This window comes from Myxococcus sp. CA039A (genome assembly GCF_013336645.1).
Taxonomy (GTDB): domain Bacteria; phylum Myxococcota; class Myxococcia; order Myxococcales; family Myxococcaceae; genus Myxococcus; species Myxococcus llanfairpwllgwyngyllgogerychwyrndrobwllllantysiliogogogochensis.
In genome coordinates this window covers 1-80,931 of sequence record NZ_JABUMQ010000007.1, presented here as the reverse complement: position 1 = coordinate 80,931, position 80,931 = coordinate 1, and the positions used below count along the sequence as shown (strand labels likewise).

Below are 80,931 nucleotides of genomic sequence, written 5' to 3'. Positions count from 1 at the left end.
TCCCCCACCCGTCTGGAGTTGGGCTGGGCGAAGACCGCCTCCACCAGGCGGCTCACTTCGGGACTGTCACACTCGTAATCGACGGCATGGCCGTCCTGAATCCGGATGCGGATGGGATTCTTCGCCAGACGCGCATCGACCTGCGTCAAGGCATTGATGTTGAAGGCCCCGTCGGCGACCAGGACACCGTCCACGGTGCCCGGAAAGGTGGCCACCTCTCCCGCAGGCAGGATGACGAAGCTCCCAGGACGCCACACGCCCCGGTTGCTGATCCACCGGTACCGCTCCGAGTCGAGCCCGATACGCAGGTCCGTTCCCGATGGAGTCTTCACCTTCAGCTCGCGCGCCTTCATGAACCGGTCCAGCAAGCCCGCGTTGAGCTCCGACAACATCCCGGACCTGACGTTCAGCGCCTTGAGGAAGAAGTCCTGGGAGGCGTTGATGATTCGCACCGCCAGCCACTTGTCCAAATCGTAGCGCGCCAGGGCGTTGCGGAAGGTCATCATGTGCGACATCGAGTCGCGCTCGACGGTGATGATGACCAGCTTGCCCTTGAGGCTCTCCGGAGGCGGCAACGCCGCGTCCAGGCGCTGAGGGAAGGTCTCGTCGGGGAAGGGCTTGGGCCGCATCCCCAACAAGGCGGCCTCCATCCCACGCATCCGCAAGACGGTGGCAATCCACGCGGCGGACTCGCGACTCTCGGGCGTGTAGGCCACGAGGACCTGGTCCTCCGGCACGAGGCGCGCGTAATCATCAAGCAGGACATCGATGCCGGCCCAGACTCGCTCGTCCACTTTGCTCATCTCGCGACTCCCCGGATGTGCTGCGGCAGCAGGTTGAGATTGCCCATGGTTTGAAGCTCGGGGCCTTGCGCATGAACACCGCGCCAGACGTCCCGCCCGGCCTTTACGCCTGCCCCAGGCCACCACCAGCGCCTGGGGCAGGTGCCTGCGAAGTCGCGCGGTGCGACTAGTTGTTCTGCTCGGTGGTCCAGATCGACCACATGCCGATGGTGTGCTCGGCGTTGGAGTCGCTCAGGTTGCAGGGGTTCAGTCCGGAGCTCTCGAAGCCCTCGGGCTCCGCGCTCTGCATCTCCATCAGGGTCTGCGCAAGGATTTCATCACGGTTCGAATGTTCCATGTGCAACCTCCCGGTACGCCGGTCACGCCTGGATTGGCGCCCCCAAGGACTATCACAACGCATTCCACAAAACAGACACCACGCCACCCAGGGCAATCCCATCACGAATTCAAGACAACCCCCGAGCGCCATATCCTCTCAACCCAGTGACATGGCGTGGCTGCACCGTTGACGACCCGACATCCCCGGACAGCGCCTCAAATCCCATCCACGCGGCGCGCGCCCGCGCTGTAGCGGCTTTCCATGACAGGGCTTTCCGCATCACATCCATCCCCATCTCTCTCGACTCCACGGGTAGGGGGCCCGACGCGGGGAGTCCCTTCGAGTGGGAGGACTCGCCAGCAACTGTTTCCGAGGCGAGCCCCGCGTCTATTCTTGGGACAGCCCACAGGAGCTGAGCCCATGCGCGCGACGGCCTATGCAGCCCCCTCTGAGATGCACGGCATGGCCCATCCCTCGCGCACCGTGAGCGGGGAGGGAGTCCACACGAGCGCGGAGCGGGGGCTCGCGCAATGCCAGCAACGCGCCAATCAGAGCCCTCCGGTCCAGCGCGTGTCCGGCTACCAGCAATTGCTGAACACGAGCCCCAGGGTGGCGGCGCTGCAGCGCGGCCCACCACGGGCCCCCGTCGTCCAGCGCATGCGCATCACCAGTGGTGACGTCACGGAGAGCGTCGACGAGGCCTGGAAGACGGTGGAGGAGTTCCTCTGGGACAAAGGCATTCCCGACCGCTACTGGCCCGAGATGAAGCAGCAGCTCGCGGCCATGGGGGAGGACCAGGAGTTCGAGTACTACGAAGACGCCGCGGACCTGCTGACCCAGCAGCTGAATGCCCGGGAGGGGACGGACTACCCGGTGGGGCCGCAGGAGGACCTTGATGACGAGGACACGCAGCAGGACTCGGGAGGCTGGGGTGGGCTCGCGTGGAAGGTGTTGAAGTACGGCACCATGTTCCTCGCGGCCCAGAGCGCGGTGGAGAACATCCTGCCCAAGGCGAATGCGATGTCGCTCCCCATGGGCCCCAGTGGCCCGCCGAACGCGCTGACGAACATGACCGGCCTGCGGCAGGACGTGTGCAAGGTCCCCGGCCTCATGGACAGCTTCCTGCCCATGCCTCTTCCCACGTGCGATATGGCCGACGCCCCCGTTGCGCCGAAGACCTGGTCCAATCATGGCGTCTGGAAGGATTGGCTGAATGCATTCGCCACGGGGAGGTGGAGCTATCCCGAAGACCCGACCGAGATTCCCGGGGTGAGCTTCCTGTCGGGCCCGAACGACCTGGCCCAGGACGGCTACTACGCCTATTCCCACCGCGCGAAGGATGGGCGGGTGGCCATCTCCTACACGGGGACTGATGCCAACACGAACAACGCCGTGCCCCACAGCTATCTGGCGTCAGGGGGCGACGTGTATGCGGCGGGCATACTGCTGGCGAAAGGAGGCCAGGTCACCCAGGCGGACTCCGCCTCCGGCCACTACCTTCCCGACCCCAAGGTCTACCTGGACGAGTCCTGCCAGTCGCAAGTCACCCCCAAGGAGAGCCTCGAGTTCCTCCAGAGCAAATTGGAGGCGGATGGACTCGCCGCGCCGGGCATGAACCTGCTCCCGTTCCGCCATCCGAACCTCATCCAGCAGACCATCGACTGCCAGCAGAACAGACAGCCCCTGTTCAACCCCCATGGGTTTCGCTGAAGCCCCTGACGGCCTGGCTTACGTTCCGCGGGAGTGAGGGGGGTGTGAGCGCCGCACCGGGTGTCGCCGGGTGCGTTGACGGCTCCACCCCCTGGCGCGGCGCTCAACATTACTTAACACCCCGGTGACTCCAACCATGCGATGCAGGACGCGCCCCTCCCCGGGACTTGGGAAGGACACAGTCCCGCAGTCGAGGGGAGAACGGGTGGCGTCCGGTGGGGAATACGTCCCCGGACTCGCGCGGAAAACGTGGTACCGGTGGACCGTCGCGGCCACCAGAAAGGGAGCCGTCGGAATGCTCGCCATTGGAGACCTCGCGCCGGACTTCTCCGCCACGGACTGCCATGGCGCGCCCCTGAGCCTGTCCGCGCTCCGGGGCCGCAGGGTCGTCCTGTTCTTCTTTCCCAAGGCCTTCACGCTCGGCTGCACCATCGAGAACCGGGCGTTCAGGGACAACCACCACCGCCTCCAGGAGCTGGGCGCGGAGCTGGTGGGCGTCTCCGTGGACACCCAGCGCACCCAGTGCGCCTTCGCGGAGAAGGAAGACATCCACTTCTCCCTGCTCGGAGACCCGGACCGGGTCATCAGCCGGGCCTATGACGTGCTCTGGCCGGTGCTCCGGGTGGACCGCCGCGTCACGTTCATCATCGGCCCCGACGGCCGCATCGAGGACATCATCCGCCACGAGGTGCGCGTGTACCGCCACCTGGATGACGTCCTGCGCTACCTCGAGTCCACCCCGCTCTCCGTCGCCTACGACACGGCAGCCTGAACCCCGGGCTTCAGTCCCAGAGGCAGTAGTACTCGCAATGGGATGCGCCCCGGGCGCGGCACATCGGGTGGGTGATTCGCGGCGACTGACCGCCCGACAGCTCGATGGCTCGCTCGTGCCAGCCGATGATGGTGAGGCAGTCGGCCTCCGTGACGTTCTCCGCGCTGAAGGTGCGCAGCACCGCGGACCGGGGCCCCGTCCAGTCGTACGTGCGCGAGCCCACCGCGTAATAGAACCGGTAGATGCGCGCCGCCTGGCTCAACAGGAAGTGCGGGTCCCCCGCCCTCACGAAGGCATGCTGCGGACCGTGGAGCGACTCGTCCGCGGACGCGCGGCCCATGTCGATGAAGGCCCGGCCCTCGTCATCCGGCGACAGCACCTCCGCGATGGCCGAGTCCAGCCGCAGGTTCAGCTCCAGCGGATACCAGGCCACCGGCAATATCGACTTGCGAAGCAATGCCTGGTCCGACGGGGGCAGCCGCCCGAGGACCTCGTCCACCCGAACCTGCCCGCCGTGCCGGCGCAGCATGTTCAAGCGGGATATGAGCACGCCCCCCTTGATGCGAGAGCCCGAGCCTTCCAGAACCATGAGAAGTCCGTGGGTTGCACCAACCGCGGCCATTCTGACAGCGGCCGAGCGAACAGGGCAACCCGACGTCACAACCGAGTGTCGGCCAAATCGCTGTCATTTCCTGAGATTCATGAATTGATGCGATGGCGGAAACGCGTCGAAAAATAACCTGGGGGCGGCTCGGGGGTTGAAGGCGTCGTGAGCATCAGGGAGACAGGCGGCCGGGTCGTGGCGATGCCGTCTCGCCGGCTGGCCCTGGAGCGGGCGCCGGACGAGGTGCTCTGTCGTGTCTTCCTGGACGGCGAGGAGGCGGCCTTCGAGGTGCTGGTGACGCGGCACCGGGCGCTCGTCTTCTCGCTGGTGCGCCGCTACACGACCCGGCCCGAGGACGCGGCGGACCTGACGCAGGCCGCCTTCCTGCGCGCGCTGGAGGCCTCTCGCCGGGTGTTCGCGCGCTTCACGCCCGTGGGCCCGGCGCCGTTCCGTGCGTGGCTGGTGCGCATCGCCCTCAACCTGGCGAAGAACCACGCGCGGCACGGCCAGCGGTGGCGGCCGGTGCTGGTGGAGGCCGCGAACGACGAGGTGGCGGAGGCCCCTGGCGAGTCCGCGCAGGACGGCCTGGAGCGGGCGGAGAGAGCGCGCGAGGTGCGCGAGGCGGTGCTGACGCTGCCCAGGCGTCAGCGCGAGGTGTTGACGCTGCGCGTGGACGCCGGGTTGGCGTTCAAGGACATCGCGGAGACGCTCGGCATCACCGAGAACAATGCGAAGGTGCAGTTCCACCATGCGGTGAAGCGCCTGAAGGCGCGGGTGGGCGAGCCCGAGGAGATGCGTTGATGGCTGCATGCCCTGACCAGGAAGCGCGGGTGGATCTCCACGCCGCGGGGGCGCTGGAGGCGTCGGAGACCGTGGCCCTGCTCCACCATCTGGAGTCGTGCGCGGGGTGCCGCGAGGCCTTCGCCGCGTCGGTGGAGGTCCTGTCGCTCTTGACGTTGCCCGCGCCGACGGCGGCGGAGAAGCACGCACAGGAAGCGCTGCCCCAGCGAGCGCTGGACACATGGAAGCGGGAGCGCATGAGCCAGGCGCTGCGGCGACGCACCGTGGGCTCGTTGGTGGCGGCGGCAGCGGCGGTGGCGGTGATGGTCCTGGTGCCAGGCATCCCGCGCCCCTGGGACTGGAACACCCCGCCGGAGCCCCAGGAGCTGCCATCCGAGGAGCGCGCGGTGGAAGCGCGGGCGCTGGCGGACTTCGAGGCCTGGGCGGGGCTGGAGCCGCTGGAGGCCAGCTCCGAGTGGGAAGACGAGGAAGCGCTCGACGACGTCGAGAGCTGGGACGAGGAAGCGCTGCTGGGGGAGACGCTGTGAAGACGATGACTCGCAAGTCGTGGGTGGCGGTGACGGTGGTGCTGGTGCCCTGGCTGGCGCTGGCCCGGCCCGGCAACAAGGAGGGCGCGGAGCAGCAGCCTCGCGAGGCCGAGCGGATGGAGCGCGCGGAGAAGCGGATGCGGCTGCGGCAGGTGCTGACGCTGTCGGACGCGCTGGAGCTGGACAACGCGCAGGCGTTGAAGATGGAAGAGACGTTGCGGCGCTTCGACGAGAAGCGGCGGCCTCTGCGGGAGCAGGTTCGCGACGCGGCTCGCACGCTGCATCAGGCGGCGCGGGGCGACAGCGCGGCGCTGGCCCAGGTGGACGCCGCCGCGCAGCGTGCGTTCGAGGCGCGCGAGCGCATCGCCGCGCTGGACCGGGAGATGTACCAGGCGCTGGCCAAGGAGCTTGCTCCGGAGAAGCGGGCGAAGCTGGCGCTCGCCCTCGCGCGCGGCGGCGGAGTGAAGACCAAGCGATTCTGGAAGAACGAGCTGCCGGGGGACTCTCGGGGCGAAGACTGAGGCCCCTCCCTCGGGAATGAGACTGGAGTCGGGGACGGACGGGCATCCGTCCCCGGGGGCGATGAGCGCCCGTGCCTACCGTCAGGGAGCCAACGGCGCGTGCCGCGCCGCCACCGAGGAGGATTCCATGCGTCTACTGCCCCGACTCGCACCCCTGCTGCTGGGCCTGGCCTTCACGGCCTGCGCGAGCATCGACGTGAGCAGCAACTACGACCCCAGCGCCGTCCAGCAGATCGACGGATACAAGACCTACGCGTGGCTCCCGCAGCCAGAGGGGACCGACAAGCGCGTCTACAATCCCATCGTCGGTGGCCAGGTGCAGCACGCGGCCGACGCGTATCTGCAGTCGCACGGCTACCAGAAGGTGGATGCGGGGGCGAACCCCAACTTCCTCATCGGCTGGCATGGGGCCATCGACAACAAGATTGAAGCGGACACCGTCAACTCCTACTACGGCTATCCGTACAACTCGATGTGGGACCCGTTCTACGGCGGTGGGACCGTCGCCATGTCCGCGCCCGAGACGTATGTGCGCGAGTACGAGCAGGGCACCCTCCTGCTGGACATCGTGGACGCCGAGTCCAAGAAGCTCGTCTGGCGCGGGCAGGCGCAGGCGGAGATTGACGACAACGCCAAGGCGGAGAAGCGGCAGTCGAACATCGACAAGTCCGTGAAGGAAATCCTGGAGCGCTTCCCGCCCAAGCCCGGGAAGAAGTGACGTGCGGGCCCGTGTCCGACGCCGTTGACGTATGGGAGCGTCAGGCGTCGGACACGGGCGTGTCCTCGGGAACACTCGTCGGCGCGGGCGGACATGCCCAGGTTGCCTGCGCTCCATGTCTCGCGTCCGCCGACTCGCTGGCTGCGTCTTGCTGCTCGCCTGCCTTGGCGGTTGCACCGTCTCGGCGCCGCGCTCGGAGTTGGTGCGCCGCGTGGGCCGCTCGGACCTGTCCGTCGGGGCGTTGCGTACGCGGGTGCGGGACATGGCGCGCCGCTTCTCCGGGTTGCTGGAGGTCTCTTCGGATGAAATCGCCGCGCGCTCGGGCTCGGCCTCCGTGCGCGAGGCGATGACCACCTTCAAGATCAACTCCGTGCCGGCGATGCAGGCCGCGTTGCTCCAGCCCGACCCCGTGGCGGCCCTGGTGGATGCGTGGGCCCTGCTCGCGCAGCTCGAGCTCGCGCTTCCGCAGTGGGCCGTCTCCGCGGGGGCGTCACCCGAGGTGACAGCCAAGGCCGAGCGCATGTTGCGCGAGCAGGAGGCCGAAGTGGAGGCGCTGTGGAAGGACGTGTCCGGCCATGCGGACGTGTCGCCCGCGCACCGCCTCGTCCATGAGTGGGCCGCGAAGAACCCGCTGGTGGGCTCGCTCGTCGCGCGGGTGTCCACCGTGGGGTTGCTGGCGGACGTGACGTCTCTGTCCGGGATGGGGGCGAGGGGGACGGCCGGGGCACTCGTCGAAGACGTGCGCGACATCACCGCGCGCGTGGACCTCTACGCCGCGTCCCTCCCCCGACAGGCCCGCTGGCAGGTGGAGTCGATGGCGCAGGAGGTCCTGAGGACGCTGCCCGCGAAGGAGGCGATGCGGGACCTGGACCGCGTGGTGGACACGCTGGACCAGTTGGGCGCGCTGGCGGCGGGGACTCCCGCGATGGTGGCCCGCGAGAGGACGGCGGTGCTGAGCGCTCTCGACGCGGGCAGGGAGGCTCTCCAGCGGTTCATCGAGTCGGAGCGACAGGCGCTCATGGGGGACGTGCGAGGCGAGCGGCAGGCGATTCTCGCGGCGCTTCACACCGAACGCGTGGAGACACTCCAGCAGGGCGAGCAGATCGGCTACGGATTGGTGGACCACGCCTTCCAGCGTGCCGCCATGCTGGTGGACCGCATCTTCCTGTGGCTGCTCGGGTTGACTCTGCTGGGCGTGGTGGGTGTGGTCGCCGTCGCGATCCTGCTCACGCGTGCGTGGCGTCGACGGATGGGCTGAGCATGGCGACGGGGCATGGGCTGAGCGTCGCGAGGCGGCATCGACTCGCGTGCGGCCTCGAACTCCTGACGCCATCTCTCGACGCGCCCTGCCAGCGTGGCGTCGGCGCATGGACTGAGCGTCGCGCGGCGGCAGCGACTCGCGCGCGGCCCCGACATCCTGACGCCACCTCCCGACGAGCTTTGCCAATCTGTCAGGCGCCCTTCGCGCCAAGACTGTGAACACTCTCGGCGCGGGGCGGGCTCCGTGATTGCATTCGTCCCGGACATGGACTCGCGCTCACGTCAGGACCTCATCACCGGTGCACTGCTCGGAACCCTCGTGGGAGACGCCCTGGGTCTGCCCCGGGAAGGGCTCGGCCCCCGACGGGCACACCGCATGTTTGGAGGCGCGCCGCTGCGACACCGGCTGGTGCTGGGCCGGGGCTTCGCCAGCGATGACACAGAGCACGCGTGCATGACGGGACAGGCCCTGCTCGCGCAACCCGAGGACGCGCCGCGCTTCGCTCGCAACCTCGGGTGGAGACTGCGGGGGTGGTTCCTGGCCCTGCCCGCGGGCATCGGCTGGGCGACCGTGCGCGCCATCATGAAGTTGTGGTTCGGCTTCCCGCCCGAGCACAGCGGCGTCGTCTCCGCGGGCAACGGCCCGGCGATGCGAGCACCCCTGTTGGGAGCCTGTCTCGCCGCGCAGCCAGAGCGGCTCGATGCCTTCGTGCGGGCCTCCACACGGCTGACCCATCGAGATCCCCGGGCCGAGGACGGAGCGCGCCTCGTCGCACGAGCCGCCGCGTACGGCGCCCTGCACGGGCCCGAGGCCGTGAAGGACTCGGAGGCCGCGCTGCGCATGCTGCGCGAAGCCACCACCACCGCTGACTTTCACGCGGTGCTCGACACGCTGAGCGCCCAACTGGCGCGCGGTGCCTCCCTGACGGAGCTCGCCGAGGTCCTCGGGTTGGGACGTGGAGTCACGGGCTACGTCATGCACACCGTGCCCGTGGCCCTCTATGCGTGGCTGCGCCACCCGGACGACCTCCCCCGCGCGGTGGAGGAAGTCATCCTGCTCGGCGGAGACACGGACACGGTGGGCGCCATCGTGGGAGGCATGCTCGGAGCCACCGTCGGCGCGGGCGGCATTCCCCAGGCATGGCTGGACGGCGTCGCCGAGTGGCCTCGCTCAACTCAGTGGATGCGGACGCTCGCTGAACGCCTGGCGCGGCAGTTCCCCTCAGGCGCCCCCCCTGCCGAGAGGACGGGCCCGCTCGCCCTCTTCTGGCCCGGACTGCTCCCTCGCAATCTGGGAGTCCTCGCCATCGTGCTCGCACACGGCTTCCGCCGCTTGCTGCCACCGTACTGAACGCCACGGCGCATCTCCGCCGTGGCGCTCACGGGTGCATCACGCAACGGCCACGGAGCCACGCCCTCACGAGTGACTGTCGGCGGTGGGCTGCTCGGCCTCCGTGGCACTGACGGAGCCGCGAGCCGCCTTCAAGCTGTCGGGAATGATGAGCGGCCGCTCCAGCCGGGCCCGGTCCCACTTCCCCAGGTTCGCGCAGGCGTCGTAGCTCGTCTGGAAGAAGTCGAGCAGGAACGCCTTGGGGTCCTTCGCGTGGCGCACCGACTCGTAGGGCAGCAGGAACTCCTTGAGGCCCGCGTCGTATCCCGCCTCCGCCGGCTCCACGCGCGCGGCGGCGAAGCCCGTCGGCTCCGGTGCCGCGTAGCAATAGAACGCCGCGCCGCCCAGGGCCTCGCTGCCGGGCCAGAAGCCCGCGCTGCAGACCTCCTCGCAGTAGGCCTCGGCCGTCACCGCATCCGCGCCTTCACGCACCGGCGCGGGCCGGCCACCGAAGCGCGTCACCGCCAGGTCGAAGCTCCCCCAGAAGAACTGCACCGGGCTGCACTTGCCGGTGAAGCGGGCCCGGAACTCCTTCAGGATGAGGTCCGCCTGGAGCAGCGCCCGCCACCAGTGCTGCGCGTGCTCGGCCACATAGGTTTCGTGGTGCCGGTCCTGACTGAACGGCGTGGTGTCGTCCGGTATCTCCACCGGCTGCTCCCAGATGCGAGTCTCGATGCCCAGCGAGCGCAGCGTGGCCATGACATCCCGGTAGAACTCCGCCACCGGTCGGGACGTCAGCTCCATGACGCGCACGTCCCCCTGACTCGTCAGGAAGCGCAGCTCGCTGGCGAGGAAGTCGAAGTCCACCTCGAAGCCGCCATTCCCATAGGGGATGAGCCCTGTCGTCAGACCCCGCGCCGTCACGCGGAACGACACATTCCACCAGTGGTTCTCCGGTGGCGTCAGCGTCAGCCGCACCTTGCCGAGCACCTGGGTGTACCGGTGCAGCGTGGCATAGGTGTCCTTCCACTCCGCGAATGGAAGCGCCGGCCACGCCTCCTCCTTCGTTCCCAGTCCGGGTATCGACGCGATGGCCATGCGGCTCCCTCCTCAAGGGCCACGTCCACCACCACGGTGGGCCCCTCATGGCCCACATGCCACGGTGGCCTCACGGGCCGCATGCAGGGAGGACGGAGGACGGAGCGTCAGTCCTCGCGAGCCCTCGGGCTCCCGACGGACGACCCGGCACCGGCCCGGGCGGATGCTCGCTCCGGGCCGGCGAGAGCTCAGCCGTCCACTACGGCTGGGCGAGCGCGGCGTCGACGGCCTTGCGCAGCTCGTCGCTCTCCGGCGTCACCTTGCTGGGGAAGCCCGCCTTCACCTGGCCGTCCTTGCCCACGACGTACTTGTGGAAGTTCCACTTCGGCGCGTCGTGGTTCTTCGCGAGGAAGGCGTAGACCGGGGACTGGCCGTCGCCCTTCGTCTTCACCTTCTCGAACATGGGGAAGCTGACCTTGAAGCGCAGCTCGCAGAACTTCTTGATGTCCTCCGAGCTGCCCGGCTCCTGCCCGCCGAAGTCATTGGACGGGAAGCCCAGCACGACGACGCCCTTGTCCTTGTAGTCCTGGAAGAGCTTCTCCAGGCCCGCGTACTGCGGCGTGTAGCCACACTCCGACGCGGTGTTCACCACGACCAGGACCTTGCCCTGGAAATCGGAGAGCTTCTCGGCCTTGCCATCGAGACGGTTCGCGGACAGGTCATGCAGGGACATGGGCTTCTTCTCGCTCGGGGGCTGGGACTTCGCGGGAGTGGTGGGCTTCGTCGCCGAATCCCCGGCGAGTGCCGGGGTGACGATGAGCGCCGTGGCGACGGTCAGTACATGGAGGGTTCTCATGGGGCCGCCAAGAATGCCGAAGCCCCGCCCCCGTTTCACGACCTTCTGTCCTGTCTTCGACATCCCACCCTCACCGGCTCCCCGTCGCGCCGCGACGCGATGCGTGACGGTCCTCGCCGGAGAAGAGGGACTTGAGCACCCGCCCGGTGGCCGTCTTCACCTTCGCCACCTCGCGAGGCGTGCCCTCCGCGACGATGAGGCCGCCGTCATCGCCGCCCTCCGGCCCCAGCTCCACGACGTGGTCCGCCGCGCCGATGACGGACGGGTGGTGCTCGATGACCACCAGCGTGTCGCCCCGGTCCACCAGTCGCCCCAGGAAGGTGATGAGCTTCTCCACGTCGCCCAGGTGCAGGCCCGTCGTCGGCTCGTCGAGCACGTACAGCGTGGGCTCGTGCCGTGAGGAGGCCGTCAGCTCGGACGCCAGCTTGAGCCGCTGCGCCTCGCCGCCGGACAGGGTGTTGGAGCCTTGTCCGAGCTGGAGGTAGCCCACGCCCAAATCCGACAGGCATTGCAGCGGCGCGGCCACCTTGGGAATGGAGCGGAAGACGTCCTTCGCCTCGTCGGCGGACAGCCGCAGCACGTCGCCGATGGACAGGCCGTGGTAGCGAATCTCCAGCGTGGCCGCGTCGAAGCGCGCGCCGCCGCAGGCCTCGCACGGCGTCACCACGTCCGGGAGGAAGGACATCTCATGGGAGATGGAGCCCTGCCCCTCGCACGCGGTGCACCGTCCACCGGCGGCGGTGTTGAAGGAGAAGCGCGCGGCGGAGAAGCCCCGAATCTTCGCCTCGGGCGTGGCGGCGAAGGCCCGGCGCAGCTCGTCCCAGATGCCCAGGAACGTCGCCGGCACCGAGCGCGGCGTGCGACCGATGGGCGACTGGTCCACCGACATCACCCGCTTCACCGGGTCCACGCCCTTCAGCGAATCGAAGGGGCCCGGCTTCGAGGAGACCAGCTCCAGCGCCTCGCGCAGCGCCGGGTAGAGCACCTGGCGAATCAGCGTGCTCTTGCCGGAGCCGGACACGCCACTGACGACGTTGAGCCGGCCCACGGGCAGCCGCAGGTCCACGCGCTTCAGGTTGTTGGCGCGCGCGCCCTTCAGCTCCAGCCAGTGCTTTGGCTCTCCGCGTCCTGAAGGAGGCCGCACCTGAGCCTCGCGCAGCGCGACGGCCGTGGGAGAGTCGCTCTGCAGCACCACGTCCGGCGGGCCTTCCGCGAGGATGCGTCCGCCGCCACGGCCACCGGTGGGTCCCAGGTCGAGCAGATGGTCCGCCGCGCGGATGGTGTCCGAGTCGTGCTCCACCACCAGCACCGTGGAGCCCGTGTTCACCAGCGCGCGCAGGTTGTCGAGCAGGCGGTGGGTGTCACGCGGATGCAGGCCGATGGTGGGCTCATCCAGCACGTACATCGCCCCGGTGAGGCCCGCGCCGAGCTGCGCGGACAAGCGCAGTCGCTGCATCTCTCCGCCCGACAACGTGGCCGCGTTGCGGTCCAGGGACAGGTAGCCCAGGCCCACACGCTCCAGGAACTCCATGCGCCGCAGAAGCTCCTGTCGGGACGGCTCGCCCAGGAGCGCGCGGTCCCCCTTGAACTTCCAGCCCTTCACGCGCTCCAGCGCCGAGGCCACGGACTGCTTCACCACCTCGTGGTAGCGCGCCCCTTCCAGCCGCACGCCGCGAGGGATGGGGTCCAACCGACTGCCACCGCACGCGCGGCACGGCGCCGTCTCGCCCTCGGCCTGCGCCGTGGGTCCGCCCTGCACACCCGTGCCCTCGCACGAGTCGCAGCGCCCCTGCTTCGTGTTGAAGGAGAACCAGCGCGGGTCCAGCTCCGGCACGGCGGTGCCGCACTGGGGACAGGTGCGCTCGGTGGACAGCAGCGTCTCACCCTTCGAGGTGCGCAGCTTCAGCGCGCCCTGTCCCCAGCCCAGCGCCTTGTCGAACACGTCACGCGGCAGCTTGGAGACCTTGCCCTCGTACATGACGAGGTCGATGTCGTGCTCGCGCGTCTTCGCCAGTCGCGGCGGGTCATCCGTGGAGGCGAGCTGCCCGTCGACGATGGCGGTGGTGATGCCCCCGCGCGCCGCCGCCGTGAAGACATCCAGGTACGTGCCCTTGCGCGAGCGCACCGCGGGCGCCAGCACCGTCGCCTCGCCCTTCATCGCGGAGAGCTGCGCGAACAGGAGCTCCGGAGAGATGGAGGTGATGGCCGTGTCGTCGCGAGGGCAGTGCGGCTCCCCCAGCTTGGCGAACAGCAGGCGCAGGTAGTGGGCCACCTCGGTGACGGTGGCCACGGTGCTCGTGCCACCCGCGCGAGAGGTGCGTTGCTCCAGCGCCACGGTGGGCGGAATGGAGCTGACGCGCTCCACGTCCGGCCGGGGCATGGTGGGCAGGAACTGCCGCGCGTAGGGGCTGAGCGTCTCCAGGAAGCGCCGCTGTCCCTCCGCGAACACCACGTCGAAGGCCAGCGAGCTCTTGCCCGAGCCGCTCGGGCCGGTGACGACGGTCATCTTCCCGAGCGGAATCTTGCACGACACGTCCTGAAGGTTGTGCTCGCGCGCGTGCTCCACCTCGATGGCCGGAGCGACGTCCTTGCCCGGCTTGCGCGGCTTCACCGAACGGCCCAACGGCTTGCGCTCACCTCGCAGCGCCTCCGCCGTCGCGCCCTCGCCACGCGCCACGTCCGCGGGCGTGCCTTCAGCCACCAACTGGCCGCCGTCCTTGCCGCCCACCGGCCCCAGGTCGATGACCCAGTCCGACGCCTTCATCACCGACACGTCGTGGTCCACGACGATGACGCTGGCGCCACGGTCCACCAGCGCATGAAGTGCGTCGATGACGTGACGCACGTCCTCCGCGTGCAGGCCCGCGCTCGGCTCGTCGATGAGGAACAGCGAGCCCTTCGACTCGGTGGCCAGCGCACGCGCCAGCTTCAGCCGCTGCGCCTCTCCGCCCGACAACGTGGACAGGGGCTGCCCCAGGGGCAGGTAGCCCAGGCCCAGCCGCGCCACCGGCCCCAGCGTGCGCTGGAGGGCCGCGTCGCTCCCGAAGTGCTGGAGCACCTCGGACACCGTCATCTCCAACACCTGCGCCACGCTGAAGCCCTGGTGGCGGACGGCGAGCACCTCTTCCTTGAAGCGCCGGCCCCGGCACACCGCGCACAGCAGGGCCACGTCCGCGAGGAACTGCATCTCCACCGTCTCGTAGCCCTCGCCCGAGCACGCCTCGCAGCGCCCCTTGTCCACGTTGAAGGAGAAGTGGGCCGGCGTCAGTCCGCGCACCTGCGCGTCGGGCTCCGCGGCGAAGCGCTCGCGCAGCCTGTCCCACGCCTTGGTGTACGTGGCGGCATTGCCACGCGACGTGCGCCCCAGCGGAGACTGGTCCACGAAGGTGATGGCCTTCACCGCCTCGGCCCCCTCCAGCGCGTCCACCACGCCCGGGGCCTCCACGTCCTTCACGCCCAGCCGCCGGGCCAGGTGCCGGTAGAGCACCTCGTCCACCAGCGTGCTCTTGCCGGAGCCGCTCGGCCCCGTCACCGCGCACAGCACGCCCAGCGGCACGCTCACCGACAGCGCCTTCAGGTTGTGCTCCCGCGCGCCCCGCACCTCGATGGAGCCCGTCTTCACGCGAGGCGTCCTCGGCGCCTCATCGCTCCCCGCGAGGAGTCGACCGGTGGGCAGGTCCTTGCGCTTCGCCAGCGCCTCCGGCGGACCATCGAAGCACAGCCGTCCACCTTCGCGGCCCGCGCCGGGGCCCAGCTCCAGCACGCGATGCGCGGAGCGGATGACCAGCGGGTCATGCTCAATCACGAGCGCGATGTTGCCCCGCTCCGCCAGCTCCGCGATGGCCTCCGTCAACGGAGGCACGTCCCCGGGATGCAGTCCCACCGTGGGCTCGTCCAGGACGAACAGCGAGCCGGTGAGTGACGTCCCCAGCGCCGCCGTCAGCGACACGCGCTGCGCCTCGCCTCCGGACAGCGTGCGCGCCTGGCGGTCCAACGTCAGGTAGCCCAACCCCACGCGCCGCAGGTAGCTCAGGCGCCCGGACAGCTCACGCCGCGCCAGTTCGCCCTGCCCCGTCGTCGTGCCCAGCGCCTCCAGCCGAGCCAGCGCCTCCGTCAGCTCCAGCCCGTGCCAGCCCGGCAGGTCCAACCCGCCCACGCGGTACGCGCGCGCCTGCTCATTGAGCCGCGCGCCGCCACAGCTCTGGCACAGCGAATACGCGCGGTAGCGCGCCAGCAGAACGCGCACGTGCATCTTGTACGTGCGCCCCTCCATCCACCGGAACCACGCGCGCACGCCCGGATAGGCGCGCCCTTCGTCGTAGTCACCCGCACCCTCCAGCACCGACTCCCGCTGCGCCGGCGTCAGCGACGCCCAGGGCGCGTCCATGGGAATCCCCTTCGCGCGGCACCAGCGCTGGAGCATGCCCCGCTCCCACTCCGTCGACGCGCCGGACCACGGACGGATGGCCCCCTCTGAAAGACTCAGCGCCGGGTTGGGAATCACCTTGTCCCAGTCGATGCCGATGGTGCGCCCGAAGCCTCGACACGGCGCGCACGCGCCCACCGGCGACTGGTAGCTGAACAGGCCCGGCCGCGCGGCCTCGAACTCACGCGCGCACTTCGGACACACCAGCCCCCTGCGCACCCGCTTCGGCTCGGCGCCGGCCACCAGCACCACCGCCTCGCCCTCCGAGCGAGCCCACGCGTCCTCCATCGCCTGCGTCACGCGCGACAGCTGCGAGGCAGACAGCTTCACCCGGTCCACCAGCACCCGCGCCACGCCCGCGGAGTCCGTCGCCTCCGAGGGCTTGAGCGACTCCAGCTCCCGCACCTCGCCCTGCACCACCAGCCGGTGGTAGCCGTCCTTCAGCAACCGGGCGCGCACGTCCAGGAACGAGGCCGTGTCCGCGATGCGCAGCGGGAAGGCGATGAGGGCCTGGGCCTCCGGCGACTCGCGCAGCAGGGCCGACGCCGCGACGCGCGCATCCGTGCGCACCGCCTCCACGCCGCAGTCCGGGCACACCGGCATCGCCTCGCGCGTGAAGAGCGCGGACAGATACGGCTCCACGTCCGCCAGCGTCGCCACCGTCGAGCGCGAGCTCTTCACCGGCGCGCGCCGGTCCACCGCCACACCCGCGGCCACCGGCTCCAGCGCCTCCATGGGCGGCCGCTCCAGCCGCTCCAGGAACTGCCGGGCATACGGGCTGAAGCTCTCCACGAAGCGCCGCTGACCCTCGGCATACAGCGTGTCGAGCGCCAGACTCGACTTGCCCGCCCCCGAGACTCCGGTGATGCAGACCAGCTCCCCTTCCGCGAGGTCCACGGAGAGGTCCTTCAGGTTGTGCGTTCGGGCGCCTACGAGGTGGGTCTTGTGCATTTCGGGTCGGAGGTTTAACGACCTGACACTTCAACGCCACAGACAAGTGAACCAACGCGTCAACGAATGCCCCCCCTGGTTGGGTGAAGGGCGAGCGGCTTGCTACAACTGGGGTACAATGAGCGCGCGGGGGCGGCGCCCGGCCCAGGTGCCCAGATGCCCCGCGATGCAGGAGGCTCTCCATGGCCGAGGGAAGCAACAGTTCTCCCCCCCGTGACGCGCTGGTCCAAGCCTCGCCCTCCCTGGTGTTGCTGGAAGTCGATGGCCACACGGCCTCTGCCTTCGTCGCCACCGGACAGGGACACCTCGTCACCAGCCTGCATGCCGTGGCGGGAGCACGCCTCATCCACGCGGTGATGGCGGATGGGACGCGCGCGGAGGTGGACCAGGTGGCGGCGATGGATGACCGCCGTGATTTGGCCATCCTCCGTTTACCGGTGACGGACCTGGCGCCTCCGCTCGGTCTGGCGCCCGCACCCCTGCCCGCCGAGGGAGACACCGTCTACGTCCTGCGAGCCGGCGCCGGCCCCGCACCGGAGGTTCGCTCCCAGCAAGTGCGGGCGGTCCAGGTGCTCGGCGACTGGCTCACCTTGCTGGAGCTGACGCGCACGCTTCCGGAGGAGTCCTCCGGCGGGCCGGTGCTGGACATGCGCGGCGCGGTGGTCGGCGTGGCCACCGCGGCGCTGGCCAACGGCCGCTCCCTGGGCCTCGTCATCCCCACGCGCTACATCGCGCCGCTCCTGCGGGGCTCGGCCGCCTCGCCCCTGTCCGCGCTGGAGGCGCCTCGCCGCAGGGCCGGACGCGTGAGAAGGGTGCCGCAACATCCGTTGAGCGTGCTGGAAGGCGCGACGACGGATGCGCTGGAGTCCATCGCCACCACGCTGGGCCACGCCATCAACGCGGGCGCCCCCGCGTACAACCGGGGCGACGTGGACGGCTGCTACCGCCTCTATGCCCGCACCGCCGAGCGACTCATCGACTCGTGCAAGGCCTTCCCTGGCGCCCAGCGCGCGCTGCGCGACGGACTCACGCGCTGCGATGATTTGCCGGACTCCGACGACCGGGCCTGGGCCCTGCGCGACACCTTCGATGGATTGCTGGACGTCATCGGCCGCTGGCTCCAGAAAATCCGTCCAGAAGCCGCCCGCATCGCCAGGCACTCGGCGCCGCCGCCCAAGAACTACCTCAACTGACGCGCCGCCTCACGCATCCTCCCAGCGAACGCGCAGCGCGTAGCCGGCCGGCTGCCGGTCCAGCACGTCCACGAGCGGCCGCACCCGGGTGCGCCGCAGCACGCCTTCCACCACGCCCGCCACGAAGTCCGGCAACGGGTCCCCGTCCACCACCCGCACGCGCCACTCCCGCTCCTGCACCGGCTCCAGGACCATCTTCATGTCCTCGCGCCCCGCCTTCAGGTACGTGGGCAGCCGCGTCAGACAACGCTCGGTACCCAACAGTGGCGCCGCGGTGGCGAAGATGCGCCCCACCAACGTCTGCGCGAAGCCCTCCACGTAGCGGTGCCCCAGCGCCCGGTTTGCCTCCTCAGGAGGTTGTCCCGCGCACGCGAAGCGCCGCGCCACACCCAGCGCCGCGCGCCACACGGTGAGGGGGTAGTACTCCTGCGATGCGTCCGTGTCCGTGTCGTAGCCGATGTCTCGCAGAGACTGGGCGAACGCGCCGGAGGGCTTCAGCGCATGGACGAACAGCCCCTCGAAGTTGCGCCGTGGCACCTGCACTGGCACGTAGGGCGCCTTCCGAGCCCCCACCGCCGCGTCCTTCGAGCCCCGCCGCTCCATGGCGTTCCCCCCTCCGAATCCGCCGGTCCGCACCGGCCCGGAACCACTCTAACAGCCCGCTGTCCGCGCGGCTTTCGTTGCCCTGGAAAACTAGCGCCTCAGCACACTTTTACAACACGAGGGCTCGTGCAACGATGGTCGTTTGCATGCAAGGAGTCCCATGCGGGTCCTGATAGTCGCTCAGGGAGGGGCGGACCTGTCGCCACTGGAAACCCTGCTGGAAGCCAGGGGGAACACGGTGGTCCACGTCGCTCGTGACGTGGAAGTACCGGCGGCCTGGCGCGCCGAGCCCTGTCCCCTGGTGGTGCTGGATGCGCGCGAGCCGGGCTCGCGAATGCCCCTCGTGCGGGCCCTGCGCAGCCTGCCGGGTGGCGCCGCGGCGGTGGTGATGTTGGTGGGGCGACGCGGCGCGCTCCACCTGCTGGAGCCCGCGCTGGAGGACGGCGCGGATGAAGTGCTGGCCTGGCCCATGGACGCGGAGGAGCTGCGACTGCGGCTGGACATGGCCGAGCGCCGCTCCGCCCGCCGCGAGTCGCGCGTCGGGGTGCCGTTCGGCGACGAACTGCGCGACACCATGCTCTCCGTCAGCCCGGTGCCCACCTCCATCACCACGCTGGGCGAAGGCCGCGTCGTGGCGGCCAATGACGCCTACTTCCGGGCGTTCGGCTACTCGCGCGAGGACATGCTGGGCAAGACGACGGTGGAGCTGCGCCTGTGGGAGCGCCCGTTCGACCGCGCCCACGTCATGGAGCGGCTGCGGCAGCACGGCTCGGTGCGGGGCGTGGACGCGCAGTACCACACCAGCACCGGCGAAGTGCGCCACACGCTGTTGTTCATGGGGCTGGTGCCCTATGCGGGCGAGCCGCACGTCATCTCCTTCTTCCCGGACATCACCCCGCTGAAGCAGGCGGAGGAGGAGGTGCGCCGCTCGGAGGTGAGCTTCCGCACGCTCATCCAGAGCCTGCCGGACCTGGTGGCCGTCTTCGACCGTGACGCGCGCGTGCGCTACGCCAACCTGAAGGTCGCCCGCGCGCTGGGCTACTCGGACGTGCGCGAGCTCATCGGCAAGCACATCTCCGACATGATTCCCCCCGAGGACCTGGCCTCGGCGGACGCGCGCATGCACGAGGCCCTGCGCACCGGGCGCAACGCCCTTTCAGAAAGGCGCATGGTGCGGCGCGACGGCGGCATCCTCCACGTGGAGTCCACCACCTTCCCACTGCACTTCGACGGCGAGGACTCCATTGTCTCCGTGGCGCATGACCTGACGGAGCGCCACCAGATGCAGGCGCGACTGATGCTCGCCGAGCGCATGGCCTCCGTGGGTACGCTCGCCGCGGGCGTGGCGCATGAAATCAACAACCCGCTGGCCTACCTCACCGCCAACCTCGCCTTCGCGCGCGAGGAGCTGTCCAACCTGCCCGGCCCCGGCGCGCCCGGCATGGACGCCACGGTGACCGAGTCCCTGGCGGACGCGCAATCCGCGCTCGCCGAGGCCCAGCAGGGCGCCGAGCGCGTGCGAACCATCGTCCGCGACCTGAAGACCTTCAGTCGGGTGGATTCGCTCGAGGACTCCGTCGTCGACGTGCGCCAGGTGCTCGACTCCACGCTGAACCTGGCGACCACGGAGATCCGCCACCGCGCCCGGCTGGTGAAGCTCTTCGAGGACGTCACGCCCGTGCGCGCCAACGAGTCGCGGCTGGGCCAGGTGTTCCTGAATCTCCTGGTCAACGCCGCGCAGGCCATTCCGGAGGGCTCGCCGGACCGCCACGAGATTCGCGTCGCCGCGCGCATGGGTGATGGAGGCCGCGTGCTGGTGGAGGTGTCGGACACGGGCGTGGGCATCGCCGCGGAGCACCTGCCGCGCCTGTTCGACCCCTTCTTCACCACCAAGGCTCCCGGCGTGGGCACCGGCCTGGGCCTGTCCATCTGCCACAACCTGGTGACGGCGCTGGGCGGCGAGATTCGCGTGCGCAGCGCCCCCAACCGAGGCTCCACCTTCCAGGTGCTGCTGCCTCCGTCCGAGCGCCCGCGCGCGCTGCCACCACCGCCGCCACTGGAGGCGCCCGCCTCCGCGGAGAAGCGCGGACGGCTGCTCGTGGTGGATGACGAACCCCTGGTCTGCACGGCGCTCGGCCGCACGCTGCGCCCCCACCACGACGTCACGCTCGCCACGCGCGCGCAGGACGCGCTGGAGCGAATCGAAGCCGGCGAGCACTACGACGTCGTCTTCTGCGACTTGATGATGCCCGGCATGAGCGGCATGGACTTCTACTCCACGCTGATGAAGCGCTATCCGGACCAGGCCCGCCGCGTCGTCTTCCTCACCGGCGGTGCGGTGACACCCCAGGCCCGCGCCTTCCTTGAAACCGTCACCAGCCCGCATCTCGAGAAGCCCTTCGCGGGCCGCGAGCTGCTGTCCTTGGTGCAGGAACGATTGGCCCGCGCCTGATCCGGGTCACAGTCCACCTGTGGAAGAATCGGACAGACTCACGCGCCGGCTGTCCTTCAATTCCCCAGCGATTCCACGGCCCTGCCCAGGCTGCGTCACACGACGCCCCCGCAAGCCCGCAGCTTCATTGACCTCAAACTAAATCCTCCGAGTAAGCGTGCGCGATTCCTGAAGATATTCCAGGGATGAACGACCGCGTCATGGGCTGGTACGGGGGTTGCTCTGGGCTGACGCGCCGCACCGTGGAGGCCATGCGGGCGGCGGAGTCGAGCGAGGTCCGGGAGTCACCAGGAGCCGCTCGCCCCCTCGGTTTTCCCGGAGGCATCAGGCGTGACGGCGGACAGGAACAAGCACGGTGGGACGCGCGCGGCGTGCGTGCGGTGGCTGGGCGTGGCGCTGGTGGCCACGGCCGGAACCGCGTGCGCGGCGGCCCCCGCCCCGTCCACGTCGCAGTCCCGGGGCGGCTCGAGCTTCACGTCGGAGACGGTGGTGGAGCGGGCGAGGGCGAAGGCGGCGCGGGCGTACGTGGAGCCCGTGTCGACGTTGCCGGAGTCCTACAAGACGCTGGACTACGACGCGTACCGGGACATCCGCTTCCGTCCGGAGAAGGCGCAGTGGCGTGACGCGGGGCTGCCCTTCCAGGCGCAGTTCTTCCACCCCGGCTTCTTCTTCCAGTTCCCGGTGGCGATGTACGAGGTGACCGGCGGCAGGTCGGCGCCGCTGCGCTTCTCGCCGGAGCTGTTCACCTACGGCCCGCTGGTGAAGCCCGGCCCGCTGAAGAAGGCGGATGGCTACGCGGGCATGCGGCTGTCGCATCCGCTGAACCGCTCGGACCTCTTCGACGAGTTGGTGGTGTTCCTGGGCGCCAGCTACTTCCGGGCGTTGGGCCAGGGCAACCTGTATGGCCTGTCCGCGCGCGGGCTCGCGCTCGACACGGCGACGTCGCGCCCCGAGGAGTTCCCCGCCTTCCGTGAGCTGTGGCTGGAGAAGCCCGCTCCCGGCGCGGACCGCGCTGTCGTGCACGCGCTGATGGACAGCCCCAGCGTCACCGGCGCGTATCGCTTCACCGTCATCCCCGGGGCGAACACGGTGATGGAGGTGGAGGCCACGATTTTCGCTCGCAAGCCGGTGGAGCAGCTCGGCGTGGCGCCGCTGACGAGCATGTACCTCTTCGGGGAGAACGACCGGGGCGACTACGACGACTTCCGGCCGGAGGTGCACGACTCGGACGGCCTCTTCGTCTGGACGCGCACGGGCGAGCAGCTCTGGCGGCCCCTGCAGAACCCCGAGCGCATCAACGTCTCCAGCTTCCAGGTGGACAGCCCGCGCGCCTTCGGCGTCCTGCAGCGCGACACGGCGTTCGCCCACTACGAGGACCTGGAGGCGCACTACGAGCGCCGGCCCAGCGCGTGGGTGGAGCCGGTGGGCGAGTGGGGCCCGGGCGTGGTGCGGCTGGTGGAGCTGCCGACGCCGGACGAGACGAACGACAACATCGTCGCCTTCTGGGTGCCCCAGAAGCCGCTGGCCGCTGGCGATTCGCTGCGCGTCGCGTACAAGCTGCACTGGGGCTCGCGCTCGCCGTGGCCCGTGACGGGCGCCACCGTCGTCAGCACGCGACTGGACGCGGGCGACTCCTGGAAGGGCGCGAGGCTGAAGGACGCGCGCCCCATGCGCCGCTTCGTCATCGACTTCTCCCCCGTGCCGGACCTGAAGGAGAGCACCACGCCCGTGGAGCTCGTCGTCAGCGCCGGCTCGGGCAAGGTCCTGCGCCCCATCGCCAACCGCCACACGCCCTCGGGTGGCTGGCGCGCCACCTTCGAGCTGCACCCCGCCTCCCCTGCCGTCCCCACCGAGCTGCGCGCGTACCTCAAGCGCGGCCCGGAGACTCTCACCGAGACCTGGAGCTACCTGTGGATTCCGTGACGACGCTGACTGCCTGCCCCTCCGTCCCGTCCACCGTGTGGGCCGTCCCGCGTTCTCGCGCGGCGCTCGACACCTTCTTCCGCGGCTTCGGCTTCACCACCGAGGCGGACCTGTCCGCGCTGGCGGCATGGGTGCTGGACGGCTACGGCGCCCAGGGTGCCCAGCCCCCCGCGGCGGTGGCGCTGGCGCGCGCGCGCATGGAGACGTGGTTCGCGAGCGTCCTGGGGATGGAGCACGCGGGCCCGGGCCTGCTGGCGCGAGGCCGCGCGGCCTTCGTCCTGTGCGACGGCGCGAACCGTGGCGCGCGGCTGCTCACCCGGGCTTCGGCGCCGGAGGACTTCGTGAAGGCGGCGCGCGCGGCGGTGCCGGTGCCGGCGCCCGCGCAGGTCAGCGCGGTGATGCCCGAGCAGCAGCTCGTGCTGTGGCCGTTCGGTGAGCTGCTGCGCCGCTGGTGGCGCGGGGTGTCGCCGGACGTCTCCATCTCCCGCTGAGCGGGGGTGCAGCGGAGCCTCGCGATGGAAGCCCACTCGTTTTCGCCCGAGAGCGCCGCTTTCCGGCGCGTCGGAGTCCTGGGCCTGGCGGCCATCACCACCCTCGTGGGGACGCTGGAGATGCACCGCCTGTTGAGCGCCCACGGCACCTCGGTGCCCGAAGTGGTGCTGGTGGGGCTCTTCGCGCTGTGCTTCGGCTGGATTGCGCTGTCCTTCTGGACGGCCATCGCGGGCTTCCTCCAACTGGCCCTGGGCCCCCGGCTTCCCGGGCTGCGCTACCCGACACCGGACGAGGAGGGCCAGCCCCTGGCGTCGCGCACGTCGGTGGTGATGCCCATCCACAACGAGGACCCGGCCTCCGTCTTCGCCAACGTGCAGGCGACGTACGAGTCCGTGGCCGCCACCGGCCATCTGGACGCCTTCGACTTCTACGTGCTGAGCGACTCCACGCGCGCGGAGGCGTGGGTGGCGGAGGAGCTGGCGTGGTCGGAGTTGTGCCGCCGGGTGGGCGGCCAGGGACGCATCTTCTACCGGCGGCGCACGGACAACACGGGCAAGAAGGCGGGCAACCTCGGCGACTTCTGCGAGCGGTGGGGCCGCCGCTACGACTTCACGGTGGTGTTGGACGCCGACAGCCTCATGGACGGCCGCACGCTGGTGAAGATGGCGCGGCTGATGGAGCTCAACCCGCGCGCGGGCATCCTCCAGGCACCGCCGCTGAACGTGGGCCGCACGACGCTCTTCGCGCGCCTCCAGCAGTTCGCGGGCCGGGTGTACGGGCCCGTCGTGGCCGCGGGCGCGGCGGCGTGGCAACTGGGCGAGTCCAACTACTGGGGCCACAACGCCATCATCCGCACGGAGGCGTTCATCAACCACTGCGGGTTGCCGGTGCTCCCGGGCAAGCAGCCCTTCGGCGGACACATCCTCAGCCACGACTTCGTCGAGGCGGCGCTGATGCGGCGCGCGGGCTACACGGTGTGGCTGGTGCCGGAGCTGGGCGGAAGCTACGAGCAGCCGCCGCCGAACCTGCTCGCGTATGCGCAGCGCGACAGGCGCTGGTGCCAGGGCAACCTGCAGCACCTGAGCCTCGTCATGGCGGGCGGCCTGCATCCGTTCAGCCGGGGCCACTTCCTGATGGGCGTCATGTCCTATGTCGCCTCGCCGCTGTGGCTCCTGTTCCTGGTGTCGGGGCTCGTCGCCGCGCTGCATGACCGCTTCTTCCTGGACGCGCACGCGCTGGAGTCGCCCGTGCTCGCGTTCGACGCACCCGGCGCGCTGCGCCTGTTCGCGGTGTCCATGGGCATGCTGTTCGCGCCCAAGGTCCTGGGGCTGATGCTCGCGCTCTTCAAGCGGGGCGAGGCGGCGAGGATGGGGGGGCGCGTGAAGCTGGTGCTCAGCGTGCTCGTGGAGAGCGTGCTGGCCTCGCTCCTGGCGCCGGTGATGATGCTGTTCCAGTCACACTTCGTCTTCGGCACGCTCCTGGGGTACCGGGTGAACTGGTCCAGCCAGCAGCGCGAGGACGCGGACCTGCCGTGGTCCGAAGCGGCGCGGCGTCACGCCGTGCACATGGCGGTGGGCGTGGGGATGCTGGCCGTGGCCGCGCTGGTGTCCCCGGCGCTGGTGGCGTGGCTGCTGCCAGTGGCGGTGGGGCTGCTGCTCGCCGTCCCCCTCACGGTGCTGACGGCACGCTCCTCGCTGGGGATGTGGGCCGCGCGACGGGGGCTGTTCCTCCTGCCGGAGGAGACGGAGCCTCCCGAGGTGGTGGAGCGGGCCCAGGCCATCACCGAGGAGCACGCGGTGGAGCCGGTGCCGGACGCCATCGAGCGGGTGCTCGGCGACGCCAAGATGCACGCGCTGCACCTGGCGCTGCTGGAGTCGCAGCCGGGGCTCGCCGAGCACACCTCGCCCGCGGCCCTGGAGTCCGCGCGACGCAAGCTGCTGGGCGGCGGCGCCGAGCCCCTCTCCGCGCAGGAGAAGGTCGCGGCCCTGCTGGACGTGGGCACGCTGAGCGAGGCGCGCGAGCAGCGCCTCACGCGCGCGCTGTCCTGACGCGGCGGAGCGGTCAGCCCTCGTCGTGCAGCACGAGGTCCAGCGAGTCGAGCGCTCGGCCCTCCGAGGAGGCGCGGCGGACCTCGCGGTCCTCGAATCGACGCGACATCAGCGCGCGCAGGTTGAAGCGCGCGGCGCGGGCCAGCCGACCGGCACGGGCCTTCAGCGCCCCTCGCGAGACCTTTTGCGTGGACGTCAGCCCCACGAAGACGCGGTTGGCCGTCGTCTGCGAATCGAAGGCGTGCAGTTGCGCGAAGCTCGCCTGCCACGTCTGGAGCATCGCCGGGTACAGCGGATTGGGAGAACGGTGCACGTTGCTCACCACCGCGCCGTCGGGCGTGAGCCGGGCCTTGGCGGCCTGGAGGAACTCCCATGTCGCCAGCGCCTTGGGCATGCCTCGGGGGCCATAGGCATCCAGGAGGATGACGTCGTAGGCGGGCCCCGGCGTTTCGATGAAGCGGCGCCCGTCCGCCACGTGCGCGTGCAGCAGCGCATCCTCGCGGAAGCCGAAGTAGCGCCGGGCGACCTCGAGCACCTCCCCGTCACTGTCCACCGCGTCGATGCGCGTCTGGGGCAGCGCGGCGCGCAGGAACATGGGCAGCGAGCCGCCCCCCACACCCACCATCAGGATGCGCTGGGGATTGGCCACGAAGGCCACGCCGCCAATCATGCCTTGCGTGTATTCGAGCTCCAGCCGCAGCGGGAAGCCCTGCCCCACCACGCTCTGGTATGCGCTGTCCCAGCCGAACTGGAGGTAGCGCCGGCCCTCGTCGTCCTGGCTGACGATGCAGCGATGTGAGCCGGCGAGCCCCACGTGCAGGACGGTGCGCGGCTGGGAGAGCCAGCGGAAGACTCGCGCGAGGTAGCGCCGGGAGCGCTCGACCTTGCCTCCGGGAAGAGAGAGGCCGAGCGGTGCGCCCTGGCGGGGGAGAACCCGCTTCCAGGGCGCCTCGCACCACCAGGGACCTCCCGCGCGCGGCCAAGTCACGCACAAAGGTCTATCACCTCCCCGGCCGGCTTTTGACAGCCGTGCGTCACGCGAAGAGGCGACGGAGCACGGCCACCATCGCCGCCACGTCGGACGCGCACGCCATCTCCCGGATGGAGTGCATGGACAGCATGGGGTTGCCCACGTCGACGGTGCGGATGCCGAGCTGTCCCGCCGTAATCGGGCCGATGGTGCTGCCACACCCCAGGTCCGTGCGCGTGACGAAGTGCTGCGGCGTCACCCCCGCCTCGCGACACAGCGCGGCGAAGTACGCCCAGGACTCGCCATCGGTGGCGTAGGACTGATTCACGTTCGACTTGATGACGGGCCCGGCGCCCATCTGCGGCTGGTGCTTGGGCTCGTGCAGCGAGGCGTAGTTGGGGTGGACCGCGTGCGCCATGTCCGCGCTGACCAGGAAGGACTGGGCCATGGCGCGGTGGAACGCATCGGGCTTTCCGTCCGAGAGCCCCAGGGTGAGGCGCTCCAGGAGCGTGCGCAGGAAGGGGGACGCGGCGCCTTGCGCGCTGCGGCTGCCCACCTCCTCGTGGTCGAACAGGATGACGCCGCTGGTGGCCTCGCGCGAGGCCGGGCCGGTGAGCAGCGCCGTCAGGCTCGAATGGCAGCTCGCGAGGTTGTCCAGGCGCGGCGCATGGAGGAACTCCTCGTGTGCCCCCGAGCGCGTGGACGGCTGCAAGTCGTAGAGGCACAAGTCGTAGCCCAGGATGTCGGCCGCCTCCGCCTTCACGCCGCCCTTCGACAGCTCCTTCACCAGCATGGCGCGCAGGTCCACCGCGCCCGCGCTCTCCAGGCCCAGCACGGGCACCATCTGCTCCTGCGGGTTGAGCTTGAGGCCCTCGGTGTTCACGCCTCGGTTGAGGTGGATGGCCAGGTTGGGCACGCGCAACAGCGGCTTGCGGAAGTCCACCAGATGGCCCCGGGGCTTTCCGCCTTCGAGCAGCACCACGCGGCCGGCGAGCGACAGGTCTCGGTCGGTCCAGGTGTGCAGCAGCACCCCGCCGTAGATTTCGACGCCGAGCTGCTGGTAGCCGTTCTTGGCGACCTGGGCGTTGGGCTTGAGTCGCAGGTTGGGCGAGTCGGTGTGGGAGCCGACCAGTCGGAAGCCCGCCCGGTCGACCAGCGCGGTGCCCAGGTGGAAGGCGGCGATGCTGGTGTCGCCCCGGGTGACGTAGACGCGCTCACCGGGCTTCAGCGTCCAGGACTCGCGCTCGTCCAGGGCGCGGTAGCCCGCTTGCTCCAGGCGGCGGGCCGTCTCCCGCACCGCGTGGTACGGCGTGGGCGAGGCATCGATGTACGCGAGCAGGTCATCGGCCAGGGCGTCGGTGTCGGTGGGGCTCATGTCGGCCCGAAGCTAACCGCTGGCGGGCGTCTCGCCACGTCAGAATCACGTCCCCCGAGCGGACGGACGGGCCCCTGTCGCCGGCGGCGGTACGGTGGAGGACGGCCGGGCCTGGGGGGCGGCGTCGAGGAAGGTCCCCAGCAGCACCCACCGGCGGGACTGGTCCTCCTTGCCGCGCTTGGCGAGCAGCGGCGTCGTGTAGTGCCAGAAGGGCAGCCGGTACACGGTGATGCCGCCCACGGTGCTCACCCGCGTCATCTCGGACAGGTGCCCCTCCTTCTCGTAGACGAGGTACTGGTGGTCCACGCCCGGCATGGTGAGGCTCACGTGCATGTCCACGTAGCCGGCGCGGGCCTCGGCCTCCTCGGGGTGGTGGTCATTGTGAGGGCCGGAGTAGTCGCCGGGCCCGTAGCAGAGCACCTGGATGCCCCAGTTGCGCCGCAGCACGCGGCCACTGACGGAGGCGGCGAAGGCGGCGAAGGTGTCCGAGCGAAGCATGGTGGTGAGCCCCACCGCTTCCGCCGCGCGCCAGGAGCGGGAGCGCCGGTTCTCCAGCAGCGCGGTGCGCACGCGGACCGTCTTGGGCAGCAGCTCCATGTAGTTCATCGTCATCCCGGAGATGGAGTCCACGGGGATGGGGTCCTCCATGCGCACCAGGGTGTTGTTGAGCGCCGCGTCGAGCGCGTTGCGACAGGCGGCGGCACGAGTCGCGTCCACCACGCCCTGGAGGGAGACGAAGCGGCGCGCGGGGTCCAGCAACGCGCCAGAGACTGAGGTGTCCCGGCCCTCCAGGATGCGGCGGCCCTTGGGAGTGAGGAGGTCGGCGAACTCGGAGGGGAAACGCTTCATGCCGCCCCGAATACGGCTTCACCGGCCGGTTGTCGTGCGGAATGCGCGCCGCATCCGTGTTCGCTCGGTGCCACGGGCCGTGCTTCATGTCCCGGAAAGCACGGCCCGCGAGGGGCCTGTCACGTCCGATGTGTGGGCCGCTGATGCCGAGGAGGCTCGAAGCGGTCCCTGTCCCGGTTGGGGTCGGGCTTCTTGCTCGGAGGCCGTGACTCGGTCTTCGAGGGCGCCTTGGGGGGCGGCCTTGGTGTGGGCCTGGGACGATGGGGGTTGATATGAATGGGCATGTTCGTCTCCTGTGAGTTGTCGCACCTCGTGCGCACATGGGGGATAGGTCGGAGAGGAAATACCGGTTACAGGCTTCAGCACGATCTGGGTGTCCAGGGACCTCATGACGTCATGCGTCAGACATTGGGTGCCGTTCTTGGCTCCCTGATGGGTGTGTTTCCGCTCGGCGGCAACCTTTACCGGCCGCCTGCGATAACCTGCTGATTCGTCGAATTCTGGAGAGTCCCCCAAGCATGGATCCCATCCGCAACCGTGCCCGCGTCGTCACGTCAAACCCGTCCACGTCGCTCCAGCCGCAGCGGGAGGCGCAGCAGACGGCGGCCCCGGCGAGGGCCAACGCGGTGGGTCATGCGCAGTTGAGTACCTTCGAGGCGAAGCTGGCGGCGCCGGTGCAGGCTGTGGCGGCGCAGCCGACGCCGGGCGCGTGGCGCGGCGGGCCGGACACCGAGGTGGGCAAGGCGGTGCAGGCCATCTGGGACCGGATGCAGAACATGCCGGGGGCGGATGTCACCATCAAGGGAGACACGCCGGCGTCGCTGCTCGGCCGCGCCATCCTGGACGGCAAGAAGGTGTCGAACGAGCAGATCATCGCGATGTCGAAGGTGACGTTGGATCAGCTCGCGACGGATCCGAAGGACCGGGAGAAGGTCCTGAAGAAGGTGCCGAACGCGCGCGAGCTACCGGTGCACAAGTTCACGGTGGCGATGCTGTCGGCGGCGACGGGAATTGATCCGCAGAAGCTGTCCGAGGCCTGTCCCGACCTGGGTCTGACGGGCGCGCCGGGCACGCCGCTGCTGTATGCGGCGGAGGGGCAGAGCACGCAGCGCTCCACCGCGCTGCACGACTTCACGGACTACCTGCGCGGAGCGGGCATCAAGGGCCTGAACAAGGCCGTGTGGGGCGTGGAGAACCGCATCCTGTCCGCCCTCGTCTCCATCGTGGGCGGCGGACGGTACTGAGCAGACCAGGGTTCACGCCGTGAGGCGTGTCAGGGCCGTGTCCCGTACAGGGGCGCGGCCCTTCGTCTTTCACGGGCTGAGCTTCGAGTGAGCCGCGTTCCCAGTCCTGGCACGTGCGCGTTCGTGGCAAGCAACTTGTTCCGGCGGAACGCCGACAGCTCGCGCAAGCGGTTTCTACCGTCTTGCCTGTACGCGCGTCATGAGGTCAGTCGCCTTGTTCCGGCACCGCACCCGCGAGCTTCGCGCGAGCAGCCTCCAGTCGCTTGACGCGTACCTTCCCAGCAACGTCGAGCAGTCGGCGGTCGCGCGCCCAGCGCTCACGAGTCACAGCGTCGACCTGGGCCCACAGCGGCTCACTCTCGACGAGCGTGCGCTTCACCTGAGCCAGCGCGCCAGCGAGCGCCACATGCGTCGCCACGGATGACGGGTCCGCCTGGGCAAGGCCGCGCATCATCACCGCGAGCGCGAGCAACTCCTCGCGGATGGGGTCAGGCCAGCCGCTGCGTCGGCCGAGCTGGAGAAGCCAACCGAGGAGTGCGAGATGGACATGACAGTCCTCCACCGTGCGGAAGGGCTTGAGGTATCGCGTGTAGCCATCGCCCGGGAGTACTTCGTCCGGTGATACCGCCACGTCTTCGAGCCGCAGCTCCGCGTGAGGGACCTCGGGCACGAAGGGGAGCTCGGGCAATTCAGTGGCGATGATGCCCGCGCGCCTGGCGTCCACGGACACCAACCTGAGCCGGTTGCGGCCCTGCTCGTCCTGTCCTTCGGAGGCGACGATGAGTAGCAGCTTCGCGCTGGAGCCCAGCGTGACGAAGGCTTTCTCCCCTGTGAGTGTCCAGCCCGTGGCCGTTGGCGCAAGACGCGTCTGGATGGCGGCGGGGTGCCCACCCATCGACTCCGTGGCGCAGAGCGCGACGGGCTGGTCAGCGGGGAGCATGGGGAACAGGAAGCGGTGGGCGGCGTGGTACCCGGAGGCGAATGCAAAGCCAAGCCGGTCCGCGCGAAAGCCTCCCGCGAGCGCGAGGTCCGCGGGCGACTGGAACCGCGGCACCAGTTCCACATGACGGCGCCACCACGTCTCGACGGAGTCGAGTGTGACGGGCTCGGGGGACTCAGTGAGCAGGAAGGAGAGGACGTCGTTCACAGGGCCACTATACGACAGCCAGACGCAAGCGGCGTTCCCGGAACAATCCAAACCAGAGGCGGCCCACCGGCCTGACTGAAGTCAGCCAGCGGCGCCAGACCCAACATGCCTTTACCCTCTCAAAAACAACACCCAAGGCATGACTGTGTACAGGATGCGCTGCACCAGCCCCCCATGATGAGCAGACAGAGTCCAGCGCTCGGCGTTACATCCCACGCGCCTCCATCTACAACCTCATCAATCGCAGCCCGAGCATCCAGCTCGCGGGAGTCGTGAACGTGGCAGGAGTCACTCGCTGCGTCCACGAATGCGCTGGCGACCTGGATGCTCAGGGGCGCGGCTGAGGTGTCCCGGAATGCGCTCAGTCGGCGTGCCAGGGAACTGGGATTCGCCCGCACCAGCACGCGACCTTCGCGGGCCCCAGGGCGACAACTCCCGGCCGGCGTCGCTGGCCCTCGCACTCACTTCGCCACGAGGCCCGACGACAGCGCGTCAGGCCCGGGCAAACAACCTCACCCCGCCAGGCGCTTGCGGCCACCCGCGGACTTCTTGCCCTTCGTCGTCTTCTTCCCCTTCACGGGCTTCTTCGCGGAGCGGGACTTGGACACGGACTTCTTCTTCGAGGCCTTCTTCCGGGCGGGGGCCTTCTTCTCCGGCGCCAGGATGGTGCCCCTGCACTGGGGCGCGCCACAGCGGCACACGTAGAGGGCTTCGGACTCGGACCCCATGTCCTCGGTGCGCTCGTAAGCGTAGTCGTAGACCAGCTCCTCCCCTACCTCGAGCGCGCGCAGGGCGAAGATGTAGATGCGCCCCTTGTCGATGAGCGCCTCGCAGTTGGGGGCACACGAGTGGTTGATGTAGCGCGCCTCGTTGTGCAGGGTGCCCGCGTCGAGCACCGTCTTGCTGTCCAGGTTGAACAAGAAGGTGTGGTGCCGCCCCATGGCCTCGTCGTCGTAGCGACGGTCCGCGTCCGCCTGGGTGATGCGCTCACCGACGTACTCGATGATGCGCTCGCCCTTGCGGATGCGGCGGGTGGCGAAGGCGCCCGTGCCCTGGATGGACGACGGACGCAGCTCGAAGGGGATGGGCTTGGAAGAAGGAGTGAAAGTGGGGGATGTCATGCGGGTATGAGTGGCCCGGAGTTCACGTCGGCCAGGACGCTCCATCAGCGGCGGTGTAGCGTGCACCAGACGGACTCTCGATGAAAGGCGTTCGATGATGCGGTGGTGGCTCGTGCTCGGTGCGGTGAACGCTTTCCTGTCCGTGGCCGCGGGAGCCTTCGGCGCTCACGCGCTCAAGGCCCGGCTCCCTCCCGACCTCCTCGTCATCTTCGAGACGGGCGCGCGCTATCACATGTACCACGCGCTCGGGCTGCTCGCGGTGGGACTGCTGGCCCTGCTGCGCCCCTCCTCGCTCCTGAACGGCGCGGGCTGGGCCATGCTTGTGGGCATCGTCCTGTTCTCCGGCAGCCTCTACGCACTCGCACTCTCCGGCGTCCGAGTCCTCGGAGCGGTGACGCCCCTGGGCGGCCTGGGCTTCCTCGCGGGCTGGGCCCTCTTCGCCATCGCCGCCTGGCGCGCGACGCCGTAGCCACCCACCGAGGCCCGGCCCCCGCTGTCACTCCCGAACCAGCGGAGGCATCGGGTACATCAGGTCCAGGTCCCGGTTGTTGCGGATGCCACACGCCTCGCGCTGCACCATCAGGTACCAACGCTGCAGCTCCGCCTCCTTGCGCACCTCGCGGTAGCGCTCCAGGCGCACCGCCCGCGTGGGGCCCCGGGACATCAAGAGCTCGCGCTCGGCGCCCTCCAGCGCGGCCAGGGCCTTCTCCAGCTTCTCGCCGGTGCGCTTGAGCGCGGAGGCCTTCTCCTTCTGGAGCTCGGCCTCCACCGGCAACAACGCGTTGACGCTCTGTTCTCGGGCCATGCCCTTGGGTTTAACCACCCCCCGCTGGCGCTCGCAGCGCGGGGGATGAGCGCACCTGAAGCGCCCTCTCAGTCCAGCTTGCCCTCCAGGACAGGGAGCGGCGAAGTGGCTGCCTTCCTGGCGCCGCGTCATCATCCCCTCCCCCACACCCACTCCCCGGAACCGCCATGCGCGCCTTCCTCCTGGCCCTCGTCGTCACCACGGCCTCGGCCCAGCAGTCTGGAGCCTCGGCCCCTGCTCCAAGGTCCTACCTGCTGCGCCCCACGAGCGTCTTCGACGGCGTCACCCCCAAGCCCCATGCGGGCTGGGTGGTGCTCGTCACCGGAGAGCGCATCGTCGCCGCCGGCCCCGCCTCTCAGGTGAAGGCGCCCGAGGGCACGGAAGTCGTCGACCTCGCCGGCACCACGCTCCTGCCCGGGCTCATCGAGGGCCACTCCCACCTGTTCCTCCACCCGTACAACGAGACGAGCTGGAACGACCAGGTGCTGAAGGAGCCGCTGTCCCTGCGCGTGGCCCGAGCCACCCAGCACGCGCGAGAGACGCTGCTCGCGGGCTTCACCACCGCGAGAGACCTGGGCACCGAGGGCGCGGGCGACGCCGACGTCGGACTCAAGCAAGCCATCCAGCAGGGCATCATCCCCGGACCTCGCCTCCTCGTGGCGACCCGCGCGCTGGTGGCCACTGGAACCTATGCCCCCAAGGGCTTCGCCCCCGAGTGGCACGTCCCCCAGGGCGCCGAGGAAGCCGACGGCGTCGATGACCTGGTGCGCGCGGTGCGCGGACAGATGGGCCGGGGCGCCGACTGGGTGAAGGTCTACGGCGACTATCGCTGGGGCCCCTCGGGCGAGGCGCGCCCCACCTACTCACTCGAGGAGATGAAGCTCATCGTCGAGACGGCACGCGACGGCGGCCGCCCCGTCTCCGTCCACGCCAGCACGCCCGAAGGCATGCGCCGCGCCGTGCTCGCCGGCGCGGAGACCATCGAACACGGCGATGGGGGAACACCGGAGGTCTTCCGCCTCATGGCGCAGCGCGGAGTCTTCCTCTGCCCCACGCTCGCCGCGGGCGACGCGCTGTTCCGCTACCACGGCTGGAAGAAGGGCGTGGGTCCGGAGCCCGCCCCCATCCAGGAGAAGCGCGCCAGCTTCCGCGCGGCGCTCACCGCGGGCGTGCCCATGTGCGTGGGTGGAGACTCGGGCGTCTTCACCCACGGGGAGAACGGGCGCGAAATGGAGCTGATGGTGGAGTACGGCATGACGCCCGTGCAGGTGCTCCAGGCGGCCACGTCCGGCAACGCGCGGATGCTGCACCGCGAGGACCGGCTCGGCCAGGTGAAGGCCGGCCTGCTCGCGGACCTCGTCGCCGTGGACGGAGACCCCACGCGGGACATCTCCGCCGTGCGCAAGGTCCGCTGGGTGATGAAGAACGGAACGCCCTACCGGCGCTGACTCGCCAGCCCGATGCCCGCGGGCTCCGCGCAGCCCGCCTCCACCGACGCGGGCAGGTAGTCCAGCGCCGACGACGCCTTGGGCGCCGCGTCTTCCGAGGCCACCCGGCGCCACGCATCCCGCAGCAGCAGATAGCCCGCGACGAACAACATCCCGTTGCGCGCCAGCAGCAGCAGCGTCTGGGGAATGCCCAGCCCGTACTTGTACGAGGGCCCCACGAAGACACCTCGCGACAGGATGGCGGCCACGAGGATGAGCACGGGCACCGTGCGCGAGCCGGACAAGAGCGCCAGCGCCGCCGCGCCCATGACCCACGTGAGGAACTGCGGACTGAGCACCGGGTTGAGGATGATGAAGGCCACCAACGGCCCCAGCGCCAGCCGCGCCAGGTCATCCATCCGCTCGGGGAGCCGGCGACGCACGGACCACATGCCCACCGCGGCCATGCCCAACGAGCCCACCACCCACAGCCACCGGCTCACCGCCCTCACGCCCTCGGCGGCCGCTCCGTGCAGCTCGAACGCCGCGGGGGCGTGAATCCAGAGCACGCCCTGGACCAGGCCCAGGTGATGCGCGGCCCACAGCAGCGAGGCCCCGAGCGACTCCACCTGGAGCCCCCGGTCGACATGGAACGACGCGAAGCCCCACCAGGGCCACACCGCGCTCAGCGGCAACAGCGGCGCCACGCCCAGCGTCAGGCCCACCACCAGCTTGCCCAGCGTGCCGCGCTTCCAGCACACGGCCAACGCGAGCGGCACCAGCACCACCGGGTACAGCTTCGTCACCACGCCCACCGAGAGCGCCAGGCCCGCCACCGTCTCTCGGCGGCGCGCCAATGCGAAGAGGGCCGCCATCGTCAGCGCCGCGGGGATGAGGTCATAGCGCTTGAGGTAGTAGAGCGCCGCCATCCACGACGTCACCGAGTACGCCAGACACGGAACCACCGAGCGCCACGCCCTGCCCCACTTGCGGGCCCCCTCGGTCAGCAGCACCCACTTGATGAACCCATCCATCACCGCCAGCTGGAGGCCGAACAGCGGGATGAACTCCCACTGCGTATGGCGCACCCACGCGGCGGGGACGAACCACAACAGCGCGTAGGGCGGGTACTCGAAGCGGAAGTCCTGGTTGGGCGTGGCGCCGGCGAGGAAGGCTCGCGCCGTCTTGAAGTACAGGTCCAGGTCGCCGATACGCGGCGAAAACGCGTACACCACGAGCGGCGTCACGCCGACGAGGAACGCGACCCAGTGCCAGGGCCCGAGACGGGCAGAAGGGGAAGCTGCGGGAGAAGGAGGGGTGGAGGCGGACACGCGAGCGCACTCTGTCCAATCCTGGCTGCTTTTGTCGCGGGGAAAGAGAGACACGCCGCCCCCTCCCCTGGTCGGGCGCCACCCGAGGAGGCGGAGTCTACCCGGGTCGGCGCTACGGAGTGCGGGCCAGGGGCTCGGCCTTCACCTGCGCGAAGAGGCGCTCGACGTCCGCTCGGCCGCACAGGTCCGTGCCCTGGGAGAGCAGGGCCGCCGTGCCGGAGGCGATGCCCCAGCGCAGGGCCTCCTCATGGGACTGGCCCCGAGCGAGCGCCAGCGTCAGCCCCGCGACGAAGCTGTCCCCCGCGCCCACCGAGCTGTGCGTCTCCACCGGAGGAGGCGAGGCGCGCAGCTGCGCGTCACGCGTCGTTAAGAGCGCGCCGTCGGCCCCCATGGACACGGCCAGGACCTCCGCCCGGCCCCTCGCCACCAGCTCCCGCGCCGCCTCGGCCTGGGTCGCCAGGTCCTCCGCCTTCCGGCCCGTCAGCTCGCGCAGCTCGCGGCGGTTGGGCTTGGCCAGGAACACCCCTTCCTCCAGCGCCGCCGAGAGCGGCGTCCCGCTGGTGTCCACCACCACGCGCACCCCCAGCCGCTTCGCCAGCCGCGCGACACGCGCGTAGAAGTCGTCGGGCACGCCCTGGGGCAGGCTTCCGCTGGCCACGATGAACGCGGCGCCCGTGGCGACCTCCCCCACCGCGCTCAGGCAGCGCTGCCACTCGAGCTCGGAGAGCACCGGCCCGGGGAGGATGAAGCGGTACTCCCGGGCGCTGGCGCCCTCGGCCACGGTGAAGCTCTCGCGCGTGGAGCCCTCCACGGGGATGGAGCGGCGCAGCAGGCCCTTCTCCTCCAACAGCTCCTCCAGCATGAGCCCCGTGGCGCCGCCCCGCGTGTAGACGGCGATGGACTCCCCGCCCAGCTCCCGCACCACGCGCGCCACGTTGATGCCGCCACCGCCCGGGTCCCTGCGCACCGAGCCGCACCGCAGCTTGTGCTCCGGGGTGACCTCCGGCACCGACGTCGCGACGTCGATGGCGGGGTTGAGCGTCAGCGTCACGATGTGCGCCATGTGCCAGGTCTCCAGCGATGGGAAGAGGTCGTCCCTCTCGGAACGCAAGCGCGCAGAGAGTGCCCCACCGTGCACGTCCCCGCCAGCCCGGCCGTTGCCATCCCCGCGCGGCTGATGCGAGATGCGTGACATGCCCTCGCCACGAGGCCCCACGCGGGACGAGCTCGACGCCGCCACCGGCCGCCACATGCCGGACATCATCGCGCCCGGCCTGCGCGTGCTCTTCTGCGGCATCAACCCCAGCCTCTACTCCGTGGTGATGGGCCACCACTTCGCGCGCCCCGGCAACCGCTTCTGGCCCACGCTGCACCTGTCGGGCTTCACGACGCGACAGTTGAGCCCCTCGGAGCAGGGCGAGCTGCGCGAGCAGGGCCTGGGCATCACCAACGTCGTCGACCGCGCCACCGCCACCGCGGACCTGCTCGACAAGTCGGAGCTGACCGAGGGCGCCCGCTCGCTCGAAGCCAAGGTGCGCCGCTACCACCCGCGCTTCCTCGCGGTGCTGGGCGTGGGCGCCTACCGCACCGCCTTCGCGCGGCCCAAGGCGCAGCTCGGACTCCAAGAGGAGACCTTGGGCACCACGCGGCTGTGGGTGCTGCCCAATCCCAGCGGGCTCAATGCCCACTACCAGCTCCCGGACCTGGCCCGGCTCTACGCGCAACTGCGACTCGCGGCGGACGCGGGCTGACGGCGCTTCAGGTGATGAGCCCCGCCTCGCGCGCGAAGCGGGTGACGACGGGCTGCACGTGGGGGAACGCGGCGGCGTTGCAGGCCAGCAGGCCGCGCAGGTTCTGCAGCTCGGAGCCGTCATAGCGATACGGCGTGCCGCCCAGGTCCGTGAGGATGCCCCCGGCCGAGCGCAGCACGGCCTCCGGCGCGCAGTTGTCCCAGCGATAGCTCTTGTCGCTGACGTGGAGGTAGAGGTCCGCCTGGGACTCCGCCAGCAGGCCGCACTTGACGCCCACCGAGCCGGACTCCTGCTCGCGGGTGATTCCCAGCCGGGCCACGACCTGGTTGGTCAGCTTGGAGCGATGCGAGCGCGACACCACCAGCCGCAGCGACGCGGGCTCCGCCACGTCCGACACGCGCAGGGCCCGGCGCGCGCCCGCCTTCTCCACGAAGCCCCCCTGCCCCACCACGCCCGAATAGAGCGTGTCGCCCACCGGCCGGTACACCACGCCCAGCACGGCCTCGGTGCCAATGGCCAGGCCGATGTGGATGGCGAACTCGCCGTTGCGGTTGACGAACTCCTGCGTGCCGTCGAGCGGGTCCACGAACCAGCAGCGCTCGAAGCGGCCGGCGGCGGCGCTGTTGTCGGACTCCTCGGCCACCACACCGTCACCGGGGAAGGCCCGGCGCAGCGCCTCCACGATGAGGGCGTTGGCTCGGGTGTCCGCCTCGGTGACGGGCCCCTGGCCGCCCGCCTTGTCCTCGACGGAGAAGGGCGTGGCGTAGACCTCCAGCAAGAGGGCGCCCGCTTCACGGGCGATGCGGCGGGCGGTGTCGAGCTCGGTGTCGAGGGATGGCATGGGCGGACAGTCTGCCCTCGAATGGGGCCTGGGTGGGAGGTCGCGCGTCGGTGTGGACCTGGAACATGGGGCGAACCGCCCCGCGCGGGGCGGATTGCCCCGCCCGGCCGGACGCGCTCGCGAGGGAAGATGGTGGCGTGGCTCCTGCACTGCATGAAGCGAACCGTGAGCGCTCGGGGAGCGGGCCCGCGCCCAAGCCCCCGACGCGAAGTGAGGACATGCCGAGATGATGAAGGTGCTACTGGCGGGGTTGATGCTGGTGTTCGGGGGGATGCTCGCCTTCGGGGGCGGGCGCATGCTGTACCGCGCCCATGCGAGCGAGCGCTGGCCCACCACGGAGGGCACCGTGGTGTCCTCGGGCGTGGAGACGGTGCGCAACCGGCGCACCACCCGCTTCCACCCCGAGGTGAAGTACGAGTACTCGGTGGGGGGCCACGCCTACTCGGCGGACACCATTTCGTTCGGAGGCAATGACACGGGCGCGCTGCCGGATGCCCAGCGCCTGACGCACCGGTATGCCTCCGGCACGAAGCTGCCCGTGCACTACGAACCGGACGACCCGGCCATCGCGTGCGTGGAGTGTGGCAACGCGGGGATGTCCAGCTACGTCGTGATGTTCGGCGGCCTGGCCTTCGCGGGGCTCGCGGGCGCGGGCATGGTGGACATGGTGCGCTCCGACGTGCGCGAGCGGCGCCGCATCAAGGGGCAGCGGCTCGCGCGGTAGCCATGGTCGCGGGCGCGGGCTTCCGCCTCAGCGCCTTCGCAAGGTGAAGACGTCGCCATTCTGCGCGACGACTCTGTAGCCCCCCAAGTCACCATCCACGTCCATGCCCAGCTGGAGTGGATCCGGAAACGTGTCTTCGTCGAAGTAGACGAGGAGCTTCTGGCGGGTGTCGACGAGCTCCAGGGGCCCCAGCGGCGCTGTCGCGAACACCTGGGGCACCGGGTCGGGAGCCAGCTCCTCGATGGTCTTCGTCAGACAGGTCGCCCACTCGCCCCGGTAGGCCTGCAGGCGCGCCTGGAGGTTCTGGAGCACGAGGGAACTTCGGGCGGGAGCGGTGTTCAGCCGGTACTGGATGCGGGGCTGGCTCCAATGCACGTCGATGAGGAACAGGCGCTTCTTGGCCTGACGGACATCCTCCAGCGTCCCCAGCTCCGTCAGCGCGAGCGTGAAGTCCTCGCAGAACTTCGCGTGGGACATGGGCCGCATCGCCTCCAGACAGTGGGCGAGGGAGTACTTGCTCGCATAGCTCTGGTACACGCGGACCTCGTCGCCCAGGCGCTCGACCATGAACGAGTGGGGCTTGCGCGAGATGCGACAGTAGTAGGGGCCCGGCGTGTTCTCGAGCAGGCTCAGCAGCGCGGGCGCGCCGATGTCCCCCACGGCCGGCGCGTCGCCTCCCACCGTCGTGACGTCATCCATCCAGGAGGACGTGGCGCCGCACGAGCCCGACTCCAGGTTGTGCTTCGCGGTGAACTCCACGTAGTCCGCGAACAGCATGGACCGCAGGGTGGCCACGGAGGTCTTCAGGGCGAAGACCCGGACAACCTCCTCCAGGTCGCTCGTCGTCGTGCTCCCATAGGTGGAGAGCGGAGAGCACACGAACATCTCGATGGTGGAGAGCGAGAGCCGCGACTGGAACTTCCGTCCCTCGGCGGCGGCGCGACCGAGCAGCTCATCGAGCGGAGGATGCGCGTCCGAGCGCGAGATGAAGCGCTTGACGTCGAGCAGCTTCCCGCAGTGGGTGACCTTGCCGCGCCAGCCATTCCAGCACTTGAGACAGATGAAGAACTTCTTGGCGCACGTGTCACATTCGAGGCGGACTTCCATCTCCTCGCGCTTGCAGAAGCTGCACAGCATGAAGACTCCCGGGTTGGTCGGTGCCCGGGGAGCAAGCTGTGTACCCGGAGCGCAAGCCCAGTAAAGACAAGGACCTCCCTTGCTGGAGCGCCGGACCTCGCGTCCACCCGGCACGCCTCGGCGTCCGGACGGCACGCAGATGCGCTCCTTGCGCGGGGCGTCGCGCGAGGCTCAAAGCAGCCCGTTCCGCGTGGTATCGATTGCCGACGGCCCCGTCCGAACGCCGGATGTCGCGACGGGAAGCGGACGGACGGAGACCTCTCCCGTCCGACACTCCACATCCGCCCCAAACGAACGCCGTGCGGACCCGAAGCCCCTGTGTGACGCTGTCGCCCCCGCGCCGTGCCATCTGGACGGCCCTCCCTGAAGGAGCTCCCGCATGCCCGTCACCCTCCGCCCCGCCCAGCCCTCGGACGAGCCCGCTCTGGGCCGGATGGGCGCGGCGCTCGCACGGCTCCATCACGAGCTTGACCCTCAGCGCTTCATGCTTCCGGACGACGTGGAGTCTGGATACCGCTGGTGGCTGGGACGAGAGGCCCGCAAGCCTGACGCGGTCGTCCTCGTCGCCGAGCTGGACGGTGAGGTGGTGGGCTATGCGTACGGCCGCGTGGAGGACGTGGACTGGAACGCCCTGCTGGACCGCTCCGGCGGCTTCCATGATTTGTGGGTGGACGCGAAGGCCCGCCGCGCCGGCGTAGGCCCCCTGCTCGCCGAGGAGCTGATGCGCCGACTGACGGCCCTGGGCGTGCCGCGCGTCGTCCTGCACGCCGCCGCCAAGAACGAGCCCGCACAGCGGATGTTCGCGCGCCTCGGGTGGCGCCCCACCATGGTGGAGATGACCCGCGAGGCGCCCGACACGCCCAAGAAGCCCTGAGGACTCAGGGCTTCCGACACGCCGCCCGGAATGGCGGCTGGCGTGTCACCGGGCACAGCTCAGTCCCAGGTGGTCCAGTCTGCTTCGTGGCCTCGGTCCGTCAGCTTCAGCCACGCGTTCTGACCGTTCGTCTTGGTCAGCAGCGCGGCGTTCTCGACGGCGGTCTTGGGGACACCCGCCCCATACCCCGAGGGACACTGGAAGTTGTCGAAAGACCCCGTCCCACCCATTGCCCAATAGTCAGACGGGCACGCGGTCGCAGTGCAACTTGTCCCGTACTTCCGGCATGCATGCGGATGGCTTTCGGCGCAATTCGCGTCGTACCAGGTCCCATTGGCCAGAATCATGGCGCAGTGCTCGTTGCCATTGTAGTTGTTCGGCTCGGTCGCGGCCCACTGCGTAAACGGCACCGGGGCACCGCCCCAGTGAACCCACCGCCCCTCCTTCGTCTGGTCCGTGAGGTTGACCCAGACAATGGCCCCCTGCTGCTTCTGCTGGAGCGCCGTGTTCTCGATGGAGTTCCTGGGTGCCGAGAACGTCCAGCCATCGCCACAGACACTCGCGCTCCAGGCGCCAGCCGTGGCCGACAGCTTCCAGTCATTCAGCACACAGCCCTGGCTCGTACACCGGCAGGCGTGCTTCACCGCGGTATCGCAGGGCGCGTCATTCCAGGTGCCCGTCACGTTGGCCAGCGTGCAGTTCTCGGCGCCTCCCGCGTTGTTCGGCTCGCCCGTCCCCCAGGGCTGGAAGGGGACCTCCTCCCAGCGACCTGCCTCGAACTGGTCCGTCAGGTTGACCCAGGCGTTCTTGCCCGAGAGGTATGAGAGTTCCTGGAGCTGATAACCCATCGAGGCGTTCCTGGGCGGGACGAACTCATAGCCCGCGGGGCACTGCGGCCGGTTCCAGGGGCCCGTGGCGTCCGTAATGAACCAGGGATTGCCGGAGGAGGAGCCGGTTGCAATCCGGAGGCAGGCATAGGCCTTGTTCGTGGCGCAGGGGGCGTCGTTGTAGCCATACAGCCCCTTCCACTCAGCGCAATGCTCGACACCATCGTAGTTGTTGGGCTCGCCGTCAGCCCACCACTGGAAACCCTCGTACTGCCATTTGCCCTCGAGCAGGCGGTCGGAGAAGTTGACCCAGACGTTGTCTCCGCCATCGACGAGTTCCTGCAGCTTCTGGTTCTCGTAGCCGTTCTGGGGAGGAATGAATGCATATCCGTCCGGGCAGAAGTTGTACTGGGGCGCCCACTCGTAGGCCCCCGTCGACAACTTCCAGTAATCAGACGGACAGTAGGAGGCGTCACAGGTCGCGCCCACCTTCTGACAGGCGCGCCGCAGACTCGAAGCACAGTCCACGTCGTTCCACTGACCGGTATCCGACTGGAACTCCGCACAGTCTTCATTGTCATCCCCGTCATTCGGCTCATCCTCGCCAAAGGACCAGAGCGCCTCCTTCATCGCATCCATACTGACACCATACGGTGAATACGAGAGGTTCGACTCCACCTGGTCCATTGAGATGCTGAAGCCACAGCGCGTGGCAGCCCAGTAGTCCAGGTAGTGGGAGAACCCGGAGTACGGCAGCCCACAGTGGAGAGTCTGGTCACAGATACGCAGCTCGGAGAACTCCGTCCAATACAGGCCCAGCGCCCCGGGCAGGTCCTGCGAGCGACAGGAGGGATATCCGGTGAACTTCTGCGCCTCGTTCGCGGGGTAACCGGGCGCGTTGACCCACAGATCCGGCTCGGCCGAGCCGCCCTCATGGTGCCCCGAACTCTCGGAGAAGACCCAGTCCTTGAGCGAGCCGCCGTTTCCATCGGGCAGGGATGAATAGTCGAATCGGTCCTTCACGGAGATGATGACCCGCTTGCCCATCCTGGCCAGCTCCTCGTTCGTCGGCCAGCGCTGGGGATGATACTCGCCGGGAGCCTGGGAGCCCGACCCCATGGCCCACGGGTTCGAGAAGTAGGTTCGCAGGTCCCGCGGAGTGAAGATGAGACTGCCCCGTGTATCCCCCGGGACATTCGGATAGGACTTGTCGAAGAAATGGCGCAACAGGTTGACCATTCGCGTCCGGGAATCCGCCGAGTTGACCTCCAGGTCCTCAATGCCAATCAGAAGGACTTCATTCTGGTTCTGGGGCTCGCGGAGCCAGGTCGAGATCTCCCCCAGGATGCCATTGATCGGCGTCGAGAAGGGCTCCACGGCATGGCTGAAACACAACCCCGGCGCCTGTGCGTTGCCGTAGGGGTCGTTCGGCTCGTCCTTGCTGTAGAAACAGCCATGGTCCCAGACGTCCACATAGAGCGCGCGCATGCCCATGGCGAGCTGGTTGTAGACATAGCGGTGCTGATTGACTCGCGTGTACCAACGCCCGCCGTGGGAATAGGCATTGCTGACGTGGGCATTGTGCGCGCCAAGCCGCTGGAAGCGCTGGACCGGAATGTCTCGCTGGAGCTCGGTCTGCTGGAATCTGGCGGCGTGCGCCGCCCAATAATCACCAGGCTCCATCGCCTGGGAGACAGCCCCTGACTCCTGGGGAGGAGTGGGTTCAGCTTCAGCCGGAGGGGTGTTGCAAGAAACGCAAGCAAGCATGCCCATGAGCAGGCAAGCATTGGCCAACTTCATATAGTGCTGTCCTTGGATGTCCCCCAGGCCCGGTTCGGCCAAGGGGGCGCGCCTTCTACATCCACCTACGTTGCGGGACAAGCACGGAACATCGGCCTGTTGAACAATTCTTGTATCGCAGAGCTGGGCAGGGAGCGCGGGGAATTCCGCTCAGAGGTCGATGATGCCCCGCCGTACGGCCACCACCACCGCGTGCGTGCGGTCCCTGGCCGAGAGCTTCGTCAGCACGTTCTTCATGTGCGTCTTGACGGTCTCTTCGGAGATCCCCATCTGCGCGGCGACTTCCTTGTTCGCGTTGCCCGCGGCGACCCGGCTCAGGACGTCCCGCTCGCGCGTCGTCAGCTCGTCGTCCGCCATGTGCTCGGCCATCTCCGACGCGATGTCCGCGGCGATGCGGCGGCGCCCCGCATGCACGCTGCGGATGGTCTCCACCAGGTCCTTGCGCAGCATGCTCTTGAGCAGATAGCCGGACGCGCCCGCCTTGATGGCCCGCACGGCCTGCGCGTCGCCCTTGTAGGTCGTCAGCACGACGATGCGCGCCGCCGGGAACTCCGAGCGAATCGCGGTGATGGCGTCGATGCCATTCATCTTGGGCATCTGCACGTCCATCAAGGTGATGTCGGGCTGGTGGGTCCGGTAGGCCTGGAGCGCCTGCTCGCCGTTCTCCGCCTCGGCGACCAGCTTCATGTCCGGCTGGCCGGCAATCATCCCGCTGAGCCCTTCACGCAACAGCGGATGGTCGTCGGCCACCAGGATTCGGATGTTCGAGTCCATCGCGTTCATGACGTCAAGGATACCACTCCAGGAGGGATGCCGGAATCTGGCCATCACCGCGACAACGGGACTGATACACCCTCAACACCAGCGGATTCCTCACGCCCCGTGCCGCTCGCTACACAGGCCGAGTCCCCCGCCCTCCCCCGAAATGGGGAGGACATCCTCCCTGGCATGGGGTTTCATCCAGACGTCTGGCATCGCTATCCTCTCGTCGTGCAACGACTCATCTCGATGATTCCCGAGGGGACGCTGGGAATGGCCTGGCTGTGGCTGCGATTGCCCGTGACGGGGTCCTTGCTCTCCAACACCTCCGGGGACTGAGCCGTCACCCGAACGGGGGATGCTCTCGCGGGACTTCCGGGTGTTTTATGTAAAACCCAGGTCGACGGCAGTCACGTCCCCATGAAGTGCAAACACCCCCGAGGAGCCCCATGCCCAACGCCAGTCCTACCCCCGGCAAGAACCTGCTCACCCCCGACAACCACGCGCTCATCCTCGTGGACCATCAGTCGCAGATGGCCTTCGCGACGCGCTCCATCGACATCTCGCTGCTGCGCAACAACACCGCGCTCATCGCCAAGGCAGCCGCGGGCTTTCGCGTTCCCACGCTCCTGACCACCGTCGCGGAGAAGAGCTTCTCGGGGCCCCTGTTCCCTGAAATCAAGGAGGTCTTCCCCGAGGCCAGGGTCGTGGACCGCACCACGATGAACGCCTGGGAGGACCCGCAGGTCACCGAGCAGGTCAACCGCTTCGACAAGGAGCGGCTGGTGATTGCCGGCCTGTGGACGGGCGTCTGCATCGTCGGGCCGGTGCTGTCCGCCATCGACCAGGGCTTCAAGGTCTACGTCATCACCGACGCCAGCGGTGACATCTCCGAGGAGGCCCACGAGCGCGCGGTGCAGCGCATGGTTCAGGCCGGCGCCATGCCGATGACCAGCCTCCAGTACCTGCTGGAGCTCCAGCGGGACTGGGCGCGCGGCGCCACCTACGCGTTGACCACGGGCATCGCCACCAGCAACGGCGGGGGCTACGGCCTGGGCGTCCAGTACGCCAAGTCCATGTTCAACGCCTCCGAGGGCGGCCAGCACTGACGCCGTCCCGCTTTCCGTCACACCCCGGCGATGGACACGCGCCTCCAGCCCCCCGGGCCGCGTCCGTCGTCGTGTCGTTGTCCGCCCCCTCCTCCGCGCACGAGCCCCCATGGCCGACCTGATTGTCCGCAACGCCCGCATCACCACCCTGGACCGGGACCATCCGGAGGCCCAGGCCCTGGCCATCTCCGGAGGCCTCGTGGAGGCCGTGGGAGACGAGGCCACGCTCATGGCGCTCGCCACACCGGGGACGCGGGTCATCGACGCGGGCGGGCGGCGGCTGGTTCCCGGCCTCAATGACAGCCACATCCACCTGATTCGCGGAGGGCTCAACTACAACCTGGAGCTGCGCTGGGACGGCGTGCGCTCGCTGGCGGACGCGATGGCGCTCTTGCGCGAGCAGGTGGCTCGCACTCCGGCGCCGCAGTGGGTCCGCGTGGTGGGAGGCTTCAGCGAGCACCAGTTCGTCGAGAAGCGCCTGCCCACGCTGGAGGAGCTCAACGAGGCCGCGCCGGAGACGCCCGTCTTCATCCTCCACCTGTACGACAGGGCGCTGCTCAATCGCGCCGCCCTGCGCGCGGTGGGCTACGGCAAGGAGACGCCGGACCCGCCGGGCGGACGCATCGAGCGCGACGCGCGCGGCAATCCCACGGGCCTGCTGCTGGCCAGCCCCAACGCGCTCATCCTGTACGCGACGCTCGCCATGGGGCCCCGGCTGCCCCCGGAGTACCAGCTCAACTCCACGCGCCACTTCATGCGCGAGCTGAACCGGCTGGGTGTCACGTCCGTCATCGACGCGGGCGGCGGCTTCCAGAACTACCCGGAGGACTACGACATCATCCAGAAGCTGCACGCCGACGGCGAGCTGACGGTGCGCATCGCCTACAACCTCTTCACCCAGAAGAAGGGCGCGGAGGTGGCGGACTTCGAGCGCTGGACGGGCATGCTCACCCCCCGCCAGGGCGACGACATGATGCGCCACAACGGCGCGGGCGAGATGCTCGTGTTCTCCGCCGCGGACTTCGAGGACTTCCGCATGCCCCGGCCGGAGCTGCCCGCGGGCATGGAAGGCGAGCTGGAGTCGGTGGTGCGCCTCCTGGCCCAGAAGCGCTGGCCGTTCCGCATCCACGCCACGTACGACGAGAGCATCAGCCGGGTGCTGGACGTGTACGAGAAGGTGAACCGGGACGTGCCGCTGGACGGTCTGCACTGGCTCATCGACCACGCGGAGACCATCTCCGAGCGCAACATCGAGCGCGTGCGCGCGCTCAGCGGTGGCATCGCCATCCAGCACCGCATGGCCTACCAGGGCGAGTACTTCGCGGAGCGCTACGGCCGTGACGCCGTCCGCCGCACGCCCCCGGTGCGCAAGATGCTGGAGCTGGGCGTGCCCGTGGGTGCCGGCACGGATGCCACGCGCGTGGCCAGCTACAACCCCTGGGTGGCGATGTATTGGCTCGTCACCGGCCGCACGCTGGGCGGGCTGGCGATGTACGGCGAGGACAACGTCCTGGAGCGCGAGGAGGCCCTGCGCTTGTGGACGCACGGCAGCGCGTGGTTCTCCCACGAACAGGAGCACAAGGGACTGCTCAAGCCCGGCTACTTCGCGGACTTCACCGTGTTGTCGTCGGACTTCTTCCAGGTGCCGGAGGCGTCCATCCTGGACATCACCAGCGTGCTCACGGTGGTGGGCGGCAAGGTGGTGCATGGCGATGGCGACTTCGGTCCGCTCGCGCCCCAACTGCCCCGGCCGATGCCGGACTGGTCTCCGGTGAATCGCTTCGGCGGCTACCAGGGCGGCACCGTCGCCCAGGCCCGGGCCGCCTTCCAGGGGGCCTCGCACGCGCATGGAGACTCCTGCGCCATGCACGGCCATGGCAGGACCCACGCTTCTCGCCACAAGGTCCCCACGAGCGACGACACCGGGTTCTGGGGAGCGCTCGGGTGCCTCTGCTATGCCTTCTGAGGCGAACGTCGCGGCAGCCCCGGCGGTGACCGCGCCGGAGGTCGGCCCGTGGGCGCCGCTGCGCCACTCCTCGTTCCGGACGATGTGGTTCGCCGTCCTGGCCAGCCACATCGGAACGTGGGTCCATGACGTCGCCGCCGCGTGGTTCATGTCCGAGCGGACGGGCTCCCCGTTGATGGTCGCCGCGGTGCAGTCCGCGACGACGATGCCCGTCGTGGTGTTCGCGCTCGCCGCGGGCACGCTGGCGGATATCGTCGACCGACGGCGCTACCTCATCGCCGTGCAGGTGTGGATGCTGGTCATGGCGACGACGCTCGCCTGGTTCGCGCTCTCCGGCAGGATGAATGAGTGGGTGCTGCTGGGGCTGACGTTCGCGCTCGGGACGGGCGCGGCCATGGCGATGCCGGCGCAGGCGGCGACGACCGCGGAGCTCGTGCCACGGCCCCTGCTGGCGCCCGCCGTGGCGCTCAGCTCCATCGGGATGAACATCGCGCGCTCGGTGGGGCCAGCCCTGGGCGGGCTGATTGTCGCGCGCTTCGGCGTCGGCTGGGCCTTGTCGCTGGACGCGGTCTCCTACCTGGGCGTGCTGCTGGCCCTGCTCCTCTGGCGGAGGGAGGAGACTGTCTCGACGCTGCCCTCGGAGCCCTTTGGCATCGCCTTGCGCGCGGGGCTTCGCTACGCGTCGAAGTCGGGTGACTTGCGCTCCGTTCTGCTCAAGTCGGCCTGTTTCTACGTCTTCGCCAGCGCGCTGCCCGCGCAGCTCGCCATCGTCGTACGCAAGGAACTGGGCGCGGGAGCGGGCACGTACGGGTTGCTGCTGACGTGTATCGGAGCGGGCGCCGTCGCGGGCGCCGTGCTGCTGCCTCGACTCCGTGCGCGACTGGGGGTCGACCGGCTGGTGTTCGGCGCCACGGTGCTCTACGCGCTCACCATGCTCGTCGTGGCCCACGTGCGAGTGCTCCAGGTGCTGGGCGTGGCCATGGTGTTCAACGGCCTGGCGTGGATCAGCGTGTTGTCCTCGCTCCAGACGGCCACCCATGTCTCCGTTCCCACGTGGGTTCGGGCCCGGGCGCTGTCGCTCTACATCGTGGTCTTCTCCGCGGGCATGGCCGGAGGGGGCCTCCTGTGGGGCTCCGTGGCCCAGCGCTTCGGTGTCCCCGTCTCGCTGACGGCGGCGTCCCTGGCGGCGGTGCTCGCGGGCGCCTTCTCGCTGCGCTTCCGGCTGAGCGCGGCCATGACGCGCAACACCGCGCCCTCTTCGCACTGGCCTTCGCCGGAGCTGACCGAGGCCATCGAGCAGGACCGGGGCCCGGTGCTCATCACCGTGGAGTACCGCATCGCCCCCAGGGACCGCGCGACGTTCCTTTCGCTCATCCACCAGCTCGGCGGCACGCGGCGCCGCGACGGTGCCGTGCAGTGGGACGTCATGGAGGACACGGCGGAGCCTGGGCGCTTCCTCGAGTACTTCGTCGTCGGCTCGTGGATGGAACACCTGCGTCAACACGAGCGCGTCACGCATGAGGAGAAGGCGCTGCAGGACACGCTGAGCGCGCTCCATCAGGACAGCCAGCCGCCGTCCGTTCGTCACTTCGTCGGCGCCGCGCCGACGAGCCCCCGTCTCACCCCCTTGGAGAACGACTCGTGAACTGGAAACTGTGTGTGGGCCTGCTCCTGGGCCTGGGTATTGGCTTTGGTTGCCGCTGGTTGGGCGTGCCCGCGCCCGCGCCGCCGGTGCTGGTGGGCGCGCTCCTCGTCGTCGCGATGACGAGCGGCTACACCTTGACGGACAAGCTGCTGGCGTCCCGTCCCGCGCGCAATCACGTCAACTGTGGCGGTCCCACCGGCGAGACGCAGGGGACGCGCTCATGATGCTGGCCCTGTTGGGATTCGCCCTGGCGCTCATCATTGGCGCGGGGTGCCGGCTGCTCGACATTCCCCTGCCCGCTCCGCCGAAGCTCCAGGGCGCGCTGCTGGTGGTGGCCATGACGGTGGGCTTCCTCATGGGAGAGCGGCTCCTGGGCTGAAGCACGCTCGCGCGCGAGGAGGACGCCATGCCGGGCGGCCTCCGCGCGTCGCGCATGCGTCAGGACTTTGGGATGAGGACGAGGTCCTCGTCCTGCTCCAGGCGGTACACGCCGTCCGCGCCCCGGCAGCGCTCGGCATGCAGGCGGAGCTTCCGGTCGAGTTCGCGGGCCTGGTCCGGGCTCATGGCCGCGAGCTGCTCCGCGGTGAAGCAGCCCTCGAGCACGAAGAAGCGGCAGAGCGTGTACATCTCCTCGAAGGTCTGCGCGACGAAGCCGCTCATCGTCGGGAGCACCTCGTGGGGCAGGTGTTTGCCCCGCACGGTGTCCAGCATCAGCTCGCCAAAGTTCAGCGTCTCCGCGAAGTCACGGCACAGCTCGTAGGTGGGCCCACGGGCAGCCGCCATGATGAGCAGGCAGTAGCCGCCGGGACGGACGAACGAAAGCAGTCTGTCCATGAAGGCGCCCCAGTCCGCGAGGGGCACGTGGTACAGGACGTGTGAGCACAGGACGAGTTCGTACTGCTCGGTGGAGGCATAGCGCTCCAGGGGCTCGACGAGGACCTTCGCCTTGTCGAGCTTCAGTCCTGAAATCTGCTCGCGATTGGGTTCGAGCAGCGTGAGTGAGCCGAAGTGTGGCGCGAGCCGCTCGGCCACCTTGCCCGACCCGGCGCCCACGTCCAGCAGCGTGCGCGGGAGTGGAAGACCTGGGAGCATCCGCTCCTCGACGACACGCGCGATGTTCTCGGGGTGGCGCGCGGTGGCGGCCAGCAGGCGAAAAGCCGTGGCGTATTCCTGCGGCGACATCGTGATTCCCATATCAGTCCCCCTGCTCCTGTTGAGATGCCAGTCCCGGTGCCCCTCACTGGGATGAGCGCCAGCGTATCGCCCCCACGCGCGGGGAGCACCTGGCTGGGCACGGAGAACAGGCACCTGCGAACGGGCATCGAGGAGGACACGAGGACAACCCGCTGGATTCCGCCCGGTGACCTCGAACGCCGCATGTTGGCGACCGTGACTCCGTGGCGACATTGCCGAGGGCACACCGGGGGTCATGCCGTTCGCCCTGCGAAACCGCGCCTCCGCCCCTCTGCCTTGCCGGGGGCACGGCCCCACAGATCAGTGGGTGCTGTCCACCACAGGGGCCTGACTCCTCGCGAGGGGCAACATGTATCCCCGCAGGGAAGTCCCGCATGTCGCGCCATTGGTCTGACGCTTGCTCTGTTGGACGCAATGACAACTCTCATCCGCAGAGAAAACTGGCGGGCCCTGGCCCTCACGGCCTCGTTACTTCTCGGTTGCACCAGTGACACACCTACACCTCCCGAAGGACCTCCTGGGGGGGACGACACGACCGTCCAGTTGACGCTCACGCGCCTGGGCGCGGGCACCCTCACCTCCAGCCCCGCCGCCATTTCGTGCGGCGGCACCTGTCTGGCCTCGTTCACCAAGGGCACCGCCGTCACGCTGACCGCCACGCCTGACACGGGGTACGCCTTCGGTGGGTGGAGCGGCGGCGGCTGCACGGGCACCGAGACTTGCGCCATCACCCTCGACGCCGACACCACCGTGCAGGGGAGCTTTACCCCGGTCACTGTCGCGGGCACCCAATACATTCCCTTGAGCCTTGCCTCCGGCCCCATCGCCGACAAGACGCCCGTGCGCACCGGCGTCCCCCTCCCCAAGGGAGCCCTGTCGAACATCGCCGAGCTGCGGCTGGAGACCGGTGACGGAAGCCAGGAAGTTCCCGCCCAGTTCGATGCCATCTCGCGCTGGCCGGATGGCTCCATCAAGGTAGCCCTCGTCCACCTCGTCGCCGACCTCGGCGAAGCCCGCTCCTACCGCGTCGCCTATGGCCCTGGCGTCGTGCGCGCCGCCCTGCCCCGAAACGTGGCCATCAGCGGCACGCCGACCACCGAGCTCACCGTCGACACGGGCCTGGTGAAGTTCGCCGTCAACAACAAGGGTGTCATCAACAAGCTCTGGCGCGACACCAACACCAACGGCACGTTCGAAGCGGGCGAGCAGCTCCTCAACGGCGGAGACCTGTTCATGGTCAACGCCTACGACAACCTGGAGTACACCGCTGGGGCGGCCACCGACGCGGTCGTGACCGTGGAAGAGAACGGGCCGATGCGCGCGGTCATCAAGGCCCAGGGCTCCCTCACCAACGGCAGCGGCGCGAAGCTCATCAAGTACCTGGTCCGCTACTACGCCCTCCAGGGCTCCGACAAGGTCGACATCGAGGTCTCCGTCATCGACGACCGCCTGGAGCCGAACGTCCAGACCAACCCCACGTCGTTCGCCATCGCCGGCAAGGCGCTGGGCCTGCGCTGGACCTACCTCTCCGACAGCGCGGCCGACTACCGCTTCGGCGGTGAGAGCGGCGCCGCGTATGCCGCGAAGGTCTCCGGAGAGCACTTCCTGCTCCAGAAGGGAGAGTTCACCTTCAACAACGGCGTCGACCTGGGCCACACGTTCAACTACAGCGGCGTGGGCACGGGCGCCAAGGCCGCCGGTTGGGTCGCCCTGGATTCCGGCAGCCGTCACCTGGCCTTGATGGTCCGGGACTTCTGGCAGCAGTTCCCGGGCGAGCTGAGCATCAACGGCAACACCCTGACCGCCTCCCTCTTCCCCGCACGCGGCGGCACCGCGGAGACCACGCAGCCCGCGCTGTCCGGCACTCGCTATATCCGGGCGCAGAGCATGTACTTCGCCCGCCCAGGTGGCGCGAAGACGTACCAGCTTCGGCTCGCCTCGAGCACCGGCCTGCCCACCACCAGCGCGCTGCACACGGCCAACGACAGCTATCAGCGCCACCGCCTGGAGCTGACGGCCACCCCGGCCTGGTACTCGACGTCAGGTGTCTTCGGCGACCTGACGCCCACGCCCCAGCTCAGCACCAACAAGGGCTACGACAACATGCTGATGCGTGACATCTACGAGCGGAGCATCGAGCAGTCCGACGGCAACGCCACGATGTTTGGCTGGCGTGACTACGGCGACCGGCTGCGCGCGGGCTGGGCGCTCGAGGTCAATGGCGTCTACGTGCCCAGCTTCTACAATGACACCCACGTCGGCGCGAACAACTTCCTCACGCAGTACCTGCGCAGCGGAGACGCTCGCTGGTTCCAGCTCGGGGAGATCAGCACCCGTCACTTCATGGACATCGACGTGTCGCATGGGCCCCGCGCGGGCTACTGGGCCACGGGCGGCGCGCCGCAGCCCGCGGGCGAGGTGCATGCCATCAACCATGAAAACATCGACCACCAGGTCCGCAACCTGCACTGGGGCCATGCGCACGTCAGCGGCATGAGCAATCTCTACCTGCTCACGGGCGACAAGCGCTCGCTCGACGTGCTCACGGAGATCGCCAACTGGTGGAAGTTCGTCACCCCGCACTTCTTCAAGCGCCCGTTCAAGTTCGCGGACCGGTACCGCGAGGCCGAGCGCGACTATGGCTGGCCCCTCTATGTGATGAATGAGTACGTGCGAGTGACGGGAGATGCGACGTACCACAAGGACGTGGCGGGCCACCTGGCCGCCTACATCGTCGAGTGGTTCAGGACCCCGAGCAATCACGTGGGCTACAACCCGGCCACGAACACCGTCACCAACACCGTCCTGGGCGTGAATGATGCCACCCAGGGAACGGGCTACTGGACGATGACCAAGATGGACAACAACGCCGGGTTCAACGCCACTGGGACGAACCCCTGGATGGCGGGGGCCTTCATGGGCAACCTCATCAGGTTTCATCAGGCAGACGTGTTGTTCTCCGCCGCGGGCAAGCCCTCCGGCGTGAGTCACGCCCAGATGGTGGACATGTTGCTCCAGGGCATGAACTACGTCGTCAAGTATGGCTACGACAGCACCCGCAAGTTCTTCGTGTACTCAGAAGCGCAGCGCGGCTACGACGGCGGCGACCACCACATCCTCTATCCGCTGGCCTATCTGGACCGCCTGTACAAGCAGGAGCTCGCCGCGGGTCGCATCAGCAACCCCGCATGGTTCGACACCCAGGCCACGTGGGGCGCGCTCGCCACGCGTCGCTACGACGAACTCCAGAACCTGACCGTCGGCGCGAGCACCCAATCCTATGGCTTCTATGGCTATGAGATTGTCTATCCCGCTGACTACTTCACGGTGATGAAGGACACGCTCGGCCGGTAGCGCGGAGCCCATGTCGAGGGAGGGCAGGACGCCAGCCAGTCCAGGCGTCGTGCCCCCCGCGTCACATGCCCAGCCGACGCACCAGCTCCACGGGCACCGGATAGACGGCCTCCTTGGGCAGCAGGCGCGTGGCCTGGTCCGCGCGCCCCTCGTCCAGGTGCTTGCGCAGCTTCTGCACCAGCGGCGTCAGGTCTGTGATGGAAACCACCCAGTCCTCGACAAAGCGCTGGATGATGCCGCGCCCCAGGCCCACCTGGATGCTGTCGTGAGGGAGCCCCGCCCCCCGCACCGTGCGCTCCGGGTCCCACTGGACATGGACGGACGCGTGCTCGAAAGCCTGTCGCCAGGCCTCCGGGGTGCCATGGGCCTTGGGCTCATACCCCGTGAGTACCGCCTCAGCGAGCGCCGCCTCCCACCCACTGCGTCGGATGCGCACCGCGAGCGTGCGCTCCTGGCCGCTCTTGCGGCCCCAATTCGAGCGGTGCATCAGCCACAGGAAGCTGGGTTTGATCCACGTCATCCGACCCACGGAGAACGGCGGGCCGAACTTCTGCTGTCTCACCGCCACGTCCGCGATGGCGTCCGGATAGGCCTGGTAGACCACCATGGACGCCCGGTCGAAATCGGCGCGAATCGCCCGGACGGAACTCACCGCCAGGTGCCCGCCAGGGCAAGAAGGCTGTTGCCAACCGTCGTCATACCTCGCACATTAACACAGGGGTCCCTACGAACCCGCGTCGATAGACCCTCACCGACGGGCATCACCCAGACTCTCAACACCTGGAAGACCGTGACAGAAAATGTCACACTTCGCGTTTATTGCGGGAAATGCAATGAAGTTGCTGCTGTCGACTTGTTCTTGAGATGCCTTTGGCTTCACCATGACGACCTCATCATTCGTTTGGGGGAATCGCATGCTCGTGAAGAGAGGTCGCGGAGTCGTAGGCGCCACGCTGCTGAGCCTGACATTGGGGGCTTGCACGGAGGCCAACACATCCAAGGATGCGAAGGATGCGGTGACCGAGAAGGCCTCGGCGGCGCTCTCGGGTGAGCACCAGGTCCTCTCCGTCGACAAGGACTCCACCCCCACCTTCGTCAGTGGTCTGTTTGGCGCGGCGCCGACCAGTGTCGCCGCCGTCCGGGGTGTCCAGGCGGAGACGCTGGCGCCCGTCATCGCGCGCGTCGCCCCTCTGTTCAAGGTGAAGCCCGACCAGCTCTTCCTGAAGCGGGCCTACGTCGGCTTCGACGGGGACGCGCACTTCCGCTATGGCGTGCGCCTCAACGGCGTGGAGATCATGGGCGCGGAGCTGCGGCTGCACGCTCGCAACGGCCAGGTGTTCGCCGCCAACGGAAACGCGCGCACCGACCTTCGCGCGCCCGTGGGTGCCAATGTCTCCGCGGAGCTGGCGGTGGAGACGGCCCAGAAGGACCGTGCCTCCCCGCCGAAGGCGGCCATCGAGGGCAAGCCGGAGCTGGTCTACTGGCTCGACAGCGGCCAGTACCTCCTGGCGTACCGCATGCGCATGACGGGTGAGCAGAAGGACGGCACCCCGGTGGACGACACCGTGCTCGTCAACGCGCGCTCGGGGGACCTGTTCGAGCGCTACACCAATATCCACTCGGCGCTGGTCCGCCGGGTCTATGACGGTGGCAACACCACGACCCTTCCCGGCACCGTGGGCCGCAACGAAGGAGACCCGCCTGTCGCGGACCCCATCGTCAACGCCGCCTACGACAACCTGGGCGCCGTCTACAATTGCTACAACGACCTGTTCGGCCGCGACTCCTACGACAGGGCGGGCGCCACGCTCATCGCCACCGTTCACCACCGCGTGAATTATGTGAATGCGTTCTGGAATGGTACGCAGATGGTGTTCGGCGACGGCGACGGCACCACCTCCCTCAACCTGGCCCTCAGCCTGGACGTGACGGCCCACGAGCTGACGCACGCCGTGACGGAGTTCGACTCGGACCTCATCTACTCCGGCGAGTCCGGCGGCCTGAACGAGGCCATGTCCGACATCTTCGGCGCCGTGTGTGAATGGCACGCGGAGGCGCGGACCATCAACGCCGGAACGTACCTCGTGGGCGAGGACGTCTGGACGCCCGACGTCGAGGGGGATGCCCTTCGCTACATGAACAACCCCACGCAGGATGGGGACTCGCTGGATGACTACGGCGACTACACCTCCGGCGTCGATGTCCACTACAGCTCGGGCATCGCCAACCTGGCGTTCTACCTCCTCGCGCAGGGTGGCACGCATCCGCGCTTCCCCACGCGCCCGGCGGTGGCGGGCATCGGTATCGAGAAGGCCGCCCGCATCTTCTACAAGGCGAACCTGGACTTCTTCCTCCCCGGCACCAACTTCGACGCGGCGAAGGCCGGGACGGAGCAGGCCGCCGCGCAGCTGGGCTACGACGCGGCGACCATCGCCTCCGTCAACGCGGCGTGGAAGGCCGTGCAGGTGGGCGTCATCTTCGAGCCCCCAAATCCGCGCGAGCTGGTGCGCAACATCCCCGTGGTCCTCTCCGGAGCCCGCACCACCAAGGAGTATGGCTGGGGTGAGGTGCCCGAGGGCGCGACGAACCTGCGCTTCACCCAGTCGGGTGGAACGGGCGACGCGGACCTCTATGTCCGCGTCGGCAACTACCCGACGACGGGCTCCTACGATTGCCGGCCCTACCTCTCCACCAACAACGAGGCGTGCATCTTCGCCAATCCGACGCCCGGCAAGTATTACTTCATGGTCAACGGCTTCACTGACTACGCCAATGCGTCGCTGGTGATGACGTACCAGGGCGGTTTCTTCCCGCTCGAGCCCAACGTGGTGGTGGGTGGCCTGTCCGGCGCCACCAACGACACCCACGGCTTCTTCGTCCAGATTCCCGAGGCCCCCGAGGGCGGCTATCGCAACGTCACCGTGCGAGTCGAGGGCGGTACGGGCAACGCCGACCTCTACGTCCGTCGCGGCGCCATCCCCACCCACAGCGACTACGACTGCCGAAGCATGAAGGAAACCAACGCGGAGCGCTGCGACCTCAAGTACGTCGAGGGTGGCAAGTACTACGTGTTGCTCTACGGCGCGAAGGGCGGCTACGCCAACGCGTCCGTCGTCGTCACCTACCGCTGAGCTGAACCGAGCTGATGCAAGACGGCCCACCCGGTCCGGAGGCGTGAAGCCTCGGCGGGTGGGCCGTCGCATTTCCGGCCGCACCATGAGACCTGGCGGGTGGTCCTCAAGTCCTGGCATGGAGTGACGTGAACTGTCACACGCGTCACGCCATCGCCTCCCACTCCGCCAGCAAAGACTGACATCGGTGGGGAGTTCCGCGGGGTGGGTCCAGACCTGCCTGTTGCGTGAATCGCGATGAAGTCGGGGTGCGCCTTGTCACTGAGCTGCCTTTGGCGTCACCATGACGACCTCATCATCCAGCTGGGGGAAGCGCATGCTCTTGAAGAGAGGTCGCGGAGTCATAGGTGCCACGCTGCTATGCCTGACATTGGGAGCCTGCACCGAGGCCACCACGCCGAAGGAAGGCAAGGACGCGGTGAGCAAGAAGTCCTCGGAGGCGCTCACCGGCGCGCACCAGGTCATCGCCGTGGACCAGGACCGGGTTCCCACCTTCGTCAACGGGCCATTCGGCGCCGCGCCGACGAGCGCCGACGCCCTCCGGGGGCTCCAGCCCGCGACGCTGGCGCCGGTCCTCGCGCGGGTGGCGCCGCTGTTCAAGGTGAAGCCCGAGCAGCTCTTCCTGAAGAAGGCCTACGTCGGCTTCGACGGGGATGCGCACTTCCGCTACGGGGTGCGAGTCAACGGCGTGGAGGTCATGGGCGCGGAGCTGAGGCTGCACGCTCGCGATGGCCAGGTCTTCGCCGCGAACGGTGACGCGCGCACGGACCTGCCCGCCCCCGAGGGCGCCAGCGTCTCCACGGAGCTCGCGGTGGAGGAGGCCCGGAAGGACCGCGCCTCGCCGCCCGACGCCACCCTCGTGGGCAAGCCCGAGCTCGTCTACTGGCGCGACGGCGGACAGCTCCTGCTCGCCTACCGGCTGCGCATGACGGGCGAGACACGCGGGGGTGAGCGCGTGGATGACACGGTGCTCGTCAACGCACGCTCGGGCGACGTGTTCGAGCGCATCACCAACCTCCACGGCGCGCTGAACCGCCGGGTCTACGACGGCAAAAACGGACCCGGCCTTCCCGGCACCCCGAGCCGCATGGAGGGACAACCGCCGGTCCTCGACCCCGTCGTCAACGCGGCCTATGACAACACGGGCGCCGTCTGGCGTTGCTACAAGGAGCTGTTCAACCGCGACTCCTACGACAACGCGGGCGCCGCGCTCATCACCACCGTTCACCACCGGGTGAACTATGTGAACGCGTACTGGGATGGCGTGCAGATGGTGTTCGGCGACGGCGACGGGACCACCGCCTCCATCCTGCCCTATGCCGTCGACATCACGGCCCATGAGCTGACGCACGCGGTGACGGAGCACGAGTCGGACCTCATCTACTCCGGCGAGTCCGGCGGCCTGAACGAGGCCATCTCCGACATCTTCGGCGCCGTGTGCGAGTGGCACTCGGAGGGCAAGGTCATCGACGAGGGGACGTTCATGATTGGCGAGGACGTCTGGACGCCGGAGACTCCCGGGGACGCGCTTCGCTACCTGTTCAACCCCAAGCTGGATGGGGAGTCGCTGGATGACTACGTCGACTACAGCTCGGGCGTCGACGTCCACTACAGCTCGGGCATCGCCAACCTGGCGTTCTATCTGCTCTCGCAGGGTGGCACGCATCCGCGCTTCCCCACGCGCCCCGCGGTGACGGGCATCGGCATCGAGAAGGCCGCCCGCATCGTCTACAAGGCGAACGTGGACCTCCTGACTCCGTCCTCCAACTTCGAGACGGCGAAGGTCGCCACGGAGCAGGCCGCCGCCCAGTTGGGCTACGACGAAGCGACCATCGCCTCCGTCACCGCCGCGTGGAAGGCCGTGCAGGTGGGCGTCATCATCCTGCCCCCGCACCGCACCCTCTTGGAGCGCGACATCCCCGTGGTCCTCTCCGCCGCCCGTGGCGCCAAGGAGTATGCCGAGGGCGAGGTGCCCGAGGGCGCGACGAACCTGCGCTTCGCCCTGTCGGGTGGAACGGGCGACGCGGACCTCTATGTCCGCTTCGGCAACGCCCCGACGACCTCCTCCTATGACTGCCGGCCGTACATCACCGGCAACAACGAGGCGTGCTCCTTCGCGACTCCCGCGTTCGGCAAGTGGTACGTGATGGTCAACGGCTTCACCGCCTACGCCAATGCGTCGCTGGTGATGACATACCAGGGCGGCTACCTCGCGCTCGAGCCCAACGTGGTGGTGGGCGGCCTGTCCGGCGCCACGAACTCCACACAAGGCTTCTTCGCCCACATTCCGGAGGCCCCGGAGGGCGGCTATCGCAACGTCACCGTGCGCGTCGAGGGCGGAACGGGCAACGCGGACCTCTATGTCCGTCGCGGCGCCATGCCTACCCACAGCGAGTACGATTGCCGCGGCATGAAGGAAGGCAACACGGAGCGCTGCGACCTCAAGTATGTCGAGGGCGGCAAATACTACGTGTGGCTCTACGGCGCGAAGGGCGGCTACGCCAACACATCGGTCGTCGTCACCTATCGCTGACGCGAGAGGTTGAAGGACGGCTCCCCGTCCGTGGGGCGTGTCTCCACGGGCGGGTGGGCAGCGGCGGTCCTGGTCCACTTGTCATCGAGCAAGTCCTGGCTTCACCATGGCGACTTCATCATTCGCCGGGGGGAAGCACATGGGCTGGAATCGAGGATGCAGGGTCCTGGGAGTCGTCGTGCTGGGCTTGTCGCTGGGCGCATGCGCCGACACACGCACGCCGGAGGACCGCCCCGACGGGGTGGCCGAGAGTCGGGCGCCTCTTCCACGCTCGGAGGAAATCCAGGTCATCGCCGTCGACGCGGACTCCGTTCCCACGTTCGTCAACGGGGCGTTTGGCCAGGTGCCCTCCAATCCCGACGCGGTGAGAGGCATCCAGGCGGAGACGCTCTCCCCTGTCATCGCACGCGTGGCGCCGCTGTTCAGGGTGAAGCCCGAGCAGCTCGTCCTGAAGAAGGCCTACGTCGGCTTCGACGGGGATGCGCACTTCCGCTTCGGCGTGCGGGTGAATGGCGTGGAGGTCATGGGCGCGGAGCTGCGACTCCACGCTCGAGACGGCCAGGTCTTCGCCGCCAACGGGGATGCGCGCACGGACCTGCCCGCCCCCCTCGGCGCCACGCTCTCGCCGGCCCTGGCGGAAGAGCTGGCTCGCAACCATGGCGCCTCCCTTCGTGATGCGGACATCGCGGGCACACCGGCGCTCGTCTACTGGCGCGACGGGGCACAGTTCCTGCTGGCCTACCGGCTGCGCGTCACGGGAGCGGCGGAGGACGGGGGCCCGGTGAACGACACCGTGCTCGTCAACGCACGCTCGGGCGAGGTGCTCCTGAGGTACTCGAACCTGCACTCCTTGCGGTCTCGCAGGGTGTATGACGGTCGGAACACGAGCACATTGCCCGGCACGATGGCTCGCGCGGAGACTCCGCCCTCCCTGGACCCCATCGTCAATGTGACCCATGACAACCTCGGCGCTGTCTATGCCTGCTACTGGGAACTCTTCGGTCGCGACTCTTTCGACAACGCGGGAGCACCACTCATCGCCACCGTCCACCACCGGGTGAACTATGTGAATGCCTTCTGGACCGGGACGCAGTTGGTCTTCGGTGATGGCGACGGAGTGAATGCCCACAACCTGGCCCTGGCCGTGGACGTGACGGCCCACGAGCTGACGCACGGGGTGACGGAGCACGAATCGGGCCTCATCTACGCCGGCGAGTCGGGTGGCATGAATGAATCCATGTCCGACATCTTCGGCGCCGTATGTGAATGGCACGCGGAGAACCGCACCATCAACGCGGGCACGTTCCTCCTGGGCGAGGACATCTGGACTCCCTCCAGTTCGGGAGACGCGCTTCGCTACATGAACGACCCCACGCTGGATGGGGCCTCGCTGGACGACTACAGCAACTACACCTCCGGCGTCGATGTCCACTACAGCTCCGGCATCTCCAATCTGGCCTTCTATCTGCTCTCCCAGGGGGGCCGTCACCCGAGCCATCCGGACTGGCCCTTCGTGGAAGGCATTGGCATCGAGAAGGCCGCGCGCATCTTCTACAAGGCGAACATGGACATGCTGACTCCCTCCTCCGGTTTCCTGGCCGCGAGGATTACGACGGAGCAGGCCGCGATTCAGCTTGGCTATGACGCGGGCAACGTGGCGTCGGTCTCCGCCGCCTGGGAGGCAGTGAACGTCAGAGCGCCAGTGATTATCGACATGGCGAAGGACGTTCCCTTCCCGCTCCGGGCGGCCGTGGGGAAGTCCTGGCTCGGCAGGGGGATGGTTCCCACCGGAGCCCGGGACTTGAAGTTCACCCTGTCGGGAGGGACCGGGGACGCGGACCTGTATGTCCGCTTCGACGAGCGGCCCACGACGACCCTCTATCAGTGCCGCCCCTTCCGGCTGGGCAACAACGAGCAGTGCGTCTTCCCCGCGCCCGCGGCCGGCGCCTGGCATGTCCTGGTCCACGCCGCCTCCACTTATGACGGCGCTACCCTGAAGATGACCCACCAGTGAGGCTTCACCGCGCGTCCACTCCAACAGGGTGGGCGCGCGGAGCCGGCCCCAGGGATGCCTCGCTGCCCCTCGCGCGAGCAGGCACGGACCCCGGTCCTCTTCCCCATGCCCGCGCTCGCCCCCCTGCTCCCCTCGCGGCACCTCGGATGGGATGAGGCGAGCGTGCGGACTGTGGCGTAGACAACACATGTCTCAGCGCTCATGGAAGCACGCAAGGCCCGTGCAATTCCGAGGATGCGACAGAATATTGTCGCCGGCGCAGGCCTTCAGGTCCTTGCGTTGAGGTCTCACCCTGCAACCCCTGCTACGTCCTGCAACCCACGGGGTGAGGGGCGATGAGATTTGATGAGCCACTCGACCCAAAGCTCCGGAGCGCCGCGCTCCGACCTTCATCCCATGGCCGCGGCGGTGCTTGCCGGGGGAGGCGAGATGGGTGCGCTCATGCGCGCCATCGATTGGGTGAAAACGCCCGTGGGCGCGCCGGAGACCTGGCCTCAGTCACTGCGCACCGCGGTCAGCATCCTGCTGGAGTCGCGCTTCCCGATGTACATCGCGTGGGGCCCCCAACTCGTCCAGTTCTACAATGACGGGTACCGACCGGTGCTCGGCTCGACGAAGCACCCGGCGGCCATGGGCCACAGCGCCCAGGCGACGTTCGCGGAGAGCTGGCACATCATCGGTCCGCAGTTCGACGGGGTGTGGCGGGGAACGGCGGTTGGCTCCGAAGACTGGATGCTGCCGTTGGATAGGCACGGCTACCTGGAGGAGTGCTACTTCACGTACTCCTACAGCCCGATACGTGACGAAAGCGGGGGCGTCGGAGGCATCCTCGCCACCCTGACCGAGACCACGGGTCGGGTGCTGGGCGAGCGGCGGCTACGGACCCTGAGGGACCTCGCCGCGCGTGCGGGAACCGTGAAGCATGAAGGAGACGTCTGGCGCGAAGCCGCGCGGGCCCTGGCGGGCAACGCCTTCGACGTCCCCTTCGCCTTGCTCTATCGCCTGGGCGCCAGCGGCGAGCAGGCGGACCTGATGGAAGTGACGGGCTGGGACACGAAGGCCCAGGCCGCCTCGCGGTTCGGCGACCTCCCCGCCAGCACCCGCTGGTCCTTCCCCGAGGCCCTGGCGGCCCCGGGGGGCCTCCTCATCTCCGACGTGCGCGCCCACTTCGGCGACCTCCCGGGCGGTCCGTGGCCCGAGGCCCCTCACTCGGTCATGGTGTTGCCCATCACCCGGCCTGGCGCCGAGCGCCCCCACGGCTTCCTCGTCGCGGGGCTGAGCGCGCGGCGCGCCCTGGACGACGACTACCGGGGGTTCCTGGGGCTGGTGGCGGACCACATCGCCACGGCCGTCAGCAACGCTCGCGCCTATGAAGACGAGAAGCGGCGGGCGGAGGCCCTGGCGGAGATTGATCGCTCGAAGACCGCCTTCTTCAGCAATGTCAGTCACGAGTTCCGCACGCCGCTCACCTTGATGCTCGGTCCCGTCGAGGACTCCCTGGCGGATGTCCTGGAGCCGCTCCCCCCCGCCCAACGCGAGCGGCAGGAGCTGGTGCGACGCAATGGCCTGCGGCTGCAGAAGCTGGTCAACACGCTGCTCGACTTCGCCCGGCTCGAGGCCGGACGCGCGCAGGCCTCCTTCATCCCGACAGACCTCTCCGCCCTCACCCGGGACCTGGTCAGCAGCTTCGATTCGGCGATGACCACCGCGGGGCTCGAGCTGGTGGTCACCTGCCCCCCGCTGCCCGACTCCGTCTATGTGGACCCGGAGATGTGGGAGAAGGTTGTCTTGAACCTCCTCTCCAACGCCTTCAAGTTCACCTTCGAGGGCCAGGTTCGCATCGCGCTGAAGTGGCGGGACGACACCGTGGAGCTGACCGTCCAGGACACGGGCATCGGGATGCCAGCAGAGGAGCTGCCTCGCATCTTCGAGCGCTTCCACCGGGTCGAAGGCTCACGCGGACGCAGCCATGAAGGCACGGGCATTGGACTCGCGCTGGTGCGGGAGCTGGTCAAGCTGCACGGCGGCGCCGTGACGGTGACGAGCGCGCTCGACCAGGGAACCACCTTCACGGTGAGCCTCCCGACAGGCTCCGCGCACCTGCCTCGGGAGCATGTCGGGGCCGCCCGGGCCCTGACGTCCACGGGGATTGGCGCCAGCGCGTTCCTCGCGGAGCTCTCCCAGTGGAGCACTCCCGAGGCGCCCCTCGTCGAGCCCGCCCTCTCCTCCTCCGAAGCGCGCATCCTCCTGGCGGACGACAACGCCGACATGCGCGGCTACCTGCTGCGGCTCCTGTCGCCCCACTGGCGCGTGGAGTCGGTGAGCGATGGCACCCAGGCGTTCATCGCCGCGCGGCGGACGCCTCCCGACCTCATCATCTCCGATGTGATGATGCCGGGCATCGGCGGTCTGGAGCTCGTCCAGGCCCTGCGCGCCGACGAGCACACCCGCACCATTCCCATCCTGCTGCTGTCCGCGCGCGCGGGTGAAGAGGCCACCATCGAGGGACTGCGCAGCGGCGCGGACGAGTACCTGGTCAAGCCCTTCTCCGCGAACGAACTCCGAGCGCGCGTCAACGCCCTGCTCACCGTCTCCAGGCTTCGCCAGGCGTCGGTCCACGCCGAGCGTGCCCATGCGGAGGAGGCCCAGCGCCTGCTCGACGAGGCCCGCCGCGCCACCCGCTCGCGAGAGGAGACCCTCGCGGTGGTCAGCCACGACCTGCGCTCGCCGCTCGCCGCCATCAGCACCTCCGCCGAGCTGCTGCGTCGAATCCCCCTGGAGAGCGGACCGGGCGAGCGCGTGCGCAAGCAGGCGGAGTCGATCCGACGCTCGGCCAGCCGGATGAACCGGCTCATCGACGACCTGCTCGACCTGGAGAGCATCGAGACCGGAACCCTCTCCATCGAGGCGCGCCCGCAGACCGTCGAGGAGCTCATCCGCGAGGCCCGCGAGCAGTTCGGGCCCCAGGCGGCCGAGAAGGGCCTGCGCCTGGACATCGACGTGGAGCCCGGCCTCGTCGTGAAGTGCGACCGGGAACGCATCCTCCAGGCCATCGGGAACCTGCTCTCCAACGCCATCAAGTTCTCGCCCTCTGGCACGGGGGGCGCAATCCACCTGCGGGCCGGGCTCGATGCCGGGACACGGGACATCCGCTTCAGCGTGACGGACAGCGGGCCGGGGGTTCCGCTCGAAGCGCAGCAGCACATCTTCGACCGCTACTGGCACGCGGCGCAGAAGCGGCGCGGGGGCCATGGGCTGGGCCTCTCCATCGCGAAGGGCATCGTGGAGAGCCACGGTGGGCGGATGCGGTTGGAGCGCACCTCCGACGCGGGCAGCACCTTCTGCTTCTGGCTCCCCGCCGAGCAGGGCGTCGCGGAGCCCGCCATGACACCGCGTCCGCCGCCCCAGTGGCTGGGCAGCGAGGAGCACTTCGTTCAAGGCGGCGGCGACATGGGCGCGTTGATGCGCGCCTTCGACTGGCGGACGACGGCGCTGGGTCCGCTCGAGCGCTGGCCCCAGTCGCTGCGGACGTCCGTCAGCACGATGCTGCGCTCTCCGTACCCCATCATCCTCTTCTGGGGTCCGGAGCTGAACATGCTCTACAACGACCCGTTCCGTCCCATCCTGGGGGCGAAGCATCCGCTGACGCTGGGCGCGCGCGGGGCCGAGGCCCTGGCGGAGGAGTGGCGGCTGCTGGGGCCCCTCATGCAGCGCGTGCATGAGACAGGAGAGCCGCTCTTCATCGAGAACGGGAACGTCAACTTCGCGCGGCGGCCCGGTGGCCTGCGCGAAGAGGCCTACTTCACCTGGTCCTACAACCCCACCATTGGCGAGACAGGGGAGATCGCCGGCCTCTTCGCCATCGCGAGCGAGACCACGCGTCAGGTCGTCGGAGACCGACGACTGGCCATCCTCCGCGAGCTGTCCATCCGCGCGGCGCTCAGCGAGAAGGTCGACGCGCTCTTCGTCGCGCTGGAAGAGGTCCTCACGCCCGCGGGCCACGACCTGCCCTTCGCGCTGCTCTACGTCGTCCGAAACGACAAGGCCCAGCTGGTCTCCTGCGCCAACCTGCCCCGAGGCGCGGCCGCGGCCCCCACCGAGCTGCTGCTCGATGAAGAGACCTCGTGGCCGCTCTCCAAAGTCGTACGCACGGGGCAGGAGGCGCTGGTGGAGGACCTGTCGTCGAGGTTCGGTCCCCTCCCCGGCGGCCCCTGGCCGGAGCCCACGACGCGCGCCCTGCTGCTCCCGGTGCCCATGGGCGCGGACGCGGAGCTGACCGGCGTGCTCGTCGCCGGCATCAGTCCGCTGCGTGCGCTGGATGACGAGTACCAGAGCTTCTTGCAACTGCTGGCGCGGCAGCTCGCCGCCAGCCTCGCCAGCGCCCGCGCCTACGAGCAGGAGCGCCAGCGCGCCGAGCAGCTCGCCCTGCTCGACCAGGCCAAGACGGCCTTCTTCAGCAACGTGAGCCACGAGTTCCGCACGCCCCTCACGCTCATCCTCGGGCCCATCGAGGACGCCATGGCCAGGACGCCCAGGGCCCTGGGCGAAGAGCAGCTCGACCTGGTGCGCCGCAACGCGCTCCGGCTCTACAAGATGGTCAACACCCTGCTCGACTTCTCGCGCATGGAGGCGGGGCGAACGCAGGCCACGTACGTCCCCACGGACCTGTCGGCCTTCACTCGCAACCTGGCGAGCGCCTTCGAGTCCGCCGTGGGCAGCGCGGGGCTGCGGCTGAGGGTGGACTGTCCCCCGCTTCCCGAGTCCGTCTATGTCGACCCGGAGATGTGGGAGAAGGTTGTCCTGAACCTGCTCTCCAACGCGGTGAAGTACACCCACCAGGGGGAGATCCGCGTGGGCATGCACTGGAGGGACGGGCGCGCGGTCCTCACCGTGCAGGACACCGGCGTGGGGATTCCCGAGGAGGACCTGCCGCGCATCTTCGAGCGCTTCTACCGCGTGCGCGCCACCCAGGGTCGGAGCCACGAGGGGACGGGCATCGGCCTCGCCATGGTGGAGGACCTGGTCAAGCTGCATGGGGGCGACGTCTCCGTGACGAGCCGGCTGGGCGTGGGCACCACCTTCACCGTGCGGCTGCCGGGCGGCTCGGCCCACCTGCCTCCGGAGCGAATCGACCACAAGCCCCGCTCCCGCTCGTCGGCGGCGTGGGCCGCCCCTTTCGTCGACGAGGCCCAGCGCTGGTCCGCCTCCGACGCTCCGCTGCTCCAGCCCCAGGCGCCGGACGCGACGCGGACCGCTGACGACGTCCAGTTGGATGTTCCCCTGGCGCTGGCCTCCTCCCGGATTCTCCTCGTGGACGACAACGCCGACCTGCGCAGCTATGTCTCGGGGCTGCTGGGGCGCCGCTTCCCCCATGTCGAGACAGCCACGAACGGAGAGGAGGCCCTCGCGCGGGCCCGCGTCCAGCCGCCCGACCTCATCCTCTCCGACGTGATGATGCCGGTGCTGGACGGCTTCGGCCTCGTGCGAGAACTCCGCGCGGACCCACGCACGCGCGCCATCCCCATCATCCTGCTCTCCGCGCGCGCGGGCGACGAGTCCACGGTGGAGGGCCTGTCGAGCGGAGCGGATGACTATCTGGTGAAGCCCTTCTCCGCGCGCGAGCTCATCGCCCGGGTGCGCACCCAGCTCGAGATGGTCAGCGTGCGCCGGGAAGTGACGCGCAAGGAGCTGGAGAAGGAGGAGCTGCTCGAGTCCGTGCACCTGCGCGACGAGTTCCTCAGCCTCGTCAGCCATGAGCTGCGCACCCCGGTGAGTGTCCTGGCCCTCAACATCCAGTCGCTGCTCCGAAGCCTGGACCGCCAGGGCGGTCAGCGCTCTCCGGAGGAGCTGCTGCGGGCGCGGGCGCTGACGACGGAGAAGCAGCTCCAGCGCCTGACGCGGCTGGTGGAGCACCTGCTGGATGTGTCGGAGTTCGTCACCGGCCGCCTGGAGCTGGTGCGGCAGGACGTGGACCCGACCGCCACCGTGAAGGCGGTCGTGGACGAGGCTCGGGAGAAGGCCGCGCGCGCGGAGAGCACCGTGACGTTGAACGCCCCGTCTTCCATCGTGGGTCGGTTCGACCCGGAGCGACTGCACCAGCTGGTCGAGGGCCTGCTCGACAACGCCCTCAAGTTCGGCGCGGGCAAGCCTGTCGAGGTGACGGTGGCTCCGACGGAGGACAGCGTCCGCATCTCGGTCGTGGACCATGGCCCCGGGGTCGCCCCCGAGGACCACGAGCGCATCTTCGGACGCTTCGAGCGAGCTGTCTCCGCGCGCAACCATGGAGGCTTCGGACTGGGCCTGTGGATGGCACGCCACATCGTGGAGGGACATGCGGGGCGCATCCACGTGACGCGCACGGAAGGCGGCGGCGCCACCTTCACCGTCGTGCTCCCGGTGCTGGAAGCGCCGGGGTGAGGGCGCGCTTCACAGCCGTCCGTGCGGCACCCGGCCCTGCTGGAACGCATCCACCTGGAGGAACGTGAAGGGCTGGTCATACAGGAGCCGGTCCTGCTGCCGCGTGCGGAACAGGTCCACGATGATGTTCATCCGGTCCGACAGGCTCCCCCAGTCCCGCGCCGCGCTGCCCGCCGTGTCGTCCGGGGACCTGTCCAGCGCCGCCATCAACGCCACCAGCTCCGGATGCGACAGCCGCTCCAGGGCCGGTGGGAAGTCCCGCTCCGCCGTCAGCGCGGGCAGGTCCTCTCCCAGCCGCAGCGTCACGTCCGGCAGCTCCATCTTCATCAGCATCCGCGTCGCCAGCTCGCGCCACAGCCGCTCCAGGCGCTGGGCCAGCGGCGCGAAGCCTTCCCGCAGGCCCCACTCGGACAGGCTGCGCGCCCGGGGATTCGGGTCCGCCCGGACGAAGGCGACCAGGTGCTCCAGGAACAGCTCCTTCACCGGCGCGTTGAGCGCGGCGACCACGGGCCCCTGCAGCCGCGCCTGCTCGTGGTAGCCCACCAGCGCGTTGGCCAGGAACATCAGCTCCGCGTGGGCCTTCGGGTCCTCGGTGAAACACGCCTCGTGGTAGTGCCGCACCGCGCGGATGAGCAGGTCCTGCCCGCCTTCACCCACAGGCCCCGGAGCCAGCCGCGACACCACCGCCTCCACTCGCGACGGCTCGGGCGAGTCCATGCCAGTGAAGTTCGCCAGGAGGTCCGTGTACAGCGGCCCCAGCTCCTGGAAGACCACCAGGTTGCCGCGCGCGGTGTGACGGGCCACCTCGTCGAGCACGTCCTCCACCGTGCGCGCCAGCACGTACTGGATGCCCACGGACGCGCCCCACGCGCCCAGGAGCCGGTCCTGCAGCTCCGAGAAGCCGCGCGTCACCGCGTCCGCCCGCTCCAGCAACTGCGCCATCACCCCTGGCAGCACGTCCTTGCGGATGAAGGCCCCCGCCGTCTTCGAGGCCCACGTCGAGAAGCCACACCAGCTCAGGTCCTCCTCGCCGAACACGTCGGTGAGGGCCACCTCGAGCACGTGGTACGTCTGGGTGATGTGGAGGTTGCGCAGGACGGGGTCCCCCATCTGGATGATGGCCTCCACCTCCGCCTGTGTGGGAACGGGCCACCAGCGCGGCAGCGTGCAGCAGACCATGGTGGAGGCGCCTCCCGAGAAGCCGGGGACGGAAATGCCCCCAGCCAAGAAGTCGGGACGCGGACGCCCGGAGTCAACGGGCCACCGGGCCCTCGCCCGGCCGCGGGGGCGGCTCCGGCTTGCGAGTCCTGGTCACCCCTGACAGGCTGCCAGGCATGGTGCCGCTGACAGACCGGGCCGCCCTGCCCCTGGAGCAACGAGCAGCGCTGGAGCGAGAGCTCGCGCCCCTCACCCTGCTCCAGGACGTGGTGCGCTGGGGCTTCGCCAGCACGCCGCCGCGCGACGTGACGGAAGTGGTGGTGCAGGACGAGTTCACCCACGACGTGGTGCTGCCCTGGAAGGACGGCGGCTACCTCGTCTTCGACACCACCTGACTCGGCGGAATCAACGCGGTCTCCGTGTGGGACCGTCGACCCAGCGCTGATGAACTCCTCGACGCCCGGCTCGCGGCGGGCTGGACGCCCACGCCCACGAGCACCGTCGACGGCGACGTCATCCTGGGCCACGCCGCGTGCAGGGTGCCGCCCGCGAAGGACGGGGCGACACCCTGAGCGGCGAGGGGACTACTTCCCCTTGCCCTGCTCCTTCACCCACGAGTCCTTCAGGGTGACGGTGCGGTTGAAGACGGGCTTGCCCGGCTGCGAGTCCTTCGGGTCCGCGAAGAAGTACCCCAACCGCTCGAACTGGAAGCGGGACTCCGGCGTCGCCTGGGCAAGGCCCGGCTCCACGCGCGCGTTCCTGAGGACCTCCAGGCTCGCCGGATTGAGGAAGGTGGTGAAGTCCTTCGCGTCATCCGAGTCCGGGCTCTCCACGGAGAAGAGCCTGTCGTACAGCCGCACCTCGGCGGTGGGCGCGTTGCCCGGCACCCAGTGCAGCGTGCCCTTCACCTTGCGGCCATCCGGCGAGTCACCGCCGCGCGTGGCCGGGTCATAGGTGCAGCGCAGCTCCGTGATGTTGCCGGCCGCGTCCTTGATGACCTCCTTGCAGGTGATGAAGTACGCCGAGCGCAGGCGCACCTCCTTGCCCGGCGCCAGTCGGAAGAAGCCCTTGGCGGGGACCTCCATGAAGTCCTCCGCCTCGATGAACAGCTCGCGCATGAACGGCACCTTGCGCGTGCCCATCTCCGGCTTCTGCGGGTGGTTCTGCACCTCCAGGAGCTCCTCCTGGCCTTCCGGGTAGTTCTCCACCACCACCTTCAGCGGGCGCAGCACCGCCATGGCGCGAGGGGCCGTCTCGTTCAGGTCCTCGCGGATGCACAGCTCCAGCACGCCCATGTCGATGAGCTGCTGCGTCTTGCTGACACCCGCGCGCGTGGCGAAGTCGCGGATGGAGGCCGGCGTGAAGCCCCGGCGGCGCAGGCCGCTGATGGTCATCATCCGGGGGTCATCCCAACCGGAGACGTACTTCTCCATGACGAGCTTGAGCAGCTTGCGCTTGCTCATCACCGTGTAGTTGAGGTTCAGCCGGTTGAACTCGTACTGATGCGGCCGCTCCCCCTGGATGAGGCTGTCCACAATCCAGTCGTACAGCACGCGGCGGTTCTCGAACTCCAGCGTACAGACGGAGTGGGTGATGCCCTCAATCGCATCCGACAGGCAGTGCGCGAAGTCGTAGAGCGGGTAGATGGGCCACGCCTCGCCGGTGCGGTGATGGTGCGCGTGGCGGATGCGGTAGATGGGCGGGTCCCTCAACACGGGGTTGGGGGACGCCATGTCGATCTTGGCGCGCAGCGTGTGCTTGCCGTCCGGGAACTCTCCGCCGCGCATGCGCTCGAAGAGGTCCAGGTTCTCCTCCACGGAGCGGGTGCGGTACGGGCTGTCGCGGCCCGGCGTGGTGAAGTCGCCGCGGTACTCGCGAATCTCGTCCGCCGACAGGCTGCACACGTACGCCTTGCCCTGCTTGATGAGCTGCACGGCGAAGTCGTAGAGCTTGGGGAAGTAGTCGGAGGCGAAGAACTTCCGGTCGTCCCAGTCGAAGCCCAGCCACTTCACGTCCCGCTGGATGGACTCGACGTAGTCGGTGTCCTCGGTGACGGGGTTGGTGTCGTCGAAGCGCAGGTTGCACAGGCCACCGTATTGCTTCGCCAGCCCGAAGTTCAGGCAGATGGCCTTGGCGTGGCCGATGTGGAGGTAGCCATTGGGCTCGGGCGGGAAGCGGGTGAGCACGCGACCACCGTGCTTTCCCGCGCGCCGGTCTTCCTCGATGATTTCCTGGAGGAAGTTCAGGCCCTGCGTTTCGTTCGTCGTCGTCATGATGGGGGCGAATCCTCGTGAAGCCGCCCGGGGCCGGCAAGCGATTCCTTGCACCCTCGCCGTTCCCAGCGGGCCTCGGAGGAGAACACCCGGGCCGGGCGCCCCCTTCCAACGCGGGGCGGCGGGGCCTCCGGACGGAAAAGCCCCCAGGGGGCCTCAGAGGGACGCCAGCAGCGCTTCCCAGGCCCCCAGGGCCCGCGTCGCCGACAGCTCCTCCGCGCGGGCCCGGGCCCGGCGGGACAAATCCTTGCGGTGCACCTCGTCGGTGACGACGCGCCCCAGCGCCTCCGACAGCGCCTGGGGGTCCTCCAGGGGCACCAGGACCCCGTGGCGGCCATGCTCCAGGACCTCCGCCGGCCCGGAGGGACAGTCCGTGCTGACCACGGGGCACCCCAGGGCGAGCGCCTCCAGCAGCACCATGGGCAGGCCCTCGAAGCGCGAGGACAGGGCGAACACCGCGGCCTTTCGCATCAGCGCGTGCGGATTGGCGGCGAACCCCGGCATGAAGACGGTGGACTCCACGCCCAGCGAGCGGGCCAGGGCCTTCAAGTCGGCCTCCAGCGAGCCCACCCCGAGGATGAGCAGGTGCTGGTCCACGCCCCGCTTTCGCGCGAGAGCATGGGCGCGGATGAGCACGTCGAAGCCCTTCTGGGGCTCCAGCCGTCCCACGGCGATGACCACGGGCTTGTCGAAGACGGCCGGGGCCCAGTCGGGCAGCGGCCCTTCCCCGGCGGCGCGCACGACGTCGCCATCCACGAAGTTGGGGATGACCTGGAGTCGCTCCTCGGGCACGGGCACCAGCGACTGGAAGGACCGGGCGGTGTCATGGCCGCAGGCGACGATGCGGTTCATGCGCGGATACAGCAGGCGCAGGCCCCAGAGCTGTCGGCGCGGCTGCTCGCGATGGAAGGCGCCCCAGTCGAAGTGGATCATCCCGACGACGGGCTTGTTGAGCAGCCTGCCCGCCAGGCAGGCCAGCAGCGCGGCACGGCCCTCCTGGCCCGCGACGATGACGTCGGCCTCGCGCGCATGGCGCAGCAGGTGCCAGAGGTACACCGGCAGGCTCTGCCGATGGTAGTCGTAGGAGTCGGTGGCCCAGACGACCTCGGTGTTCCGGGGCAGTCGGTCCTCGCGGTCCGGCGGAGGGCGGTGGTGGAAGAACAGCCGGGTGGCGAAGCGCTCGGAGTCCAGGCCCGCCAGGATGTTGCAGACCGAGCGCTCGATACCGCCAGCGCCCATGAACACGAGCGTGAAGAGCACGCGCTTCCGGCGGGGGTCTTTCGAGGCGTCTCGTGGCACCGGTTGCAGCATCCAGCCCCCACTCCCCAGAAGGCGGGTGCACCGTAACCCAAGGAGGCATACCCGCCAACAAGACGAACGGGCCGCTCGCCCTCACGGGACGCGAGCCACCGGACTGACGCACACAGCCGGGCCACTCGGCTAGGCTCGCGCGCGCCCACGCCTTCCACTCCTCTCGTGAAAAACCCACTCCGCTCGCGCGTCCTCGTCTTCGTGGCGTCCCTGCTCTGCGTGTTCGCCGCCGGCGGCTTCCTCGCGGTGCGCGGCCACCGCATCGGGCAGGGCCTGCTGCATCCGCCCCATGTGCCGGTGGAGCGGCCCGTCGCCTCACCGGAGCTCTCTGGCCTTGAGGACGTGAGCTTCTCCAGCGTCGACGGGCTGACGCTGCGCGGCTGGTACGTGCCGTCGCGAAACCGGGCGGCGGTGGTGCTGGTGCATGGCTTCGCGGACAACCGCGCGCAGCTGCTCTTCGAGGCTCGCGCGCTCGCCCGAGCGGGTTATGGCGTGCTGCTGTTCGACCTGCGCGCGCATGGAGAGAGCGGCGGAGACCGCGTGACGTGGGGCGACGGCGAGCGGCGCGACGTGACGGCCGCGCTGGACTTCGTCTCCAAGCGCCAGGACGTGGACCCGGCGCGGCTGGGCCTCTTCGGGTTCTCCATGGGTGGCACCACCGCGCTGCTGGTGGCGGAGACGGACGTCCGCGTGAAGGCGGTCGTCGCGGCGGGCGCGTATCCCGCCCTGGAGGCGGACGTGTACTCGGGCTATGGCCGGTGGGGCGCCTTCAGCGCGGAGCCGGTGCTGTGGACGCTGCGGCACGCGGGCGTGGACGTGGACGCGGTGCGCCCCATCGACGGCATGTGCCAGCTCCAGGGCCGGCCGCTCCTGCTCGTCAACGGTGACGTGGACCCGGACGCCCCCGCCAAGCTCCAGGCCAGCCTCTTCCGCGCGGCCTGTGAGCCCAAGTCCCTGTGGGTCGTCGAGGGCGCGGGCCATGGCGAGTACTCGCGCGTCGCACCCGAGGAATACGCCCGCCGGCTGCGCGAGCACTTCGACCGGGCCCTCTTGAACGCGGGCTGACGCGAGCGCTACGGGGTGCCGTCCGGCTCGGAGGTCGGCTCGGGCGCCACCGCCGGAATCTCCCACGTGGGGGCCGAGTCCAGCGCGGGCCGCCCCACGAGCAACTCATGCGGCCGGAAGCCGCCCTTGTAGCGCAGCGACGCGCACGCCTGGACGCGGTAGCCCAGGTACACGTGGGGGATGCCGCGAGCGCGCGCCAGCTCCACCTGGAACACCACGTTCGCGGTGCCGAGCGACAGGGCCGCGCAGGCCGGGTCGTAGAAGAAGTACACCGCGCTCCACGCGCGCGGCGTCTCGTCGCAGATGCCCAGCGCCACCAGCTTCGGGCCGCCCTCCGCGCCATCGTCGTAGAAGGCGACCTCGCGCGCGGAGGGATGGGGGAACGAGAACTGGAGCGAGTACTCGCGCAAGGTGAGCGGCGAGGGCTCCCACTCCCGCGAGGACTCGCGCTCCGCGTGCCACGCCCGGTAGAGCGCCAGCCGCTCGTCGTCCACGCGGGGCACGTCCACCTCCACGCGCAGGTGCGCGCACGCCGCCCGGGCGCGTCGCTGGCTGCGATTGGGACGAAAGCCCTCCACCGGCAGGCGCAGCGAGACACATTCGCCACAGGTGGCGCAGGCGGGCCGGAAGTACAGCGGGCCGAACCGACGCCAGCCGCGCACCAGCAGGTGCTCGTACTCCTCCGGTGACACGTCCTGCATCACCAGGTTCTCCAACGACGCCTGCTGCTCGGGCAGGTAGCTGCACGGGCGAGGGGCTTCGACTTCGTGTGCCAGCAGGAGGGCCATGTCCGTCCAAGTTCCTCTCCGGCGGCCCGCCCGGCGTCAAGTCGGACGCGGGTGTCAGGATGCCCCGCGGCCAGGGAGCCACGCCCTGACAGTCTGTCATGTCGCGCCCCGGACGCATCCCCGACGGGAGGGCATGGCATGGCGACTGCAAACATTCTCGGGTGACTCCCACGTGAAGGCGGAAGCACATGGCCCGAGACTGCCTGCAGCCCTGGATGGACCGGCTCGCCCACGCCGAACTGGAGACCGAGGACGTCGCGCCTTTCTCCGCCTTCGTGGGGGGTGCGTGGGACGACCAGCGGCTGGGGACTCGGACCTTGAGCGCGCGCGCCGCCAACCCGGACAGGCCTGTCCTGCCAGCGAGGCTTTCCCGGCAGGTCGGTGAAGACCCCGGGTGGGAGACGGACGACTTCGAGTTCGCGGTGGCGAGCTACTGAAGACCGCGTCACCCCCTGACGAGTGGGCGTCCCTCCTGGACGCCGCTTCTCAACCTCATCCAGTTTGAGAACGCGCGGGCCCGCACACCTTGCGCGGCGGGCAGGCAGCCGCGCAAGCCGCGCGCGCGGTGGAACACCAAGGCGTCTTCCCGGCCCCCGGCGCCAGCGCGTATAAGTCTGACATGTCCGCAATCGATGTCTCGGTGGTGATGCCCACCCACCGACGAGAGAAGGAAGTGGTGGAGGCCATCCGTTCGGTGCTTCGCCAGGAGGGAGTCCAGGTCGAGGTCATCGTGTTGGATGACACGCCCGAGGGCACCGCTCGGGCGTCGGTGGAGGGGCTGGGCGATGAGCGCGTGCGCTACGTGGTGAACGACCCGCCCTCCAAGGGCCGTCCGGCGGTGGTGCGCAACCACGGCGTGACGCTGGCGCGCGGGCGCTACCTGCACTTCCTGGATGACGACGACATGCTGGCGGACGGCGCGCTGCACGCCATGGTGAGCGCGCTGGACGCGCGTCCCGACGCGGGCGTGGCGGTGGGCTGGGTGGTGCCCTTCGGCGACGACGCGGACTGGCTCAAGGACAAGAGCGAGTACTTCGAGTGGGCCGCCAAGGTGGGCTCCACGACGCCCAACAGCGCGTGGACGGTGGCGCACATCCTCTTTCGCGGAACGCTGTACGTGAACTCGGCCTGCATGGTGCGCCGCGAGCACTTCTCCGCGCTGGGCGGCTTCGACGCGTCCATCCCCGTCTACGAGGACGTGGACTTCTACCTGCGCGGCATCCGCGCCTTCGGCCACGTCTACGTCAACCGGCCCATCCTGCACTACCGCACGGGCCGGCCCTCGTTGATGCACAACCTGGGCAAGGACGGCACGCTGGTGATGCAGTCCAACGAGATGATTCACGGCAAGTACCGCAAGACGAACGGCGTGTTGGAGTACCGCGCGCTGCAGTTGTTGATGCGCGCGCTGCCCTTCGACGTCGCCAAGCGGCTGCCGCTGCGGTTGCCGAAGCAGGGCCGGGTCTCATGAGCTTGAAGAATCGCCTCGTCGGAACGGCCAAGCGGCAGATGAAGCAGACGCTGCGGCCGGTGCTCCAGCGGGCCATGGCGCCCAAGCGCACGGAGATTCCCGCGTCGTACTGGGGGCTGGAGCAGCGCACCGGCCAGGGCCTGTGCCTGGAGGGTGTGCCGCTCAAGGCGCTGGTGGAGCGCTGGGGCTCGCCACTGCACGTGGTGCACCTGGCGGCGCTGCGGCGCAACGTGGAGCGCTTCCTGGCGGTGCCTCAGGGACGGGCGGGCGGCTGCGAGGTGTTCTACTCGTACAAGACGAACCCGATTCCGGGTGTGCTGTCGGTGCTGCACGGCATGGGCGTGGGCGCCGAAATCATCTCCGCCTACGAGCTGTGGCTCGCGCTGAAGCTGGGCGTGGCGCCCGAGCGCATCGTCTACAACGGCCCGGTGAAGTCGGAGGCCTCGGTGCGAGAGGCCATCTCCCGGGGCATCCAGTTGCTGGCCGCCAATCACGCGGAGGAGCTGGGCACGTTCGCGCGCATCGCGGCCGAGCTGGGCAAGCGCCCCCGCGTGGCGCTGCGGGTGAGCACGGACAGTGGCTGGGCGGCGCAGTTCGGCACGCCCATCGCCGGGGGCGCGGCGCTGCGGGCGTATGCGCAGGCGCGTGCGTCGTCACACCTGGACGTCGTGGGGCTCCACGCGCACCGGGGCGCCACCATCCGGACGGAGGGCGAGTTCACCGGCTTCGTGGAGGCGGTGCTCGCCTTCACGGACACGCTGCACCAGGAGCTGGGGTTGGATCTGGAGGTGCTGGATTTGGGCGGCAGCCTCTGCACGCCGTCGGTGGAGCACATCGCCGAGCGCGACTGGCGGCTCAACCTCACCTTCTTCCGCGACGTGCCCGCGCCGGACCCGGAAGGGGCGCTCGGCATCTCCCGCTATGTGGCGCTCGCGGTGGAGCTGGTGGAGTCGCACTACGCGCGGCGGGGCCGCCAGCGTCCGCGCATCTTCCTGGAGCCGGGGCGCGCCATGACGGGCGACACGCAGTTGCTCCTGGGCCGCGTGCACACGCTCAAGCAGGGTGACGACCGGACCTGGGCGGTGCTCGATGCGGGCGTGAACCATGCCGAGTGCGTGCGCAACGAGTACCACCAGCTCTTCCATGTCGACCGGCCGGATGCGCCCGCGTCGCGCGTGTACACGGTGGTGGGGCCCATCTGCACGCCGGGCGACACGCTTTACCACGCGAAGCGGTTGCCGGAGCTGACCGAGGGCGACACGCTGGCCATCATGGATGCGGGCGCCTACTTCGTGCCGTTCGCCACGTCCTTCTCCTATCCCCAGCCCGCCATCATCGCGTTGGACGACGGGAAGGAACTGCTACTGCGCCGGGCGGAGACGTTCGAGGACCAGATTGCCCTCGACACCGTGACGGGCGCGGCGGCGACTCCCAGCAAGACGGAAGCCGCCTGAGCCTCACGGCCGCCCGCGTCTGAAGCGGGCGGCCCGGAGGACTACCGGTTGAGCACCATCATCCGGAGGAAGGCGCGGGGGTGGCGCGCGGAGCCGTAGAGAATCTGCGCGACCTCCACCGCCGTGGGCATCATGTCATCCGAGTCGATGAGCGGATCCACCGCCACGTCCCGGTGCTCACCCAGCCAACGCCGCCACTGACGTGCCTCGTCGACGGGGAGCGCGCCTGAGAGCCGCTGGAGGTTGAGCAACATCTCCAACGCAATCCGGTTGCAGAACACTTCACCCTTCCCCGTCCACTCGCGCGCCGCCTTCACCACGCCCTGGAGCGCGGGCTTGTCACCCAGCGCCGCGTGGTAGGCCATCAGCGGCAGCGGCAGTCCTCGCGCGATGTCGAAGCCCATCTGCCCGTAGTAGCGCGGGTTGAAGTCGATGAGGAGGAAGTCGTCCTTCGTCTGGATGAACTCCACCTCGAAGACACCGTGGTAGCCCAGTTTCTGGCACAGCCGCTTGAGGCCGTCCGACAGGTCCTGGCGCACCGGCGCGGACTCGAAGCACACGCCCACGCCCAGCCGGCGCGGACGCTGGAGCACCTTCATGGCGCCCCGCACCTCGAACAGCTCACCGGATTCGTCCACGAAGCCCGACAGGCTGTAGATGCCCTGCGCCGCTTCCGGATGGAACTCCTGCACCATCGGCCGCGCCACCGCCGGGTCGAAGTTCACCAGCATGGGCGCATACCCGTCGCGCGCGAAGGCCCGGTACTCCTCCACCAGCTGCGACGGCTCCGCCACCGGCAGGCCCTTGACGTGCGTGGAGTAGAGAATCTGCGTCGTCGGCTTGATGAGGACCGGGAAGCGCGCCTCGCGGGCGATGGCCTCCAGGTCCGCCTCGGACTCGGGGAACCAGGTGCGCGGCAGCGTCAGCCCCACCGCCTGGCCCGCCTCGAAGAGCTTGCGCTTGTTGAGCAGCCCGTACACCGCCTCCACGCCCGGGTCATAGAGGTGGAAGTACTGGGACAGCTCCCGGGCATGGACAGACACCAGCCACGCCAGCTCGTCGCTCGTCGGGTACAGCACGTGCCGATGCGGCTCCCTCCGGCCGAAGTCCAGCAGCCACTCCATGAACGCCTCGGGCTGGGATTCGGGAGGACACTGCACGCGCCGCCCGACGAAGCGGGACCAGCTCGCGGGGCCCAGACGGCCGGGGTCGGCCACCGTGACGTCAATGCCATTGCGCCCGAAGCAGCGCGCGGCGGCGAGCGTGCCGTAGAAGCTCGCGGAGAAGAGCAACGCGGACGGCCGCCCCTCCACGCGCGGGCGCGCCGCCTGTTCCACCTTCACGTCTTCTGCCTCCACCTGAGCCGTCTCCAGTCTCTCCACGTCCTCCAGCCTGCGCGGGCGCGGGGGCGCCCTGCGGGCCGTGGCCTGGGCATGCGCGCCGACACCTGAAGCCTGGGTCGACACAGGCGTCGCGGTAGCCGCGGCGAGCCCGGCGGTGAGGAGTGAGAGGATGTGCCGTTTCATACCTTGGGCACGCAACATAGCCGCCCCCCCCACCATTTGCCCCTGTCCACTTCGCGTCCATTGTTCCGCGGGCCCATTCCCCCAGGCCCTTCGGCCCCGGAACATCCGACCGGGTCCGCCGCGACGACCCACCGACGCGCGACGACCCATGGGGTGAGGTCGCGCCACGCGGGGCCGTGGCGCGAGCGGCTGGCCCCGCGCGTCAGGGGCTCACGCCGCCCTCCGGCCGCCACACGAGATAGCCCGAGTCGAGCAGCCACGCGTCCGTGGCCACCCCGCCCAGTCGCGTCCCCAGGCGTGTGACGGACTCACGGAAGGCGTCGGGGGGCGAGGTGTGTCCCGCCTCGCGCGCCTGTCTCCAGGCCTCCATCCACGCCTGGAAGAAGGTGTGCATGGGCTCGCCAGGACGCACGCGACGGCGCAAGTCCCGGGGCAGCCAGTCGCGGAACAGCAGGGGCGCGAAGCCATTGCGAAAGTCGGTGTGGAACAGCAGCGCCTCGCGCATGGGGGGCGCGTCCCCGTCCGCCGACGCTCGACGCAGCAGGTGCGCGGTGAGCACCGAACCCTCCGGGTCCGAGCTCCCCTCCACGAGCAGCCCCGACGGGAGCAGGAATCGACCCAGGGCATGGTGCACGTCGGAGACGCGCTCGGCCGGTCCCTGACGCAGCAGGTTCATGGCCCGCACGAGGCGCGCCGGCTCGTCCGCCGAGAGCGGCAGCTCGAAGCCCCCCTGCCGGAAGTGCGTGCGCGAGCCCGCATGGACCTGGGCGGCCAGGGCGCGCGCCTCCTCCAGCTCCACGCCGATGACGGTGAGCTCCGGCTGGAGCACGCGAAACGCCTCCGCGCTCTCCAGCGTCGTCCACGGGTGCTCACCAAAGCCCACGTCCACGAAGACGGCCCGGGCCCAGGCGCCATCGACACGCGACAGCAACCGGGGCTCGAAGCGGCACAGGTATGCATCGAGCGCGCGCAGGCGACCCGGCGCGGTGCGACCCCGGGTCTTCGCATCCAGCGTGGACATGCCTCCCACTTCGTCGAGGCGCGCCATGCGCGTCAAGCCTCCCCCGTTCCCTCCGGACCGCGCGGGCCGGTAGGCTCCTCCGCGTGCGCCCCGCCTCCGCCCTCACCTGCCCCGGCTGTCAGGCGCCCCGCGTGGAGGGGGCGGAGTGTCCTCGCTGCGGCATCATCTACGCCCGAGCGGAGGCCCGTGCGGCGCGCAGGGCCGAGCAGGAGCGCGCCGCGGCGGCAGCGGACCCGCAGGCCCCGGAACCCGCGCCCTTCGAGGTGGACCCCGCCTGGCTCGCGCCGCCACCGGACCTGCGCTCGGACGCGCATCCGCTGGAGACCGCCGCGTTCGACGCCGCCGACGAACAGGCCGTACACGAGCTGCGGCTGCGGCTCATCGTCGTGCCCGTGGCGTTGCTCGTGGGTTATCTGGGGGCCACCGGCTCGCTGCGCTTCATCGTCCGGCTGTTCACCATGCTGGTGCATGAGCTGGGGCACGCCGTCACCGCGTGGCTGTGCGGCATCCCCGCCGTGCCGTCGCTCTGGGTGACCTCCATGGGCTCGGAGCGATGGTACTCGCTGGCGTTGGCGCTCGCGGGCGCGCTCGGAGCGCTCACCTGGATTGGCTGGAAGCTGCGCCGCTGGGCGTGGGTGACGTGGGGCGTGGTGCTGCTCACCTGCCAGCTCGTCTGCACCGTGGGCCTGCCCATGTCGAGCACGCTGCCGCTCGTCATCTTCGGCGGTGACGGGGGGATGCTGGTGCTGGGCACGGTGCTGATGGGGTGCTTCTACGTGCGGCCCGGCAGCTACCTGCACGTGCGCGCGCTGCGCTGGGGCCTGGTGCCCATTGGCGCGCTGTCCTTCTGGGACGGCTTCCTCACCTGGTGGAGGGCGAGGACGAACGCGGAGGAGATTCCGTTCGGCCGCATGGAGGGCCAGGGCCTGAGCGACCCCAGCCGACTGGTGGATGAGCACGGCTGGCAGGAGGGCGACCTCATCCGCCGCTATGTGACGCTGGGCGTGCTCTGCCTCGTGGCCCTGGCGGTGTTCCACATCCTGCACCTCTACCGCGGGCGGAGCCGCCTGCGCGCCGCCGTGCGAGCGCTGCGCCACCAGGAGGAGTGACGAGACGTCTCGGGTTGTGACAGCGGTGGGGAACGCCGGTACCCTTCGCGGCACATGGCACAC

At 69.3% G+C, this 80,931-nt stretch carries 64 protein-coding genes; 37 read left to right on the top strand and 27 right to left on the bottom strand.

Annotated elements, in window-relative coordinates:
- The coding region (locus HR086_RS02280; RefSeq protein WP_174464713.1) for a hypothetical protein at window positions 1–803 on the bottom strand (803 nt) is incomplete at its 3' end.
- Between the two features lie 166 nt (window positions 804–969).
- A complete protein-coding gene (locus HR086_RS02275) occupies window positions 970–1,140 on the bottom strand; it encodes a hypothetical protein (RefSeq protein ID WP_174457234.1) in 171 nt (56 codons plus the stop codon).
- Window positions 1,141–1,542: 402 nt separating this feature from the next.
- On the opposite strand from HR086_RS02275, the gene HR086_RS02270 reads away from it, so the two are divergent.
- Both HR086_RS02270 and HR086_RS02265 read left to right on the top strand, forming a co-directional pair.
- Window positions 1,543–2,832 carry a hypothetical protein gene (locus tag HR086_RS02270; RefSeq protein ID WP_174457235.1) on the top strand — a complete coding sequence of 430 codons (1,290 nt, stop codon included), beginning with the start codon at window positions 1,543–1,545 and terminating at the stop codon, window positions 2,830–2,832.
- A 295-nt stretch (window positions 2,833–3,127) separates the two neighbouring features.
- Entirely contained in the window at window positions 3,128–3,604 is a 477-nt protein-coding gene (locus HR086_RS02265; protein ID WP_141642576.1) for a peroxiredoxin, read from the top strand.
- Between the two features lie 10 nt (window positions 3,605–3,614).
- Here HR086_RS02265 and HR086_RS02260 read toward each other — a convergent pair whose 3' ends face one another.
- Window positions 3,615–4,193, bottom strand: coding sequence for a TIGR02265 family protein (locus tag HR086_RS02260; protein WP_174457236.1), 579 nt, complete (start codon window positions 4,191–4,193; stop codon window positions 3,615–3,617).
- A 180-nt stretch (window positions 4,194–4,373) separates the two neighbouring features.
- Between HR086_RS02260 and HR086_RS02255 the strand changes: the two genes are divergently transcribed.
- The 6 genes from HR086_RS02255 to HR086_RS02230 all read left to right on the top strand — a co-directional run bounded on the left by HR086_RS02255 (window position 4,374) and on the right by HR086_RS02230 (window position 9,386).
- Window positions 4,374–5,009, top strand: coding sequence for an RNA polymerase sigma factor (locus HR086_RS02255; RefSeq protein ID WP_141642574.1), 636 nt, complete (start codon window positions 4,374–4,376; stop codon window positions 5,007–5,009).
- Entirely contained in the window at window positions 5,009–5,536 is a 528-nt protein-coding gene (locus HR086_RS02250; RefSeq protein WP_174464712.1) for a zf-HC2 domain-containing protein, read from the top strand. The genes HR086_RS02255 and HR086_RS02250 overlap by 1 nt, the downstream gene beginning before the upstream one ends.
- A gap of 5 nt (window positions 5,537–5,541) precedes the next feature.
- Window positions 5,542–6,057, top strand: a complete 516-nt coding sequence (locus HR086_RS02245) for a hypothetical protein (protein ID WP_141642580.1) — start codon at window positions 5,542–5,544, stop codon at window positions 6,055–6,057.
- 127 nt (window positions 6,058–6,184) lie between these two features.
- The gene (locus tag HR086_RS02240; RefSeq protein WP_141642572.1) at window positions 6,185–6,775 is read left to right on the top strand and encodes a DUF4136 domain-containing protein; all 591 of its coding nucleotides are present in this window, start codon (window positions 6,185–6,187) and stop codon (window positions 6,773–6,775) included.
- Between the two features lie 115 nt (window positions 6,776–6,890).
- A complete protein-coding gene (locus HR086_RS02235) occupies window positions 6,891–8,033 on the top strand; it encodes a chemotaxis protein (protein WP_174464711.1) in 1,143 nt (380 codons plus the stop codon).
- Window positions 8,034–8,279: 246 nt separating this feature from the next.
- On the top strand, window positions 8,280–9,386 hold the full coding sequence (locus HR086_RS02230) for an ADP-ribosylglycohydrolase family protein (RefSeq protein ID WP_373564248.1): 1,107 nt from the start codon (window positions 8,280–8,282) through the stop codon (window positions 9,384–9,386).
- 66 nt (window positions 9,387–9,452) lie between these two features.
- Here the strand turns inward: HR086_RS02230 and HR086_RS02225 are convergent, their stop codons facing one another.
- From HR086_RS02225 to uvrA, 3 genes are all read right to left on the bottom strand, one after another.
- Window positions 9,453–10,463, bottom strand: a complete 1,011-nt coding sequence (locus HR086_RS02225; RefSeq protein WP_174464710.1) for a DUF5996 family protein — start codon at window positions 10,461–10,463, stop codon at window positions 9,453–9,455.
- A 199-nt stretch (window positions 10,464–10,662) separates the two neighbouring features.
- On the bottom strand, window positions 10,663–11,259 hold the full coding sequence (locus HR086_RS02220) for a glutathione peroxidase (RefSeq protein ID WP_174464709.1): 597 nt from the start codon (window positions 11,257–11,259) through the stop codon (window positions 10,663–10,665).
- Window positions 11,260–11,329: 70 nt separating this feature from the next.
- Complete coding sequence (gene uvrA, locus HR086_RS02215; RefSeq protein WP_174464708.1) at window positions 11,330–16,636, bottom strand: excinuclease ABC subunit UvrA; 5,307 nt, start codon at window positions 16,634–16,636, stop codon at window positions 11,330–11,332.
- Window positions 16,637–16,818: 182 nt separating this feature from the next.
- Here uvrA and HR086_RS02210 point away from each other — a divergent pair, with 182 nt between their 5' ends.
- Window positions 16,819–17,829: a serine protease gene (locus tag HR086_RS02210; RefSeq protein WP_174461774.1), complete on the top strand. Its 1,011-nt coding sequence runs from the start codon at window positions 16,819–16,821 to the stop codon at window positions 17,827–17,829.
- Window positions 17,830–17,838: 9 nt separating this feature from the next.
- On the opposite strand, the gene HR086_RS02205 is transcribed toward HR086_RS02210, so the two are convergent.
- A complete protein-coding gene (locus HR086_RS02205; RefSeq protein WP_174464707.1) occupies window positions 17,839–18,432 on the bottom strand; it encodes a DUF2378 family protein in 594 nt (197 codons plus the stop codon).
- A 160-nt stretch (window positions 18,433–18,592) separates the two neighbouring features.
- On the opposite strand from HR086_RS02205, the gene HR086_RS02200 reads away from it, so the two are divergent.
- From HR086_RS02200 to mdoH, 4 genes are all read left to right on the top strand, one after another.
- Window positions 18,593–20,884, top strand: a complete 2,292-nt coding sequence (locus HR086_RS02200) for a PAS domain S-box protein (protein ID WP_174464706.1) — start codon at window positions 18,593–18,595, stop codon at window positions 20,882–20,884.
- Window positions 20,885–21,214: 330 nt separating this feature from the next.
- Complete coding sequence (locus tag HR086_RS02195) at window positions 21,215–22,807, top strand: glucan biosynthesis protein (RefSeq protein WP_373564247.1); 1,593 nt, start codon at window positions 21,215–21,217, stop codon at window positions 22,805–22,807.
- The gene (locus HR086_RS02190; protein WP_246137158.1) at window positions 22,804–23,298 is read left to right on the top strand and encodes a hypothetical protein; all 495 of its coding nucleotides are present in this window, start codon (window positions 22,804–22,806) and stop codon (window positions 23,296–23,298) included. Before HR086_RS02195 ends, HR086_RS02190 begins: the two co-directional genes overlap by 4 nt.
- A gap of 24 nt (window positions 23,299–23,322) precedes the next feature.
- Window positions 23,323–25,347 carry a glucans biosynthesis glucosyltransferase MdoH gene (gene mdoH, locus HR086_RS02185; protein ID WP_174457245.1) on the top strand — a complete coding sequence of 675 codons (2,025 nt, stop codon included), beginning with the start codon at window positions 23,323–23,325 and terminating at the stop codon, window positions 25,345–25,347.
- A gap of 13 nt (window positions 25,348–25,360) precedes the next feature.
- On the opposite strand, the gene HR086_RS48210 is transcribed toward mdoH, so the two are convergent.
- Genes HR086_RS48210 through HR086_RS02170 form a run of 3 tightly spaced genes read right to left on the bottom strand, consistent with a single transcriptional unit; the run spans window position 25,361 to window position 28,541 of the window.
- Window positions 25,361–26,335, bottom strand: a complete 975-nt coding sequence (locus tag HR086_RS48210) for a fused MFS/spermidine synthase (protein ID WP_174464705.1) — start codon at window positions 26,333–26,335, stop codon at window positions 25,361–25,363.
- A gap of 46 nt (window positions 26,336–26,381) precedes the next feature.
- Complete coding sequence (locus HR086_RS02175; RefSeq protein ID WP_174464704.1) at window positions 26,382–27,692, bottom strand: M18 family aminopeptidase; 1,311 nt, start codon at window positions 27,690–27,692, stop codon at window positions 26,382–26,384.
- Window positions 27,693–27,737: 45 nt separating this feature from the next.
- On the bottom strand, window positions 27,738–28,541 hold the full coding sequence (locus HR086_RS02170) for a hypothetical protein (protein ID WP_174464703.1): 804 nt from the start codon (window positions 28,539–28,541) through the stop codon (window positions 27,738–27,740).
- A gap of 518 nt (window positions 28,542–29,059) precedes the next feature.
- Between HR086_RS02170 and HR086_RS02165 the strand changes: the two genes are divergently transcribed.
- Complete coding sequence (locus HR086_RS02165; protein WP_174464702.1) at window positions 29,060–29,785, top strand: hypothetical protein; 726 nt, start codon at window positions 29,060–29,062, stop codon at window positions 29,783–29,785.
- Window positions 29,786–29,990: 205 nt separating this feature from the next.
- On the opposite strand, the gene HR086_RS02160 is transcribed toward HR086_RS02165, so the two are convergent.
- Window positions 29,991–30,932 carry an acyl-CoA dehydrogenase family protein gene (locus HR086_RS02160; RefSeq protein WP_174464701.1) on the bottom strand — a complete coding sequence of 314 codons (942 nt, stop codon included), beginning with the start codon at window positions 30,930–30,932 and terminating at the stop codon, window positions 29,991–29,993.
- Between the two features lie 512 nt (window positions 30,933–31,444).
- Window positions 31,445–32,053 carry an SET domain-containing protein gene (locus HR086_RS02155; RefSeq protein WP_174457251.1) on the bottom strand — a complete coding sequence of 203 codons (609 nt, stop codon included), beginning with the start codon at window positions 32,051–32,053 and terminating at the stop codon, window positions 31,445–31,447.
- 94 nt (window positions 32,054–32,147) lie between these two features.
- On the opposite strand from HR086_RS02155, the gene HR086_RS02150 reads away from it, so the two are divergent.
- A complete protein-coding gene (locus HR086_RS02150) occupies window positions 32,148–32,522 on the top strand; it encodes a DUF423 domain-containing protein (protein ID WP_141642555.1) in 375 nt (124 codons plus the stop codon).
- 27 nt (window positions 32,523–32,549) lie between these two features.
- Here HR086_RS02150 and HR086_RS02145 read toward each other — a convergent pair whose 3' ends face one another.
- Window positions 32,550–32,858 carry a hypothetical protein gene (locus HR086_RS02145; protein ID WP_141646878.1) on the bottom strand — a complete coding sequence of 103 codons (309 nt, stop codon included), beginning with the start codon at window positions 32,856–32,858 and terminating at the stop codon, window positions 32,550–32,552.
- 167 nt (window positions 32,859–33,025) lie between these two features.
- Between HR086_RS02145 and HR086_RS02140 the strand changes: the two genes are divergently transcribed.
- A complete protein-coding gene (locus tag HR086_RS02140; protein ID WP_141646877.1) occupies window positions 33,026–34,306 on the top strand; it encodes an amidohydrolase family protein in 1,281 nt (426 codons plus the stop codon).
- Here the strand turns inward: HR086_RS02140 and HR086_RS02135 are convergent.
- Both HR086_RS02135 and HR086_RS02130 read right to left on the bottom strand, forming a co-directional pair.
- On the bottom strand, window positions 34,294–35,616 hold the full coding sequence (locus tag HR086_RS02135; RefSeq protein WP_174464700.1) for a glycosyltransferase family 87 protein: 1,323 nt from the start codon (window positions 35,614–35,616) through the stop codon (window positions 34,294–34,296). The two genes, HR086_RS02140 and HR086_RS02135, sit on opposite strands and share 13 nt — an antisense overlap.
- A 112-nt stretch (window positions 35,617–35,728) precedes the next feature.
- Window positions 35,729–36,679: a 1-phosphofructokinase family hexose kinase gene (locus HR086_RS02130; protein ID WP_141648905.1), complete on the bottom strand. Its 951-nt coding sequence runs from the start codon at window positions 36,677–36,679 to the stop codon at window positions 35,729–35,731.
- 130 nt (window positions 36,680–36,809) lie between these two features.
- Here HR086_RS02130 and mug point away from each other — a divergent pair, with 130 nt between their 5' ends.
- The gene (gene mug, locus HR086_RS02125; RefSeq protein WP_305794042.1) at window positions 36,810–37,367 is read left to right on the top strand and encodes a G/U mismatch-specific DNA glycosylase; all 558 of its coding nucleotides are present in this window, start codon (window positions 36,810–36,812) and stop codon (window positions 37,365–37,367) included.
- Between the two features lie 7 nt (window positions 37,368–37,374).
- Here mug and HR086_RS02120 read toward each other — a convergent pair whose 3' ends face one another.
- A complete protein-coding gene (locus HR086_RS02120) occupies window positions 37,375–38,208 on the bottom strand; it encodes a 3'(2'),5'-bisphosphate nucleotidase CysQ (protein WP_141648904.1) in 834 nt (277 codons plus the stop codon).
- 226 nt (window positions 38,209–38,434) lie between these two features.
- Here HR086_RS02120 and HR086_RS02115 point away from each other — a divergent pair, with 226 nt between their 5' ends.
- Window positions 38,435–38,932 (top strand): DUF3592 domain-containing protein, encoded by a 498-nt coding sequence (locus HR086_RS02115; RefSeq protein ID WP_174464699.1) that lies wholly within the window; start codon window positions 38,435–38,437, stop codon window positions 38,930–38,932.
- 27 nt (window positions 38,933–38,959) lie between these two features.
- Here the strand turns inward: HR086_RS02115 and HR086_RS02110 are convergent, their stop codons facing one another.
- Window positions 38,960–40,069: a hypothetical protein gene (locus HR086_RS02110; protein ID WP_174464698.1), complete on the bottom strand. Its 1,110-nt coding sequence runs from the start codon at window positions 40,067–40,069 to the stop codon at window positions 38,960–38,962.
- A gap of 379 nt (window positions 40,070–40,448) precedes the next feature.
- Between HR086_RS02110 and HR086_RS02105 the strand changes: the two genes are divergently transcribed.
- Window positions 40,449–40,943 carry a GNAT family N-acetyltransferase gene (locus tag HR086_RS02105; protein ID WP_174461758.1) on the top strand — a complete coding sequence of 165 codons (495 nt, stop codon included), beginning with the start codon at window positions 40,449–40,451 and terminating at the stop codon, window positions 40,941–40,943.
- 59 nt (window positions 40,944–41,002) lie between these two features.
- Here HR086_RS02105 and HR086_RS02100 read toward each other — a convergent pair whose 3' ends face one another.
- Window positions 41,003–43,453: a lectin-like protein gene (locus HR086_RS02100; RefSeq protein WP_174464697.1), complete on the bottom strand. Its 2,451-nt coding sequence runs from the start codon at window positions 43,451–43,453 to the stop codon at window positions 41,003–41,005.
- Window positions 43,454–43,720: 267 nt separating this feature from the next.
- On the bottom strand, window positions 43,721–44,353 hold the full coding sequence (locus HR086_RS02095; protein ID WP_174461756.1) for a response regulator transcription factor: 633 nt from the start codon (window positions 44,351–44,353) through the stop codon (window positions 43,721–43,723).
- Window positions 44,354–44,518: 165 nt separating this feature from the next.
- Between HR086_RS02095 and HR086_RS02090 the strand changes: the two genes are divergently transcribed.
- The 6 genes from HR086_RS02090 to HR086_RS02065 all read left to right on the top strand — a co-directional run bounded on the left by HR086_RS02090 (window position 44,519) and on the right by HR086_RS02065 (window position 49,428).
- Complete coding sequence (locus HR086_RS02090) at window positions 44,519–44,668, top strand: hypothetical protein (protein WP_174464696.1); 150 nt, start codon at window positions 44,519–44,521, stop codon at window positions 44,666–44,668.
- A 110-nt stretch (window positions 44,669–44,778) separates the two neighbouring features.
- Entirely contained in the window at window positions 44,779–45,438 is a 660-nt protein-coding gene (locus tag HR086_RS02085; protein ID WP_174461755.1) for a hydrolase, read from the top strand.
- Between the two features lie 109 nt (window positions 45,439–45,547).
- Window positions 45,548–47,404 (top strand): amidohydrolase, encoded by a 1,857-nt coding sequence (locus HR086_RS02080; RefSeq protein ID WP_174461754.1) that lies wholly within the window; start codon window positions 45,548–45,550, stop codon window positions 47,402–47,404.
- On the top strand, window positions 47,394–49,049 hold the full coding sequence (locus HR086_RS02075; protein WP_174461753.1) for an MFS transporter: 1,656 nt from the start codon (window positions 47,394–47,396) through the stop codon (window positions 49,047–49,049). The genes HR086_RS02080 and HR086_RS02075 overlap by 11 nt, the downstream gene beginning before the upstream one ends.
- Window positions 49,046–49,273 (top strand): DUF1427 family protein, encoded by a 228-nt coding sequence (locus HR086_RS02070; protein ID WP_141648148.1) that lies wholly within the window; start codon window positions 49,046–49,048, stop codon window positions 49,271–49,273. The genes HR086_RS02075 and HR086_RS02070 overlap by 4 nt, the downstream gene beginning before the upstream one ends.
- Window positions 49,270–49,428, top strand: a complete 159-nt coding sequence (locus HR086_RS02065) for a XapX domain-containing protein (RefSeq protein ID WP_141648147.1) — start codon at window positions 49,270–49,272, stop codon at window positions 49,426–49,428. Before HR086_RS02070 ends, HR086_RS02065 begins: the two co-directional genes overlap by 4 nt.
- Before the next feature lie 59 nt (window positions 49,429–49,487).
- Here HR086_RS02065 and HR086_RS02060 read toward each other — a convergent pair whose 3' ends face one another.
- Entirely contained in the window at window positions 49,488–50,231 is a 744-nt protein-coding gene (locus HR086_RS02060) for a class I SAM-dependent methyltransferase (protein ID WP_254614346.1), read from the bottom strand.
- A gap of 555 nt (window positions 50,232–50,786) precedes the next feature.
- Between HR086_RS02060 and HR086_RS02055 the strand changes: the two genes are divergently transcribed.
- Window positions 50,787–53,597 carry a hypothetical protein gene (locus HR086_RS02055; RefSeq protein ID WP_174461752.1) on the top strand — a complete coding sequence of 937 codons (2,811 nt, stop codon included), beginning with the start codon at window positions 50,787–50,789 and terminating at the stop codon, window positions 53,595–53,597.
- A 61-nt stretch (window positions 53,598–53,658) separates the two neighbouring features.
- Here the strand turns inward: HR086_RS02055 and HR086_RS02050 are convergent, their stop codons facing one another.
- Window positions 53,659–54,249 carry a DUF4291 domain-containing protein gene (locus HR086_RS02050; RefSeq protein WP_174457264.1) on the bottom strand — a complete coding sequence of 197 codons (591 nt, stop codon included), beginning with the start codon at window positions 54,247–54,249 and terminating at the stop codon, window positions 53,659–53,661.
- A 262-nt stretch (window positions 54,250–54,511) separates the two neighbouring features.
- Here HR086_RS02050 and HR086_RS02045 point away from each other — a divergent pair, with 262 nt between their 5' ends.
- From HR086_RS02045 to HR086_RS02030, 4 genes are all read left to right on the top strand, one after another.
- Window positions 54,512–56,728, top strand: coding sequence for a M4 family metallopeptidase (locus HR086_RS02045; RefSeq protein ID WP_174464695.1), 2,217 nt, complete (start codon window positions 54,512–54,514; stop codon window positions 56,726–56,728).
- Window positions 56,729–57,044: 316 nt separating this feature from the next.
- Entirely contained in the window at window positions 57,045–59,261 is a 2,217-nt protein-coding gene (locus HR086_RS02040) for a M4 family metallopeptidase (protein ID WP_174464694.1), read from the top strand.
- 178 nt (window positions 59,262–59,439) lie between these two features.
- Entirely contained in the window at window positions 59,440–61,275 is a 1,836-nt protein-coding gene (locus HR086_RS02035; protein WP_373564246.1) for a M4 family metallopeptidase, read from the top strand.
- A gap of 429 nt (window positions 61,276–61,704) precedes the next feature.
- Window positions 61,705–67,692, top strand: coding sequence for an ATP-binding protein (locus HR086_RS02030; protein ID WP_174464692.1), 5,988 nt, complete (start codon window positions 61,705–61,707; stop codon window positions 67,690–67,692).
- Window positions 67,693–67,701: 9 nt separating this feature from the next.
- Here the strand turns inward: HR086_RS02030 and HR086_RS02025 are convergent, their stop codons facing one another.
- Window positions 67,702–68,871, bottom strand: coding sequence for a hypothetical protein (locus HR086_RS02025; RefSeq protein WP_174464691.1), 1,170 nt, complete (start codon window positions 68,869–68,871; stop codon window positions 67,702–67,704).
- A 155-nt stretch (window positions 68,872–69,026) separates the two neighbouring features.
- Between HR086_RS02025 and HR086_RS02020 the strand changes: the two genes are divergently transcribed.
- Window positions 69,027–69,245 (top strand): hypothetical protein, encoded by a 219-nt coding sequence (locus tag HR086_RS02020; protein WP_141647878.1) that lies wholly within the window; start codon window positions 69,027–69,029, stop codon window positions 69,243–69,245.
- A 24-nt stretch (window positions 69,246–69,269) separates the two neighbouring features.
- Window positions 69,270–69,422, top strand: coding sequence for a hypothetical protein (locus HR086_RS02015; protein WP_174457270.1), 153 nt, complete (start codon window positions 69,270–69,272; stop codon window positions 69,420–69,422).
- A gap of 12 nt (window positions 69,423–69,434) precedes the next feature.
- Here HR086_RS02015 and HR086_RS02010 read toward each other — a convergent pair whose 3' ends face one another.
- Entirely contained in the window at window positions 69,435–71,123 is a 1,689-nt protein-coding gene (locus tag HR086_RS02010) for a glutamine--tRNA ligase/YqeY domain fusion protein (protein WP_174464690.1), read from the bottom strand.
- A 156-nt stretch (window positions 71,124–71,279) separates the two neighbouring features.
- Window positions 71,280–72,434 (bottom strand): glycosyltransferase, encoded by a 1,155-nt coding sequence (locus tag HR086_RS02005; RefSeq protein WP_141647871.1) that lies wholly within the window; start codon window positions 72,432–72,434, stop codon window positions 71,280–71,282.
- Between the two features lie 165 nt (window positions 72,435–72,599).
- Here HR086_RS02005 and HR086_RS02000 point away from each other — a divergent pair, with 165 nt between their 5' ends.
- On the top strand, window positions 72,600–73,499 hold the full coding sequence (locus tag HR086_RS02000) for an alpha/beta hydrolase (RefSeq protein WP_371817324.1): 900 nt from the start codon (window positions 72,600–72,602) through the stop codon (window positions 73,497–73,499).
- 8 nt (window positions 73,500–73,507) lie between these two features.
- Here HR086_RS02000 and HR086_RS01995 read toward each other — a convergent pair whose 3' ends face one another.
- The gene (locus tag HR086_RS01995; RefSeq protein WP_174457271.1) at window positions 73,508–74,287 is read right to left on the bottom strand and encodes an arginyltransferase; all 780 of its coding nucleotides are present in this window, start codon (window positions 74,285–74,287) and stop codon (window positions 73,508–73,510) included.
- A 188-nt stretch (window positions 74,288–74,475) separates the two neighbouring features.
- On the opposite strand from HR086_RS01995, the gene HR086_RS01990 reads away from it, so the two are divergent.
- The 3 genes from HR086_RS01990 to HR086_RS01980 all read left to right on the top strand — a co-directional run bounded on the left by HR086_RS01990 (window position 74,476) and on the right by HR086_RS01980 (window position 77,212).
- Window positions 74,476–74,724: a hypothetical protein gene (locus HR086_RS01990; RefSeq protein WP_174464689.1), complete on the top strand. Its 249-nt coding sequence runs from the start codon at window positions 74,476–74,478 to the stop codon at window positions 74,722–74,724.
- Window positions 74,725–74,906: 182 nt separating this feature from the next.
- On the top strand, window positions 74,907–75,758 hold the full coding sequence (locus HR086_RS01985) for a glycosyltransferase family 2 protein (RefSeq protein ID WP_141647875.1): 852 nt from the start codon (window positions 74,907–74,909) through the stop codon (window positions 75,756–75,758).
- Window positions 75,755–77,212: a pyridoxal-dependent decarboxylase gene (locus HR086_RS01980; RefSeq protein ID WP_174464688.1), complete on the top strand. Its 1,458-nt coding sequence runs from the start codon at window positions 75,755–75,757 to the stop codon at window positions 77,210–77,212. The genes HR086_RS01985 and HR086_RS01980 overlap by 4 nt, the downstream gene beginning before the upstream one ends.
- Before the next feature lie 41 nt (window positions 77,213–77,253).
- On the opposite strand, the gene HR086_RS01975 is transcribed toward HR086_RS01980, so the two are convergent.
- Together HR086_RS01975 and HR086_RS01970 are read right to left on the bottom strand one after the other, a co-directional pair.
- Window positions 77,254–78,738: a carbamoyl-phosphate synthase gene (locus HR086_RS01975; RefSeq protein ID WP_246137714.1), complete on the bottom strand. Its 1,485-nt coding sequence runs from the start codon at window positions 78,736–78,738 to the stop codon at window positions 77,254–77,256.
- 202 nt (window positions 78,739–78,940) lie between these two features.
- Window positions 78,941–79,759, bottom strand: coding sequence for a methylase (locus HR086_RS01970; RefSeq protein ID WP_174457305.1), 819 nt, complete (start codon window positions 79,757–79,759; stop codon window positions 78,941–78,943).
- Between the two features lie 83 nt (window positions 79,760–79,842).
- On the opposite strand from HR086_RS01970, the gene HR086_RS01965 reads away from it, so the two are divergent.
- Window positions 79,843–80,868 carry a hypothetical protein gene (locus HR086_RS01965; protein WP_174457274.1) on the top strand — a complete coding sequence of 342 codons (1,026 nt, stop codon included), beginning with the start codon at window positions 79,843–79,845 and terminating at the stop codon, window positions 80,866–80,868.
- The last annotated feature ends 63 nt before the right edge of the window (window positions 80,869–80,931 follow it).

Excerpts from the sequence above, each read along its gene's own strand:
- HR086_RS02130 (WP_141648905.1), bottom strand. The coding sequence starts at position 36,679 with ATGGCGCACATCGTGACGCTGACGCTCAACCCCGCCATCGACGTCGCG.
- HR086_RS02175 (WP_174464704.1), bottom strand. The coding sequence starts at position 27,692 with ATGAGCCCCACCGACACCGACGCCCTGGCCGATGACCTGCTCGCGTAC.
- HR086_RS01985 (WP_141647875.1), top strand. The coding sequence starts at position 74,907 with ATGTCCGCAATCGATGTCTCGGTGGTGATGCCCACCCACCGACGAGAG.
- HR086_RS02210 (WP_174461774.1), top strand. The coding sequence starts at position 16,819 with ATGGCCGAGGGAAGCAACAGTTCTCCCCCCCGTGACGCGCTGGTCCAA.
- HR086_RS02120 (WP_141648904.1), bottom strand. The coding sequence starts at position 38,208 with ATGCCATCCCTCGACACCGAGCTCGACACCGCCCGCCGCATCGCCCGT.
- HR086_RS02235 (WP_174464711.1), top strand. The coding sequence starts at position 6,891 with ATGTCTCGCGTCCGCCGACTCGCTGGCTGCGTCTTGCTGCTCGCCTGC.
- HR086_RS02040 (WP_174464694.1), top strand. The coding sequence starts at position 57,045 with ATGCTCTTGAAGAGAGGTCGCGGAGTCATAGGTGCCACGCTGCTATGC.
- HR086_RS02150 (WP_141642555.1), top strand. The coding sequence starts at position 32,148 with ATGATGCGGTGGTGGCTCGTGCTCGGTGCGGTGAACGCTTTCCTGTCC.
- HR086_RS02165 (WP_174464702.1), top strand. The coding sequence starts at position 29,060 with ATGGATCCCATCCGCAACCGTGCCCGCGTCGTCACGTCAAACCCGTCC.
- HR086_RS02010 (WP_174464690.1), bottom strand. The coding sequence starts at position 71,123 with ATGACGACGACGAACGAAACGCAGGGCCTGAACTTCCTCCAGGAAATC.
- HR086_RS02075 (WP_174461753.1), top strand. The coding sequence starts at position 47,394 with ATGCCTTCTGAGGCGAACGTCGCGGCAGCCCCGGCGGTGACCGCGCCG.
- HR086_RS02060 (WP_254614346.1), bottom strand. The coding sequence starts at position 50,231 with ATGTCGCCGCAGGAATACGCCACGGCTTTTCGCCTGCTGGCCGCCACC.
- HR086_RS02155 (WP_174457251.1), bottom strand. The coding sequence starts at position 32,053 with ATGACATCCCCCACTTTCACTCCTTCTTCCAAGCCCATCCCCTTCGAG.
- HR086_RS02240 (WP_141642572.1), top strand. The coding sequence starts at position 6,185 with ATGCGTCTACTGCCCCGACTCGCACCCCTGCTGCTGGGCCTGGCCTTC.
- HR086_RS02085 (WP_174461755.1), top strand. The coding sequence starts at position 44,779 with ATGCCCAACGCCAGTCCTACCCCCGGCAAGAACCTGCTCACCCCCGAC.
- HR086_RS02110 (WP_174464698.1), bottom strand. The coding sequence starts at position 40,069 with ATGCTGTGCAGCTTCTGCAAGCGCGAGGAGATGGAAGTCCGCCTCGAA.
- mdoH (WP_174457245.1), top strand. The coding sequence starts at position 23,323 with ATGGAAGCCCACTCGTTTTCGCCCGAGAGCGCCGCTTTCCGGCGCGTC.
- HR086_RS02170 (WP_174464703.1), bottom strand. The coding sequence starts at position 28,541 with ATGAAGCGTTTCCCCTCCGAGTTCGCCGACCTCCTCACTCCCAAGGGC.
- HR086_RS02200 (WP_174464706.1), top strand. The coding sequence starts at position 18,593 with ATGCGGGTCCTGATAGTCGCTCAGGGAGGGGCGGACCTGTCGCCACTG.
- HR086_RS02270 (WP_174457235.1), top strand. The coding sequence starts at position 1,543 with ATGCGCGCGACGGCCTATGCAGCCCCCTCTGAGATGCACGGCATGGCC.
- HR086_RS02025 (WP_174464691.1), bottom strand. The coding sequence starts at position 68,871 with ATGGTCTGCTGCACGCTGCCGCGCTGGTGGCCCGTTCCCACACAGGCG.
- HR086_RS02100 (WP_174464697.1), bottom strand. The coding sequence starts at position 43,453 with ATGGAGCCTGGTGATTATTGGGCGGCGCACGCCGCCAGATTCCAGCAG.
- HR086_RS02090 (WP_174464696.1), top strand. The coding sequence starts at position 44,519 with ATGGGGTTTCATCCAGACGTCTGGCATCGCTATCCTCTCGTCGTGCAA.
- HR086_RS02145 (WP_141646878.1), bottom strand. The coding sequence starts at position 32,858 with ATGGCCCGAGAACAGAGCGTCAACGCGTTGTTGCCGGTGGAGGCCGAG.
- HR086_RS02065 (WP_141648147.1), top strand. The coding sequence starts at position 49,270 with ATGATGCTGGCCCTGTTGGGATTCGCCCTGGCGCTCATCATTGGCGCG.
- HR086_RS01970 (WP_174457305.1), bottom strand. The coding sequence starts at position 79,759 with ATGTCCACGCTGGATGCGAAGACCCGGGGTCGCACCGCGCCGGGTCGC.
- HR086_RS02030 (WP_174464692.1), top strand. The coding sequence starts at position 61,705 with ATGGGTGCGCTCATGCGCGCCATCGATTGGGTGAAAACGCCCGTGGGC.
- HR086_RS02020 (WP_141647878.1), top strand. The coding sequence starts at position 69,027 with ATGGTGCCGCTGACAGACCGGGCCGCCCTGCCCCTGGAGCAACGAGCA.
- HR086_RS02265 (WP_141642576.1), top strand. The coding sequence starts at position 3,128 with ATGCTCGCCATTGGAGACCTCGCGCCGGACTTCTCCGCCACGGACTGC.
- HR086_RS02225 (WP_174464710.1), bottom strand. The coding sequence starts at position 10,463 with ATGGCCATCGCGTCGATACCCGGACTGGGAACGAAGGAGGAGGCGTGG.
- HR086_RS02275 (WP_174457234.1), bottom strand. The coding sequence starts at position 1,140 with ATGGAACATTCGAACCGTGATGAAATCCTTGCGCAGACCCTGATGGAG.
- HR086_RS02260 (WP_174457236.1), bottom strand. The coding sequence starts at position 4,193 with ATGGTTCTGGAAGGCTCGGGCTCTCGCATCAAGGGGGGCGTGCTCATA.
- HR086_RS02095 (WP_174461756.1), bottom strand. The coding sequence starts at position 44,353 with ATGAACGCGATGGACTCGAACATCCGAATCCTGGTGGCCGACGACCAT.
- HR086_RS02205 (WP_174464707.1), bottom strand. The coding sequence starts at position 18,432 with ATGGAGCGGCGGGGCTCGAAGGACGCGGCGGTGGGGGCTCGGAAGGCG.
- mug (WP_305794042.1), top strand. The coding sequence starts at position 36,810 with ATGCCCTCGCCACGAGGCCCCACGCGGGACGAGCTCGACGCCGCCACC.
- HR086_RS02115 (WP_174464699.1), top strand. The coding sequence starts at position 38,435 with ATGATGAAGGTGCTACTGGCGGGGTTGATGCTGGTGTTCGGGGGGATG.
- HR086_RS01975 (WP_246137714.1), bottom strand. The coding sequence starts at position 78,738 with ATGAAACGGCACATCCTCTCACTCCTCACCGCCGGGCTCGCCGCGGCT.
- HR086_RS02250 (WP_174464712.1), top strand. The coding sequence starts at position 5,009 with ATGGCTGCATGCCCTGACCAGGAAGCGCGGGTGGATCTCCACGCCGCG.
- HR086_RS02045 (WP_174464695.1), top strand. The coding sequence starts at position 54,512 with ATGCTCGTGAAGAGAGGTCGCGGAGTCGTAGGCGCCACGCTGCTGAGC.
- HR086_RS02245 (WP_141642580.1), top strand. The coding sequence starts at position 5,542 with ATGACTCGCAAGTCGTGGGTGGCGGTGACGGTGGTGCTGGTGCCCTGG.
- HR086_RS01995 (WP_174457271.1), bottom strand. The coding sequence starts at position 74,287 with ATGGCCCTCCTGCTGGCACACGAAGTCGAAGCCCCTCGCCCGTGCAGC.
- HR086_RS01990 (WP_174464689.1), top strand. The coding sequence starts at position 74,476 with ATGGCCCGAGACTGCCTGCAGCCCTGGATGGACCGGCTCGCCCACGCC.
- HR086_RS01980 (WP_174464688.1), top strand. The coding sequence starts at position 75,755 with ATGAGCTTGAAGAATCGCCTCGTCGGAACGGCCAAGCGGCAGATGAAG.
- HR086_RS02105 (WP_174461758.1), top strand. The coding sequence starts at position 40,449 with ATGCCCGTCACCCTCCGCCCCGCCCAGCCCTCGGACGAGCCCGCTCTG.
- HR086_RS02080 (WP_174461754.1), top strand. The coding sequence starts at position 45,548 with ATGGCCGACCTGATTGTCCGCAACGCCCGCATCACCACCCTGGACCGG.
- HR086_RS02140 (WP_141646877.1), top strand. The coding sequence starts at position 33,026 with ATGCGCGCCTTCCTCCTGGCCCTCGTCGTCACCACGGCCTCGGCCCAG.
- HR086_RS02005 (WP_141647871.1), bottom strand. The coding sequence starts at position 72,434 with ATGCTGCAACCGGTGCCACGAGACGCCTCGAAAGACCCCCGCCGGAAG.
- HR086_RS02220 (WP_174464709.1), bottom strand. The coding sequence starts at position 11,259 with ATGAGAACCCTCCATGTACTGACCGTCGCCACGGCGCTCATCGTCACC.
- uvrA (WP_174464708.1), bottom strand. The coding sequence starts at position 16,636 with ATGCACAAGACCCACCTCGTAGGCGCCCGAACGCACAACCTGAAGGAC.